Raw genomic sequence first — 115,343 nt, forward strand, 5'->3', positions numbered from 1 at the left:
AGTGCCGTTTCGATGATAGAGATTGTAAAAGCTTTGCAGCCATAGCCCAAATCTGCCATATTAGCCGATTCGGTCACAAACAATTCATGGGCAGGATCGTCACAGTAGGGCGCAATCAACTTGTAGAGGTGCTTCTCTACTGCTTCGAAATGACTTTGGCAATCCCACAAGGTATCATCGGCATCGAAGACGATAGCTCGGAGGTTCTGATAATCTATTTTCATTTTTTGCAATGTGGACAGGTCCCCTTAATCATATAATTACTCGAGTGGCCCTCAAAGCCTTCAGGGAGTTCAATAGCAGGCATTCTCACGCCATCCAAACAGTAAGTTTGCTGGCATTGTTCACAGTAGAAGTGCGGATGCAAATCGTCATCGTGGTCGTTATGATGACTATGACAAAGCTCGAATCGCAAACCATCAGCAGCACCATCGATAGCATGTACTAAATGGTGCTCGCGGAATAGTTGCAATGTACGAAAGATATTGGATTTATCAATGGAATCTATTCTACGTTCCAGCTCAGCCATAGACTGTGGCAACATCGAGGCATCAAGCGCCTTGACCACCATCATGCGGTTAGCAGTAGGTTTCACACCATGCTCTATAAGCAGTTTCTCATAATCATGACTCTCCATAAGCGCTATCAATTATGGGTGCAAAAATACCAATAAATTATCAATTATCCAAATTTAAAAGCCTCTTTCTGCCCAATCTCCTCTATCAAGATTTCTATATCCGATAGCTTCTGCAATATGATGAGATTGAATATTCTCTGAACCCTCCAAATCGGCAATGGTACGAGCAACCTTCAAGATACGATTATAGGCACGAGCACTCAGATGAAGCCTTTCCATCGCCATACGCAACATACTCAAGCTGGCCTCATCAGGTTCACAGAACTGGTGAATCATGCGCTCTGTCATCTGTGCATTACAATAGACGCCCTTAAAAGAATCGTAACGAACCTCCTGTCGCTTACGAGCAGCTATCACACGCGCACGAATCGTTGCGCTCGACTCGCCAGGAGCCATCTGTGAGAGTTGCTTAAACGGCACAACCGGTACTTCAATATGCAAATCCATTCGATCGAGTAACGGACCAGAGATGCGGTTCATATAGCGCTGTATCTGACCAGGTGTACAGACACAATGATGCGTGGGATCGCCGAAATAACCACAAGGACAGGGATTCATCGAGGCTACGAACATGAAAGAGCAAGGATACTCGATGGTGTATTTGGCACGACTGATGGTAATTTTACGGTCTTCGAGCGGTTGGCGTAGCACTTCGAGGGTAGTACGACTAAATTCTGGCAATTCATCGCAGAAAAGCACGCCATTATGAGCTAATGATACCTCGCCTGGTTGTGCCTTCTGAGTACCACCCGTCATTGCCACCTGTGAAATGGTATGGTGCGGGCTACGGAAAGGGCGCTGCGATATGAGAGAGGTTCCACTCGGCAAGATACCAGCCACAGAGTGGATCTGTGTTGTCTCCAAACTCTCAGCCAACGACAGGGGTGGCAGGATGCTTGGTAATCGCTTAGCCATCATTGACTTGCCACTACCTGGTGGACCTATCAGTATGACATTATGCCCACCAGCAGCAGCCACCTCAAGAGCGCGTTTTACACCTTCTTGTCCGCGTACATCTGCAAAGTCGAGATCGAAGGCATACTGATGTTGATAGAACTCTTTACGTGTGTCTACGATAGTTGGCTCGCATCCTACAGAACCATTCAGGAATCCGATGACATCTGCCAAATTGTCCATGGCCAATACGTCAAGTTGATTAACAACAGCAGCCTCGCGAGCATTCTCTTTAGGAACTATCAGGCCTTTGAACTTTTCCTTACGCGCCCTAATTGCCACAGAAAGCACACCACTAACGGGTTTTAACTTGCCATCAAGTCCCAGTTCACCTACCATCATATATTGCGACAGCAAATCCTCTGCCACTTTTCCATAAGACGATAAGATACCAATAGCCAACGGCAAGTCGTAGCCACTACCCTCTTTACGGATGTCGGCGGGACTCATATTAATTGTCAAATCGGCTGTTGGCGTTTTAAAACCTATATTTTCGACAGCAGCACGTATGCGATCGTAACTCTCCTTAACAGCTGTATCAGCTAATCCAGACAAGTGGAACATGGTACCTCTTGCCAAATTCACCTCGATGGTTATGGTGGTTGCTTCAAGTGCTGTAACGGCTGCGGAATAGGTTTTAACAAGCATCGGTTTATTTGATTAATTCTTCTATTTTATTATTCAAATCTTGATAGTTTAGCGTACGTGCAAGAATCTTACCTTGACTGTCGACGATGATATTATCAGGCAGATAGGTCATGCCCACCTTTTGGAGGACGGGCGTTTCCCACATGCTGCCATCACAAATAGTACTCCATCTGACGGAGTCGCGCTCCACAACCCTCTGGCAGTCTTTCACACTACCATCAATACTGATACTCAGCACTTTCAGATCGCCAGAATGTTGCTTCTGTAATCTCATAAGGAGATTCTGAATGTTAATACTCTCATAATTCCACGAAGCCCATAACGTGATGACATTCACCTTAGCATTCAAATCAGACGATGAGACACTCTCGCCTTTCATCCCCTTAGCACTGAACACTGGTAATCGTTGCCCCACCTTCAACATCTGAAAGCTCTCCAGTTGTTTACACAATACAGCTACCTGCTTCTGGTTGGGCATAGCTTTCAGAATGCCCTTTGCCAATTCCTGCGCCTTGACAAAATCAGGCTCAGCAGTCTGAATAAAATGACGGCTGAGCAGATAAAGACTAATTGGTGACTCAGGGTGCTCATGAATAAATTTCTCAGCCTCACTGAGCACTTGTGGAGGGGTCATGTTACAGGTTCTTAGACGGAAGTCTGTCATACTCTTATTGATTTCCGAACCTTTCACTTCGGTCTCCCTCAGATGCGAGGCATCGCCCTTCATCCTGATGCTTATACCTGGTTCAGCAAAGACAGGAAGTTCAGAGTAGTTAGGAAAAACCACAATCAGTGTGGTTGGCTCAGTGATAGCAGCCTGATAAGTGAATTCTCCCCTGCTAACACCAACAGTGTCAAGCTTGTGAGAGCCATTCACACCATAAATATACAGTTCTCCTTGGTTGAATCCCTTGAAACTGCCCTCTATTTTGAAACTCTTTTGGCCATCGCCACAAGAGGACAGTAAAAGTAAAAGGATACAACCAAGGAGACCCGACTTTTTCATTTGATTACTTCTGTACCTTTTCGAGTTCGATATCGTTGTTAGCGTACTTAGCAAAGGCAGGATCCTTCTTAATGGCCTCCTTCAATGCCTCTGAAGCATCGCTATTGTTACCCATACGAGCACTCATCAAAGCACGCAGATACTCTGTCATAGCATCAGGATTCTTGATGTACTTCAGTGTAACAGCAGCCGATACATAGTCGCGGTTCAGGATCTGAGCCAGTGCAGCGCTATTTGAGTAAACCTCAGAGAAGTTTTCCTCAGCCTCAGCATAGTTACCCTTGGCCAGATTCAGGTTACCCATAATCTCTGACAGACCATTAGCACCAGTAGCACCAGCGATATACTGTTCAGCACCAGCTACATCACCATCCTTCAGAGCCAGCAGACCGAGGTTGGCATTTGCCTCAGGCAGGTTCTTTACCTGCTGCAGGCACTGCTTGGCAGCTTCGTAGTTACCCTGCTCATACTCGATAGTTGCAATATTGTTATATGCACGATAGTCGTTAGGATATACCTTTGTAGCAGTCTGGTAAACAGCCTTCTGCTCTGCAGGAGTAGACTTCAGAGTAGCAGCATACAGAATCTCCTCGATGCTCAGCTTGGTAGCATCATCGTTGAGCTGCTCCAGAATCTGCTCGTCGCTGCGACCAATAGTCTCGTAGTTGATGGTAAGACGTGCACGACGCAACTCTGGCAGAATGCCATCAGCCAACTCACGGAATGCAGAAGAGATGTTTTTAATCTGCTGCTCACGCTCCTGGGGATCCTTATACATAGAGAGAACGCGCAGGATGAGCTCCTTATCTTGAATGTTGCTTGCGCTTACCAATTCCTGGAAGCCTTCCCAGTCCTGAGCAGTATACTTAGCATCTACAGGTGCATTGAACTTTATCTTCTTCAACTCCTGATTAACATACTTCTCAGAAACCTTCTGACGCTCGCCAGCCAGTTTATCATTGATTCTGAAACCACCATCAGGAGAAGCATATGCAGAAACCTCGATATTCTCCAAATTCAGCTTCTCGCGATCGTTATTGATCTGCTTCAGCATCTTAACGAATTCCTGAACAGAGTTATTCTTCAACTCGCTCTTGCGGAGATTAGCCTGCTGGATCAGGAACTTAATGTTTGCATCCAGCTTCTTTTTGTTGATACGCTGGTAAGCATCTGGAGCTACAGCAGCCTGAGTAGAAAGAACAGTCTGTTTGTAGAGTTCAGATGTAGCAACAACACCATCGGCAACTTTAACGGCAGGAACATCGAACTGCTTATTACCAATACGGGCATCGAAGGTCAAGAACATCTCAGCCTTGTTGTCACCAGCATAAGCAAAACTTGTCTTCATTGTATAGTTACCACCCATCTTGTAGTTGACGGTCTGGTCATTACCACGCACTTTCTCGCCCTGGAAAGTAGCAGGAGTACCCTTCTCTACTACACCATTAGAATAGCGCAACTCAGGCATAACGGTTACGACAGCCTTCTTCTTCATATACTTCTCGGGGAAATGCCCGTTGATAGTAGCTGGAACCACACCTTTCTGCGTTTCAAGAGGATTTGGAGTTACTGTGAAATTATCCGCAGATAATTCTCCTAGTTTAGAACACGATGTAAAAATCATCAGCGTAGCTGCTGACATAGTTAAAATTGATACTTTCTTCATAACAAAACTTTTATGATTATTTGTGCCGCGAGCGGGACTCGAACCCGCACGACCGTTTTATGGTCAAGGGATTTTAAGTCCCTCGTGTCTACCATTCCACCATCGCGGCTCCGTTTTTGCGGTGCAAAGGTAATTTTATTTATTGGAATAGCCAAACTTTTTATGGAATCGCCAAACTTTTTATCTTTTTTTAATTCCAAACCCTTAGAATTGTACCATCAAAAGCAACTTTATAGCGATAAAGTTCTATTCCAGAGGCGCCATCGGTTACAACACCATTATTGACATTATAGGTCCGTTTGCACTTGTCGCAGTGAAGAAAAGTACCATTGTTTTGCCAAGTCAAAGGATATTTTCTGCCTCCTAACTCCTTTAAGCAGTTGGAGCATTGGCCCTCATAAGCCACTAACACATTGTCATAACTGCTTATGCCTACGATGATACAATTATTGGCACCAAATGCATAATTCCGGTTTTTCTCCGAAGCGGTCGTCAAAGAGATGTCCTCAGTAGCATTATCGGAATTGCGAATGGTTTTCAGATGGCGCACGCCCTGCTCCATTTGAGTCTCTACCTTCACAAATTGTCCGTTGGTACTTAACGTTGCCGTCAACTGACAAGGCAACGGATGTAACGACGTTTCAAACACAAAGTAACACTCATACTCGCGATAGATATTCTCTTCGCCCACACACGCCATCAGCAAGGTGCAAAGTAAGAGTGTTAATCTGTGTTTCATGCCAGCAGTTTCTTTTCAGCCTCAGTCATACGCTCAAAATTGAAACCCTTGAGTGTCTGCTCCATCAAAGCCTGAATCTGGTCGTTGCACAGATTGCCGATGCTACCCTCGTGGGTATGATGGATATCATGACTGGCCTTAAACTGACCTGCCTCAATATCAAGCCCCACCTTTTTATAGGCATCACGGAATGGCATGCCATTGGCTGCCAAGCGGTTCACCTCCTCAACCGAGAACATCGGATCATACATGGGATTATCGAGGATATGCTCGTTAACCTCTATCTTATTAATAATGTATGCGCACATCTGCAGACAGTCCTTCAGTTCGCCAAAGGCTGGCAGGAACACCTCTTTGATAATCTGCAAGTCACGGAAATAGCCCACAGGTAGGTTGTTCATCATGAGCATAATCTGCTGGGGCAGCGACTGCAGCTTGTTGGATTTGGCACGAATGAGCTCAAACACATCAGGATTCTTTTTGTGAGGCATGATACTTGAACCAGTAGTACACTCCTTAGGCAACTTCACGAACGAGAAGTTCTGCGAGTTGAACAAGCAGGCATCGAATGCCATCTTGGCGATGGTGCCAGCGATGGTTGCGATGGCAAAGCCCACATTACGCTCCATCTTTCCGCGTCCCATCTGGGCATAAACCACATTATAATCCATCGAATCGAAACCCAACAGATTGGTAGTCATCGTACGGTTCAATGGGAACGAACTGCCATAGCCAGCGGCACTACCCAAGGGGTTGCGGTTAGTCATCTTATAGGCAGCCTGCAGGAACAGCATATCATCAGCCAAACTCTCGGCATACGCACCAAACCACAAGCCAAAGCTTGATGGCATGGCAATCTGCAGATGGGTATAACCTGGCATCAGCACATCCTTGTACTGATAGCTCTTCTGGATGAGCTCATCGAAAAGACTTTTTACCTCATCGGCAATCTCCATCAACTCATGACGCGTAAACAACTTCAAGTCTACCAGCACCTGATCGTTACGCGAGCGACCTGAGTGAATCTTCTTACCCATATCACCCAACTTACGTGTCAGCAGCATTTCAACCTGCGAGTGTACATCCTCTACATCGTCTTCAATCACAAACTCACCCCGCTCGGCCAGGTGGTAGATATTCTTTAACTCAGCCAGCAACTGGGTCAGTTCATCCTTCTCCAATAGTCCGATGCTTTCCAACATAGTGATGTGAGCCATAGAGCCCAACACGTCGTACTTTGCCAGATAGAGGTCCATCTCGCGGTCACGACCAACGGTAAAACGCTCTATCTCCTTGTTGACTTCAAAATTCTTTTCCCAGAGTTTCATCTTTCACTCTTTACTAATCACTAAACACTATTCACTCAGAACTTACACATAGTGCACTTGTGCTAGGGCATCGGCAATCTTCTCAACGCCTTCCTGCAAAGGTTTCTCTACCATGCTTTTGATAAATGGATTCAATTCGGCCTTAACCGTCACCTTCATTTTCGATGAGTTCTCATCTACAGGCAGTACCTGTACCCATACGTTGAAGGGAACGGGACTCTGAACCGTTTCGAACTTTACGCACTTAGGCTCTTCGCGATCGCAGATACGCAGTTTCAGTTCGCCCACAGGAGCCACATTAATACTCACGGTGTCGGCATCAAAACTAAATCCCTGCACCTTATCCTCTGGCACACGGTCGCGTACCTTTTCCAGATTGGTCAGATCACTGATATTGTTGTAAACAGCCTGCTGCGAGTAAGGAACCAGCTTAACACTGCTCTCAAACTTACTTTCTCCTCCAAATAATCCCATATTACTTTGAACTTTGAGGTTTGAACTTTGAACTTTAATCCTGTTTCCAGGTATCAGGACTCTTACGCCACTCGGCCAGAACGGCTTTGTCCTCTTCCTTAATATAACCAGTCTTGGCAGCCTCTTCAATTACTGCCTCATAGTTACTCAAAGTAATCAACTTTACACCAGCCTCATCAAAAGCCTTCTCTGCTACAGGGAATCCATATGTGAACGAAGCTACCATACCAATAACTTCCACACCATAGTCGCGCAATGCTTGAACAGCCTTCAGACTACTACCTCCTGTAGAGATCAGATCTTCAACCACAATTACCTTGGCGCCTTTCTTAATCTCGCCTTCTACCTGGTTTCCCATACCATGATCTTTTGGCTTTGGACGAACATAGCTATAAGGGAGTCCCAGTTCCTCGGCAACTAAGGCTCCTTGAGCAATAGCCCCTGTAGCGACACCTGCAACAGCCTCAGCTTCTGGAAAGTATTCCTGAATTGCATGACAAAGTTCCAGTTTCACAAACGAACGAAGACGAGGAAAAGACAATGTCTTGCGGTTATCGGTATAAATAGGTGATTTCCAACCAGAAGCCCATGTAAACGGGGCGTTTGGCTGTAACTTGATGGCCTCAATCTCCATCAGTTTCTGGGCAAATTGATTCTTGATATCCATAACACTATTTGATAATTTGGGTGCAAAGATACGAATAAGTGAGTGAAATGCAAAACAAATCACCATTTATTTTCCTAACTTTTTGTAAAGCAGAGCGACAGAATACTGATCTTAATGGCTTTGTTTTCAACCAATTGGTGTGAACACGCTATCATAGTTGCGCCTGTAGTCAGCACATCGTCAATAATCAGAAGATGGCGAACATGAGGAGGCAACTGCTGATGGAGTTTAAACACTTGCTCAACATTCTCCTTACGATCCCAACGGCTTTTTCTTGTCTGGCTAGCATTAAAAACAGTCCTCACAACCAGATGTTCATAGACAGGCAGACCTGTTATCTCACTGACACCTTTAGCAATCTCCATACTCTGGTTATAGCCACGCGACCTAAATCGGTTTTTGGTTAGTGGCACAGGCACAATTCCATCTATACCATCAAAGAAACCAGCAAACTGAAATTCCTTTGCCATCATACGTCCCATTACCAGACCTATCTCCGGATGCCCCTTGTATTTAAGCTGATAGATGATGTTAGCCATCTCTGCATGACTTTCATAATAAAAGAATGCTGCTGCCCGTTCAATAGGCAACTGTCCCCAGAACAATTTAGCCATCTCATTCTCATAGGCATTCCGTGCGAACCCTGTCCTTGGCAAATGAAAATTACATTTATTGCAAATCACGTTCTCTGTGACAGAAAGTCTTCTGCCGCACACCACACACAAGCGTGGCGAAATCAAATCTAATAATCTATGCCAAAAACTAATCGGTTTCATCGAGTTCTTCCATATCGTCATCAACCTCTAAGCATTGACGAATGATATTAAAGTCAAATCCTCTACCCAATGCAAAGCGCACCAGTTTCTGGTTAAGCTCGTAGTCACTTTTGGCTTTGATGGTCTTGCGTTTCTGCTTTAACAATGGCACTAATACATCGAGATAGTCGCTATCATCGATTTCGTCAAGTATCCGCTGCTGAATATCACCAGCTATATGCTTCATCCAAAGTGCTTGCATTACTTTGCGTCTCCCCCATTTGTTGTACCGTATCTTGTCTTTCACAAAAGCACGGGCAAAGCGCTCATTATCAATGTAGCGTTCATTGACCAGTCTTTCAATAACACGATTTTGAGCATCCGGCTCCACGCCCCAACGTTTCATTTTATCACGCATTTCCTGCTCGCAGTGTTCTGCTTGGGCACATATAGTGGCCAACTGCAGATACGCCTCTTGTTCTGTCCTTTCCTTGTTCATTTCTTGCTGGCTTTAACAAATCTGGCATTACCGTATTGATCGTTGACACTCGTCACATCCACAAATCCAAGTTGCTGCAAGTTATTTACAATGGAATCAGCATAAAGCGGATTGATTTCAAAATACAACCTGCCATCAGGCCTAAGAGCAGATACGGCATAGTTCATGATATGACGATAAAACAACAACGGATCATCATCAGGTACGAAAAGAGCCATATCAGGTTCGTATCTTAAGACATTAGCTTCCATTTCGTTTGCCTCTTTCTGACATATATAAGGCGGATTACTCACAATAACATCCCATCGGCTGGCCTCTGAATTCAACGCCAACGCATTACAATGTTCAAACCTCACATCAGCTCCTAAGGACACAGCATTACCTTTGGCAATAGCAAGTGCATCGTCAGAAATATCCCAGGCCGTCACCCAAGCTTTTGGTATATCGAGCGATAAAGTTACAGCTATACAACCACTTCCCGTACCAACATCCAATATGGTATAATGCCTGTTTTCTTCTCTTTGACAATTCTCTGATATGCCACGTACTTCTTCGCCTATTATTTGGCACAATTCCGCAGTTTCCGGCCTTGGAATCAGTACTCCTGGTGCCACATGAAACTGACGACCGCAGAAGTCGGCTACACCCAGAACATATTGCACTGGTTCAGATTTTTCAAGCTTCTGCATAATTTGTTCAAGTTCTGCTTGGTCGTTTGGGGATAATTGCGTAACTTTGCCACAATAAATATCGGTCATCGATAATCCAAAACGGACATCGAGCACCCAACGGACGATGGCTTTTGCTTCGCCAGTATCATAAATACTGCTAAGTCTTTGGCAAAGTTGTTCGTAATTCATGGTGCAAAAATACAAAAAAGAAGCGAATTGTGAATAGTGAATAATAAAAATAATATGTTAGACGACGAAAAATTCATACGGCGCTGTATTCAGCTGGCCAAAAACGGGCAACAAGATGCGAAACCCAATCCTATGGTTGGAGCTGTCATTGTACACAACAACCGAATCATTGGCGAGGGCTACCACATACGCTGTGGTCAGGCTCATGCCGAAGTGAACGCCTTTGCCTCAGTAAAAGAGGAAGATGAGGTTCTACTACCCGAATCAACTATCTACGTCTCGTTGGAGCCTTGTTCGCACTATGGCAAAACGCCACCTTGCGCTGATTTGATTATTAAAAAGAGGGTTCGGCGCGTGGTAGTTGGTTGCATCGATGAATTCGCTGAAGTTCAGGGACGTGGCATCAAAAAGCTGCGCGATGCAGGCATTGAGGTAAAAGTAGGTGTTCTCGAAACAGAATGTAAGCAACTGAACCGTCGATTTTTCACTTTCCATCGTGAACAAAGACCTTATATTATCCTAAAATGGGCACAGACAGCCAACGGTTTCATAGACAACCATTTCCAACCTATGCAGATTTCATCTGATTTCACCAAGATGCTTTCTCACAAACTCCGTGCTGAGGAGGATGCGATACTTATAGGGCGCGTGACCGATGAACGTGATCAACCACAATTGAACGTACGCGAATGGTATGGTCCATATCCCAAGCGATTAGTAATCGATCACACACACCCTTTGAACCTTCAGAGTCTGCATGCCCAAAACATCCAGTCCCTGATTGTGGAAGGTGGAGCCATCACACTTAAATCATTTCTGGAACAGGATTTATGGGATGAGATCCGGGTAGAGACTTCCGAGCAGACTGTCAGCGATGGTACGCGCGCTCCTCAGATTCCTCCGCATGCGGTAATTTGGAAATCAGAGACATACGACAGAAACAGGATTATCATATTCCGCCGATAAGGTATATAAAAAAAACATCCCCCCGTTAATGAACGAGGGGATGTATTATACATAAGAGTACTATTATTTACTTAACAAGAGCCTGACGGGCTGCTTCAATCTTATCCTTAGCCTCTACCAGCTGCTTCTTCAGCTCATCAACGGTTGTAGCGTTAAGAACATCCAGAGGTGCGAGAGCGTCGGCTACTGGCTTAATATCTGGGTCATACTGTGCCAGACGATTCAGAGCGTCAAGAATCAGAATAACACGGAATGTACTGTTAGCTGCTGCATCATCATCAAAAGCTACCAGGAACTTATCTGCATTCTGATTGATGAGATAGAGCTGCTCAACGAGAGAAGCGGCAGCTGACTGCCAGAAGTAGTTGATACGACCATTCTCGTTCATAGCATTGTATAAAGCTTCTGTTGCCTCAGCCACGGGAGCACCTTCCTCGAAAGCCTTGAAAGAAGGATCATCAATATCAGCAGCTAACTTTGTGATAGCCTTCTCATAATCTTCAACAGGCATCTCATAAAGCTTAGCTGTAGACTTGTCTACCTGAAGGGCAGCCAACAAACGATACTTTTCTGCCAAAGTGGTAGCGTTCTCTGCTACAGATGGAGTCAGAAGATAGTCTGGCTTAACCTTCAGTTCATCAGCAGTCAGCTTAATGGTACCATCGGCCTGCAGAATTGGCAACTGCTTCAGCTTGCCAATCTCACTGGCAAGGCTGTCTACATGCATCTTGATACTTGCCTCAATCTGCTCCTGCTCAAAACTCTTAGTAGAGTCAGCTGACTCTACATTCTGTGCACTTTTGTTTCCTCCACATGCTGCGAAGGCAATTGCTGCAAATGCTACAGCGAAAATTGATAATTTCTTCATTGTTTTAATAATTTAATAATAATACTATTGTTATTGTTCACTTTTTCTAATATATCTTCCAGGCCAATCTGTAAATAGGAACAGGGCCACCACGAAACACATGAGTAACATTACACTCAAATTGAACCAAAGGGTTTTGATATGCCACGAGCCAACAATCTTCTCGCTGCTGTAGAAGGGCGCACAACCAAAATGGCTCCTTGGTGTAAGGAAAATGATACTGGTACGAGGCACAATGACATGATTGACCACATCTAACATGCGCGCATTGTCGGCACCTACAACAAACTCTTCCAAACGGATATTATAGTTATCTCGCTTGATATTAAGCACGTTTTCCCTTCCATGCTCGCGGATCAGCTCTGACATCTTACTATCGGCAGCTAATGTAGCCTTGTTGCTCCGTTTAGAGAGTTCCGTCTCTATGCTTGCCAAATACTCTTTCAACGAGGCGTACGAATAGTCCCCACTATACGATTCCTTACCGCTGACAGATGTCAGCAGAGGTAGATTGGTCTTGATGATCTCCAGATGGGTTGGGTTCACTTCCTTGCCACGTATAACTTCGTCATTCATGGTCTCCAACTGTGACTGCAACTCGTAGAGGTAGCCCATATTATAGAACTGTGTTTCGTACTTCACCTTATGCAAATCAAAAAAAGGTTTCTCGTATGCGTTATCTGTATAAGAGGTAACGGCGAGTGCCTCGTAGGCCCAGCGCGAAGGGATGATATTGCCAATAGCTGGCACGTTGCCTGTAGTGCTCTTAGGTGTCAGGTCCGAAAAACTGACCACCAGTCCACAAAGCAGTATCTGTGGAATGAGCAATAATGGAATGCTGATATAGATAGCTACCACCGAACTAAGACACTGCGAGAGCAGCAATCCTGTTAAATTCGAAAGCAAAGATGTTACAAAAAGGATAAGCCACCATATATCAAACAATCCATGCAGTCCCATGATAGAGTTACCAATCGCAATGAACAAGAACGTCTGCAATAGCGACACGACAGCCATATAAACAATCTTCGACCAGATGTAGCTACTATGCGAAAGACTAAGGAATCTCTCGCGTTTCAACAACGCACGATCCTTAATTATCTCCTCGGCGCTACCACTCATACCAATGAAAGTGGCCACGATAACAGACATGAAGAAATAGCTCACAAGATTCTTGTTGTCCATCACACTATATCCCTCAGAAGGTGCAAAACGAGTAAGCAAAGCGCAGACTACAGCAAGTAAAGGTGCCTCCAATAATGTAATACAGAGGTACTGTAAGTTGGTGATTTTTGTTCTGATATTGCGTCGGAGAAAAATCAAGAACTGTTTGAAAGCACTAGGTTTCTTCTGATCCGATGGTGGTATATTGCCATGCTTAAGAGCCTTCTGCTTTGGTCGATTTTTCAAATATAGCTCATGCCACTCCTGAGGCGACATCTTTCGTTCATCAGATACTTCACCACTACTATTAAGGGCTTTCTCATCAATGATATTCAAGACTATCTCTGGATTGACGTTACCGCAAGTAGGACATGCACTTGTAGTAGCATCAGCATAGTTAGCCGCATTCTTGAAATAGGTAATAGCGTCAATGGGATTTCCATCAAATACCGGATATCCCCCCTTATCCAAAAGCCACAAACGGTCGAAGAGTTTATAGACATCGCTGGATGGCTGGTGAATGTTTACTACAATAAGCTTACCTTTATAGGTCTGCTCTTTCAGAAGGTTAATCACCTTCTCTGTATCGGCAGAGGAGAGTCCGGACGTAGGTTCATCAAGAAATAGGACAGCCGGCTCACGGATGAGCTCCAAAGCGATATTTAGTCGTTTGCGTTGTCCGCCAGAGATATACTTGTTGATTGCAGAACCAACTTTAAGATCCTTGGCTGCATCAAGCCCAAGATCCTTCAGCGTTTTCATCACACGATTCTCAATCTCCTCCTCGCTCATCCCCTCAAAACAGAGTTTAGCAGTAAACCAAAGGTTCTGGTAAACTGTCAGCTCTTCAATCAGCAGGTCATCCTGTGGAACAAATCCTATCAGGTTTTTAACCCTGGGCTCTGTGATGCTATGCCCATTGATCGTGATAGTTCCCTCCTGAGGAACCAGTGAACCATTGAGAATAGAAAGTAATGTTGACTTACCTGTACCTGACCCTCCCATGATAGCCAAAAGCTCACCATGATGCAGAGTAAAGCTCAGGTTGTGCATACCATTATCGCTATTGGGGAAACGGAAGTTGATGTCACGTCCACAGAACTCAATTTTCGATATGACATCCTGAGTCTCATTGTTACGAGCTGTGTATTTATCTACGATAGTAGAGAAATAGATTGGTTTACCACTCTTTCCTTTGATAACACTACTTTGCAACCAAACCTGAAAGGCACCTGACAATACTGGCACATCGTTACAAAGTACTGTATCTTTACCCGTATAAGTAAAGAGTAACAAACCTAACGACGGACAGGCAAGGGTTTTAAGCTCTCCATCTGTATCATCCAGATGATGCACCATCACCTGACTATTCTCCCTATTTTCAACAAAATCCGAGAAATCCTGATATAGTTTATCCGAGATTTTAAAGATCTTCGCCATAGTCTTAAACATACCTATGGCCTGAAGCAAAACGCCGTCATCAGCACAAAACTCCATCAGTCGCAGCAGCAATAGCGACTCTTCTTTGATAGTTATTTTTCCATGGAGATTAGAACAGATGCTCTTTACCGTCTCTGTTGTATCCAAGTTATCAGATATTTCGTAAGCTCCTCGTATATCTGTATACAAATCAAGATAAGCTGTGGTATTTCTGATTCCCAAATGACGCCGCAAATAGTTTGTGAGCATGGTTTTTGCCCATACTTCATCAACCTGTTCTTCCTTGCCAAACAAAGCAAACAAGCTAAGAAAACTCGATAAGATGATGTCGGTCATCTCTCTTGGCGTTTATAATATTATAGTCTTAACTAATTAACTTAAATTGGTTGCAAATATATGAAAAAAAAAAGAGTAGCTATCAGTTCTATTAGTTAAAAAGTATTAAAGCCCCTTATTTGCGTCCGAAATCAGCAGGAACTTCACCCCATTTTTTTGTTTCCCATTTAATTATAGGGTTTCGGTAGTTGTGTGTATTAAGCCAGTTTTCAGCTCTGGCAATAATCTGAAATAGCTGTTCTGTCTGGGGAGTTCGTTCCAAAGCCGTCTTACATTTACGTTTGGAAACCCAGAGAATAGCATTATATGAATCGGAATAAATCGTCTTATTATGTAGTCCTTTCTGCCAACAAAGCGCCAAGGCATGCACAATCGCTAAGAATTCACCTATATTATTTGTCCCATGTACAGGACCATAGTGGAACACCTGATATCCCGTCTGCAAATCGATAGCCTGATATTCCATAGGACCAGGATTACCAGAGCATGCAGCATCAACCGCCCACGCATCTGCCCTCACCTCTAAAGGCAAGGGCAGAACTGTATCTTGACGGTTTGTAGGCGGATTGATGAGTTTGACCATGATTACATACGCTCAGGCACCTCAATACCCAGCAGACTCATACCATTCTTGATAATCTTGGCCACATTCTTAGCCAGCATCAGACGTACAGCCTTCTTCTGCTCATCGGGTTCGTTCAGAATGCTGTAATCGTGATAGAACTGATTGAACACCTTGGTAAGCTCATAGCAGTAGTTAGCGATACCGCTTGGCGAATAATCCTTACCAGCCTGCTCTACAGCGGCACCAAACTCGTTCATCTTCTGAACCAACTCTACTTCCTTCTCAGCCAGATCTACCTGAGCATTAGCAGGCTTCAAACCCTCAGCCTCGGCCTTACGCAGGATAGAACGGATACGAGCATAGGTGTACTGGATGAAAGGACCGGTATTACCGTTGAAATCGATACTTTCCTCAGGGTTGAACAGCATGTTCTTACGTGCATCAACCTTCAGGATAAAGTACTTCAGGGCACCCATACCTACCACGCGGGCAATCTCACGGCGCTCCTCTTCGGTCATATCATCGAATTTACCCAGTTCCATCGAGGTCTTGTAGGCATCCTCAACCATCAATGCCATCAGATCGTCGGCATCAACAACCGTTCCCTCACGACTCTTCATCTTACCGTTTGGCAACTCTACCATACCGTAAGAGAAGTGTGTAAGTTCCTTACCCCACTTGAATCCAAGACGGTCAAGCAGGATAGAGAGTACCTGGAAGTGATAGTTCTGCTCGTTACCTACCACGTATATCATCTTATCAATAGGATAATCCTTGAAACGCATCTCGGCAGTACCGATGTCCTGAGTCATATAAACGCTGGTTCCATCGCTACGCAGCAACAGCTTCTGGTCGAGACCTTCATTAGTCAGGTCGGCCCATACTGAGTTGTCCTCATGGCGCTCGAAGAGTCCTTTTGCAAGTCCCTCTTCTACCTTAGCCTTACCTTTCAGATAGGTCTGGCTCTCGTAGTATATCTTATCGAACGATACACCCATCTTCTTATAGGTCTCGTCGAAACCGGCATATACCCAGTTATTCATCTTCTCCCACAAGGCGCGTACCTCAGGATCGTTGTTCTCCCATTTAACCAGCATCTCGTGAGCCTCTTTAATCAGTGGAGCCTCCTGCTTAGCCTTCTCCTCGTCCATGCCCTGGGCTACGAGTTCCTTCACCTCCTCGCGATAGTGCTTATCGAAAGCTACGTAGTAGTCGCCAATCAGGTGGTCGCCCTTCTTGCCCGATGTCTCAGGAGTCTCGCCGTTGCCGTACTTCAACCAAGCCAGCATCGACTTACAGATATGAATACCACGGTCGTTCACGATATTGGTCTTCACCACCTTGTTGCCGTTAGCCTCCATAATCTGTGCCAAGCTCCAACCCAGCAGGTTGTTACGTACATGACCAAGATGCAATGGCTTATTTGTGTTAGGTGAAGAATATTCAATCATGACAAGTGGTGACTCTTCTGTAACCTGTTTCATGCCAAAGCGCTCATCCTTATCGATAGACTCGAGCAACTGTAACCAAGCCCCATCACCTACACTCAGGTTCAGAAAGCCCTTTACTACATTAAATTTCTCTACAGCAGCACAGTTGGCAACCAGATATTCGCCAATCTCCTGTGCAGTCTGCTCAGGACTCTTCTTAGCGGCCTTTACAAAGGGGAAAACCACCAGAGTCAGGTTACCTTCAAACTCACTTCTTGTCTTCTGCAACTGCAGCATTTTCTCTGTGGCATCCATGCCATAGAGGGCCTTAACAGCCTCTCCTGCAGCTTTGCTGATTAATGCTTCAATATTCATATCTTTCGAATTTTGGGTGCAAAGATACGAATAAGCGAGCGAAAAACCAAATTTATTTGCAAAAAATGTTTTTATTCCCAACACTCTAATTCGTGTTCCAACTCAGGTATCTGACTGCGATGGAAGGTTGGCTCCTTTATACCTTGCCGTTTCTGCTTTCGATAGTCTTCGAGCAGACGGAAAGCATAACGTCCCAGTAGCACAATGGCTATCAAGTTGCAAGCCGTAAGAAAGGCCATGAAGAAATCGACAATATTCCAAACTAATTCGAAACTTGCCATTGCTCCGAAAATAACCATTACACCTGCCGAGCAGACACGATAAGTAGTCATCACCAACGAATTAGACGTTATAAAGCGGATATTAGCCTCACCATAGTAATAGTTTCCTATAATGCTTGAAAAGGCAAAGAGGAAGATGGCAATGGCAACAAACACTGGACCAGAGGCTCCTACCTCGCTTTGCAAAGCAGATTGAGTCAAGGCAATACCATTCAACTCAGGCATCTGATACAGTCCACTAATCAAGATAATAAAAGCTGTGCATGAACATACTAACAAGGTATCCGTAAACACCCCTAAAGCCTGAATCAGTCCCTGTTTCACAGGATGCGATACCGCAGCTGTTGCCGCCACGTTAGGCGCACTACCCTCGCCCGCCTCGTTCGAGAACAGACCACGTTTCACACCATTCATAATCGTAGCACCAATACCACCTCCAGCAATCTGATGGATACCAAACGCATCAGTCACAATCACCTTGAACACATGAGGAATATGCTCTATGTTCATCGCGATAATCACGATAGCCAAGACAACATAGCCAATAGCCATTACAGGAACCAATACCGCGCTGACATGAGCAATACGCTGGATACCGCCAAACACGATAAAGAGTCCCAAAGCAGCTAACACAGCACCTACCCACATAGGATTCCACCCAAAGGCCTCCTGCATGGCGCCACAGATGGTGTTAGCCTGGATGGAGTTGTTAGAGAGTCCGAACTGCAGGGTAATGAGTACCGCAAATGTAATAGCCATCCACCGCTGATGCAGACCGCGCTGGATATAATAAGCTGGACCACCGATAAACGAGTCCTTGTGTTTTTGTTTGAACAACTGTGCCAATGTAGACTCCACAAATGCCGTTGCCGAACCTATTAATGCGATAATCCACATCCAGAACACAGCACCGGGACCTCCGATAGCAATGGCCGAGGCCACACCCGCTAAGTTACCTGTTCCCACACGCGTGGCCACACTCACGGCAAAAGCCTGAAAAGAAGAAATATGCTTACGTTTGCTTTCCGGACCTTGATTTTTTACTTGTTCACCTACGGTATCCACCGCCGAATCAGTAAGCAACCTGAGCATCTCGCCCACCATACGGAACTGCACAAAGCGTGTTCTAATAGTAAACCACACGCCACAGCCTACCAGCGCGGCAATCAGCACATAGCCCCATACGGCATCATTAATCTGAGTTATAAGTTCGTTCATATGATTTAGTTTTTGCGCCAAGCATTAGTCCTCACGCTGATATTCTTTGCTAAACATTCACTATAAAGCCATGGTTCACAACTATGGATATCGCCTACATTGATAAGATCCTTGTAGGCAGGATATTCTGAGCCGCTATAGCCCTTAACCACCAGCACGTGGTGCTGAGGTGAGAGAGTAACGGTAATGGAATCGTGAAGAACGGCAGGCGTATCATCAGTACGCCAGTTTACAGGATTGATTCCCATACACGTGGCAGCAATTACAGGTTTTATATATTTCACATCCTTCACAGTATTGTAGCAGATGGTAACACCTGTATCTGCCTCACCTTGCGCAGCTTTGATATGCTTGGTCTGCAACGTATCTTCTGGTGTTACTTTATAGCCTAACACGTAGGCAGCAGCCAACTGGCTATAGGTATCATCATCGATGTGCTTCAATAGTTCAACCACAGCCATACCGCCCTGACTGAAGCCTACAATAATAAGTGGACGCGACTTGTCACGCTGAGCCTGAAAATGATCGAAAGCCCTGCAGACATCATCCATAGCCAGACGGGTACGATTTCGGATAGTATCATCATTCAGAGTCAGGAAGGCATCAATGGTTGTGTGCCGATAAAAGGGAGCATAGAAGCGATTACCAGGCGACATATATGCAGCAGCCCTTTTGATTTCCAATTCACCCATATGTTCACGATGCGTAGGGTTATACACATCGGCATAATGACAAAGGCGCCCATCTTCTGTTGTCCAGTCCTCCTCCCAAGTGGATACGACATAAAAGATATCGGCACCTGCGCCGATGCTGTCACTATTAACAGTCACCCACATCGTAGCATCGTTATAATCAGGAGCCTTAGGGATAAAAACCTCCTTCCCGCTCTTACAAGATACGCCACAAATGATCAGACCAGTAATCAGTAACCAGATTTTTGTTAGTTTCATTATTGTAGTGGTGTTAATGGATAGACAATGTTCACAATGAAGATATTGGCTGCAAGGATAATCAAGTTCATCAACAAACCAATACGCATGAAATCGCTGAATCGGTAGCCACCCGGACCATACACCAGCATGTGTGTAGGCGATCCGATAGGTGTGGCAAAGCTACTGCTCACGCTTACCATCAGGGCTATCAGGAATGGGTATGGCTCGTAGCCCAACTTCTCGGCTGCCTCGTACATAATGGGGAAGAACATGGCACCTGCGGCTGTGTTAGAGATGAACTCCGTGATAAAAGTGCCCACAAAGCAGATGGCTGTCATCACCACTATCGGGTTGGTACCACACACATCCAGAATACCCATGGCCAGGCGCTCGGCAATACCCGTTTTCTGGATAGCCAGTCCCAGCACCACGCTACCGGCAAACACCATCAAAATATCCCAGTTAATGGCGCGCATGGCCTGATCGGGGGTACAGCAATGCAGTATCATCATGGCAGCGGCGGCAATAAAGGCACAATGCAGCAGCGGCATAACGCCTAAGGCCGATACGGTAACCATCGCTATCATGACAAGCGCCGATATCAGCGTTTTGCTACCCACGTTAATCACCTCGTCGCCAACCTGCAAGCCGCGTTCCTGAGCCAACTGCAGTATATCTTTAATCTGTCCGGCGTATGTCAGATGGTCGCCTCCCATTACAAACTCGTCCTTGCTCAGCGCCACAGGCACATTATCAAAGTGGCGGATCCTGATCAGTCGGCCACCCTTCACGCCGTACAAACCAGCATAGTCTAATGTCTCGCCAATAAACTTGTTGTTTGATGGCACCAGCAGCTCTACGGTATATTCGGCAGTATCCTCAAAGTCCGATTCGGGTGCTTTCCTATCGGGTAGCAGCTTGCGCATGGCAATAATGCTCAGCACACCTACAAGCAAACAGAACAAGCCTGGTATCGTGGTAGCCAACACGTTCATAGCGCTGCCAGTCTTATCGGCATAAAGTCCGCTGATAATCAGGTTTGGTGGTGTACCAATCAGCGTACACACACCACCCATGCCTGAGGCGTAGCTCAGGGGAATGAGCAGCTTTGAGGGCGCGATGCCCAACTTTTTCGACCATATCTTCACGATGCCTACAAACATGGCCACCACCGTGGTATTGCTTAGAAACGAACTCAGTCCGGCCACTGGCAGCATCAGTCGTACCACGGCCTTGCCGTAGCTGTTAGGCTGTCCTAATAGGTTCTTAACTATCCATTGTAGCACGCCGGTATAGGTAAGCCCGGCTACTACTACGAACAACACACCGATAACCACTACCGACGAAGAACTAAAGCCCGAAAACGCCTCTTTAGCGTCGAGCACGCCTGTTACAAGAAGTATGGCTATAGCAGCCAAGAATACCACATCAGAACGCAGTTTGGTTAGTAGCAGAGTAGTAAACATACCCAGCACTGTAATAATAGTAATCCAAGCTTGGAGGTTAAAACCCCACAACAGTTCTGTTTCCATGATTAGTCAGATATGTTTAACAATATGCGGACAAAGGTACGTTTTTTCACCGAAAAGTGCAAGCATATATTGCTTTTTTTTGCTAATTATGAGAAAATAGTTGTATCTTTGCACCCACAAAAATACTTGATATGAAGCGATTCCTACCTCATCTTATAGCATTTGTAGTGGTGGCCATCTGGGGCGTCACGTTTGTGTGCACAAAGCTATTGTTGCTGGGCGGACTAACTGCTGCCCAGATATTCATTCTGCGATTTATCATCGCCTACTTACTATTATTAGGCTACAGCCTGTCAAAGGGTATCCATTGGCTCAGCAACAGTTGGCGCGACGAACTCAACATGATGGCATTAGGTGTATTTGGCGGATCGCTCTACTTCCTGACCGAGAATAGCGCCATGAACTACACCACAACCACCAATACCAGCATCATCGTGAGTCTGTGCCCGCTGTTTGCATCTGCCATTATCGGCGGTTTCTATAAAACCGAGCGCCTTAATCGCTGGCAATCTTTTGGCACCGTTATGGCAGCATTGGGTGTTATCATGGTGGTGATGAACGGTCATTTTGTGCTCCACCTCTCGCCTTTGGGCGATATGCTGGCCCTTGGTGCCTGCATGAGCTGGGCGTTCTACAGCTTGCTGATTATCCCCGTCAGCAAACGTTACACCACGGTGTTCATTACCCGCAAGGTGTTCTTTTACGGTCTGCTGTCCATGATACCATATATCATCCTGCATCCCGACCTCAACATCCAGGTGATCATCAACAAGCCCCTGTTGTTAGGCAATCTGCTGTTCTTAGGTTGTGTAGCCTCCATGCTCTGTTACGTGGCATGGAACTGGGCACTTAAGCGTTTAGGCGCTGTGGTGGCCACCAACTACGTGTATCTTAATCCCGTTACCACCATCGTGTTTGCCTGGATGGTTCTTAACGAGCAAATCACCACCTGGTTCATCATCGGCACCGCACTTATTCTGTACGGCATGTATCTGGTAAACACCAAGCGCCCCAAGCTATCGGCTTAGTATCTGCTCAGCGTGCTCCTTGGTTTTCACCTGCTTGCCGGCAAATATCTGCTCTATCACGCCCTCCTCGTTGATAATAAAGGTGGTGCGTATGGTACCCTCGGTTTTCTTGCCGTACATCACCTTCTCGCCCCAGGCACCCATCGCCTGTAGCAGTTCCTTATTCACATCCGCTATCAGCGGGAAAGGCAGTTCGTGCTTCTCCTTGAATTTTACGTGCGATGCAGCCGAGTCCTTACTCACGCCCACCACCTCGTAGCCAGCCCCTTGCAGCTCGTTGTAATGGTCGCGCAGACTGCAAGCCTCAGCCGTACAGCCGCTGGTATTATCCTTCGGATAGAAATACAGCACCAACTTTCGTCCACGATAATCACTCAAACGGATATCCCGTCCCTGTTCATCCTTGCCCAGAATCTCGGGCGCCTTGTCACCAATGTTCATAATTATAATGTTTTAGATCGTTGCTGCAAAGATACACAATTTTGTTTGATTGTTGAATAAATTTTTGGTTCTTTAAAATAAAAAGATTATCTTTGCAGAAAATTTCAATTGCAAAGTTTGGGATGTACATTGCAAAGTCTGGAATGCAAGTTGCAAAGTTTGGAATATAGATTTCAAAGTGTGAAACGAAAAAAGTAAAGAATAGTATGGCAAATTACGTAATCAAGGAAATGCCCGAGGGTATGGGCAACGGCAAAAAAGGAAGAATCTTCCCCAAGATGCAGGTCTATACGGAGTTCGACTACGAAAAGGTGGTAGAACTTATTCACACCAACTCGCCAGCTTTCAGCCAGGCGACGATTCGTGGCGTACTCGACACATTAGGAGTTGTCATGAAGAACTATCTTCCAATGGGGCACACGATGAAAATCGACAATCTGGGCGTCTTCTCGCTCGCCCTCGAATTTGCCGATGAAAAGGCAGAAACAGGCACCCAGCAGAATGCATCGGAGCCAAAGACTAAGTATCGCCACGTGAAAGTGAAGGGTGTGAATTTCAAGGTAGACAAGAAGCTGATTAAGGCCATCAACAAGGAGAACTCCTTCGAACGCATCGCCAGCAATCCATCGCCCCGTTCTCCCTATTCCCTCGAAGAGCGCCAGCAACGCGCCCTGCAGCATATCGACAAGCACGGTTTCATCACCCTCCAGGAATACGCCAACCTCAGCCGCCTCAGCTACAGCACAGCCTCCAGAGAACTCTCCAGACTTGTTGCCGATCCCAATTCTGGCATCAAAGCCAAAGGCGCCGGCTCGCACAAAGTCTGGGTGAGAAATATATAGAGCTAAAGAAAAGAATAGCGCCGCAGAGAAGAAATCTGCGGCGCTATTACTATATAAGGTGTAATCCTTGAGCAGTTAGCTCGACCTTATCTCATTAGAGGCACGTCAGCCTATATACGTTAATATAACATTGGCAGCCTCCTCCTCGGTTTTGCCATCCATTCTGATAACCAGATCGTAGTTACGGGTGTCGTAGCGCGAGGTGTGGGCGTTGTTTCGCATATACTCCTCTCGCGTCTCGTCAACCATCTCGATAGCCTTCTTGGCCTCCTTCTCGCTAAGTCCCTGCTTAGCCATGACACGCTGCACGCGATGCTCCATAGAGGCCTGGATGAGAATGCTGAGATGATTGGGATTCTCGTTCATAGCGAAGAAAGCCGAACGACCAGCGATGACACACGACTCCTCGCTTGCAATGTTTTGCAAGATCTCTCTTTCGGCCTTTAACACGGCCTCGGAGGTTATATAGCGATTATTTTCCTCGTCGTAATACTCAGCGGAGTTGGCAGCTCCTTCGCCAAGAGCCAGCACACGCTTAATCTCTTCCCACCAGCTTCGGTTGTTACCTTTCAGCTTTTCTATCTCAGTATGCGTGATGGCGAATTTCTCTTCCAAAGCCTTGGTAAGCACCTTGTCGTAGTATGGCACGCCCAGCTTTTCAGCTAATATGCGCCCAACGGTACGACCGCCGCTACCCAACTCGCGATTGATAGTGATTACAAATTTCTCGTTTTTTTTCATAATATCTATAGTTTTATTCCATAATATAAAAGAGGTAGTGGGGATTTCACAATCGCCCACTACCTAATAATAGAGTATTTTAGTCGGCAAGCTTTGCCTTGATCATCTCGCGGTTCAGGCGAGCGATGTTAGCAATGGTCTCGTTCTTAGGACAAACAGCCTCGCAGGCGCGGGTGTTAGTACAGTTACCGAAACCAAGCTCGTCCATCTTAGCAATCATGTTCTTCACACGACGGGCAGCCTCTACACGGCCCTGTGGGAGCAGTGCCAGCTGGCTAACTTTAGATGATACGAACAGCATAGCAGAACCATTCTTACAAGCTGCTACACAAGCGCCACAGCCAATGCAAGATGCGCAGTCCATAGCCTCGTCGGCATCCTCCTTAGGAATCAGGATAGCGTTGGCATCCTGAGCCTGACCAGTACGGATAGTGGTGTAACCGCCAGCCTGGATAATCTTATCGAAGGCGTTACGATCAACCATACAGTCCTTAATTACGGGGAAGGCAGCCGAGCGCCAAGGCTCTACAGTAATTACGTCGCCATCGTTGAAACGGCGCATGTAGAGCTGACAGGTGGTAGCACCACGCTCGGTGAGTCCGTGAGGAGTTCCGTTGATATAGAGCGAGCACATACCGCAGATACCCTCGCGGCAGTCGTGATCGAATACGAAGGGCTCCTTGCCTTCGTTGATGAGCTCCTCGTTCAGGATATCGAGCATCTCGAGGAACGAGGTATCATCGGGAATATCGTGCATCTCGTGGGTGTCGAAATGTCCCTGGTCCTTGGGGCCGTTCTGGCGCCAGAACTTGATTGTGAATGAAATATTTCTTGCCATAATTACAATTCCTTACTTAGTTCTTATAGTTACGTGTCTGTACCTTGATTGCCTCGTACTCCAGTGGCTCCTTAATGAGCTCAGGCTCGTTGCCCTTGCCTTTGTACTCCCAGCAGCCTACATAGAAGTAGTTCTCGTCGTCGCGCTTAGCCTCGCCTTCCTCGGTCTGATACTCCTCGCGGAAGTGACCACCGCAAGACTCGTTACGAGAGAGAGCGTCGAAAGCTACAAGCTGACCCATGGTGAAGAAGTCGCGCAGGTGGATAGCCTTGTCGAGCTCGATGTTCAAGCCCTCCTTGGTGCCAGGAACGAACAGGTTAGAGTCGAACTCCTTCTCAAGCTCGTGCATCTTCTTCAGACCTTCCTTCAGGCCCTCAGCGGTGCGACCCATACCTACATACTCCCACATGATGTGACCCAGCTCCTTGTGGATAGAGTCAACAGAGCGCTTACCCTTGATGTTCAACAGGCGATCCTGCTCGGCATCAACCTTCTTCTCAGCCTCCTCGAACTCAGGCAGATCGGTAGAAACCTTTGGCCATACAGCCTGATCAGCCAGATAGTTCTGGATAGTGTAAGGCAGAACGAAGTAACCATCGGCCAGACCCTGCATCAGAGCCGAAGCACCCAGACGGTTAGCACCGTGGTCAGAGAAGTTACACTCACCAATAGCGAACAGACCAGGAATAGAAGTCTGCAGCTCGTAGTCAACCCAGATACCACCCATGGTGTAGTGGATAGCAGGATAAATCATCATTGGCTTGTAGTACTTAACGCCGTTGATCTCGTTAGCTACATCGCCAGGGAATACGTCGGTAATCTCCTCGTACATCTCGAACAGGTTACCATAACGCTGCATAATGATATCGATACCCAAACGGTTGATTGACTCAGAGAAATCGAGGAACACAGCCAGACCAGTGTTGTTAACACCAAAGCCCTTATCGCAACGCTCCTTAGCTGCACGGCTGGCAACGTCGCGTGGTACGAGGTTTCCGAATGCAGGATAACGGCGCTCCAGATAGTAGTCGCGATCCTCCTCAGGAATCTCCCAACCCTGCTTGGTTCCTGCCTGAAGAGCCTTAGCATCCTCGAGCTTCTTTGGAACCCAGATACGACCATCGTTACGCAGCGACTCTGACATCAGAGTAAGCTTTGACTGCTTGTCGCCGTGAACGGGGATACATGTTGGGTGAATCTGAACGTATGATGGATTTGCAAAGTAAGCACCCTTGCGATAGCACTGAACAGCAGCGGTACAGTTACAACCCATAGCGTTGGTAGAGAGGAAGTAAGTGTTACCGTAACCACCAGTAGCGATAACTACAGCATTAGCTGAGAAACGCTCCAGCTTACCAGTAACCAGGTTCTTAGCGATGATACCACGAGCGCGGCCATCAACGATTACTACATCCTCCATCTCGTAACGAGTATAGAGCTTAACCTTACCAGCGTTAACCTGGCAGCTCAGTGAGCTGTAAGCACCAAGCAGCAGCTGCTGACCGGTCTGACCCTTAGCGTAGAATGTACGGCTTACCTGAGCACCACCGAACGAACGGTTAGCCAGCATACCACCGTACTCACGAGCGAAAGGAACGCCCTGAGCAACGCACTGGTCGATAATATTATTTGAAACCTCAGCCAAACGATAAACGTTAGCTTCGCGGGCACGATAGTCGCCACCCTTTACTGTATCATAGAACAAACGGTAGATAGAGTCACCATCGTTCTGGTAGCACTTAGCGGCGTTGATACCACCCTGAGCTGCGATAGAGTGAGCACGACGTGGAGAATCCTGAATACACAGGTTGATAACATTGAAGCCCATCTCGCCAAGCGAAGCAGCTGCAGAAGCACCAGCCAAACCGGTACCTACTACGATAACATCGAGCTTCAGCTTATTCTTTGGGTTAACCAAACGCTGGTGAGCCTTATATTCCTTCCATTTCTCAGGCACTGGTCCTGCGGGAATCTTAGAATCAATTACTTTTGCCATAATCTTTCGTAAAGTTTAAAAATTAAAAGATTAAAAAATTAAATTAGCAGCAGCCAAGGCTAGGAGCGCAACCAAATGCGAAAGCCAGAACTACTACCAGGAACATAAGCATGAGCACAGTAACGTAAATGTTACCAATGCACATCCAGCGCTTGAGCCAGATCTTACCGCTGACACCCAGAGTCTGCATAGCACTCCAGAAACCGTGTGAGAGGTGGAACCAGATAGCTACAAGCCATACGATGTAGATAACTACGAATACAGGATTTGAGAATGTTTCCTTAATCCAGCCGAAACCATCTGTAGGACTGATGGCAGGCATAGCGCCTACGAGCTCGGCAAACATCATGTTGTACCAGAAGTTCCACAGGTGGATGAGCAAGCCAACGCAGATGATGAGACCCAGAACGAGCATGTTCTTTGAAGCCCACTCTACCTTGCCGGCCTTAACCTCTGTAGCTACCTCGTAGCGGCTCTCGCCGCGAGCGGTACGGTTCTGCGCAGTCAGGATGAATGCGTACACAATGTGAAGAACTGCCAAGGCAGCCAGACCCATGGTTGCTACAACAGCATACCAGTTGGCACCCAGGAATTCGCAAATCATGTTGTAACCCTCTTCCGAGAATAGCGCTACCATGTTCATGCAACCATGAAAGGTCAGGAACAGAATAAGCGCAATACCCGTAACGGACATTACAACTTTTCTACCAATTGATGAATTGAATAACCACATAAGTTGTTGAGTTTTAATGAATTATTGAATGTTATATACTTACTTGTTAGTACGTGCTCACACGATTAGGGGACAAAGATAGCTAAAAATTGTGAGATGAGCAAGTGTTTTCTTGAAAAAATACGTATTTTTAGTAATTTGTGCTCTTTTCGTGTAGTTTTTCGTATCTTTGCTGCGTCAAATGGGTGTAAATTCAAGACAGAACGACAATGAATGCATTAGAAAAGCAATTTTCAAAAACCGTAGCTGAACACAAGAGCACCATCTACACTGTGTGTTACATGTTCTCGCAAGATGCAGACGAGGTAAACGACCTCTTCCAGGAAGTACTAGTGAATCTGTGGAAGGGCTTCGAAAGTTTCGAGCATCGCAGCGACATTAAGACGTGGATTTATCGCGTCGCCTTAAATACCTGCATATCCATAGACAGGAAAAAGCGACGTACGGCCACAGCCCGACTAAGCATGGACATAAACTTGTTTGAAGATCGCGACGAGGACACACGTCAGGTAGACATGCTCCACAAACGTATTTCTAAGTTGCAACCCTTCGATCGTGCCATTGTCCTACTATGGCTTGAAAACCTCAGCTATGAGGAAATCGGACAGATAGTAGGTATCAGCACTAAGAATGTCAGCGTCCGCCTGTTTAGAATCAGAGAGCAGTTAAAAAACATGTCAAACAATTAAAAGCACCCCATTATGAACAACGAGAACTTTGAATTAGAAAATATGCGTAAACAAATGAACACGCTAAAGAACAAGTTGGAAAAGCAGGCTATTGTTAACGACCGTTTCATCCGTCAGTCTATGAACAGGACTGCAGATAAGATCAGCCGCCGTTACCGCCTCGTCATGGCTCTGTGTATAGTGATGATTCCGTATACATACCTGGTGTTTATCTCAAATATGGCTCTTCCACTCACCTTCTGGATTGGCACCAGCATCCTGATGCTCACATGCTTTGGCGCAACAATGTACAACTGGCTGAATGTCAGAAATCCTCATATGATGAGTAGCAATCTGGTTGAAGTAAGTCAAAAGATGGCCAATGCCAAGAAGTTCGATGTCAATTGGCTCTACTTTGGCATACCCGCCGCTATCATCTGGTTGGCTTGGTTTACCTGGGAGTTATACCAACAGGACTCAGAGGCTGCACACTATATGATGATTGGCACCATCTGTGGAGCGGCGCTTGGCACTTTCCTCGGATTCAGCATGCATTCCAAAACCCAGCAACAATACCAGAAGATTATCGACACAATAGAGGAGATCACAGCCGATCAACAGTAATGATTACCCGACGATAGGCAACAAGATGGAAGGGACCATCGTCGTGCACTTCACAAATAACATGAATAGTATCGCCTAACGCATCTTCAGGAATGCATACCGTGGCTATCGACTGCTTAGCGTGGTCGATAGTCACTTTTGTTTTGCCTATCTCAGACTGCTGCCACCACAAGAAAGAAAGGCTATCCCCATCAGGGTCACTCGACTTTGAGGCATCAAACCGTACTTTTTCTCCAGCTTTCGCATGAATCACAATTGGCGTTGAGCCTTTGCTATGATTCACTACAACTTGTGGATTATGATTGCCTTGACCTCTATCTGCCCACTGCATACGAGCCATAAAATCGTTGATTTCATCGGGATAGAAACGTTTTTTATAATCAACGGATATACTACGGACAGGCTCTTGCCAACTGGTCCAGGCTATCGTAAGCGAATCAGCACAAAGACCTCGCACATGATAGCCAGCCCAACCAGCCTGATGCGGGTCTTCCGGATCAGATAGTCCATGAGGCATAACATAAAGGAAACTTGGGGTATCGCCTTCTACACCCCATTTGTACGTAGGATATTCGCTACCAAGTGCGCCTTTCTGCTGAATATGCTCTTTGTGCAACTGCCAGTTGCGCTTGCCAAGTTCGCATTGTTCCTGCCAAGTGCCTTCGTCCCAAACAAACTGCAGATCATCCTTGAATTCCTGTCTGAGCCACATATGGGAGCTATAAGCACGATTCATCCTCATGCTATACTGCATATCCTGGTCGGTAATGGTATAGATGCGGAACTTACGTACGAACCGCTTCAGGTCTTCCCGACTTCGAGTTTGTTTCACTCGCCAGATGGCTTGAGCCAGCGTGTTAGCGCCACCCCAGGCAGCTACATAGATGGGGCGTGGGTCATCTTCATCTGCCAAGCGGATCAGGAGCTCGCTTCCTGGTGAGTCATTCCCCTCGCCAATCACCCCGATACCCCCTCGTTCGCTACCCATTACAGCACGGTTTCTCAGATAGTCGGCACTGGGCCAATAGCCGATGGATTGACGCTTTTCTTCCTTTTCAATAGACAAGAACGCCTTCTGATTAGAACGTTTCATCAACTTTGGCACATCCTTACTATAGGCATCGATGACGCGTTGCAGGTATTGAGCCCACTCCTTGGGATAAGGATCACAGTTCCATCCCACCGAGGTTATCAACGCCTCGATTTCAAAAAGATCGGCATAGGACATCAACCTAACCATCGATTCCATATCGTCAGGTTCCACATCTGCCGGAGCAATGTCTGTACATACCACCAATCGTGGCTTCAGGTTCTTTTCTGCTGCCCATCCAGCCACCCAGCAAAAAAGCAGCAATACCAACAGGCTCTTCCTCATGTGTATCTAAAATCCGAAATCCTCACCAACCAGCACCACCACATGCCTGCCACGTGGTGAATTCCTCAGGAAATGCACATAATTGCAAATGCTCTCAGGCGAGTTACAATTATGACAAACGCCATCTACCTGACAAGGTGTCTTAACATCAAATCGGGCTGCATTAATGGGCGCCGCAGTTGAACGAGCACGTGCCAAAGCAGCCTCGACCGTTTGCGTCACTTTATTCAGACCTATAATAAAAATCACCTTCTTTGGGCCCCATGTGATAGCTGCCACACGGTTTCCATTGCCATCGATATTCACAATAACACCATCCTCACTGATAGCATTGGCACTTGAGAGATAGAAATCAGCCGTGAAGGCACGCTCGTAAATCCTCGCAGCCGCCTCAAAGTCGGCCGCCTCATCGCGATCCAACACATCGAGGGTTCCACGACTCTTCAATGCCTGAGGGATGCCCATGTCACGAATAGTCATCGAACCACCCCAGGTAACACTGCTTCCATCGGCAATCAGCTCAGATACTTTGCCTACTGCTTCAATGGCTGTAGGACAATAGAAAGCCTCCATATGGCGACGATTCAGATTCTTTATCAGACGCTCTGCCAGCCGTTCGTTTCTAAGTTCTTTGGGAGTCATATCACTTTTTTATTAATAATCGGTGCAAAAATACAAAAAAATTCGTATCTTTGCAACCGTAATAATAAAAAAAGGAAAAATATGAAGAAACTGTTTTTAATGATGCTGCTCGCAGCCGCAGTTACGGTAAGCAGAGCACAGAGTGGCAGTAACGATCAGTTTATGACAATCGAAGTAGATGGATTTCATCACACTCTCGAAAACAGCGGTGACGATTGTGTGCTGGTTGACGTCCGCACACCAGCAGAATACAAGGAGAGTCACCTGAAAGGAGCCATCAATATTGATGTAAAAGACAGCCTTACTTTCATGAAGAAAGCAAAGGAACTGCTACCAAAGGAGAAGACAGTTATGGTATATTGCCGCACAGGCCATCGCAGCGCTATGGCTGCAGGAAAACTGGCTGCCGAAGGGTATATGGTATTCAACCTTGAGGGCGGTATTACAGCATGGAAGGAAGCAGGAAAGGAGACAGTAAAGTGATATTAAAGTATGATGTCATCGTCATTGGTGGCGGTCATGCTGGTTGCGAGGCAGCTTGCGCCTCGGCCAACATGGGCGCAAAGACTTGCTTGGTGACGATGGATATGAACAAGATTGCACAAATGTCGTGCAATCCAGCTATAGGCGGAATCGCTAAAGGCCAGATAGTCAGAGAGATAGACGCATTAGGAGGTCAGATGGGATTGGTAACAGATGCCACTTCTATCCAGTTCCGCATGTTAAACGTAGGTAAAGGCCCTGCCGTTTGGAGTCCTCGCGCGCAATGCGATAGAGGCAAGTTTATCTGGGAATGGCGAAAACGTATCGATGAAACGGAAAATCTGGACGTATGGCAGGACCAAGCCGACGAGTTGATAACAGAGCCCATTCCAGGCTCCCACAGCGCCTCAGTACGTGCCATAGGCGTTAGAACCATCTGGGGTACTGAGATTTATGCCCAATCGATTGTTGTTACCGCTGGTACATTCTTGAATGGCTTGATGCACATCGGCCGGAAAATGGTGGCAGGAGGTCGTATTGCAGAACCTGCTGTACCCCATTTCACAGAAAGCATTACTCAGCACGGTGTTGTTGCTGCACGCATGAAAACTGGTACGCCCGTTCGTATCGACAAACGCTCTGTACACTTCGGAGAGCTTGAGGAACAGCCAGGCGAAGCACGCCCCTATCAGTTCAGCTATATGAATAAAGGTGGAGCGCTGAAGCAATTACCATGCTGGACAGTTAATACCAACGCCGAAGTACATGAGATTCTGAAGAGCGGATTAGCGGATTCACCGCTATACAACGGTCAGATTCAATCGATAGGACCGCGTTATTGTCCTTCGATCGAGACAAAGCTTGTTACCTTCCCCGACCGCGATAAGCACCCATTATTCCTGGAGCCAGAAGGCGAGGATACCAACGAGATGTATCTGAATGGTTTTTCGTCGTCGCTGCCGATGGATGTACAGATAGAGGCACTGAAGAAGATACCCGCCTTCAGAGACGTCAAAGTATATCGTCCAGGCTACGCCATCGAATATGACTTCTTCGATCCTACCCAACTAAACCATTCGTTAGAATCGAAGATTGTCGATGGTCTGTTTATGGCAGGACAAGTGAACGGAACTACCGGCTACGAAGAAGCTGGCGGCCAGGGAACCCTTGCAGGCATCAATGCTGCTCTCAAAGCCGGCTGTGCTGGTAGCGATACTGACTCTGCCAACAGACAATTCATTCTACACCGCGACGAAGCCTATATTGGTGTATTAATCGACGATTTGGTAACGAAAGGCGTCGACGAGCCTTACCGCATGTTCACCTCAAGAGCAGAGTATCGTATTCTGCTACGACAGGATGATGCTGATGCCCGACTCACCGAGAAGGCTTATCAACTTGGAATTGCCAAGAAGGAGCGCTACGACTGGTGGATGGAAAAGAAACAGGCCATCGAAGAAATCGAAAGTTTCTGCAAGAATTTCGCTATCAAACCTCGCCTGATTAATTCTGCACTTGAAGCACTTGGCACTACCCCACTCCAGTTTGGCTGCAAACTAATTGATTTGGTAAACCGGCCACAACTAAATCTAAAAAATCTCTCGGAAGTTATTCCATCGCTTAAAGAGGTATTAAACCACCCATCTAATCGTCAGGAGGAGATTACAGAAGCCGCAGAAATCAGAATGAAATATAAAGGCTATATCGATCGCGAGCGATTGGTTGCCGATAAGATGCATCGATTAGAGAATATCCGAATTAAAGGCAAGTTTAATTACGAAGAATTACAAGGTTTATCGACAGAATGCCGTCAAAAGCTACAGAAGATTCAGCCAGACACATTGGCGCAGGCCAGTCGCATACCAGGCGTTAGCCCCAGCGACATCAACGTCCTTCTGGTCCTGATGGGAAGATAATGTTCCACGTGAAACAATTAATTTGAACAAATAAGCACAACTTACTGATTATGAACAACAAAACATTGATTGACAATCTGCGTTGCATACCAGATTTCCCCAAGAAGGGCATTAACTTCAGGGATGTGACTACGCTCTACAAAAATGCAGAGTGCATGAAAATCATGATGGACGAATTGGTAGAACTCTACAAAGACAAAGGTATCACCAAGATTGTTGGTATCGAAAGTCGCGGTTTCATCCTTGGTGCAGCACTGGCAGCCCGATTAGGTTGCGGCTTTGTGATGGCAAGAAAACCAGGAAAGCTGCCTGCTACAGTTATTAAAGAATCGTTCACGAAAGAGTATGGTGTTGACACCATCGAGATGCATATCGATTCTATCGAACCCGATGACGTCGTTCTCATCCACGACGATTTGTTGGCAACAGGCGGAACTGCCAAGGCTGCTTATAAACTTGTCCAGCACTTCCACCCCAAGAAGGTATTCATCAATTTTATTATAGAGATTACAGACGAGGGACTACATGGTAGAGACGAGTTTGAAGGCATAGACCTGACAACGTTACTCACCATCTAACAATTGTTCCACGTGAAACACAGTCCCGCGAAACACCTTTAAACACTAAGGGTTCGCGGGACTGATAAATTAAAAATGTACACAAAACAAAACGCGTATAACAGATGACGAAGGAAGAAAACGAAAAACGACTTGAATATCTAAAGGGTATCGTACGTAGGTTGCCAGACAAACCTGGCAGCTATCAGTTCTATGACGAGGAGCATACTATCATCTACGTAGGAAAAGCAAAAAGTTTAAAAAACAGAGTTTCGAGTTATTTCCATACTGAAGTAGATCGCTTTAAGACAAAAGTGCTTGTCAGCAAAATCTTCGATATCAGCTATACCGTTGTTAATACCGAAGAAGACGCCCTACTCTTAGAGAATTCGCTCATCAAAAAATACAATCCCCGATACAACGTGCTGCTGAAGGACGGAAAAACCTACCCTTCTATCTGTATCACCAACGAATTCTTCCCTCGTATCTTCAAGACACGCACTATCAACAAGAAATGGGGATCGTATTATGGGCCTTATGCCAAAGTAAGTGCCATGTACGACGTTCTGAATCTGATCAAAGAGTTATATCAGCCCCGAACCTGCCGCCAACCTATTACAAAAGAGGGCGTTGAGAGCGGCAAATACCGTGTCTGCTTAGACTACCATATCAAAAAATGCCAGGGTCCGTGCGTAGGCAAACAGAGCTACGAGGACTACCAGAAGAATATAGCACAAGCCCGCGAAATATTAAAGGGAAATACGCGCGAAGTTCTGAGAGATCTCAAGGACGAGATGCTGAAACTATCCGAAGAACTCAGATTCGAAGAAGCTGAAGAGGTTAAACGCAAATACTTAGCCCTCGACGGTTTTGTAAGTAAGAGTCAGGTAGTAAGCCAAACCATCGATAAGGTGGACGTTTTCTCTATCACATCCGACGAAAAAATGGCTTTTATCAACTACATTCATGTATCAAACGGCAGCATTAACCAGAGTTTTACTATCGAATACAAAAAGAAGCTGAACGAAACTGACGAAGAACTACTGCAGTTAGGTATCGTAGAAATCAGAGAAAGATTCAAGAGCGATTCGAAGGAGATCATCGTGCAAAAAGAGGTGGATGTAGAACTCGAAGGCGTTAAGTTTACTGTACCAAAATTAGGCGATAAAAAGACGCTACTCGACCTGTCGATTATGAACTGCAAGGAATACAAATTCGACCGCCTTAAGCAGGCCGAGAAACTGAATCCTGAACAGAAACAAACACGACTGATGAAAGAGCTTCAGGACAAGCTTCACCTACCTTCACTACCCTACCAGATTGAATGCTTCGACAACTCAAACATATCAGGCACTGATGCCGTAGCAGCCTGTATCGTTTTTAAGAAAATGAAACCCTCAAAAAGCGATTATAAGCGATATAACATCAAGACCGTAGTAGGGCCTGACGACTATGCATCGATGAAGGAGGTAGTGCATCGCCGTTATTCGCGATTGATAGAAGAAGAACAGCCCCTACCCGACCTGATTATTGCCGATGGTGGCAAGGGACAAATGGAGGTTATTCGCGAGGTGATACAAGACGAACTGAACCTGGACATTCCCATCGCCGGACTGGCTAAAGATGATCGTCACCGCACCAACGAACTGCTATATGGATTCCCACCCATGAAGATTGCACTGAAAGTAGAATCAGAACTATTCCATGTGCTCACGCAGATACAGGACGAGGTGCATCGCTTTGCTATCACTTTCCATCGAGACAAGCGTTCTAAGCGCGCTTTACACTCCGAGCTGGATGATATCAAGGGCATAGGTCCAAAAACGCGTGACGAGCTTCTAAATGCCCTCAAAACGGTTAAAAAGATACGCGAGGCAGAACTATCTACCCTATCAGATATAATAGGTCATGCGAAAGCCAAAATAGTATTTGAGCACTTCCAACAAAAAGCCGGCAAGTGACCGAAATATATTTTCCCAGTGAGGGAACAAAATTTTCCCTACGTGGGAATATTTGTTAGCACTAAATACGGCATTTGCCACAGCTAAACATAACACTTGCAAAACGTTGCAGCGTTGCCGTTGCAACGTTGCAATAAGGACTATCCTACCCAACAAAGAAAGGATATCCGATATATATTACCGGATTATGATAAATAGAAATACTATAAAATAACTAATATACTCCCTCATGCAACGTTGCAACGGCAACATTGCAACGCTAGCATCGAAAACAAATCATAATTAATTTGCATAATTCAGCTAAATGTCGTATCTTTGCGGCAAAATAACAAATTAAATAATGAGAGCAGTTATACAACGCGTTACCCACGCCAGCGTTACCATCGAGGGAAGTATTCATGGCAAGATAGACCAGGGATACCTGATTCTGTTGGGAATTTGCGATGAAGACTCAATGGAAGATGTGGATTGGTTAGTAAAGAAAATAGCCAATCTGCGCGTGTTTGGCGATGAGAACGATGTGATGAACCGCTCAATACTCGATATTGACGGCAACTGCCTGGTAGTCAGCCAGTTCACACTGTACGCAAGCTACAAAAAGGGCAATCGTCCCTCATGGTTCCGTGCAGGCTCTCACGAGCACTCTATCCCACTCTACCAGGCCTTCTGCGCACAGCTGTCAGAGGCCATCGGCAAGCAGGTAGCCACAGGCGAATTCGGCGCCGATATGAAAGTAGAACTGCTGAACGATGGTCCCGTAACCATATGTATGGACACAAAAAACAAAGAATAAAATGGATAAGAATACAATAGTAGAAAAACTCAATAACATCGGACTAATTCTCTATGCAATCTACTTCATAACATGCTTTGTGAGGTATGGCACAATCCATAGTTCAAACCAGAGCACTACCCTATCGTATATCCTGCTTACAGGATTCATACTAACTATACCCAAGATTATCTACCAATTCGCGCATTTCAAGAAAAACTTAGGCGAAAACATTGGGCTCATCATATTTATAGCAGTCATTGTCTTCATATCAATAATGTATCTCTAATGAAAAAATATCTCAGAGAAATTCAACTCTCAAGCGCCATTCTCTGCATTATCGGTGTAGTGCTGGCTTGGATAAAAGGCAATCAGGTGGGTATGTGGCCATGCGCTGTTGGCGTGTTATTATTCATATTTGTAGTAATATACAAAGCCTTCAATTGGAAGGAATACGAGCGCGATAACAAGCAGTATATCGTGATACTACTGATTTGCATTTTCATACTAATCACCCAAATGATATTTCACAAATGAGAGCATTGAAGTGGCTTACAAAAGAAATAAAGGAAGAATGGTCGGATATTGCCAGCGAACGAATGAAAAGATTTATTCTATTCATCTCGGGATGCCTACTAGTGACCTATATTTTAACCTTATTTCATCTAACGATCATTGCTATACCATTCATAACAGCTTTAATAGTTTATGGAGGATATGAAACTAGAAAACTTCAAGGACTAGAGGGATGGATTGCTATAATAATCTATCTCGCTTGTTTACCGATGTTGTTACTATTAGAAAAGATTCAATACATCATAAAATGACAATAAAAGAAGCACAAGAGGCGGTTGACCGCTGGATAAAGGAGTATGGCGTACGCTACTTTTCGGAACTAACGAATATGGCAGTTCTAACTGAAGAAGTAGGCGAACTGGCCCGTGTGATGGCCCGCAAGTACGGCGATCAGAGCTTTAAGCCTGGCGAGAAAGACAACCTTGGCGAAGAGATGGCCGATATCCTCTGGGTACTACTCTGCCTGGCTAATCAGACAGGCGTAAATCTGACAGAAGAACTGCAGAAATCCATCGAGAAAAAGACCCAGCGCGACTCGCTTCGCCACATCCAAAACGAGAAATTAAAAGCATAACAGTTTTAACAATATAACAACAAGCAATTATGGCAGAACACAAGCACGAGCATGAGCATCACCACCACTTTGAGATGCCTCAGAAGAGCCGCATGGAAGAGGCTCTGAGTAAGTACAACCTCGACATTACCGACGAGGAAGTGAAGGAAGCAGTGAAGACAATCATTGCCGAGAAAGTAGCCGAGAACGATACCCTGGAGGTAAAGAAATTCCTGATGGGTAGCGTGGAACTCACCACCCTGAAAACCACCGATAGCGACGAAAGCGTACTGGCCTTTACAGAGCGCGTAAACCAGTTCGAGGAGCAATACCCTCACCTACCCCACGTAGCCACCATCTGCGTCTATCCACGCTTTGCAAAGGTCGTCTCTGAGACACTTGAAATCGAGGGCGTAGAAGTAGCTTGCGTATCAGGCTCATTTCCCTCTTCACAGGCGCTTATCGAGGTGAAGACCATCGAGACAGGCCTGGCCGTAAAAGATGGTGCTACAGAGATAGATATGGTACTCTCAGTAGGTGCCTTCCTCTCAGGCGATTATGAGACCTGTATCGATGAGATTCAGCAGATCAAAGAGGCTTGCGGCGATGCCAAACTGAAGGTGATTCTGGAGACTGGTTGCCTGAAGACTGCACAGAACATCAAGACCGCTTCGATCCTCGCCATGTACGCTGGCGCCGATTATATAAAGACCTCAACAGGCAAGCTGGAACCCGCTGCTACTCCCGAGGCTGCCTACGTTATGTGTCAGGCTATCAAGGAGTACTACGACGAAACAGGCATTATGATTGGTTTTAAGCCCGCTGGAGGCCTTAACAGCGTGATGGACGCACTGATATACTACACCATTGTAAAAGAGGTTCTGGGCGAAAAATGGCTCACCAACCAGATGTTCCGCATGGGCACATCGCGCCTGGCAAACCTGCTGCTGAGCGAGGTTATCGGCGAAGAAGTGAAATTCTTCTAACTGAGATAGGCTCAGTCCTCCCGTAAGAGGACTGTAGTCCTTTAACTACTGTACTCCAGTACTTTAACGAGAGGACTCCGGTACTTCAATGCAAGTACTGGAGTCCTTTTATATATGTACTGATGCAAAATCAGACTAACTATTTCGCTGTGCCACGTATTCCAGATAAGCCGTAAAGGCCTCTTTCAGCTCAGCAATCACACACTCATCGATAAACAACTGTGCCTCCTTCGCAAAGTCAGCCATCTTCTTTTCTGCATAAGCAATACCCCCGTTCTGCTTGGCAAACTCAATCAAAACGGCTATTTCATCAGCATTGATGGTACCAGCTTTTACCTTCTTGGCGAGGGTCATCATGGCAGGCGAATCATAATGCATAAGCGAATAAATGATAGGCAGCGTCAGCTTACCTTCTAGCATATCGTTACCAGTAGGCTTACCTATTTCCTTCGAATCGAAATAATCGAAAATATCATCACGAATCTGGAAAATCATGCCTATGTTATGTCCGAATTTTGCAGCCTTTTCTATCTGCTCGCGCGAGGCACCAACAGAAATAGCACCCAACTTACAGCACGCCTCGAAAAGCACGGCAGTCTTCTTGTCAATCACCTGATAATAAACATCTTCCGAAATTTCCTGATTAGAAATATTCGAGAGCTGTAGGATTTCACCAGCAGCTAAGGTGCGACCAAGTTCCGCCAACTCTTGTACGATTTCATGATTATTCGACAGAGCTACACGAAGAAGAGCGGTAGAAAGAATATAATCGCCCACCAGAACAGCCACCTTATTATTATAAGAGGCATTCACCGATGGCTGGCCACGACGTTCAGAACTCTCATCTACCACATCGTCATGCACCAAACTGGCGGTATGTAGCAACTCAAGTCCGAGAGCTGCATTCTGTGTAACCTCCTCTACCCCACCATAGTTCTTGGCAGTCAGCAGAATCAGCATGGGGCGCATACGCTTTCCTCCTCGCTGACGAATATGCGAAAGTACTGATTCCAACATCCCATCGCCCTGCGACAGACACTGTTTGAACAGCTCCACAAAGTTGTTCATTTCAGCATCAATGGGTTTCCTTATAGTCGACAAATAATCCATAATAAGCTAAAATTTTGGCACAAAAATAAGAAATAATGTTGAAATTCGAAAATATTTTGGTACTTTTGAGGCGAAAATTAAGAAAGTTATGCAGAAATTGTTCCTTTTAGACGCTTATGCGCTCATTTATCGCAGCTATTATGCGTTCATCAAAAATCCCAGAATCAACTCGAAAGGCCTGAACACAAGCGCCATAATGGGCTTTCTGAACACTCTCAACGAGGTGCTCACCAAAGAGAAACCCACCCACATCGGCGTGGCCTTCGACCCTCATGGGCCAACGTTCCGCAGCGAGGCATTTCCTGCTTATAAAGCCCAGCGTGAAGAGACACCCGAGGATATCCGCAAAGCCGTTCCTATTATCAAAGATTTGCTGAAAGCATATCGCATTCCCATCCTGCAAGTGGATGGCTTCGAGGCTGATGACGTCATCGGAACCATAGCAGGAAAAGCAGGTTCCATCGGTGTAGAAACCTATATGCTCACACCCGATAAGGACTACGGACAGTTGGTTCGCGACAATGTTTTCATCTATCGTCCCCGACACGGAGGTGGCTATGAAACATTGGGCCCCAAGGAGGTATGCGAGAAATACAATATCCCCTCCCCCATGGCCGTCATTGACTTGCTGGCCTTGATGGGCGACTCGGCCGACAACTTCCCAGGCTGCCCTGGCGTGGGAGAAAAGACAGCCGCCAAACTGATCGATGAATTCGGAAGTATTGAACAGCTATTGGCGCGCTCCTCAGAAATCAAAGGTAAACTTCGCGAAAAAGTTGAGCAGCATGTTGAGGACATCAAGATGAGTTACTTCCTGGCAACCATCAAGACTGATGTGCCCATCGAGCTCGATATGGAAAATCTGAAACTCGTGGAACCAAACGAGGACGAATTAGGTAAACTGCTCACAGAACTGGAGATGAAGAGCTTTGCCGACAGAGTTCTTAAAAAAAGCCAAAAACCGCAAAAAGTCGTAAATCAGCAACTCGATCTCTTTGCAGAATTTGCGGCCGACGGGCAAGCTGTGCACGAAAACACAAGTTTTGAGACGGTAAAAACCACGCCTCACAATTACAAACTCGTTGAAAATCAGGGAGATTTGAAGAAACTTTGTGACTATTTCTTGACAAACAAAATTCTCAGTCTAGACACGGAGACCACTTCAACCAACGCCATCGATGCAGAATTGGTTGGTTTGAGCTTCGCCGTGAAGGAATTCGAGGCCTTTTACGTACCCGTTCCAGCTAATCGTGAAGAAGCGTTGCAAATTGTTAATATCTTTAAACCAGTCTATGAGAACCCCGAAATTCTAAAAGTCGGTCAGAATTTGAAGTACGACCTCGAGGTGCTTCGCAACTACGACATCCATCTCGCAGGTCAGATGTGGGACACCATGATTGCCCACTACCTCATCCAACCCGAGCTGCACCATAACATGGACTACATGGCTGAGATTTATCTCAACTATCAAACCATCCACATCGATGAGCTCATCGGCCCCAAAGGTAAGAATCAGAAATCTATGCGCGCGCTCCCACCCTCACAGGTCTATGAGTATGCTGCCGAAGATGCAGACATCACGCTCCGCCTGAAGAACAAACTCGAACCAGAGTTGAAAAAAGCAGAGTGCGAAGACCTGTTCTATCAAATAGAAATGCCACTGATGCCCGTACTGGCTGAGATGGAGATGAACGGTGTTTGCCTGGATACGGCATCCCTTGCAGAAACGTCAAAACAATTCACCAACCGCATGAACGAAATAGAGGCACGCATCTACGAGTTGGCAGGCGAGCAGTTCAATATTGCCTCACCCAAGCAGGTTGGCGAGATACTCTTCGATAAGCTCAAGATAGTAGAGAAAGCGAAGAAGACCAAGACAGGCCAATATGTCACCTCTGAAGAGGTGCTACAACAGCTTAAGAATAAGCACGAGATAGTAGCTGACATACTGGAACACAGAGGTTTAAAGAAGCTTATCGGCACCTATATCGATGCGCTTCCCAAGCTGATCAACCCCAAGACAGGCCATATCCACACCTCGTTCAACCAAACCATCACAGCCACAGGTCGCCTGTCAAGCAGCGACCCAAACCTGCAAAATATCCCTATCCGAGGCGAGGATGGCAAGGAGATCCGCAAGGCGTTTATACCCGAGCCTGGATGTCTGTTCTTTTCAGCAGACTACAGTCAGATTGAGCTACGAGTGATGGCGCATCTTTCGCAGGATGCAGAGATGATAAAAGTGTTCAGCGAAGGTAAGGATTTGCACGCTGCAACAGCTGCCAACATCTACAAGAAGCCCATCGAAGAGGTGACGCGCGACGAGCGCACCAAATCGAAACGCGCCAACTTCGGCATCATCTACGGCATCACCGTATTTGGTCTGGCAGAGCGTTTGGATATCCCTCGCGACGAGGCCAAAATGCTGATTGACGGCTACTTCGCAACCTTCCCGCAGGTGCACGATTATATGGAAAAATCCAAAGAAGTGGCTCGCGAGAAGGGTTACGTCACTACCCTATTCGGTCGTCGCCGCTATCTGCCAGATATCAACTCGCATAACGCAACCGTTCGCGGATTTGCTGAGCGAAATGCCATCAACGCTCCTATCCAGGGCACAGCCGCTGATATTATTAAGGTGGCCATGATTCGCATTTTCAATCGATTTAAGGCCGAAGGCATACGCTCAAAGATGATTCTGCAGGTACACGACGAATTAAACTTCTCTGTCTACCCAGAGGAGAAAGAAAAAGTAGAGGGCATCGTGCTCGAAGAGATGCAGAATGCCCTGAACTTAAGTGTGCCTTTAGTGGCTGATTCCGGCTTTGGCCAGAACTGGCTCGAAGCCCACTAATCAGTAATTGAACGACGATCCGCCAAGGAACTCGCGCAGCAGCGATGTGGGTGGAATCTGAGTCTCAGGAATGGGACGGATATATCGAAGGAATTTCAGCAGGCGATAAGCCTCTGCATATTCCTTCGAATTTTCTGGAACCTGCTCTAACAGCGGCTCCGCCTGACTCTTAATAACAGCCAACTCGAACAGCATAGCGGTATTAAACATGGCATCGGCATTCTCCTGGAATGGAAATATCCACTTGTTCTCCCCTGCCCTTACGCTTGGCCAACGACGAATAGTCTCCTGAGCATTCACGCCACGATACTTGAAGTCACGAATAATTCTACGCAACAAGCGGTTATCTGTCGTTGGAATATAGTTATGGTTATCGAGCAGGATCGTAGTCAGCGCCGAAGCATAAACACGGAAAATCTGTTCGTTTGGAATCTCCGAAGTCAACTCCGGATTCAAAGCGTGAATTCCCTCTACTACCAGCACCTCATTACCCTTCAGCTGTAGTTTCTTTCCACTCCACTCGCTGCAGCCTTTCTGGAAATTATAGCGAGGCAGTTCTACCTCCTCACCCCTGAACAGAGCTGCAAGTTGCTCATTCAGCAAAGGCAGATTCAAGGCATGCAGATGTTCAAAATCGTAATCACCCTTCTCATCTCTTGGTGTTTTCTCGCGATCCAAGAAATAATCATCCAGCGAGATGCCTACAGGATGGATACCATTCACAGCCAGCTGAACGCTGAGACGCTTGCAGGTAGTAGTCTTACCTGACGATGAAGGGCCGGCAATCAACACCAGTTTGATACCCTTACGCTGAGCTATTTCATCAGCAATCTTAGCAATCTTCTTCTCCTGCAATGCTTCGCTAATCTGGATTAGCTCCGACGAATGGCCGTTCATAATGGTCTCGTTCAGATCGCCAATCGTGCGCAGACCCAGAATATCCTGCCACTGATGATGCTCCTTGAAGATACCAAACATCTTGTCCTGATGCGTCATCTCACCCAACTCGTTAGGATGCTCGCGTGAAGGCAGTCTTAAAAGCAACCCATCGAAGTATTTCTCCACGCCAAACAGGTAAATTTGTTTGGTATTCGTAAGCAGAGAGCCATAGTAGTAATCCACGTAACCATCTATGTCATAATAGGTTGTAAACAATCTTCCAGTACTCTTCAGCAACTTCACCTTCGAGCGGTTATGCAGACTATCGAAAAGCTCTATGGCCTCCTGGGTGGTTGTTTCGTAACGATGGATAGGCATTGCCGCATCGATAATCTCCTGCATACGACGACGGATGGCACCAGCATCATCGAGCGTAACAGGGCGACCTATGTTCAGATTCACGTAATAGCCGTTGCTGACAGGGATATCGATAGAAACCTTACAAGGCTTAAAAAGCTCGTGAGCAGCCTTGCAGAGCACAAAGAACAAACTACGGGTATAAGCGCGTGAGCCACTCGAAGAAGTAATATCCAGAAACTCTACCTGCTTCTGCTTATATATGCGGTAGTGCATACCCTCCACCTTATTGTTCACATGAACAGAAATGGGTCCGTGCTCTATCTGCAAACCAGACAATTCGTAAACCTCTTCAACAGTAGAGCCTACTGGAACTTCTACCGTTTTGTTGTTATTTAGTACGTAGACTTTTACCTCTTTTTCCATAAGCAATATTTATTGTTCAAGTAAAAATACCCTGCAAAGATAACATTTTTCTGAATTTTTAACCGACATTTCAGAGTTTTTTTTTAACTTTGTCCCCGGTTTACTAAATATAGATACGTTTTTTATGTCAATCTGGATTATTTTTAAACTTCTGGGTTCGCTTGCGCTGTTGATGTTCGGTATGAAGTCGATGAGTGAAGCATTGCAGAAGATGGCGGGACCACAGTTACGCCATGTGTTAGGAGCGATGACAACCAATCGCTTTACTGGCATGCTTACTGGTATGCTTGTTACAGCCTCAGTACAGTCATCAACAGCCACCACTGTGATGACTGTTTCGTTTGTTAACGCAGGCTTGCTCACCTTAGCCCAAGCCATCTCAGTCATCATGGGCGCTAACATCGGAACCACCCTCACCGCTTGGATTATGTCGGCAGGTATGTCGTTCGATATTACCAGCGCCGTTTATCCGGCATTCTTCCTGGGTATCATTCTGATATACCTGAAGAAGTACCGATATATTGGCGATTTCCTGTTTGGACTCTCGTTCCTGCTGATGGGACTGGGTACTCTGAGAATGACAGGCACAGAGATGCACCTGGGTGAGAACCAGGCCCTACTCGACTTCTTTGCGTCGTTCGATCCCGATTCGTTCTTCACCACCCTCATATTCCTGTTCTTAGGCGGTGTGCTCACTTTCTGCGTGCAGTCATCAGCAGCCGTCATGGCTATCACCATGATACTCTGTTCGAGCGGCGCTCTACCTATCTATCAGGGTATTGCATTGGTTATGGGTGAGAATATCGGAACCACCATTACTTCAAACCTCGCTGCCCTATCGGCCAACACTCAAGCCCGTAGAGCCGCCCTCGCCCATATGTTCTTCAACGTATTCGGTGTGGTTTGGATTCTGTTTGTGTTCCGTCCGTTCATCGATGCCGTTTGCGGCATGGTGGGCTACGATGTAAACATGACTAAAGATGCCGTTGCCACAAGCGTATTCCTGGCCAATGCCGCTAAACTGAGCTTTGTGCTGGCAGCTTTCCACACCTGCTTTAATGTGGCCAACACCTTTATTCTTATTTGGTTTATCCCACAGATTGAGCGCTTTGTATGCTGGGTTATCAAGCCAAAGAAGGTTGACGAGGAAGAAGACTTCCGCTTGCACTTTATTACAGCCGGCTTCATGAAGACCCCTGAGCTTTCGGTACTCGAGGCACAGAAAGAAATCCAGTCGTTCTCCGATCGTATGCAGCGTATGTTCAATATGGTTCGCGAACTGCTCACGCTCTCGTCAAGCTCAAGCAATAAGAAGGATAATCGCGACTCTGAGTTTAACAAGCTCTACACCCGCATTGAGAAATACGAAGGCATCAGCGATAACATGGAGATTGAGATTGCCAACTATCTGAACTCCGTGAGTGATGCTCACCTGTCAGACGACTCAAAGGCTAAAATACGTGCTATGTTACGAGAAATCAGCGAGTTAGAGAGTATCGGCGACGCCTGCTTCAATATGGCTCGCACCATTTCCAGAAAGTACAATGGCAAGCAGGATCACTTCAACGAGAAGCAGTACGACCACATCCATCAGATGATGGAACTCACCGATCAGTCGCTCTCGCAGATGAACCGATTGATGATGGGCCGTAAGGAGTCATTCGATGTGAACCGTACTTTCAATATCGAGCACGAAATCAATAACTTCCGCGACCAGCTGAAGTCACAGAACATCAACGATGTTAACAACCGTGAGTACACTTACGCCGTAGGTACCATTTATATGGACCTGATTAACGAGTGTGAGAAGCTGGGCGACTATGTAGTTAATGTCGTAGAGGCAAGAATGGGACTTCGTTAGGTTCCCAGCAGGGGAACTATTGGTTCCAAAGGCAGAAACTGCCAGTTTCCAGGTAGGGAACTGGCAGTTTTCTTTCCTCAAACTATTCGTCGCAGACAGCCCAAAAACAAATTTCCACCATAAAAGTATGGCTATTCTAGAAAAAATCATTACCTTTGCAGCCAATTATCAAGGGGTGCCCACGCGTGTGGGCTGAGATGACACCCTCTAACCTGATCTGGATTATGCCAGCGTAGGGATGGATAGTAGGCCATATCAACAAACATTTTCCCCTTAACATTATTAATTTAGTGATACTTTTACAGTATGAAAAGATTATTTTTAGGAATTGCTGCATTAGTGTGTGCAGTTAGCGTAAATGCTCAGCGCAAAGCAGCCCTCTACGATTCTACACAGGTAGAAGCGCTGAACGAAATTGTAGTAAAAGGTGTCAGGACACAGAAAAATGCACCATTTGCAGTAGCAAACATCAAGAAACAGGAACTCAATGCATTCTCAAAGACTGGTAAGGAGCTGCCTTTCCTCTTTTCGCAGACCCCAGGTGTACTGGCCTGGAGCGAGAACGGACTGGGCACAGGTACAACTTATATGCGCATTCGCGGTGCAGGCGATTCGCGTATCAACGTAACACTGGACGGCGTTCCCTTGAATTCACCTGAGGATCAGTGTGTTTTCTGGGCCAACATGAACTCATACGGCTCGCTATTGGGCTCTGTTCAGATTCAGCGAGGCATTGGAACATCAACCAATGGCGATGGCGCTTTTGGTGGAACAATCGCTCTGGCATCAGCCACTCCAAGCCAGAAGGCTGGGGGAGAGGTTTCTGCTTCGTATGGTTCATTCAACACCTTTAATGTAGGTGGAAAGTTCTCAACAGGTCTGCTTTGGAATCATCTGATTTTCGATGGTGCTTACCACGAGACAAACACTGATGGATTTATCCACGGAACCAGCGGCCGCAGCGGTTCTTACTATGGCGGACTGACTTGGATAGGAAGCAACTTCCAGATTCGTTACAAGAACATTGGAAACTTTGAAAAAACCGGTCAGGCTTGGAACGGCGTAACAGCAGGCGACAACGATATGAGCCTAATGGATGGCACCTATGGTATCAACTCTGGTATCAAGACTTATAAGGACATGTGGAACGCAGGACTTGGCAAGTATAACTCACTCTATGAATACCTGACCAGCTACGATAAAGATGCCAATGGCAATTATCCCACAGCCCGCTATCAGATGAACAATGGCAGTTTTTGGGACAAAACCACAGATAACTTCTGGCAGAATCACAACATCCTTTCAGCCGCCTACGATATCAACGACAACTGGAGCATCACAGGTTCGCTGCACTACACCCACGGCTACGGCTATTACAACGAATTCCGCTATAACTATAAGCTGAAAAAGTTTGGCATGACCTACGATGGTGTTAAGAAGAGCGACTTTGTACGCAAAAAAGGTCTGTCACAGAACACCTACGGCTTTATCTGGAATGCCAACTACAAGAACGATGCATGGGATGTTATCGGCGGCATGTCGCTTCAGGAGTTCGACGGCAATCACTTTGGTTATGTTACCTATATTGCCAACGATGATGTACGAAAGAAGTACATGTCTAATGGCGACTACAAATACTACGATTCAGATGCCACAAAGTTTGATGGTAGCACCTTTGTAAAGGCAGCTTACCACATCAACGAACAGTGGGATATCTTCGGCGACCTGCAGTATCGCTATGTTCAGTATGAAACTAATGGTAAGAACGATAAGTTCTACGCAGAAAACAGCGGATACTACAATCAGATGCTGAACATCGACGAGAGCTACCATTTCCTGAACCCAAAGGCTGGTTTCTCATGGAATCTTAACAATCATCGCGTATATGGTTCTGTTGCCTTGAGTCATCGCGAGCCTGAGCGTAATAACTTTACAGACAACTTCAATTACCCTTACCCCAAGGCTGAGAGACTTTTAGACTACGAGTTGGGCTACACCTTCAATAGCGACATTTTCCGCTTTGGTATCAACGGATACTATATGGATTACAACAACCAGTTTGTCCAGACAGGTCAGGAGACAGAAATAGGCGAAAAGGTGACCACAAACATTAAGGATTCATACCGCATGGGTATCGAAATCCAGGCCGCTGTTGATCCTTTCTCATGGCTCACTATTGAGGGTAATGCCGCACTCAGCAAGAATAAGATTAAAGATTTCGATGAGGTGGCCAGCGTAAACTGGGAAGACGACTTCCGCACTATCCACTACGACAACTCTACACTCGCCTTCTCACCCTCAACCATCCTGAATGGTTTTGTAAACCTGCATTGGAATGGTTTCCAGGCTGTATGGCACACCAACTTCGTCAGTCGTCAGTATCTGGATAACACAGAGAATGCCGATCGTTCGCTGCCTTGCTATTCTGCCTCTGACGCTAACATCAGCTACACCTGGAAGCCCAACAAGGCCATCAAGGAGTGCATCTTCGGCCTGAACTTCAACAATATCTTCAATCGCCGTTATGCAGCTAACGGTTGGGTATATTCAAGCATCGTTGAAGAATACGGTCACCCCAACGAGAACCGCTACTATCAGATTGGATTCATTCCTATGGCAGGCTTTACAATGATGGGTAACGTAACACTCCGATTCTAATGGCAGAATTTATATCAGCACACTGGCTCGACATCACTACCACGATACTCGGACTACTCTATATCCTGTTCGAGTATCGTGCCAGTGTCTGGCTTTGGTTAGTAGGATTTCTGATGCAGGCCTTAGGCATTGTGCTATACTACCAGAAAGGACTCTATGCCGATTGCGGCATGGAGTTCTATTATCTTTCAATGACCGTGTATGGGTACTTGAAATGGGTACACGGTTCGGCTGAGAAGAAAGCGCTCCCTATCACCCATTTTCCTCGCAAGCTTATCATCCCCTGGCTGGCCCTTATTCTTGCCATCTGGGGCACCATTTACTGGCTACTGGTATCATACACCAATAGCAACGTTCCACTGGCCGACAGTTTCACTACCGCCCTCAGCATCGTAGGTATCTGGGCCTTAGCACATAAATACTTGGAACAGTGGTTCATTTGGATTATAGTCGACATTGTAACATGCTTTCTATATTTCTACAAAGACATTCCTTTCAAGGCCGGACTATACGCTTTATACGTTATAATTGCCATTTTTGGCTACAAAAAATGGAAAAATATGATAGATAATCGCTCTATTTGAGCGGTTTTTTGCCATATAATTTGGCTATCTGCCACGTTTTTCGTACTTTTGCAGCGAATTACAAATTCAAATGCTTATGCAGACGAACAGTCATTTATCGCGATTAATTCATGACCAGGCCAAGAAGTATGGCGACCGTGAGGTTTTAATCTACAAGGATTTCGGCGGGTCAGTATGGAAATCATATTCGTGGAATCAGTTCTCGGATATGGTCAAAAAAGTGTCTAATGCCTTACTCAACCTGGGTGTAAAGGTACAGGAAAATCTGGGAGTTTTCTCTCAAAACTCTGTACAGTATCTGTTCTGCGACTTTGGTGCATGGGGAGTTCGTGCAGTAACCATACCCTTCTACGCTACCAGCTCAGAGCAGCAGATCCAGTTTATGATTAGCGATGCCAAAATACGCTACCTCTTTGTAGGCGAACAAGAGCAGTACGACAAAGCACGTCGGATTTTCTCTACTTGTCCTACACTCGAGCGTATCATCGTATTCGATAAGAACGTACATATCTCCTCACTCGACCTCAGTTCAATGTATTTCGACGATTTCCTGAAGTTGGGTGAGAACTATCCTCGTCAGACCGAAGTCGAGTCGCTTCAGGCTCAGGCTTCGATGGACGATATTGCCAACATCCTCTATACCAGCGGAACAACTGGCGATTCGAAGGGTGTTATCCTGACCTGCGGACAATACAATGCCGCAATGATTGCCAACGATAAGTGTGTACCCGTTGGCGAGAACGACAGAGTGCTTAACTTCCTGCCATTCACACATATTTTCGAGAAGGGATGGAAGATTCTGTGTTTGACAGAAGGCGCAACACTCATTGTAAACACCTATCCTCAGGAGGTTCAGCAGTCGATGAAGGATACACACCCCACATGTATGTCCTCTGTTCCCCGTTTCTGGGAGAAGGTATATATGGGTGTACAGGAGCAGATTGAGAAAGCCAGCGCCCCCAAGCGCAAACTGTTCCGCCACGCTGAAGCTGTAGGCAAAAAACATAACATCGACTACGTTTCTAAGGGCAAGCGCCCACCATTGCTCCTGCATATGGAGTACGAGTTCCTGAATAAAACCGTATTCTCGCTGGTTCGTAAGGAACTTGGATTAGAGAACGCTCACTTCTTCCCAACAGCAGGCGCTACCGTTAATCCTAAGGTCGAGGAGTTTGTTCACTCTATCGGCATTAACATGATTGTTGGTTACGGATTGACAGAGAGTCTGGCCACCGTTAGCTGTAATCACCTTGGCAAACCATACACCGTTGGTGGTGTTGGTATTCCCATCGAGGGTATCGACATTAAGATCAGCGAAGAGGGTGAGGTACTGCTTAAAGGCCCAACTATCACCCCTGGCTACTACAATCGCGAGGATCTTACCAAGGCTGCCTTTACCGAAGATGGTTACTTTAAGACAGGCGACTCAGGCTATCTGAAGAATGGCGAGCTGTTTCTGAAAGAGCGTATTAAGGACCTCTTCAAGACTTCAAACGGAAAGTATATTGCCCCACAGATGATTGAATCTAAGTTGCTGGTTGATAAGTATATCGATCAGATTGCCATCATTGCCGACCAGCGCAAGTTTGTTTCGGCTCTGATTATCCCCGTATATGCCCTGTTGGAGGAATATGCCCGCGAGAACAAAATACCTTTCGAGAACAGAGAGCAGCTTTGCAAAGATCCAAAGATCAATGAGATGATGAAGGAGCGTATCGACACGCTGCAGCAGTCGCTTGCTCACTACGAGCAGATTAAGCGCTTCACCCTGCTGCCTCATCACTTCACAATAGAGAAAGGCGAACTTACAAATACTTTAAAAATCAAGCGTCGTGTACTGAACGAAAACTACAAGAAGGAAATTGACGCGATGTACGCAGAATAAAATATGATTACTCAGGATCAGCTGAAAAATGTTTTGGAGAGAGCGGATGCCCTGCACCGCTACTTGGAAATAGACAAGAAAAAGATTGAATACGAGGAGGAAGATCTTCGTACGCAGGCCCCTGACTTTTGGGAAGATCGCAAGCGTGCTGAAGAACAGATGAAGAAAGTAAAGGGCATCAAGAAATGGCTTGACGGCTACAAGGAGGTTCGCACCCTTGCCGATGAGTTACAATTAGCTTTCGACTTCTTCAAAGACGAGATGGTTACAGAGGAGGAGGTTGAAGACACCTATGCCAAAGCCATCAAGGCTATCGAGGACCTGGAGCTCAAGAATATGCTCCGACAAAAGGAAGACCCCATGGAGGCCGTCCTGAAGATTAACAGCGGTGCTGGTGGTACCGAGGCACAGGACTGGGCTTCAATGCTGATGCGAATGTATATGCGCTGGGCTGAAGCACACGGTTATAAGGTAACCATCTCGAACCTGCTTGACGGTGACGAAGCCGGCATTAAGAGTGTAACCATGCAGTTGGAAGGCGGCGATTATGCTTACGGCTATCTGAAGAGCGAGAACGGCGTTCACCGCTTGGTACGTGTTTCACCATTCAACGCTCAGGGTAAGCGTATGACGTCATTTGCTTCTGTTTTCGTTTCACCTCTGGTTGATGATACCATCGAGGTATATGTTGACCCTGCCAAACTCTCATGGGATACTTTCCGAAGCAGTGGTGCTGGTGGTCAGAATGTAAACAAGGTAGAATCAGGTGTTCGCCTGCGCTATTGGTACACCGATCCTGATACTGGTGAGGAAGAAGAAATCCTCATTGAGAATACGGAAACCCGCGACCAGCCAAAGAACAAGGAGCGCGCTATGACACTGCTTAAATCGCAGCTCTACGATCGTGCGATGAAGAAGCGTTTGGAAGCCCAGGCAAAAATCGAGGCTGGCAAGAAGAAAATCGAGTGGGGTAGCCAGATACGTAGCTACGTGTTTGATGACCGCCGCGTAAAAGACCATCGTACCAACTATCAGACTACAGACGTGGATGGTGTGATGGACGGAAAGATTGACGAATTTATCAAGGCTTATCTCATGGAATTCCCCGTCAATGACGAAGAACAATAACGAATAACAAATAAAATCATTAAAACTATGGCTCAAATCGCAAAAACATCAAAGTCTACTCAGAAGAAGGAGGCTTTTCAGAAGAAACAAGAAGAAGGTGGCAAGAAAGTGCTGGAGTATATCTTCGGCGCATTAATTATTCTTGCTGTACTGTTTGTGGTTTACTCTATTTTCATCTCGTAAATGAGCGGACTGGAAATAGAACGCAAATTTCTTGTAAAGAACAACGACTATAAGCGACAGGCTACCAGTAGCAGTCGCATTTGTCAAGGTTATATCTGCAGCCATCGCGGACGTACCGTCAGGGTACGTATCCGTGATAGCCGCGGATATTTAACGATTAAAGGCCCTTCTGGTGCTGATGGGCTTACGCGATATGAATTCGAAAAGGAGATTTCTTTGGACGAAGCACAACATCTGATGGACATCTGCGAACCTGGTAAGATAGACAAGACCCGCTATCTGGTACCTTGCGGCAAGCACACCTTCGAAGTTGACGAGTTCTACGGCGAGAACGAAGGCTTAGTGATGGCAGAGATTGAGTTAAGCTCAGAGGATGAAGCCTTTGAAAAACCAAACTTCATCGGTGAGGAAGTAACAGGCGATCGCAGGTATTACAACTCATGCCTACTAAGCAATCCCTTTACCGCCTGGCCCGAAAACACCAAATCAGCACACCCAGAACAGCTGCAAAAGTAACACCTGTTGCATTAGCAGCCAAGTCAAGCCAATCGCCACTGCGATGCCCAAAGGTACAGTATTCCTGTAACAGTTCCAATATACCACTCATCATGATTGGAGCCAGCCATCCCCAAAAGAACATCTTCTCATAATCAGCCTGTTTATGCTTAAAGGTATACTCTATCCATACCACCATAAACGTACTGCCATACATCACCACATGCACCCATTTATCAATAAACTCCACATTGTCAAGTGGTGTTTCAGGAAAGAAGGGAACAAGAGACAGAATCCATATCAAAGCGATGCAGACCATCGACAATGGATATTTCCTTAAGAAATGAAACAAAAAACTCATATTTACTTGCAATTTCGGTGCAAAATTAAGAAATTATTTATACTTTTGCAACCAAATTAAAAGAAAAGTGTATATGTCACAACTTGAAAGGGCAAGTTTCGGTAGCAAAATAGGCGTTATTCTCGCCACGGCAGGATCAGCTGTTGGCTTGGGAAATATCTGGCGTTTCCCATACATGACAGGACAGAATGGTGGTGCCATTTTTATCATCATTTATGTGTTCTGTGTCTTACTACTGGGTATTCCCTGTATGATTAGCGAGTTTATCATTGGACGTCATGGCCAGGCCAATACCGCACGCGCTTTCCGCATCATGTCAGGTGATACTATCTGGTCGATCATCGGCTATATGGGTGTACTGACAGGATTTCTCATTTCAGGCTACTATGCAGTCGTTTCAGGCTGGTGCTTAGAGTATGTCTGGGCATCTGTTTCTGGCAGGCTATTAGGAAACCCTGAATATATTAAAGATTATTTTACTACCTTCGAACAGGATCCTGTCAAGCCAGTATTCTGGACTTTCATTATTCTGCTGGCCACTTATCTGATTATTGAAAATGGCGTACGTAACGGTATTGAGAAAGCATCTAAGCTCATGATGCCCATCTTGTTCATTCTCCTGCTGATTATTGTAGTGGCATCGTGCCTGCTGCCAAATGCAGATAAGGGTATCGAATTCCTGTTCAAACCAGATATTTCGAAACTGAATAGCGATGTTTTTTTAGCTGCCTTAGGACAGTCATTCTATTCTCTGAGTATAGCCATGGGATGTATCTGTACCTATGCCAGCTACTTCTCCAAACAAACCAATCTCACAACATCAGCTATTAACATCAGCGTTATCGATTTTATGGTTGCTCTACTGGCCGGTCTCATTATCTTCCCTGCAGCTTTCTCTGTAGGCGTCAATCCTGACAGCGGTCCCTCACTGATATTCATTACCATTCCTAATGTATTCCATCAGGCTTTTGGTAGTATCGCCAGTTTAGGATACATCATCTCCATACTCTTCTATGCCTTACTCTCGATGGCAGCCTTGACATCGCTGATGTCGCTCCACGAGGTCAGCACGGCATTCCTGGAAGAAGAGTTAGGCACCACTCGCAAACGCGCAGCGGCCTTTGTAACAATCGGATGTATACTGGTTGGAACCATCTGTTCACTCTCACTGGGCCCCTGGGAGAGCTACAAAGTGTTTGGCATGACCATCTTCGATCTGTTCGATTTTGTGACGGGTCAGTTATTCTTGCCCATTGTCGGCTTCCTCACATGTATCTTCATTGGATGGTCTGTTCCCCATAAGATTGTACGCGACGAGTTCACCAATATGGGTACACTGCGCAATGAATCCATGTTCCATCTATACATATTTCTTGTGAAATACGTATGTCCTATATGTATCTTGTTTATCTTCCTTCATCAATTTGGATTGCTTAAGTAATGGAGAATAGAGGAACATTTGGCAGCAAACTGGCTATTATTCTGACGACAGCAGGTTCAGCCGTAGGATTAGGAAACATCTGGCGTTTCCCATTTATGACGGGACAGAATGGTGGCGCCGCCTTCATTCTGATCTATTTAGGATGCGTCCTGATATTAGGTATACCTGGCATGATCAGCGAGTTTATCGTTGGACGTTATTCCCAGTCAAATGCAGCACGAGCGTATGGCAATGTTGGATTCAAGCGCGCCAAATACATTGGCTACTTAGGTATCCTGACATCAACCATTATCCTTGGCTTCTATGCTGTAGTGGCAGGTTGGTGCCTGCAATATCTCTTTGCCTCGATAACAGGCAAGTTGAATGGCGACACCAACTACATCATCGAGTATTTCAAAACCTTCTCAAGCGACCCTATACAGCCCTGCTTATGGGGCGTTGGTTTTGTACTGATAACGCATTATGTAGTAGCCAAAGGTGTGAATGATGGTATCGAACGCGCCTCTAAGTTACTTATGCCTTTATTGTTGTTGCTATTGGTCATCTTGGTTATTGCATCATGTTTACTTCCTGACGCATCGAAAGGTATCGAATTCCTGCTGAAACCCGATTTCACAAAAGTAAGCAGTAATGTATTCCTTGAGGCCTTAGGGCAAGCTTTCTTTTCACTGAGTTTAGGCACAGCTTGCTTATGCACTTACGCATCATATTTCAAGAAAGACAGTAATCTGCTGAGATCTGCCACACAGATAGCTCTGCTCGATTCAACAATAGCCATCTTAGCAGGCTTGATGATCTTCCCCGCAGCATTCTCTGTAGGCGTACAACCAGATAGAGGTCCATCGCTCATCTTCATCACATTACCCAACGTGTTCCGTCAGGCCTTTGAGAGCATGCCTGTGGTAGGGTTCATTATTTCCATCTTATTCTACGCCTTACTGGTATTTGCGGCATTGACATCAACCATTTCCATGCATGAAATTGGCACAGCCTTCTTCCATGAGGAGTTACATCTGCCAAGAAACAAAGCAACCTGGATTCTTACTACAGTCTGTGGTTTCATTACCATCTTCTGTTCACTATCTGTAGGAGCTTACAGCGAACTGCAGCTCTTTGGCATGCCACTAATGGATTTCTGCGACTTCATTACTGCACAGATCATGCTACCTGCTGGTGCATTCTTTACCAGCATCCTCGTTGGCTGGTTCGTAGAACGTCAATTAATCGCTAATGAGTTTACCAATAATGGCACACTCAGAGCCACGTTCCTCAGCGCCTATCTGTTCTCTGTCAGATATATCGTTCCACTCTGCATTCTGCTCATTTTCCTGCATCAGTTCCATATTATATGATCCGCGAATTCTTCTATCTACAGAAGTCCGACCGCAAAGTCATACTCACATTGCTGGTTGCGATAGTAGCGATATTCGCCATGATATATATTGCTGGAGATTATGAGACAGAGGAAACAGCACAACAAAAGGAAACTATCACATCGCATACCAACAAGAGCTACAGCTATGCCAGCTATAAGCCCAAGAAGGTAGAACGATTTGCCTTCGATCCCAATACAGCAGACAGTAGCCAACTGCTACGTTTAGGTTTACAGCCTTGGCAGGTTAGGAATATCTACAAATACAGAGCGGCAGGAGGCATTTACCGTAAACCGCTTGATTTCGCCAAGCTCTATGGACTAACAGTAAAACAATATCGTGAATTGGAACCATATATTCATATCTCCAGCGACTACCTGCCTGCATCCATATTATTGGAGAAAGAAAAAGACCAAGTAAAATCACATCATCAGAACATACCTAAGGACACAGCTGCTACTCAGTATCCCAAGAAGATTAAGGCTACTGAACACATCGTGCTGAATACAGCAGATACCACTACTTTGGTAACCATCCCAGGCATTGGTCCTTACTTTGCACGTAAAATTGTGCAGTATGGCAATCGGTTAGGAGGATATATCAGTGTTGATCAACTCGATGAGATAGAAGACTTCCCCATAGAAGCCAAGAAATACTTAGTTATCAATAATCCCACACTCAAGAAACTAAACGTAAACCAATTGTCGCTCAATGAGCTGAAGCGACATCCCTATATCAATTTCTACATGGCAAAAGCTATTGTAGATTATCGCCGCCTACATGGGACCATTCATTCTTTGAACGAATTACACCTTATCAAAGACTTTACGCCTGAGGTCATTCAGCGTCTTACGCCGTATGTTGCGTACTGATTTGTTAATAAATCATAGCGAATGATAGTTGATTCAGGGAAATATCGTATATTTGCAAAATAAACTAAAAAACGAAAGAAAGATGTTTGGATTAGGATTCCAGGAGATACTGGTTATTGCATTGATTATTTTGCTGCTCTTTGGCGGCAAGAAGATTCCCGAACTGATGCGTGGCCTTGGCAAAGGCGTAAAAAGCTTCAAGGAGGGAATGAACGAGGTTACAGACGTGAAGAAAGAGGTAGAACAGGACGAGAAGAAGGATGCGTGATACACCCACAATGACGTTCTGGGATCATCTTGACGAACTGCGTGGGGTGATTATCAGAGTGTTGGTGGTAACGGCTTTAGGCGCTGCTGTTGCTTTCTGCCTGAAGGATGAACTCTTTGCCATCGTACTGGCACCACGCTCCAGCGATTTCATCACCTACCGACTATTAGGCGTAGAACCATTCTATGTTCATCTGATGAACATCGGACTCACAGAGCAGTTCATGGTTCACCTGAAAACGGCCTTCTATGCAGGCGTTCTGGTGGCTTCGCCCTATATCATCTACCAACTCTTCCGATTTGTATCACCAGCGCTCTATGACAACGAAAGGAAATACGCCACAGCATTGGTGTCGAGTGGTTATCTGATGTTTATGTTGGGCACACTGCTCAATTACTTCTTGATATTCCCACTTACAGTAAAGTTCCTTGGAACCTATCAGGTAAGCGAAGATGTGGCGAATATGCTTACACTACAATCGTATATGGACACACTCATTATGATGAGTCTGGTGATGGGCATAGTGTTCGAACTGCCAGTAGTTAGTTGGCTGCTTGGAAAGATGGGACTTATCAATGCTGGCATGATGCAAACTTGGCGCAAGCACGCAGTAGTAGCGATACTAGTTGTTTCGGCCATCATCACTCCAACTACTGACGCCTTTACACTCTTTGTGGTGGCTCTACCCATTTGGCTGCTTTATGAATTCAGCATTCTTATTGTAAGATTAACGAAATAAAACAAATACTTATCTTATGCTTCGCAAAATCAGAACTATCCTTGCAGCGGTGTTCTTTGTACTTATCACCCTGCTGTTCCTGGACTTTACTGGGACGCTTCACCATTGGCTATCATGGATGGCGAAGATTCAGTTCCTACCTGCTGTAATGGCTCTCAACGTTGTAGTCGTTGTAGCACTCGTGTTACTAACACTCGTCTTCGGACGAATCTATTGCTCTGTAATCTGTCCTCTTGGAGTATTCCAGGATATTCTGGCCAGATTGCGCAGAAAGAAGAACAAGTACAGCTATTCTAAAGAAGTACGATGGTTGCGATACCCCATGCTGGTTGTATTCATCATAGCTGGTGTTGCAGGCATTGGTTCGCTGTTTCAATTGCTGGCTCCTTACAGCAGCTACGGACGCATTGCTACTATGCTCTTCCAGCCCCTTTGGAAGATGGGTAACAACCTGCTGGCTGTATTGGCCGAGCGTGCTGACAGCTATGCATTCTATACCGTTGATACATGGATGCGTTCATTGCCAGTATTCATCATCGCAGCAGTTACCTTGGTGATTCTTGTTGTATTGGCTTGGCGAGGTGGCAGAACATATTGCAATACCATCTGTCCTGTAGGAACCATACTGAGTTTCTTCGCTCGATTCTCATTCCTGAAAATCCACTTCAACGAGGATAAGTGCAAAAACTGCTCACTCTGCTCTAAGAACTGCAAGGCTGCCTGCATCGATTTCAAGACACATACTGTAGATTACAGTCGCTGTGTGGTTTGTGGCAACTGTATTGATAGCTGTAAGTTTGGTGCACTGAAGTACACAGCTACCAAACCATCAAAGAAAGCAAAACAAACTGAAGATGCCAGCACTATCGATACATCAAAGCGCTCGTTCCTACTGGCAACAGCTTTGGTTTCAACAGCTGCTCTGGCACAGAAGAAGAAGGAAAAGCTGATGGATGGTGGATTGGCAGAAATCGAAGATAAGGTAATGCCAGAGCGCCAGACACCGCTCACACCTCCAGGCTCGCTCTCATTCCAGAATCTGGCCACCCGTTGCACAGGTTGTCAACTCTGTGTCTCAGAGTGTCCAAATCAGGTGTTGCGCCCTTCTTCCGACTTGATGCACCTGATGCAGCCCACCATGTCGTACGAACATGGCTATTGCCGCCCAGAGTGTACACGCTGCTCTCAGGTTTGTCCTGCAGGGGCTATCAAGCCTATCGACAAGGACGAGAAGACCTCTGTTCAGATTGGTCACGCCGTATGGATTAAGAAAAACTGCGTGGTACTGACTGATGAGGTGGAGTGCGGTAACTGTGCCCGCCATTGTCCTTCTGGTGCTATCGAGATGGTTCCACTCGATGAGAACAATGAGGAATCACCCATGGTTCCAGCTATCAACGAGGCAGCTTGTATTGGCTGCGGCGCCTGTGAGTATGTTTGCCCGTCTCGTCCGTTCTCAGCTATTTATGTTGAGGGACACGAAGTACACAAGCACATTTGATGATTTAATCATTTTCATTTTGACGTTTTATGGAAAAAAAGAATATATCACGCCGTTCTTTCCTGAAGCTCTTCGGAGCTGGATCAGTAGCTACTGCAGCTACCCTTGCTGGATGCAAAAGTGGCAATAAAGCAGGTAGTCAGGCAAAAGAAGAATACAGAAATCAGGTTGAACCACCTGTTGGTCAGATGACCTATCGCATTAATCCCAAGACTAAGGATAAAGTATCAATCCTGGGCTATGGCATGATGCGCTTACCCTCCAAAGTTGACAATAGTGATGAGTTCGATCAGGATATGATCAACAAGCAGATCGACTATGCCCTGGCGCATGGCTTGAACTACATCGATACATCACCCGTATATTGTCAGGGAAAGTCTGAGCGTTGTACAGGTATCGCCCTGAGCCGCCATAAGCGTAGCGAGTACTTCGTGGCTACCAAACTTTCTAATTTCAACCACGACTACTGGTCGTTCGAGAAATCGAAGGAGATGTACCACAACTCTATGAAAGAGCTGCAGGTTGACTATCTCGACTACTACCTGCTGCATGCCGTAGGTGGCAGTATGGAGGAGTTTAACGGGCGCTATGTGGATAACGGCATCATGGACTATCTGCTGAAGGAGCGCGAGGCAGGTCGCATTCGCAACCTTGGATTCTCGTTCCATGGCAAACAGGAGGTGTTCGACGAGGTATTGGCCCTCGACGAAAAGTACCATTGGGACTTTGTACAGATAGAGCTGAACTATCTGGATTGGGACTATGCCAACGAGATCAGTAAGAGTAACGTAGATGCCAGCTACCTCTATGCCGAACTGCAGAAGAAAGGCATTCCCGCAGTTATTATGGAGCCGCTGTTAGGAGGCCGATTGGCCAACCTGCCCCAGTATCTGATGACAGAACTGAAGAGTCGTGACCCAGAGCGTAGTGTAGCTTCATGGGCCTTCCGCTATGCAGGCACCAACGAGGGTGTACTTACCGTATTGAGCGGTATGACCTATATGGAGCACCTGAAGGACAATCTGTTGAGCTACTGTCCGCTGAAACCGCTTACCGAAGAGGAGATGCGATTCCTCGACAAGGATATCGCCCAGAAGATTGTGGGCCTTGAGAATATTCCATGCAACGATTGTAAATATTGTATGCCTTGTCCTTATGGCGTAGATATCCCAGCCATCTTTGTACATTACAACAAGTGCAAGAACGAAGGTTCACTACCAATGGGAGTAGGGGATAGTGAGTATCGCAAACATCGTCGCCAGTATCTCATTTCGCTGGATAGGGTAGTACCTCGCGATCGCCAGCCCGATCATTGTATCCAGTGCGGTCAGTGCGAGCCACATTGTCCGCAGAGCATTCGCATTCCACGCGAACTGGCAAAGATTGATGAGATGATTGAGAGCTTGAAGCGCAACCCAGAGAGCCCAGAAGTATAAAAAGAATAAATAAATTTGGTTTTTTGCTCACTTAATCGTACCTTTGCACCCGAAATAAACGTTTATAGAAGAAAATGGCATTAAAATGTGGTATTGTGGGACTGCCAAATGTGGGCAAGTCTACCTTGTTTAATTGTCTGTCGAGTGCGAAGGCTCAGGCAGCAAACTTTCCTTTTTGTACAATCGAACCCAATGTGGGTGTCATCACTGTACCTGATGAAAGACTGACCAAACTCGCTGAGCTGGTTCACCCAGGACGTATCGTTCCTGCTACCTGCGAGATTGTAGATATTGCTGGTCTCGTAAAAGGCGCTTCTAAGGGCGAGGGACTGGGTAATAAATTCCTTGGAAACATCCGCGAAACCGATGCTATCATCCACGTGCTGCGTTGTTTCGAGGACGAGAATATCACGCACGTTGATGGCACTATCGACCCCATCCGCGATAAGGAGATTATCGATACAGAACTTCAGCTGAAGGACCTTGAGACTATCGAGAGCCGCTTGGCTAAGACCGAGAAGGCTGCAGCTGCTGGTAATAAGGACGCAAAGATCGAGGCTACCGTACTGCACGCTTATAAAGAGGTGCTCGAGCAGGGTAAGAATGCCCGTATCGTAGAGTTCGAAAGCAAGGACGAGCAGGATTGCGCTCGCAATCTGTTCCTGCTTACTTCAAAGCCTGTGCTTTACGTTTGCAACGTAGGCGAGACTGATGCCAAGAGCGGTAATGCCTTTACCAAGAAGGTAGAGGAGCTGGCTAAGGAGGAAGGCGCTGAGACTATGGTCATCGCTGCTAAGACAGAGGAGGATATCGCTGAGCTCGAGAGCTACGAAGACAAGCAGATGTTCCTTGAGGAACTCGGTCTCGAAGAGAGTGGTGTAAACCGTCTGATTAAGAAGGCCTACGCTCTGCTTAACCTCGAGACCTTTATCACCGCTGGTGAGATGGAGGTCAAGGCCTGGACCTATAAGAAGGGCTGGAAGGCACCACAGTGTGCTGGTGTTATCCATACCGACTTCGAAAAGGGCTTTATCCGTGCCGAGGTTATCAAGTACGACGACTATATCCAGTATGGCTCCGAAGCAGCTGTACGCGAGGCTGGTAAGCTGGCCGTTGAGGGTAAGGAGTACGTAGTACAGGATGGCGACATTATGCATTTCCGCTTTAACGTATGATGAATCTACTCAACTATATCCTTTGGGATCCAGACCTGATAGCTTTTAAGTTGGGACCTATTCCACTTCTAGGCACTATTGCAGTTCGCTGGTACGGACTGATGTGGATTATCGGCTTGGCTCTGGCCTACTTCGTGGTTCAGCGCCTCTACAAGGAGCAGAAGATTAAGGACGAATATTTCGACCCACTCTTCATCTATTGTTTCTTTGGCATCCTGATTGGTGCCCGTTTGGGGCATTGCCTATTCTACGAGCCCGATTATTTCCTGACTTCTGCCAAAGGATTTGCAGAAATGATACTGCCTATCCGATTTCTGCCCGAAGGAGGATGGAAGCTGATAGGCTATGCAGGATTAGCCTCGCATGGCGGAACTTTAGGACTGATGATTGCCCTCTGGATGTACGTGCGCAAAACCAAGCTGGGCATCTGGACGGTACTCGATAATATCGCCATTGCCACAGGTACCACAGCCTGCTTTATCCGCTTGGGTAACCTGATGAACTCAGAGATTATCGGCAAGATAACAGACGTGCCCTGGGCATTCATCTTCGAGAAGGTTGATGCCGTTCCACGCCATCCAGGACAGCTGTACGAGGCCATCGCCTACGCCATCCTGTTTGGCATCATGTGGTTCCTCCACAAGAAGATGCCACAGAAGATTGGTACCGGCTGGTACTTCGGCTTCTGCCTGACGTATATCTTCACCTTCCGTTTCTTCATCGAGTACACCAAGGAGATACAGGAAGCCTTCGAGGCATCGCTCCCCATCGATATGGGACAGATACTCTCTATCCCCTTTATCATATTGGGAACATATTGTATGATAAGGGCTAATAAAAAGGCTTAATAAGACATTTCACTGGTTTCAAACATAGAAACTGCCAGTTCCTTGCGGGGGAACTGGCAGTTTCTTTATTGGGAACTAACTGTTTCCAGCAAGGAAATTACTTGCCCGAAACTATCTTTTTAATGTCATTCAGCTTATTGAGAGCCTCTAATGGAGTGAGGTTATTCACATCGAGACCTAAGATTTCGTCGCGAACCTGACAGAGCACTGGGTCATCGAGTTGGAAGAAGCTTAACTGCATACCCTCACGCGAACCAGCAATCTCCTTAGTAGGCTTACCAGCAGTGCCTACTTGGGCATTGTCGCTCTCCAGCTGCTTCAGAATCACGTTGGCACGCTTCACGATACTGCGAGGCATACCAGCAATCTCTGCCACATGGATACCAAATGAGTGCTCACTGCCACCACGCTCCAGTTTACGCAGGAAAATCACCTTACCATCCACCTCTTTCACTGATACGTTGTAGTTCTTGATACGACTGAAGTTCTTCTCCATCTCGTTCAGCTCGTGGTAGTGGGTAGCAAACAGCGTACGAGGCTTTCCTTTGGCACTCTCGTGCAGATATTCCACTATCGCCCATGCTATCGAGATACCATCGTAGGTACTGGTTCCACGACCTAACTCGTCGAAGAGCACCAGTGAGCGCGAAGAAACGTTGTTCAGGATGTTCGAAGCCTCAGTCATCTCTACCATAAAGGTTGATTCACCAAGCGAGATGTTATCACTGGCACCAACACGGGTGAAGATTTTATCCACCAGACCGATTCTGGCGGCTTCTGCGGGCACGAAGCAACCTATCTGGGCCAACAGTACTATCAAAGCCGTTTGACGCAACAGCGCCGATTTACCAGCCATATTCGGACCTGTAATGATGATAATCTGCTGGCGCTCGTTGTCGAGCAGGATATCATTGGGCACATAATATTCGCCAAGCGGCAGTTCCTGTTCGATAACAGGGTGGCGGCCTTGCTTGATATCGATAACCTCCGACGAGTCGATCACTGGGCGGATATACTTATTCTCCTCAGCCGCCTTGGCAAAGCTGAGCAAGCAATCCAAGCGTGCGATGATATTAGCATTGATCTGTATCTGAGGGATAAACTCCTGCATACTCAGAATGAGGTCGTTGAAGAGCTTAGCCTCCAGACTCAGAATCTTATCCTCAGCACCCAGAATCTTCTCTTCATACTCTTTCAGTTCCTGAGTGATATAACGCTCAGCCTGAGCCAGTGTCTGCTTGCGAACCCACTCAGGGGGCACCTGCTCCTTATAGGTATTGCGAACCTCAAGATAGTAGCCAAACACGTTGTTATAACCTATCTTCAGGCTCTGAATACCTGTCTCCTGAGCCTCGCGCTCTTGTATCTTCAGCAGATAGTCCTTACCTGAATAGGCAATCTGGCGCAGTTCGTCGAGTTCCTGACTGACACCGTCGCGAATCACACCTCCCTTGGCCACCAGCTGTGGGGGATCGTTCTGAATCTCCTTTTCGATACGGTCGCGCAGCGATTCACACAGATTCAGCTGCTCGCCAATACGGTTCAATGTTTCGTTCTTGGCATACAAACAGGCTGTCTTGATGGGCTGGATGGCCTGCAAAGCAGTCTTAAGCTGAACCACCTCACGAGGCGTTACACGCCCCACAGCAGCCTTACTGATGATACGTTCCAAGTCGCCGATACGATGTATCTGGTCATCGATGCACTCGCGGAACTCTGGCTCGCGATAGTAATACTCTACCACATCCAGTCGCTCGTTGATAGGTTTTTCGTCCTTCAGGGGGAACACCAGCCAGCGGCGCAGCAATCGACCACCCATGGGACTCACCGTCTTATCGATCACATCGAGCAGCGACTTACCATCCTCCTGCATGGGGTAAACCAGCTCCAGACTGCGGATAGTGAACTTATCCAGTCGCACGTACTTATCCTCTTCGATACGAGAGATAGATGTGATATGTCCTATCTGGGTGTGCTGCGTCTGTTCGAGATACTGCAGAATGGCTCCTGCTGCGATGACTCCCGATTGCAGATGGTCCACACCAAAGCCTTTCAGATTCTTCACATTGAAGTGATGAAGCAGTTTCTGCTTGGCAGTCTGGTCGGTAAACACCCAATCGTCCAACTGGAAGGTGAAGTATTTGGCACCGAAATTGCGCTCAAACTCCTGCTTCTTATTGCGATCGAAGAGCACCTCCTTTGGCGAGAAGTTGCCTAACAGCTTCTCTACATAGTCAGCCGTTCCCTCACCTGTCAGAAACTCACCCGTCGAGATATCAAGAAAGGCCACGCCCAGACTCGACTTACCGAAATGGATAGCAGCCAGGAAGTTGTTCTCCTTGTAGTTCAGCACATTGTCGCTCATGGCCACACCAGGTGTCACCAACTCGGTAATGCCTCGTTTAACCAGTTTCTTGGTCAGTTTGGGGTCTTCCAGCTGGTCGCAGATTGCCACGCGCTTGCCGGCACGAATCAGTTTGGGCAGGTAGGTATCGAGGGCATGATGCGGAAAGCCAGCCATTTCATCGCCTTTCCCGCCAGCACCGTTACTACGATGCGTTAAGGTGATACCTAATATCTTCGAGGCAGTAATGGCATCTTCGCAATAAGTCTCATAGAAGTCGCCACACCTGAACAGCATAACTGCATCTGGGTGTTTCGCCTTCAAATCGAAGAACTGTTTCATCATCGGGGTTAGCTCTTTCCCTTCACTTTTTGCCATAACTTCCTAAATTTTAATCTGAGCGGCAAAGTTACTCCTTTTTTCGCAAACAGCAAAATTTTCTACTTAAATAATTGTTATGTTCGCGTTTATTTGTATCTTTGCCAGCAAGATGAAGAAACTCGTTATGATATCGCTCATGCTTGGCTGGACGCTTATGCTTTCAGCCCAGTATCTGCATCCAGGCGATACCATCGCGATTATCTCGCCTTCGAGTGCTACTGATACCGCTACCATCAATGGTGGCATCCGCACCTTGGAGAAGTGGGGCTATCCATGCGTGGTAGCGCCCAATGCGCTCAACAATTATCATGGTTTTGCAGGCACTATCGATGAGCGACTATCCGACTTGCTATGGGCTTTACGCTCACCATCCATCAAGGCCATCATGTGTTCACGAGGCGGCGATGGCGCAGCCCATCTGCTTTCTCGCATCTCATTAGATACCCTCCGAAAGTATCCTAAGATGATCATCGGCTTCAGCGATGTAACGGCATTGCTATGTGCTGAAGCCAGAGCCGGCGTGAAAGGTATTCACGGTTCGATGTGTTATGCTTTGAAAACCTACGAGGGTAACGATACCGTGAGTCAGGCCTTGCGACGTATGCTGGCTGGCAATCTGCCAACCTATCGCGTGGCTCCTCATCCCTTAAATGTCATTGGTAAGGCCGAAGGCACGCTTGTGGGTGGCAATATGAGCGTATTCAACGATCTGGCTGGCTCTGATTTCGACCCGCTTTTTCTCGATGGAATCGTGCTATTTATTGAAGATACAGGCGAGGGGATGAGTAAAGTAGACCGCATGCTGCATAACATCGAGATACGAGGTTTACAGAAACACATCCGAGCCGTTATCGTAGGTCAGTTTAATAAGTACAAGCATCCTGAGAATGGCTTCGACGATATGTACGCCTTGCTCCACGAGTACCTACAGCATTGGCACATCCCCGTATGCTACGATTTCCCTGTAGGTCATGCACACCTCAAAAACTTCCCACTCCTAACAGGCGCCAAGGCCACATTAGAAGTGAGAAGCAATGAAGTTGTGCTATATTATTAAAGTCTGGTTTGGCGAACCACGATAGCTATGGCCACCAGGAGCAGCACTATGCCTACAATGACAGCACTATCATATTTCTGGTTATCGTAATATGTTCCACTCGTCTCATACAGTCGCATCGCTTCATCGGCATGCGCTGTAAGCGCCCAAAAACATCAGGATAAGGCTTAATATTTTTTTCATTCTCTTTCTTCAGATATAGTTTTCAAGTTGCAAATATACTGCAAACAGACGAATCTACCAAAACTTTTTTCCATAAAACCGCCTATAAATATAAATCAGAAGTAAACCATTACGAAAAAAGTCGTAACGAAGTTTTTCGTAACATGCAAACTCTTATAAATCAGCGCTTTAGATAGTATAAGAATAAATAAAAATCTATTTTCTTTCTTGTCATATTTCAGAACAATAAATCATGGAATCGGAGAAACTTATTATTTACTCCGATTTCCGTTTTTTCTCTATTTTTCTTGCCGGTATCGGCAAAAAATTGCATATTATGAAGCATTACTTGCGTAAAATCTTGCCGATAGATAATAAAATAATAGGGATTTCCCCCATTGATTATAGGGATATTATTTGTTGTGTTTTGACGGAAATGAATACCTTTGCACCAAAAAACAATCATAAAGGTATGAAAACAACTCATTTCAGGAGAATAATCTGTATTGTGCTTACTACCTTCTCTCTCGTCTCTTGCAGCAGTAATAATGAAGATATCGTAGATAATAACGACCCTACTAACAAGGGCGAAGTCCCTGTACCCGAAGAGGAAACCATCACCAACCTATCGGCTGATCTGCCTCTTGCGGCAAAAGAATACCTGGGCTCAGGCTACGACATAACAGGAGCGTATCTTAGTAACGAATGCCTGCGTGAGAATGTAATCGACCTGAACAAACTGGAACCTGACCAGATAACATCGATTGTAGCTAATAGTGGAACAGGAAGTCTGGTAAGTGGCATTGGATATTCATGGACTTTCTTGGATGGCTTGCGTAGAGCACAAGGATTTACACTCGAGGGCGAACCAGGCGACGTTTATTTCGCTGGTACTTTAACAAACAATCCTTTGTTTAAGGATAGCAAGGAGCGAAGCGACAACTACTCGTTTATGATGTATATGGATAGATATACTGTATATGAACAGAAACTGCTGATACCGACAGAACGATATATTGACCGCATACTGACTGACAAATTCAAGCAGGCACTTGAAAACGAAAGTGCTGAACGTATTGTGGAACGATTTGGCACTCATGTGCTCAAACGTGCACTTATGGGTATGAACATCCTATCTCTATACCGTTCTGGTCTGAAAGAAAATACAAGCGATGAGGATCGCTTCTTATGTAGCATGTTCCGTCGTATGAACGAGGTATATAGCCCTGTCTATTGGAAAATTGTCGATTCGAAAGCTACAAAGGGCGGCGCACTATCAGTACAATGTCATGGTGGCAACGCGCAAAGGCTTTCGGCAGACTTCGCTAAACTCATGCTCACCCCAGAAGAGTCATCGAAAGCCATCGCAGAATGGTGGAACCACGCAAACGACGACCATCTGTCGCTTGCATTGCTGAGTGGCGACGATGTAGTACCTATCTATAAGCTGATTACTGATGAAACGAAAAGAGCTGAGGTACAACGCGCTGTCAAGGCTTATATTCATAGTCATCAGCTGTAAGGAATATCTTCCCTAAGGAGGACTCGAGTCCTTTAGTAGGAGGACTGCAGTACTTCCTAAGGCGTACTGGAGTCCTATCTAATAAGTACTCATGCCACCATTAATGGTGGCTATTTCGCTTTTTTGCAAAAACATCTCAACATCTCACTCAAATCTTCTGAACTCCTTATAAACACAGGACTTCCGGATAAGTGAGGTGTTTGACCAACACCTCACTCAACTACTCACCCAATACCTCAATTTTTGAATAAATTTTTCATCAGAGCGAGGTGTTAGATAAGATGTTTTTTGAAGAAGAGTCGGAGAAAGTGATATTTTTCTCCGACCCCTTGGTTCTTTGAGACAAATATTGCATGTAAGTAGATAAATTCTTGCGAGGTAAGGGCAAAGCTGTTATTTAGTAGGATTAAGGTAGGGTTTTAGTAGGATTAAAAGTGGATTATTGGTAGGATTAGAAATCCGTGTAACAATTTAATAATAAGCGTATTAAATTAAATTTGGTAGGATTAAAATGGAAAATAGAAAAAAAATAATCTAACTGATTAATACTCTATAACAGCTCAAGACAGAAAGGAACGGTTATTGAAGATGTGACATACTTTCAAAAAAAAGGCAATGACACTCTCGGAACATATAAAGTGACTCACAGAACATTGGTTTTTCGTTATTTATATCTACTTTTGCAGCCGAAAAGGTGAAGAATAGAACATTTATGGATATTAAAGACTTAAAACCAAGAAAGGGCGCAGGATGCCTGCGCATAGGCGACAGCGACGATCTGGTGCTGATGGATCACTTTAACGGACTGCCCGCAGGTAAGCTGAAACCGCTTGACCACGGGATTGTTGTGATATGTACCGCAGGAGTCGCACAGTTCGTATATGGTGGACAGACTTTTCAACTTACCAAGAACGAACTGTTTCTCTTTATGGCCTATTCGGTATTAGAGGACTTTATGTCATCAGCCGACTTTGACTGTAGAGCGGTCTGGTTCTCACGTGGCGAAACATGGAACATGAACATGTTTGCCAAAAGCAGTCTTTCCGACCTTCAACTGTTGCAGCAACATCCAAAGGCTTCGCTCTCTGATGTGGATGCTAAACTATTCGATAACTACTATCAGCAATTATCCCACCACATGCGCCATCACACGCAGCCCCTTTATCCCGACATTGTGCATTCCATCTTAGGCACCTTGCTATTAGAGGTACTCTCTGTACTGCGTCGTGCTGCAGAAAACACGCAAACAGCAGCTAAACATCAGGAAAGCAGCGGACTACACGGCAAGCAACTGGCTGATCGCTTCGTAGAACTGGTGGAAAAGAGCGATGGACGCATTCGCAGGGTTGACGAGTTTGCACAGATGCTGAATGTAACACCCAAATATCTGTCGAAGCTTATCATGACTACTCTCAACCGCAAACCAAGTACACTCATAAACTTCTTTACACTTAAAGCCATTGAGAACAGGCTACGGTTTACAGATATGACGATGCAGCAGATTGCTGACGATCTGAATTTCCCCAACGCCTCGTTCTTCGGTAAGTATTTCAAGGAGCATGCAGGGTCAACACCCATGGAGTTCCGACAGAAATATCACCAGAAAAAAAAATAAACACTAACAACGATTATAATAATACACGAAATTAAAGTATGACGCTTATTAAAACTATCTCAGGTATCCGTGGCACTATTGGCGGATATATCAGCGATTCACTTAACCCCATGGATATCGTCAGATATACAACGGCGTATGCCCAGTTTATCGACGGTAAGAAAATTGTTGTAGGGCGCGACTGTCGCAGGTCAGGACTCATGGTGCACAATATCGTAGTAGGCACCCTGATGGGCATGGGTTACGACGTGGTGGACATTGGTTGCGTATCTACTCCTACCACCTCACTCGCCGTACTCAGCACAGGTGCTGATGGCGGCATCATCATCACAGCATCGCACAACCCAGTAGACTGGAACGCCCTGAAGCTGCTTAACAGGCATGGAGAATATCTCAACGTAGTCGACTACCAGAAAATCCTATCTTATGCCGAAAACGGAAGGTTTAACTATGCCGATGTCTATCGACTGGGAAAACTGACTAGCGACAACAGCTTTCACCATCAACACATCAATGCCGTTCTCAATCTGAATCTGGTGGATGTTGCCGCCATCCGCAATCGTAAGTTCCGCGTATGCGTTGATACCATCAACTCCGTAGGAAGCATCATTCTGCCAGAGCTTTTCCAGGCTCTTAACGTTGATTTCGTCATCATTAATGGTAACCATACTGGCGATTTCAACCATAATCCCGATCTTCACGAAAAGAATCTGCATGGCATCATAGACAAGATGAAGAAAGACTGCTTCGATCTTGGTATTGTGGTCGATTCGGATGTGGACAGCGTGGCATTTATCTGTGAGGATGGCACCCTGTTTGGCGAGGAATATACACTGGTAGCAGCGGCCGATTATGTGTTAAGTCAGACCCCAGGTCATGTTGTCAGTGATATTAGTTGTACGCGTGCGCTACGCGATGTAACCCAGAAGTACGGTGGACGTTTCTACACTTCGACCGTAGGCGAGTCGAACGTTACAGAGAAGATGAAAGAGGTTGGGGCTGTGATAGGTGGAGATGGTAATGGTGGTATTATCTATCCAGAGCTACACTATGGTCGCGATGCGTTAGTCGGTATAGCCTTGATATTAACCAGACTGGCCCAGACGAAGTGCACGCTAAAAGAACTCCGCAATACACTACCCGACTACAAGATCATCAGGAATCATATCGACCTGACCTCAGATACAGATGTAGACTCTATCTTCATGGAGGTGAAAGAAAGGTTTGTAAAGGACACCAGCGCCTCAATCAATGATATAGATGGCCTGAAAATCGACTATCCGGATCGTTGGGTGCATCTACGTAAATCGAATACCGAACCTGTTGTCCGAGTATATAGCGAGGCCGAAACCATTGAACATGCCGACGACCTTGGAAACCAGCTCATGCGGTTCTTCTATAATCTACAGAAAGACCAGTTGCTCAGATCGAAGATACTAAGACATTAAGAAAAGCCGCAGCTCTTACGAGTTGCGGCTTGGTATTTAGATAAATCTATCGACTTATGCGAATGGATTCTCTGTTGGGTAGTAATCGCCCTTGGGGAAGTTGTAGTCGATCTCCTCAACGGGGATACCCATGTACTTGAGAACCTCCCACAGGTACTTACCAGCGTGCTCGAACATAACGGCAGCGTGGTGTGGGTAGTGCTTCTCAATGAGGACGTGACGATAGAAGCGGCTCATGTTCTTGATACCGAAGGTACCGATAGAACCGAATGAGCGTGTAGCTACTGGCAGGATCTCGCCCTGAGCGATATAAGCGCGGAGCTTAGTATCAGCCGTAGACTGCAGACGATATACAGTAGCCTTACCAGGCTTCAGGTCACCCTCGAGAGTACCGTTAGTAACCTCTACTGGCAGAGCGCGGGCCATAATGCGCTGGAAGCACATCTGGCAGTTGCAAACCTTAGAAGAAGCGGTGTTACCACAGTGGAAGCCCATGAAGATTTCCTTCTCTGTGTAGGTGTCGCACTCGAACTTCTTGCCCTTGATGCTCTCCTCGTACATATCCTGAGGTACAGAGTTGTTGATGTCGAGCAGTGTAACGGCATCCTCGGTGATACATGTTCCGATGTACTCTGACAGAGCACCATAGATATCTACCTCGCAAGCTACGGGGATACCACGGCTTGTAAGACGGCTGTTAACGTAGCAAGGAACGAAACCGAACATGGTCTGGAAAGCAGGCCAGCACTTGTTGGCCATAGCTACGAACTGGCGAGAACCCTTGTGACCCTCGATCCAGTCAGTCAGAGTGAGCTCATACTGAGCAAGCTTAGGCAGAACTGAAGGAATCTTGTTACCAGCACCGAGCTCCTTAGCCATATCAGCTACAACAGCGTCGATACGTGGGTCGCCCTGATGCTTCTGGAAAGCCTCGAGCAGGTCGAGCTCTGAGTTCTCCTCGATCTCAACATCGAGATCATACAGAGCGCGGATAGGAGCGTTACAAGCCAGGAAATTGTTTGGACGAGGACCGAAGCTGATGATCTTCAGGTTCTGCAGACCAACGATAGCACGAGCGATAGGCAGGAACTCGTGAATCATCTCAGCACACTGAGCAGCGTCGCCAACGGGCTCCTCAGGGATATAAGCGCGAGTCTTACGCAGGCTCAGAGCCTGGCTGGCGTTCAGCATACCGCAGTAAGCATCACCACGACCGTCGATCAGGTCGTTCTGAGTCTCCTCAGCAGCAGCGCAGAACATGGTTGGACCCTGGAACCAGTCAGCAATCATAGTCTCAGAAATCTCAGGACCAAAGTTACCAAGGTATACGCAGAGGGCGTTACATCCAGCCTTCTTTACGTCCTCAAGGGCCTGCTGAGCGTGGATTTCACTCTCAACGATACAGATAGGACACTCGTAGATGCCGTCCTTACCAAACTTCTCTTCATACTTAGCGATAACAGCCTTACGACGGTTAACAGCCAATGACTCGGGGAAACAGTCGCGAGATACAGCGACGATTCCTACTTTAATCTTAGGTACGTTGTTCATTTTTTGTAATTAAGTTATTAATGTAATAAATTTCGTTTCAAGCCACAAAGTTATAACAATATCTGTAAAATACAAAATAATTTAGGAAAAATAACAGGCAATGATACATTTATAATATATTTTTGTTACCTTTGCAATTGTTATGGAGCAGCTCAGAGAGAAATATAACAGGTTTAAGGCGTGGCAGGTAAGACCTCACGAGGTTAAAAAAATGACTGCCGAGAAGCATGTGTGCGCCACTTGCCAAACAGAATTTCATGGCAACTTCTGCCCACGATGCGGACAGAAAGCTGTCATCGGTCGTTACTCGTTCAAGACGGCTTTTCTGTTGTTTCTGGATGTCTGGGGACTGGGTAATCGAGGCATGTTCCGCACCATTCGCGATTTGCTGCTGCGTCCTGGCTATATGATTCGCGACTATCTGAACGGTATGCAGATGGCGTATTTCCCTCCTTTCAAGATGTTCTTCCTTGCTATAGCTTTATCTGTACTGGTTAGTTCTGGTTTAAACATCAGAATGGAGAATACCATAAAGAAGAAAGTGGAACATTTTAATAAAAGCTATAACGATTCAGTAAAGGAAGACCAAGAAGACAAGATAGACAAAAAGTCTTTTAGTGAAGTGGCCATCAATGACACCATAAACATAAACGGTAAAAAAATACCTTTTAAAAAATACGAAAATAGCGACAATTTTGAACTAAAAGGAAGAGAATACAGCTTAAAATTCTTTAAAACTTTAAAGAATTTTACAAACTGGGTTATGGATAACAAAACATTAGTAAATTTCCTTTTGCTGTTAGTACTTTCGGGCCCTATGTATTTCTTCTTTAGAAAAAATAAAAGATTTCCTGATGTACGCTATTCAGAGTTCTTTGTATCGATGGTTTACATTACAAATTTGATGACAATTATCGATATTATAGGAGGATTTTTCCTACCAGGTAATAGTTCTGTAGGTATATTCGCCTCTGCATTGAGCATCATACCACTTAAGCAGTTATACGGATATAGTTATTCTAAAACACTATTCAAGGTGTGTGCATCTTTTGCAATTCTTATCATAGCGGCTATTATACTGATATCTATAATTGTCGGTTTAGGTTGGCTATACCTTGAATATATACTTTAGTATATAATTTTTAGGATTTTCTCTTGGTGTTCTGCTTACTAATTTGTAACTTTGCACCCGCAATAATAATGTACGGAAACAAAATAATATACAAGATACAATGGAATACAATTTCAGAGACATCGAACAGAAATGGCAGAAGCGATGGGTAGACAATGGAACCTACCGCGTGGTTGAAGACAAGAACAAGAAAAAATTCTATGTACTGAACATGTTCCCCTACCCATCAGGAGCAGGTTTGCACGTAGGTCACCCACTTGGCTATATTGCCAGTGATATCTACGCTCGTTACAAGCGTCTGCAGGGTTTCAACGTACTGAACCCCATGGGATACGATGCTTACGGACTGCCTGCAGAACAGTATGCCATCCAGACTGGTCAGCATCCTGAAAAGACCACATTCGCTAATATCGACCGCTATCGCGAGCAGTTGGATAAGATTGGTTTCTCTTTCGACTGGGAGCGTGAGGTCCGCACCTGTGATCCCATCTATTACAAGTGGACACAGTGGGCTTTCCAGCGCATGTTCAAGAGCTATTACTCTACCTCATCTCATAAGGCTCAGCCAACCATCAAGCTGATTGAGCACTTCGAACTGATGGGTACCGAGAACTGTAACGCCCTTGGTACAGAAGAACTGCACTTCACTGCTGCCGAATGGAACGCTTTCTCAGAGAAGAAAAAACAGGAAGTGCTGATGAACTATCGTATAGCCTACCTGGCTGAAACAATGGTTAACTGGTGTCCTGCCCTTGGTACTGTACTGGCTAACGATGAGGTAATCAACGGTGTATCAGAGCGTGGTGGCTATCCTGTAGAACAGAAGAAGATGCGCCAGTGGTGTCTGCGTGTATCAGCTTATGCCCAGCGTCTGCTCGACGGTCTGGAGGATATCGACTGGACTGACTCGCTGAAGGAAACCCAGCGCAACTGGATTGGACGCTCTGAGGGTACTGAAGTTGAATTCAACGTAGCCGACTCTGACAAGCACTTCACCATCTTTACTACTCGTGCTGATACTATGTTTGGTGTAACCTTCATGGTACTGGCTCCAGAATCAGATCTCGTAGCTGAACTGACAACTGCCGATCAGAAGGCTGCTGTTGATGAGTACCTGACTTATGTAAAGAAGCGCACAGAGCGTGAGCGCCAGATGGACCACAAGGTAACAGGTGTGTTCTCGGGTAGCTACGCCATCAATCCATTTACTGACGAAAAAATCCCCATCTGGATTTCAGAATATGTACTGGCTGGTTATGGTACTGGTGCTATCATGGCCGTACCTGCTCACGATAGTCGTGACTATGCCTTTGCCAAGCACTTCAACCTGCCCATCATCCCATTGATTGAGGGTGCTGATGTAAGCGAGGAGAGTTATGATGCCAAGGAGGGTATTGTTTGCAACTCATCATCAGCTAAGTTCAGCTTGAATGGCCTGACTGTTAAGGAGGCCATCGCTGCCACCAAGAAATACGTTACTGAGCAGGGCTTGGGACGTGTCAAGGTGAACTACCGCTTGCGCGACGCCATCTTCTCTCGTCAGCGCTACTGGGGTGAGCCATTCCCTGTTTACTATAAGGACGACATGCCTTATATGATTCCAAAGGAGTGCCTGCCCTTGCAGCTGCCCGAAATCAGCGAGTATAAGCCTACAGAGACGGGTGAGCCACCATTGGGACGCGCTAAGATGTGGGCATGGGATACCAAGACCAACAAGGTGGTATCGAAGGACGAAATCGACAATAAGACCGTGTTCCCACTCGAGCTGAACACCATGCCTGGTTTCGCTGGTTCTTCAGCCTACTACCTGCGCTATATGGACCCCAAGAATGAGAATGCTCTCGTAGGTCGCGAGGCTGATGAATACTGGCGCAACGTCGACCTCTACGTAGGTGGTACAGAGCACGCTACAGGTCACCTGATCTACTCTCGTTTCTGGAATAAGTTCCTCTTCGATTCTGGTTACAGCTGCGAGGACGAACCATTCAAGAAACTGGTTAACCAGGGTATGATTCAGGGCCGCTCTAACTTCGTTTACCGTGTTGAGGACGAGGGTGCCGATAAGGGTAAGTTCGTGAGCCTGAACCTGAGAGGTAACTATAAGGATACCACACCTATTCACGTAGATGTGAACATCGTTTCAGCTGATGTCCTCGATGTTGAGGCCTTCAAGGCTTGGCGTCCGGAATACAACAATGCTGAGTTCATCCTCGAAGATGGAAAATACATCTGTGGCTGGGCTGTAGAGAAGATGTCGAAGTCGATGTTCAATGTGGTTAACCCCGACATGATTGTCGAGAAGTATGGTGCTGATACCCTGCGCCTCTACGAAATGTTCCTGGGTCCTGTTGAGCAGAGTAAGCCTTGGGATACCAATGGTATCGATGGCTGTCACCGCTTCCTGAAGAAGTTCTGGAACCTCTATCAGAACGGCTTCGAAGGCGAACCCACACCAGAGAGCCTCAAGAGTGTTCACAAACTCATCAAGAAGGTGTCTGGCGATATCGAGACCTTCAGCTACAACACCTCTATCTCTGCCTTCATGATCTGCGTGAACGAGCTTTCACAGCAGAAGTGTAAGAACAAGGAGCTGCTGAAGAACCTCGTTATTCTCATTGCACCATTCGCTCCTCATATCGCAGAGGAACTCTGGGAGACACTGGGCGAGCAGGGTAGTGTATGCGATGCTCAGTGGCCTAAATGGGATGAGCAGTATCTCGTTGAAAGTCAGGTGAAACTGGGCGTAGCTTTTAATGGTAAGACACGTTTCGATATGCAGTTTGCAGCTGATGCCGATAATAAGACCATCGAGGAAACTGTACTCGCCGATGAGCGTGCTCAGAAATACCTCGAAGGCTTCCAGATCGTTAAGGTTATCATCGTCCCTAAGCGTATGGTGAACATTGTTCTGAAGAAATAATGACTATCGATCATAAGATTATATGGGATGAGGTCAAGGACTATATGTTTATAGCCCTTGGCCTACTTCTTTATACCATCGCCTTCACTGTATTCCTGATGCCCTATCAGATTGTGGCTGGAGGCGTAACTGGTTTATCAGCTATTATTTACTACGCCACAGGTTTCCATCTGGAGAACACCTATATCATCATCAACGGCATTCTGCTGTTGGTTGCCTTGAAGATATTAGGCTTAAAATTCCTGATGAAGACCATTTTTGCCATTTTTACGCTTTACTTCATGCTGAAGTTTGCGCAGGATATTATTCCAAAGCAGGAAAACGGCTTACCGTTTAAGCTCATGGGCGAGGGGCAGGACTTTATGTCGATGATTATCGGATGTGTGATTACAGGTATCGCACTGGCTACCGTATTCTTGCATAATGGTTCCACTGGTGGTACCGATATCATAGCTGCATCAGTCAATAAGTACCATCCTGCCGTATCGTTGGGTAACGTACTGATTGCTGCCGACTTCTGTATCATCGGCTCGTGTATGTTCTTCCCGCAGTTCGGCACTTATCTCGAACGTGCCCATAAGGTGATGTTCGGTTTCTGCGTGATGGCTATGGAGAATTATACACTCGACTATGTGATGAATGCCCGTCGCCAGTCGGTACAGTTCATGATTTTCACTCGTAAATGGCAGGAGATAGCCAACGCTATCGGTACCGAAACCAAGCATGGTGTAACCATTCTGGACGGTCACGGCTGGTACACAGGAAAACAAGTAAAAGTACTTTGTATCCTGGCCAGAAAGAACGAGAGTGTATATATCTTCCGTCTCATCAAGATGATCGACCCCAACGCCTTTGTATCGCAGTCGAGCGTTATCGGTGTATATGGCGAAGGCTTCGATGAGATGAAGGTTAAAATCAAGAATATCGAAGAAAAGAAAAAGATGAAAATAGTATTTGCCACCAATAATCTGAATAAACTCAGCGAGGTTAGAAAGATACTTGGTAATAAGTTCGAAATACTCTCACTCAAGGATATCGGCTGTTTTGACGACATCCCAGAAAAAGGACAGACACTGAAAGATAATGCACTTATCAAGGCTCAGTGGGTGTACGAAAAGTATCACGTGAACTGCTTTGCCGATGATACAGGTCTGGAGGTAGATGCGCTTGGAGGAGCACCTGGTGTATATAGCGCCAGATATGCAGGAGGAGAAGGGCACGACTCAGAGGCAAACATGAAAAAACTGCTTTCTGAACTTGATAACATCGATAATCGTAAAGCACGCTTCCGTACCGTCATTGCGTTGATCATTGATGGAAAAGTCAGGACCTTTGATGGTATTGTAAACGGTGCTATCACACAAGCAAAACGAGGTGGCGAAGGCTTTGGATATGATCCCATATTCCAACCCGATGGTTACGATAAGACTTTTGCAGAGTTGGGATTGGATATCAAGAATAATATCAGTCACAGAGCAAGAGCCGTTGCGAAACTCGCAGATTATCTATTAAAGAAATAGTATGAAAAGGTTGTTCGCCATCGTATTTTCTGTATGCTATTGCTTTCTGGCTATAGCGCAGATTGGTACATGGCGCAACTACCTGGCATACTACGATGTCCAGCAGATCTGTAAGGCCGATAACCAGCTCTTTGTATTAGCCTCAAACGGGTTGTATCAGTATAATCTGGACGACCAAAGTATCACCACCTATGATAAGGCTAACGGACTGAATGATACATTTATCACCCACATTGCCTGGAATCAGAAAGCCAAGCGCCTGATAGCAGTTTACAAGGACTCCAACATCGATCTGATAGATATCAATGGAGATGTCATCAATATCTCAGCGCTCTACACCAAGTCGATGACTGAGGATAAAACGGTAACAGCTATCAGTATTGATGGTGTCTATGCCTATCTCACCACCAGCTTTGCTATTATAAAGGTAAATATGCAGAAGGCTGAGATATCTGACACCTACACCAAGAACCATCCAGAATATCCAAGCACTCTGCAACCTTACAAGGATGATTACGATAGCTATTATTCTATTGTATCAACCTTGAAACCTGGCGGCCCCAAGTATAACTATTTCTATGAAATGAAGTTCTATAACAATAAACTTTATACTTGTGGTGGATTATATCAGCCTTTGGAAGATTTACAACGCCCTGGAACCATTCAGGTAATGGATCTGAACCACGATTGGCAGATATTCGATGACAATTTAAAAGCATCTACGCAACATGCATATGTAGATATTGACTGTATCGATATTGATCCTACAGACAACAACCACGTGTTTGCCGCTGGACGAACAGGACTCTATGAGTTTCAGAATGGACAGTTCATTAAAGCATACAATATAGATAACAGTGAACTAAAATCCACTTTTCAGGATGATCTCAATAAAGACTATGTGATAGTCAATGCACTACAGTTTGATAAAGATGGAAAACTATGGATGATTCAAAGTCTGAATACCTATAATAAACTCCTGGCATTAAATCAGGATGGCTCATGGGAAAAGAAGGATTTCAGTCTTTTCAATACTTATGGTAGCGCCTTGTCACCTAATAATATATTAGGAAACGCCCGCAATCTATTCTTCGATTCAAAAGGTTATCTATGGTTTGCTCATGACCATTATGATACACCAGCTATCTATCGATATGATATCAATCATAATCAATCGAAGGAATATACTAAATTCGTAAACCAAGACGGCAGTACATTCCAAATCAATTATGGTGTAAGATGCCTGACTGAAGATAAAGATGGCAATATGTGGTTAGGCACGAGTAATGGACCACTCATGCTTGAATCATCGCAAATAGAACAAAATAATCCTGTCTATACACAAGTGAAAGTACCTCGTAACGATGGTACAAATTATGCTGATTATCTGTTGGCAGGCCTTGATATAACCTCTATCGCTATCGATGGTGCCAATCGTAAATGGTTTGCCACCAATGGTGATGGCGTTTATCTGATCAGTGCTGATAATCTGCAGCAGATACAACACTTCACCACAAACAACAGTCCGCTCATTTCAAACGTTGTTTATGCTATCACCATTAATCAGAAGTCTGGCGAGGTATTCTTTGCCACTGATCAAGGATTATGTTCCTATATAAGCGATGCTACAGAAACTAATCAGGAAGAAATGACATCCAGTAATGTTATAGCCTATCCTAATCCTGTAGAACCCGATTATACAGGATTGATAACCATTACTGGACTATCATTTAACGCTGATGTGAAGATTCTGTCGTCGAACGGAGCGTTAGTGAACGAAGGACATAGTAACGGTGGTAGCTATACCTGGGATGGACGCGACCAAAAAGGAAGAAAGGTAGCTTCAGGCATTTATATGGTTACTACCGCTACCAGCGATGGTAAACGAGGAACGGTTTGCAAGATAGCCATCATTCATTAATAATATCAAGAAAGGCAACGACATATCCAGATAGGTAATATCGTAAGCCGAATCGAATAATTCGTTCCAGTTGTCATTCAAATACATGTTATGTACAAAGGTGACAACAACCAGTACTATCAGAATAATAGCCACATTAAACATATATCTCATCATATTTTTATTCCACGTTAGGGAATAATAGATGCCTAACGGGATAAAAATAATAAAGTCGGATAAATGACCTTGACGCGACTGTAAAACGAATGGATTGTATTCGAAGAATAACAGCATATCACTATTCCATAATAAAAACGGTAGAAAAGTAAGGGCAAATACCGTTAATACAATACACGGGAATAGTAATCTGACAAGCCATTTAGAGCGAATATAATCATTAAAAAAGTAAACTATCAATGGGATAATGGCACTGAAACGAGTACTCATTATGAATCCACACATGACAGCCAATGATAACCAATGCTCAGATAGTAGAATATGATGTTTATGTAATAGTATGACCACAGTACACACTAAAAGAAAATTGGTCAGCATATCACTTCTTGTCAACACCTCATAAACGTATGCTGGCGAGAGTAATAAGAATAACAGCGCTAAACATGCTGTTTTAATATCAAAAGCAGTATAGACAGCATACGTAAACAATACACTTACAAAGGCAATAGAAAGTCCTACGTTACCTAATATATAAAAAGGTATATGGAACAGTTGCCACACAGGAAAAGGTGATCCATAACCGCCTAAATGCGTCTGAGCAGCATACGGATAAAGACCATCAAACAAATACTTAATAAAATTATGTATGGCCGACCATCTGTCTACTTGTATCTGGTAGGGATCTATATAGCATTGTATGACTATTAACGAAACAAACAGAACTGAAAGAATAGACCATACAATACTATACCCCTTTTCAATTTTCTGAACAAAGTGCTTTATGGAGACAATACAAACGAAATAAAAAATAATTAAAAGAATACATTGAGACAATGGAAGAAAACGTAATCCATATTTCAGAATAAACAACATATTTATAACTGAATACATGAATAGCGCTATATCACCAATATGCTGTCTCAATATATTCTTTATCATATCATAAGCTTTAGCTCAACTCAAGCATTCTTTCTATAGGCTTAACGGCCTTTTGAGCTATCTCAGGATCTACTTCGATTTGAGGATTTTCGTTCTTCAAACAGTTATAAACCTTTTCAAGTGTATTCAACTTCATATAATTACACTCGTTACAGCTGCATTCTAAGCCGCTCTCGCTTATTTCTGGTGGAACAGGGATAAATTCCTTATCAGGACAGGTACGTTGCATCTCGTGCAGAATGCCAGCCTCTGTGGCCACAATAAACTGCTTCTTATCGCTCTGCTGAGCATAGTTCAACATCGTAGCAGTTGATCCCTTTACTTCAGCTACAGCCAAAACTGGAGCCTTACATTCCAAGTGAGCCATCACAACTGCATCAGGATACTGTTTCTTCAGTTCCAGGATCTTTGATACAGAGAAACGTTCGTGTACATGACAACCACCATTCCAAAGCAACATCTGTCGGCCTGTTACCTCATTAATGTAATTACCAAGATTATAATCTGGACCAAATATCAGTTTGGCATCCTTTGGCAACTGATCAACAACCTTCTTGGCATTACCACTGGTCACTACCACATCAGTCAATGCTTTCACAGCTGCAGTAGTGTTCACATAACTGATAACCTGATAACCAGGATGCTCATCCTTGAACTTCTTCAAGTCTTCAGCCTTACAGCTATCAGCCAATGAACAACCTGCATTCAGATCAGGACAAAGAACCATCTTATCCGGTGATAGCAGTTTACATGTCTCTGCCATAAAATGAACACCACACATCACCATTACTTTAGCATCAGTCTCAGCAGCCTTACGTGCCAATGCCAATGAATCACCTACAAAGTCGGCGATATCCTGAATATCACCTATTGTATAATAGTGAGCAAGAATGATAGCATCCTTCTCCTTACATAACTTACGAATTTCAGCTTTCAGCTCCTCTGTTTTCAACACCATATAATATTTATTTTTCTTTTTATCTTTTATTTAAAAAATAGAATAAGTAGTATGATATGCCGTGAATATCTTGATAACTTTTTGATGATTTTCTTGCAAGTTTACTTATCCAATCAGTATTTTGGCTTTTCAACATACATGACTAATTCTTTCTCTCTGATAATGAACCACTAAGCATACTTATCCACAATTTTCAATTTTGGTGCAAAATTAATAAGTTTATTATTTATTTCAGCAAAAAACTGTGGAAATCTTACGAAAAAGGGTATAATAAACCTGTGGATATCCTCAAATAGGAGTGAGGATAGGGTAATTAACAATTTATTAGTAACGTTATCCACACACTTATCAACAGGTTTTTCCACAATTATTTGGTAGATTGTTTTCTAAATATTAACTTTGCAGGCAGAATGAAGAAGTTACGTACAATAGAAATGGAACGTCTGTCTGTTGACGAATTTAAACAGGCAGATAAGTTACCACTGATTGTGGTGCTGGATGATGTGCGCTCGATGCATAATGTGGGTAGTGTTTTCCGTACGGGTGATGCTTTCCGTATCGAGGCGGTTTATCTTTGTGGTATTACCAGTACACCTCCAATGGCAGAGATTCATAAGACTGCTCTTGGTGCTGAGGATAGTGTAGCTTGGAAATATTTCGATACGGCACTTGAGGCAGTTGAGACATTAAAGGCTGAAGGTTATGAAGTTTATTCTGTTGAACAGGCTCATGGTTCAACCATGCTTCAGAACTTCACACCTATTAATAATAAGAAGTATGCCGTAGTGTTAGGCAACGAGGTAAAAGGTGTGCATCAGGAAGTCATCGATGCTTCGGATGGTTGTTTAGAGATACCTCAGTTTGGTACCAAACACTCCATGAATGTATCAGTGACAGGTGGTATCATTATCTGGCATTTTGCTAAAAACATCATTCTTTGAAAAAAAGTTGTTGCTTTGATGTCACAATTCTAAACATTCTGCGTATATAAGGTAAAAAGCAACAAATAAAAAAAGAATGACAGCAGAGGAGTTCCAACAACAGGCAGAAGGGCTGAGGCTTCAACTGATCAGTATAGCTCAGAGATATCTGGGCAACACTGATGAAGCTGAGGACATCGTACAGGATACGATGATAAAACTCTGGCTGATGCGTGAACAGTTGGTATCGCCTATAACTGGTTTTGCTAACATGGTTACTCGTAACCTCTGTGTCGATTATCTGCGTAAAAAGCAACCTGTAGTCAATATTTCACAAATAACCTGTGAAGAAGATTTCAGTGATGATGGTGAGCAGATAGATCAGTTGTTGAAGGTTATTGATACATTGCCTTCAACACAGAGAACAATTCTTCGTATGCATCATCTTCAGGGTATGAAAACCAAGGAGATTGCCATCGTGCTTGGTTCTTCTGAAGTAGCTGTCCGAAAAACACTAAGTCGTGCCAGATCAGTAGTTCGTCAACGTTTGATAGCTATATTCGCTGCTGCATCGTTGCTGATAGGCATATCGATGATGACTGTTCATCTGCTGAAAGTTGAAAGCAGCGATGAGTGTGTGGCTTATGTATATGGTAAGAAATATACCGATCAGCAGACAGTGATGGCTGAGATGAAGCGAACGATGGGGGAGATGACTGAGGATAATACTCAGAATGAGATAGAACAACAGTTGAACGATTTATTTAGCAATTAGTAGAGATATGAAACGAGTACTGATGATTTTCATGGCGTGTTTTTGGATGCTGCTTACAGCCAAGGCACAGAGTGGGCTGAATATAGAACCTCTCTTTGCTGGGAAGATTATCCCTCAGCAGCGAATGGTTGAAACACGAGTAAAAGGTAGGATGCTCTCCAAGTATCAGCTTACCTTATTCCGCAGTGTGCGCTTTCAGGCCAACAACAAACAGGAGATAACTCGTGTGCACGATCTGATAGAACTCGATAAGAAAAAGCATCCTAACAATATTTATTCAGAGAACTACTCCAGTACCAAGAGCCGTTCAAAAGAAACCCTGATGCTACAGCTATCCAAAGAGGGTAACCACAACCGTTTTCTGTGCTACAAGCGTAGTAACGATGAAGTTACGGTTATCTATATGGAAGGTGCGCTCAATTCGCTGGATACATTACGAGAATTAATTAAATAAAGGTATAACGATATGAAAAAGCTATTTATTCTATTACTTATGGCTATATCAGCCACAGTTAATGCAACCACAGTTACCGATAACGACACGCTGACTATCCTGAAACCTCAGAAGGTGCGCATCATTACTGGCGATTCCATCCAGAAAGTGAAGGTTTATGGACGTGAGAATGATGATAAGTACACTTACGAAAGTAAAATTCTGTTGGTTGACTCTAACTATGTGAGTGAGACAAGTATCAATAAAGATACCTGGAACTTTGATTTTGTAAAGAAACATAGCAGAGGTACAGGTTATCCGTTGAAATCAAATAATGCCAGTATGCGTCTGGCTGTTGGTCTTACCTATGGTGCTAATGCAAAATACAATAGCTCGCAGTCGATAGGTAGTTCATGGGAGATTATGTGGACCATCATGGAATGGGAGAAATATAAGTACGGACAGCATAACGGTTTTTCAATAGGCTTTGGTGTTGATTGGCGTAATTTCCGTATCGATGGTCGTCAGTATTTTTATAAAGCCAATGATGGCATGCTGTCAGAGCAGAATTATCCTGTAGGATATGAGCCCGATTTCTCACGTATAAAGGTGTTCAGTCTGCAGATTCCTGTAATGTGGAAGTATCGTACCAAGAAAATGACTTTCGGCTTAGGTCCTGTCATCAATTTCAATACCTATGCCAGCATTAAGAACAAATATCGCGATGCTGATGGTAATAAGCATAAGGATGTGTATAAGCAGATTCATCAGCGCCCTATCACAGTTGATATCATGGGCGAGGTAAGTATCCATAACTGGGTGAGCATCTATGCCAAATACTCGCCAATGAGCATCCTGAATTCAACTTATGGTGATGGTATCAATTTCCACCCTGTATCGTTTGGCGTATATTTCTGATACTCTTTAGGTAATAATAACAAAGAAATCCCACAGAAGTTTTGTTTTCTGTGGGATTTTTCGTAATTTTGCAGCCAAAATAATAAATACGTATTTAAGGAAATGGAAAACAAGACTTACAAGCGTACGACCGTAACGTCGGCGCTACCATACGCTAATGGCGGCGTACATATCGGACACCTGGCTGGTGTGTATGTACCTGCTGATATCTATGTGCGTTATCTTCGCTTGAAGAAGCGCGAGGTATTGTTCATCGGCGGAAGTGATGAGCATGGTGTGCCCATTACCGTTCGTGCCCGTAAAGAGGGTATCACTCCTCAGGATGTAGTTGACCGCTATCATAAGATGATTAAGGATTCGTTCGAGGAGTTTGGTATCTCATTCGATATCTATAGCCGTACTACCAGCGAGACTCACCATAAGTTTGCTGCAGAGTGGTTTAAGAAACTCTACGACGAGGGTAAGCTGACTGAGGAGACAACTGAGCAGCTGTACGACGAGGAGGCTAAGCAGTTCCTGGCCGACCGCTATGTAACTGGTGAGTGCCCACACTGCCACAACGAAGGTGCCTATGGCGACCAGTGTGAGAAGTGCGGACGCGACCTTTCGCCAACAGAGCTGATTAATCCAAAGTCAACTATCTCAGGCTCTACTCCTGTACTGAAGAAGACCAAGAACTGGTATCTGCCTTTGAACGAGTATCAGGATTGGTTGAAGCAGTGGATCCTGGAGGAGCACAAAGAGTGGCGCCCCAACGTATATGGACAGTGTAAGAGCTGGTTGGATATGGATCTGCAGCCACGTGCTATGACTCGCGACTTGGATTGGGGTATCCCCGTACCTGTAAAGGATGCTGAGGGTAAAGTACTCTATGTATGGTTCGATGCGCCTATCGGCTATGTATCAAACACCAAGGAGCTTTGTGAGAAGGAGCCCGAGAAGTGGGGCAACTGGGAGAAGTGGTGGCAGGATGAGGATACTCGTCTGGTTCACTTCATCGGTAAGGATAATATCGTGTTCCACTGCATCATCTTCCCTGTGATGATGAAGGCTCACGGCAAGTATATCATGCCTGATAACGTACCAGCCAACGAGTTCCTGAACCTTGAGAACGATAAGATTTCAACCTCTCGTAACTGGGCTGTATGGCTCCACGAGTATCTGGTTGATATGCCTGGCAAGCAGGATGTATTGCGCTATGTACTGACAGCCAATGCGCCTGAGACAAAGGATAATAACTTTACTTGGAAGGATTTCCAGGATCGCAATAACAATGAGTTGGTTGCTGTTTACGGTAACTTCGTAAATCGTGCCCTCCAGCTCACTAAGAAGTACTGGAACGGTGTAGTTCCTGCTTGTGGCGAGTTGCAGGATGTAGATAAGCAGACCCTTGAGGAGTTCAAGGATGTAAAGGCTAAGGTTGAGGCTCTGCTGGAGCAGTTCAAATTCCGCGATGCCCAGTTTGAGGCTATGAACCTGGCTCGTATCGGTAACCGCTATATCACAGAGTGCGAGCCTTGGAAGGTTTGGAAGACTGACCCCAAGCGTTGTGAGACTATCCTGAATATCTGTTTGCAGCTCACAGCTAACCTCGCTATCGCCTTCGAGCCATTCCTGCCATTCAGCAGTAAGAAGCTCCGCGAGATGCTGAACATTAGCAACTTCGAGTGGGAGCAGCTGGGAAGCACCGACCTCCTGGAGGCTGGTCATCAGCTGGGCGAGCCTGCTCTGCTGTTCGAGAAGATTGAGGATGAGGTCATCCAGAAGCAGCTTGATAAGCTTGAGGCTACCAAGAAAGCCAACGAGGCTGCTAACTATAAGGCTGCTCCTATCAAGGATACTGTTAGCTTCGAGGAGTTCGAGAAGCTTGATATCCGTGTCGGATTAGTAAAAGATTGTCAGAAGGTTAAGAAGAGTAAGAAGCTCCTGCAGTTCACCATCGACGATGGTTCTGGCGTTGATCGTACCATCTGCTCTGGTATTGCTGCTTTCTACGAGAAGCCAGAGGAATTGATAGGTAAGCGTATCCTCTTTGTAGCCAACTTTGCTCCACGTACCATGATGGGTATCGAGAGTCAGGGTATGATTCTCTCTGCCGTTGATGCCGATGAGAGTCTGAGTGTAGTAACCACAACAAAGGACGTAAAGCCTGGTAGTCAGGTAGGATAATATGAATTGTGCCATCATCATCGCAGGCGGTTCTGGTAATCGCATGGGACAGGATATACCTAAGCAGTTTATCAATGTTTATGATAAGCCTGTCCTGATTTATACATTAGAAGGATTCCAACGCCATCCGATGATTGATGCTATCGAGGTGGTATGTATTGAAGGCTGGGAAAGTATTGTACAGGCCTATGCCAATCAGTTTAATATCACTAAACTACGTTGGATAGTCAAAGGTGGAAATTCTGCACAGGAGTCTATCCGAAATGGTGTTTTCAATTTAGAAGGACATTTGTCGCCCGACGATACCGTCATCATTCATGACGGTATTCGTCCGGTGATAGATGATAGTGTATTGACTGATGTCATAGAAGTGGCTCATCAGTATGGCAATGCCGTCACATCGTTACCTTATAATGAACAGATATTTGTGGTCAGTGCCGATGATGCAGAAACTACCACACAGTTTATTCCGCGAGAAACGCTGCGTAGAGTATCTACACCACAAGCCTACACCTTTAGTCTGCTTAACGAGAAATATCATGAAGCATTCGAAAAAGGCATAGGTATCTATGGTTCACATTATGCTAACACCATGATGGTAGAGCTTGGTGTGCGTTTGCATTTTGCCAAAGGTTCTGATAAGAACATCAAACTCACGACAAAGGACGATCTTGAAATATTCAAGGGTTATCTGACCAAGGAAAAAGACAGTTGGTTGAAATGAATAAACAACATCCATTATATCAGGAAGATTTAGCCAGGGTTCTTTCCATAGACGGTATGGAGAGCTTGTCAGGAAAAACCTTTCTCATTACAGGAGCTACAGGTATGGTTGGTACCATGCTGATTGATGTGCTGATGGCTAAGGGCGATGTGAATGTTATTGCTGTGGGACGTAGTCGTGAGAAAGCTTCTGCAAGACTTGGCATGCATTTCGACAACAAGCACTTCAGTTTCCTTGAACAGGATGTTTGTCAGCCTTTCCCCAATGATATCACACCCGATTATATCATTCCGATGGCCAGCAACACCCATCCGTTGGCTTATTCTCAATATCCTATTGAGACGATGATGATTAATCTTAAGGGTGCCGAGCATGCCTTGAATCTGGCAGAAAAGACAGGTGCAACAGTCATTTATACTTCTACAAACGAAGTTTATGGCAATGCCATTGATGATCAGTCTTTTGTAGAAGACAGCAATGGTTCTCTGAATCTCAGCAATGCGCGTGCCTGCTATAATGAGTCAAAACGTTCAAGTGAGGCCTTATGTCAGTCGTATGCTGCAGAGAAGGGCGTTAAAGTGAAGATTGCCCGTTTGTGCAGAATCTTTGGTCCGACTATGCTGATGGATGATAGCAAGGCTTCTTCGCAGTTTATCCGCAAGGCTATTATTGGTGAGGATATCGTATTGAAATCAGAAGGAAATCAGTTCTTCTCCTATACCTATGTGGCTGATGCTGTCATAGGATTGTTGACAGTATTGCTTAAAGGCGAAAATACAGTTGCATACAACGTGAGTAGCGAGAAGACCAATATTCGTCTTAAAGACTTTGCACAGACCTGTGCGGCATGTTGTGGAAAGAAGGTGGTATTCGATTTGCCTTCAGAGACAGAATCCAGAGGCTATTCTGTAGCAACAAGGTCTATCTTAGCTAATGAGCGTATCAAGGGGATAGGTTTTATACCCTACTACGACATTCAGGATGCCATCAGTCGTACCATAACGATTCTTAAATCTTAAACGAACGGGTTGTCAACTCGCTTGTTTAGGTTGTAGAAAGCTTTGAGGTGGTGGGCAACACGTTTCTCCTCAGGAGGCATCTGCATATAGTTGCCGTATATGCCTTTTAAATAGTCGTCATACCCAGGCATCAGGTCGATGGTAATACTATCGAACGGCATATTGATGGGTTTTCCCTCTACAATATGACTGCTGAACAGCTCGCGTGTACCATAAGCCCCGCCATAGTTAATGAGATGCTTGGTAGAGCCATATGGATACTTCAGGCATAGAGCCCTCATTTTTCGTAGCAGATAGCGTTTCATCGGCTTGCGAAAGAAATAGCCCAGTGTCTTATTTAAAAAGCGTCCCCACTCATGTGGTTGTGTTAATAGCATCAGGTGCTGTGAGAAGGTACTACGAGAACTGATAGCCTCGTAACGGTTCTGTAACTTCTTATAGCGGTGTACAAGCGCTTCTACCTCAGCAGGATCGTCGCTGGTGCTATCAAGAGGAAAGACGTCAATGAACAAACCAATAGCGCAAGGGATATCTGCACGCTCAACGAGGGTTGTGTTGCTGTTGCAGAATTTTGGGAAGGGCAGGTAATAATCAGGATGAGTTTCGTTTGAAACCAGTTCGTAATGGCCCAAGTCAGAAGTGCGACAAATCTCTATGAAACGTTCAAAGTCTGGTCGTGGCATACCTACATCGATATCGTCATCCCAAGGTATGATGCCATGATGACGTACAGCTCCAATGGCTGTTCCACCAATAGCATAATAGGTAAGCTGATGTCGAGCACAGATGTCCTGGAACTCTCTGAGTACATCTGTTATAATGCCTTTCCACACTGTTAACTCTGCTGCTGATAATTCTTGCATCACTACTATTTTTTGTTCAGTGTGCAAAATTAATTAATTTGTTTGGAACATCAAACAAAAAGTAGTATTTTTGCACGCAGATATGGACAATTTGAAGGAAAAAACAGCCAAGGGACTTTTTTGGGGAATGCTGAACAATGGCACAACCCAGATACTCAATGCGGTCATAGGTATATTCTTAGGTCGTTTGTTGACACCTGCAGAATATGGTATTGTTGGTGTACTGACAATATTCACAGCAGTTGCAGGAGCTATTCAAGCCAGTGGCTTTACTCAGGGACTAATCAATCTGAAAAAGCCTACTGAGAAGGATTATAATGCTGTTTTCTGGTTTAATATCAGTGTCAGTATGGTGCTGTATGCCATTCTTTTTGTCAGCGCTCCTTTAATTGCTTCACATTTTCATCAGCCTTGTCTGGTTGAGGTATCGAGAGTAGTCTTTCTTTGTCTGCCAATCTCAGCTTTAGGCATCACTTCCAATGCATATATGTTGAAGAATATGATGAATCGCGAGTTGGCAATCATCAATTTCATTGCTTTATGTCTCTCTGGATTTACAGGTATTATGCTGGCTTTGCATGGTTTTTCTTATTGGAGCCTTGTGTGCCAGCAACTGCTCTATATCACATTGACCAATATCGGGCGCTATTATTATGTCAGATGGATGCCCTCTCTGAGGGTTGATTTCACCCCTGTAAAGGAGATGTATGGTTTCTGCGTGAAACTGATGATAACGAACATCATCAATACGCTAAATCAGCATTATCTGACTTTTATTTTTGGAGGACTGTTTCCCATCAAGGCTGTAGGTAATTATTCTCAGGCTAATAAGTGGAATACAATGGCAAGTTCAACCATCTCTGGTACGATAGGTCAAGTGGCTCAACCTGTATTGGTATCGATTAATGATGAGCAGGATAGGGAGGTAAGGGTGTTCAGAAAACTGTTACGTTTTACAGCCTTTTTGTCTTTTCCTGCGATGTTTGGTTTGGCATTAGTATCACGTGAGTTTATTCTGCTGACGATTGGTGCACAATGGCTGGATAGTATTCCTATGTTGCAGATTCTTTGTCTGTCAGGCGCTTTCCTGCCTTTCTATAGTTTGTATCAGAACCTGACGATAACTGCTGGTAAATCCAATATCTATATGTGGTGTAACATCTGCCAGATACTGATTCAGCTGGCTATGATTGCTACGCTTTATCAGCAAGGTATCATGGTACTGATTAGTGTCTATTCTGCTTTTACTGTATTGTGGTTATTAGTATGGCAGATGATAGCCCAAAAGCTGATTGGCATCAAGTTTTTCGATGCTTTGAAGGATACAATACCATTTATGGTTATTTCATTGGCTGTGATGGCGGCTACCTATTATCTGACGTCAAGTATAACCAATCATATCCTACTACTGTTCACAAGGATTCTGTTGGCTGGCTTGCTTTATGTCCTGATTATGCGATTGACTGGGGCTAAAGTGTTCGAGGAGTGTATCAACTTCATCTTCAAGCGTCAGCCTGCAAAATGAAGGTGCTTTTTATAACTCCACTTTATGGTGAGATAAACAAAGCGGAAAAGTTTGATGGTACTTTTGTGAGCCAACAAGAGATGAATCATCTTAAATAGCCCGTGAGGTTTATAATGACAAGTCTGGAGAATATCCTGGCTACTAAAGCCTGATTTCAATACCAGATAATAGGTTTCCAACATACCTAAGGATAAGGCAAATTGATAATCCTGTTGTACATCGTGTTGTTTCAAGAATGAGAATACTAAGTCGTTGGCCCGTAGAAACGATTCGACATGACGGGGTGAAATCTGATCAGAGAAACTACCAGTGATAAACACCTGATAGTGATAGATGGGGGTGTCGACAAACGCCAACTTCTTGGCGCAGAAGAACAGACGGGGGGTTACTGCATAGTCTTCTGCCTGATTCACACCCTCTTCAGGGCTGATACCATTGTCAGTAAACAAGGTCTTTCTGATCAATCGTCCGCAAAGATTATGAGGTATGGTATTGTGAATCAGGAGGAGTTTGAGGATGACTTTCTTGTCTTCATGAGGAACCTGTAAGGTTTCTGACAGCTCTTCACCTCTATAGATACGGATACAGCCAGTAACAATATCAGCTTCTTGTAAGACTTGTTGTGCCACCAACAGTTCCACAGCGTTAATTGACAGGAAGTCATCGCTGTCCACATTCAGAACGAAATCGCCTGTACATGATGCCAAAGCAGTTTTTCTGGCTGCGCCTAAGCCTCTATTGTGGTCATGCCTGATGATCTTGACTTGTGGCGCTCTGTTGGGATATCTGTCGAGTACGGATTGCAGTTTCAGTATGCTGTTATCAGGCGTACAATCATCTACGAAGATATACTCGATATCCTCGTAGGTTTGTTCGAAGAGCGATACAGCACACTGTTCGATATACTTCTCAACGCCGTAGACAGGGACTAGTAATGAAACTTTCACGCTGCAAAGATACAAAAATATCTGATGATACTTGGTATTATTGTGGAAATTTGCTACATTTGCACCACTTTTAGCAAGATATGGATATGGATAAAAAGTATTCTTCGAAAACAGATATTGCCGTTTTGTTACTGTTCTTTACACGTAACGATACTTTTCAGAAGGTGTTTGATGAAGTTCGTCAGGCACGTCCGTCGAGACTGTTTCTTTTTCAGGACGGCCCTCGTGGCGAAAAAGATATGGCAGGTATTGAGGCTTGTCGAAGAATATGTAGCGATGAGAATATAGACTGGGAGTGTGAGGTACATCGCAATTATCAGACCCAGAATCTGGGTTGTATGGTGGCAGGCTATACGTCTCATAAGTGGGCTTTCTCGTTGGCTGATAAGTGTATGGTGCTCGAGGATGATGTGGTGCCTTCGCAGTCGTTTTTCCCATTCTGTAAGGAGATGCTCGACCGTTATGAGAACGATGAGCGTATTACGATGATTGCAGGATTTAATGTTGATGAAGAAACGCCCAATATGCCTTACGACTATTTCTTCACTTCTGCTTTCAGCATCTGGGGGTGGGCTTCGTGGCGCAGAGTGGTCGATAAGTGGGATAATACTTATTCTTTCCTCGACGATGCGTTCAGCATGCATCAGTTGGATGCTTTGATTCGTCAGCGTGGCTATCGTCAGAGTTTCATCAAGATGTGTCAGGATCATCGCGATAGTGGTTTCCCACAGTTCGAGAGTATATTCTGGTCAACTATGTTGTTTAACTCAGGCTTGGCCATCTTGCCTTCTAAAAACATGATTAATAATATTGGTGCTTCTGCTGATTCGGCCCATTATTCTGAGTTCAAGACGTTACCTCGACGCTTGAAACAGCTCTTTACGATGAAGCGCTATGAACTGGCGTTTCCATTGAAACATCCGCGTTATGTTATCGAGGAGGCTGGTTATTGGAAACGTTTCTATAAGGCCAACGGATGGGGATGTCCTTGGGTAAAGATTGGTCGCTCGATGGAAGAACTTGGGCTCAATCTGCGTTATGGCAACTTCAAGTTCATCTTCAAGTCGATAGCTCGTCGTCTACGTATCCTAACTGGTCAGGAGAAGTTCAGCTAACCATCAGAGGATGGCTCTGATGGGCGACAGCAGAAAGTCTGTTAACAAATAGCCATTATATATAAAGAGGTATAGCATCAGTATTGTTACTGCGATGCGGAGCCAGCGTGTTTGCAACTTCCTGAATAGGAAAGCTGTGGCTATGGGTAATACGAACATGTAGTGTGGTGTCATGATAAACACCTCATTGATACCAAAGCCTAAGATGATATGGATAAACATATCGAAAGCGAAGCACGAGAGACAGAGCCATAGGAAACGGCTCTTCCTACCTAACCAAATGCCTACTACGGCTAAAGTGAGTATCAATGCCTCGATAACATAACTGAGCGTCCATCTGTATTGTACAAACACAGGACGATGTACCAGCGTATCTTCCAACAGATAGTCCTGATGAAACTGTAACGACTCGCCAAATAGGTTCTCATAAGTCGATTGCCAACGCGAGGTTGTGATATCTGTCCACTTCAGAAAACCATAGTTCTCCATGGGTTTGCCTGTTTTGGCGGCTTGGTGTTGTAATACCTTTGCGCGACGGGCTTTCCTCGCTTCGTATAGCTCTTTCTCCTGGGATGTCATCTGGGCAACATGGGCTTTTTCGGCTTCAGCCTTTTGCAATTTGCGTTCTGCGCGTGCTTTTTCCTTGGGCAGCACATAGGTGCGATACTCCCAATTGGCTGTTCCCCAAAGCAAAGCTGCTGGCAGGATGACTGCTAAAAGCAGGTATTTAGGACGGAAGAATCGTCGCAGATTTACAAAGAAGCCTGATAGGAACACCTTGACACCATTACTCAGCGTAACACCTGCTGTGATGTAGAACAGTAAGGCTGATTGCCACCACTTGAACTCCCTGCCTTTCTTGATACAGATGCCAGAGATATACAGCGTGATGAGCAGCAAGAACATCGATATCGTGAAGTGATCGGGTACGATGACTGACAGCAGAATGTAGGCAAACGAGAAGTGATAGGCTGTCAGCAGGGTAGCGTCTTTCTGACTCAATTCCAGTACTTCGCGATGAATACGATAGAGGAAGATATACGAGTAGTACGAGCAGCATATCAGCAATGCAGCTACCAGATACTGCACGCAGTTCACGCCTAACAACCATGTCAACCCCTCATTGATTAGCCATAAGGGCCAGATCATAAATGAGAGTAAAGGATGCCGAAACACCTGATAGACCACATCCCAATCGGTAATCCCCAGATAGGTGAGTGGATCGTAGCCGGAAAGATGCAACTCGCGTTCGAATACTTTCCAGTATGGGCCAAAGCCGGGTTGCATGAACAGGTCGTGCATACGATAGATAAACAGTGCATTCAGGGCGATAATCACCATGAGTGCGATGGAGGACTGAAAACGTTCTTCAGGTTTAATCTTGAATATCTTGAGTGGTGTCATAATTAACGGAATGGTTTAAAATACGGTTCATCCGCAAAATCCAATAGTTCTTTGTCGCCTCGGCTGTCGCCATAGGCTGTGAGGTGGTAATTCTGGCGATTAGGATATAGTGACAGTATGCGGTTTACCTTTTCTTGTCCATAACAGTTCTTGGTCAGGAAACGGCCAGTCAGTTTGCCATCCATTACCTCGATTTGCGTGCCCAGCACCTTCACGTCAGAAAAGAAAGGCTGCACCCAGTTATCGATTGAAGCACTTACTATCAGCACCTCCGAGCCTTCGTCCTGAGCTTGTTGTATGGCCTTGATGCCAGCTGGGCGCAATAGATGTTTGGATGAGGCTGAAAAGGCCTGACAGAGGGCATTAAAATCCTCAAGCTTCATACCCTTAAAGAAGTGAGTAAACACCTTTTGCTTGGCTTTCCAGTTAGGATAGAATCCCATTTTCATCAGTACCAACAGATGGGCATATCGTACAAACCCCCATCCAAAGGCTATTGTGCCCTTGGCAAAACGGATAAACTCTATCAACGTATCCTTGGTTGTCAGCGTTCCGTCGAAATCGAAAGCGTAAATCTTCTTCATACTCTAACAATGAGTTTTAGTATCTTTTGCAGTAACCATGCCAAAGGAATGGTAATTACAATGGTGAGCAAGGCTGTTAGCCAATAGCCCAAGTGATAGGGGATGATATACGCCATCACGAAGTGGTTGTGTATCAGATAGGCCTCCAGACTGAGGGCGCCAAAAAAGGCGCAGAAGCTATTGAACCATCGTGGCGTGCGACGGAACACACGGTTCAGCATCATAATCAGCGTGATGGTAAACGGAATGTATATCATGCGCTCTACGAATAAGGGGAATCGTCCGTGCGAAATCTGCTCCAGATATACACACGAACTGAAGGTGGCCAGGAAGATAGTGAGTATCATCCAGATGCCTGTACCATCAATCTTGGTTTGCTGTCGTACCAGTTCGCCGCAGTTGATGCCGATAAAGAAGATGGGCACACGACTCCAGAATATTTCGATATGCCCTACAGCCTGATGCAAAGGCGCTATCCATTGCACCCAGATACACCAGAGAATCATGAGCACAGGCATCCATCGGTAAACGGGATGGCGCTGAATCAATCGCATATAGGGTGGTGCCCAGAGATAGAGCATCATAATGGCTGGGATATACCAGAAGGTGAGCTCGTCGTACAACCAGAAGTCCCAGTTGATGGTGATATCGCCTATCAGGTCGATATAATTGCCGTTTGTCCAGTCGAATCGTGGCAGATAAAAGAGCGATGCCATTACCAGCCAGGCTGGATAAATACGCAGCAATCTACGCTTGTAGAACTGCCAAACAGCAGGATTCTTGACCCACGAGAACCAAAGGCCGATACCACTCAGAAACAGGAACATATCTACTCCCACATTGCCACATCGCCTCAGGCCGAAGAACTCGTTGCTACGAGCCAGCGGCACGTGGAACAGGATGATGAACAGCATGGCTGCGCCCATCAGTTCAGCGCGATAACGGCTAATGTTGGCCAGTTCGATATCCTTGATTTTCACAGTTTGGGACTTGGCAGTTGGTCTATTACCTTCTTCATTAACCATGAGAGGAACAGCGTAGCTACTATGTAAAGCAGCAAGCCTGCATACAGATCGTCATAGAGATAGGGACGTACAAATATCTTTCTAACCAGCGGATGGGTCACAAAGATGGCGGCAGAAATACTGCCCAGCCAGACGCTATACTTCAGCATCCATTCTGGCATCAGTTTTACCAGCGCAATAGTTCCAACAACAATCAGCGCGGGAACCCACAGCCATCCTTGGAAACTGAAACTCAAAACAACGATGAGTACAACAGCGAGTAATAAGGCGAGAATTTGTTCCCAACGTGGGAATGTTTTGTTCCCAACGTGGGCGCTCGGCTTTGCCGCTTCGCTTGTCGAAGAATTTTTTGTTCCCAACGTGGGAATAAATCGTGCCATAAGTATGCCCATCCCGAAAGGCAGCATGCCGCCAATCAGATTATAACGCAATCGCTCCAGCAAAACAGCGTCGTCCTGGCAGGAAAGTTGCCACAGCCAGCATAGGGCTATCATACCTATAACTACCCCCCAATGGCGCCAGCGATAGCATATCAGTCGATAGAAGATATAAAGCTGCAAGGTGATGCTGAAATACCAGAAAGGACCAGGCCAAACTACATGCGAGGGATCTTCGAGCAGATTGGCAAACATGCCCAAAATCGCCACCACCGCAGTCCAAGTATAGCGGTGCATACCAGGGGTGAAGGCATCGAGCATGGTGAAGATGACAAAACCCACGATGAAGATACGGAACAGCTTCAGATAGTTGTAACGCACAAATCGCCATAGTCCCACCTCTGGCAGTTTGCCTTGCTCGTACTTCTTGACCAGTCCAAAACCGCTCAGAAACAGGAAAACGGGTACGCCATAGTGGCCGAAGAACGATACGAGATGCAAGGGCAGTTGCTCGTCAGGATTCAGTATATACTGCCATAGCTGGTCTGCCTTGGATAGTTGCCAGGTATATTCGTTCTCTCTCACAATGCCCCTGAGCCAGTGGCAGTAGTTGTGTAGCATGATAGCCAGAATGGCAATACCACGCATGGCCGAACACTCGTTTCTTGTTAACAGCTCTTTCATTTCTTCTTCAACTGGTTATAGTCTGTCTCACCTTTCAGGATACGTGGCCGCTTGGTATTGTATTCTGGGCTGACCACATTGTACTCAGAACGATAGAGTGGTGAAGAGATGCCACCAAAATATAACAGCAGGTGTGATAGCACATCGGTCATCATGGGACGGTTCTTAGCTGCCTGTATTGCTTGCCAACCGTAGGGGTGATTCTCCTGATACTTGGGCGAACCCCAGATCCAGAACGGAATCTCCATCTCATTGCGTGCCAAACGGTAGTCGATGGTAGCACCATGCATGCGACCATAGACGTAAGGCTGACCATCGAAGATCTCCTCTGCATGATCAGGCATGAAGATAACGACAGCATCCTTATCCATAAAACGCTGGGTAACGGCCCATACGATGGAGTCGTTATAACGTATCGAATTGTCGTAATCGGCCAGAATCATACGCTGTTTCTTGGTCAGTTCTGGACGATTGTACATTGAGTCTTTCAGGAACTTGTGTGTCTTCTGTGGATAGCGTGCCTTGTACATCAGGTGCGATCCCATCAGGTGCAGAATCACCAAGTTGTGCTCCTTATTCTCTTTCTGCAGACGGTCGTACTCCTGCAGTACCCCTTCATCATAGGGATACAGACGGGTGTTGCGAGTGTCAAACAGCTTGTTGCTGAGTTCGGGATTGTTCAGGAAGAACCCGCCGCTGAAGTCATAGACTGCTTCATCGGCCTTCGACTGGAATTGGTTGGTGATAAACGTCACGTGATAGCCCGCTTGGCGGAATACCTCAGGGAAGAGCGGATAGTCGCACCATTCAGCACTATCGCCAACGGCTTGTAGTGAGAGTATGTTTTTAAACACGAAACTCGTCAGGTTCCAAGGTGCCACCACATCCGTAAAAGGTACCAGACTGCCTTCTTGGGCCATTGCCACCTGATGGGGCGTAGTAGGCATGTTGTAGCCATATAGCTGTGAATGGTGTTTATTGTAGCTCTCGCCAATCACCAGCACGATGTTGGGTACACGATAGCTACAGCTATCTATCTGTACCTTCTCGCTGGCTGCTTCAAGCTGTACAAGTTGATGATCGGCCAGATGATTGGCATAAATGCTGAATATCAGTCTGTAGACGGGGATATAGAGCTCAGCTCTGTCTTTGCGTGTCAACTCGTGCTCCACCTGTCCTACGGTGTTGTACGAGAAGAGTCGCTTCATCGCTACCTTGTTATCCCAGCACTGGTTGTAACAATCGATGAGGAGTCCTGCGGTAAAGCACCCCAATATAGCTTTGCAAACCATCGGAACCAGGTCGTTGACCTCAGGCAGAATCATTCTGTTGCTCAGCTTGACCAACTGCTTGCGCAGGAAGATCCACACAATATGAACCAGTATCAGCAGCAGAATCCAGCCCACATACGATGTGATGACCTCTCCATTGAGATATGAGGCAAGAAACTCTTCCGATTCCTGTTTGGTGGTTTCGTTAAAGAGCATCAGCATAGTTGGCGTCAAAGTCGATTCGAACTTCACGTAGCAGAACATATCTACCAGCGCGATGCTGTAGAGTGCTACGTAGAGTAGGGCTCTGACCCAATAGCGCACCTTGTGAGGGATGAGTGTCAGAACCACGGAGACAACGTAGATATCCAGAAACAGTTCTGGTGCCGAGAGCTCATAGGGCTTGGCACCTATCAAGTGTAGGGTTATTTCCAGTTGTGTACAAATCCACCCTAATGCGAACATAAAAACGAAGAATGCGCCATTCTTCTGGATGGGTGCAAACAGATAGCCCAGCCACTCAAGTGGATTTATCTTGAGATGTTTAAACATACAGTCTGTGTTTGGTAATAAAGTCTGCTACAGCCTTTGGCACCAGTGACTCGATGCTTTTCCCGTCTTTGATGCACTGACGGATATCTGTGCTCGAAATATCAATGAGTTCCAGTCCGTCGATACCGCCTTCGCTACCGCGACGGGGATAGACAATAATCTGAAACTCGTTGCGGATATCATCAGCACGATACCATTTATTGAACAGCTGCCAGTTGTCGCCACCAATCATTAGCACAAACTCGCGGTCAGGATAATCCTGCTTCAGGGCTTGTAGCGTGTTCCAGGTGTACGATGGTTTAGGCAGATGCATCTCGTAGTCGCTAGCTACGATGCCCTTTTCGCCAGTAACGGCCAGTTGGGCCATCTTCAGCCTGAGTGCATCGTCGAGCAGATCGGTTGAGGCTTTCAGGGGATTCTGTGGCGAAACCATCAGCCACACTTCGTCGAGCCCGGCTTTCTCACGTAGTTGTCGAGCTAACGAAATGTGTCCATTGTGGATGGGATTGAACGATCCGCCAAAGATCCCAGTTCGTATCATTCTATTTCCAAAAAATCTTTGATGACTTTCAAGGCATCAGCTTCGGCATAGTCCAACATATCGTTGATGACAACCTTGTCGAACTTATCAGCAAACGAGAGTTCGAACTCAGCACGGGCAATACGCTGGTCGATGACTTCTGGTGCATCAGTAGCACGCCCCACAAGTCGCTTGCGCAGTTCGCCAATCGATGGGGGCTGGATAAACAGGCTCAGAGCCTTGTCGCCATAGAATTTCTTGATGTTTACACCACCTTTCACGTCAACGTCGAACACCACGTTCTGTCCAGCTTCCAACTGGTTCTCAACCTGCGATTTCAGCGTGCCGTAAAAGCGGTCGGTATATACTTCTTCGTATTCCAGGAACTCGTCGTTTTCAATACGCTGACGGAACTCTTCTGGTGTCAGGAAGAAATAGTCAACGCCATTCTTCTCAGTGCCGCGAGGAGCTCGCGATGTGCACGAGATAGAGTAGGCCAGATTCAGTTCCTTGTGCTCTCTCATCAGCCACGAGATAATCGTACTCTTGCCAGTGCCTGATGGAGCTGATATAATAATCAATTTACCTTTTGCCATCGTTTAAAGTGCGTTAAGAACCTGTTCCTTAATCTGCTCCAGCTCGTCCTTCATCTTAACCACGATGTTCTGCATCTCGGCCTGATTACTCTTCGAACCGGTTGTATTGATTTCGCGACCCATTTCTTGAGCGATAAAGCCCAACTTCTTACCCTGTCCGGCAGGCTCGTTCATCGTATCGCGGAAGTATTTCAGGTGGTTGGTCAGTCGCTGCTTCTCCTCGCTGATGTCCAGCTTCTCGATATAGTAAATCAGCTCCTGCTCCAGGCGGTTCTTATCATATTCGGCTGTTGGAATCTGCTGCAAGCCATCTACGATACGTGCTCTGATTTTCTCAACGCGACTCTTCTCGTATGGCTCAATCTCGCCCATCAGCTTGGCAATATTATCAATCTTCTCAGTAAACTTCTTCTGTAAGGCTGCACCTTCCTGGGTACGGAAGTCAACCAGGTTCTTCAGGGCTTCGGCTACGCCACCTTTTACTACAGCCCACTCATCTTCGTCCAGCTCTTCTACGTCAGTCTTAGTCATGACGTCTGGCATGCGGAGCAGGGTAACGAACCAATCCTCAGGAGCAGGGATGCCTGTCTTGTCTGATATGACCTTAATCTGCTGATAGTAGTTCTCCACCAACTGGGCGTTGATGGGTGTTGGGTCAACAGCCATATCCTTCTCAACCCATACGCTCATATCCACCTTTCCGCGGATCAGAGCTTCGGCCACCATCTGGCGCATTTCCATCTCTTTCTCACGATAGAGTGGCGCAATACGTGTGTTCAAGTCCAACTGCTTAGAGTTCAGCGACTTGATTTCTACGTGAATCTTCTTTTCCTTAAACGCTACGACTGCCTTGCCGTAACCTGTCATCGATTGTATCATGCTATACCTATTTAATAATATTTGGCTGCAAAGGTACGAATAACTACGTGAAAAACCAAATAAAATTGCAATTTTCCAAATAATTGCTTATCTTTGCACGAGATTATCAAATATTGTAAGAAAATGAAACGAAAACTATTAATTCTTGCTATCGGATTTTCGATGGCGGTACAGGCGCAGCAGGCACCTGTTTTTGAGACTTCGGCTAAAGATGAGATTGCTGCCAACCGCTTTCTGGCAGGTAGTAACTATTTGGACTACGATCGTCAGCTTTCAGACAAACCGCTGACGCCCAGTCCCAAGAACTACGAACCATTCTATATGAGCCACTATGGACGTCATGGTTCACGTTGGCTCATCAGCGATGGCAACTATTCTAAGCCCCTTGCAACGCTGAAGGCCGCTAAGGAGCAAGGTAAACTTACATCGCTGGGCGAGAAAACACTTGCAACTATCGAAGCCATCTATGCTACAGCCGACAAACGACTGGGCGACCTGACTACCGTTGGCGAGCGCCAGCATCATGGTATTGGAAAGCGTATGGTGCAGAACTTTCCAGAGATTTTTAAAACAAAAAATCTGAAGATAGATGCCCGTAGCACCGTTGTGAACCGTTGCATTCTCTCAATGATTGCCGAGTGCGAGGAGTTGGCTGCTGCCAATCCCACAGCCCAGATTCATAACGATGTGAGCGAGAGTCTGCAGTATTACCTGAATCAGCCTTGGGACGGCATTGTTAGAGAACAGAGTAAGACGGGCGGCAAAGAGGAGCGCGACTATACGATGAAATATACCCACCCAGAGCGCCTGATGAAACAGCTCTTTAACGATCAGGCTTACGTATATAACAATGTAAGCGCCTCGTCATTGATGCGCCAGCTGTTCCATGTGGCTTGTAACTTCCAGAGCCATGATACTGATCTGGAGCTCTTCTCGCTGTTTACTGACGAAGAGGTGTACGATCTGTGGCGACTCAACAACATCGGTTGGTATCTCGACTATGGCGCATCGCCAGTTTCTGGTGGTGTCATGCCTTTTAGTCAGCTCAATCTGCTGAAGAATATCATTGCTACAGCCGATACTGTTACCCAGACTCAGGCTACCCTACGCTTTGGTCATGAGGTGTGCGTGATGCCTCTTGCCTGTCTGCTGGAACTCGACAATTGTGGTATGGTAATCAACAATCTCGACGAACTCGATAAGTATTGGCGTAACTATCGCATCTTCCCTATGGGTTGCAATATCCAGCTCATCTTCTATCGCCCTAAGAAGGGTAAGACAGGCGATATCTTAGTGAAGGCTCTGTTGAACGAGCGCGAGGCTTATCTGCCTATCGCTACCAACCAGTGGCCTTACTACAGTTGGAAGGACCTGCGCGCCTATTATTTGAAGAAAATAGCCGATTTCGAGACAAAAAACAAGAAATAATCCGTAAAAATCCATATTTATAGGGATTGCACAGTTTTCTGAATAGTCGTACCTTTGCCCCCGCAAATTTGAAGGTATCGAACACAGAAAACGAAAATATATGCATAGCAATCCATTTTTTGCGGTTATCAATCACCAACCAGCCTGTCGCCCTCCTGTATGGATGATGCGACAGGCTGGTCGCGTATTGCCCCGCTATCGCCATCTCACTCAAACGCATCCTTTCCGTTCTATCATGGCCGATGCCAAGTTGGCTGCCGAGGTTACGCTGATGCCAATCGCCGATATGGGTATGGACGCAGCCATCTTGTTCAGCGATATCTTAGTGATTCCTGAAGCTTTAGGTGTCGAGGTGGAATGGACCAGTGAAGGACCTGCTTTCCCTCGTCCACTCATTGGTGTGGAGCATCCTGCAGCAGTGTTGAGTTTTAATGCGTCGCATCTGAATCACGTGGCCGACACGCTTGATGAGATTCGGCGACAGAAGGTTGGCGATACGCCTGTGATAGGTTTCTGTGGTGGGCCACTCACCTGCCTTTGCTATATGTTGGCTGGGCGCGATCGTAGTCTGCAGTTTACAGAGGTGGTGCGCTATCTCTATACGCATCGTGAGGAGTCGCTCCAACTGTTCGAGGCTCTGACCAGCGCCAGCGAGACCTATGTGCATTTGCAGGCTCAGCATGGTATCGATGCATTCCAGATTTTCGAATCGTTTGCGAGTGTCATCCCTGCCGAACTCTATCAGGAAGTGGTTCTGCCGTTTGTACGTCGTATCACAGCGGCAGCCCGTCAGCACGGCTTACCTGTCATCTTCTTCCCTAAGGGCTTTGGGGCTGGGATCCAGATGCTTAGTCTTGAAGATTGCGACTTTGTAAGCATCGACTGGCAGACACCGCTATCTGCAGCTCGCGGTTTGGTAGATGCAAAGTTAGGTCTTCAGGGCAATATGGACCCTCGTGTACTGTTTGCCCCTCAGGCTGTGATTGAAAAGCAGTTGCGCACTTATGCCCAGTTCTTCAGCCAGCATCCTGATTATATCTTCAATCTGGGGCATGGGCTTCACAAAGATACACCACTCGAGAATGTACAGTTCGTGACGGAGTGGTTCAAACATATGTGATTATATTCAATTATTAATATATTAGAATGATGTTTTTAGGATTACTTTTAACAACCATGCTGGTCGTAGAAGGACCAGAAATCAACACAGTTGACACAACCACAGCCCGCTCTTATGCCTTGGACGAAGTGGTTGTCAGCGCGTTTAAAACAAATAAATACGAGGTAGTGCCCGCATCGCGCTCAGCCTTGTCGGCTCGTCAGATCAGTAATCAGCAGATTACTGGCATCAAGGAGCTGACAGCTGTCATCCCCAATTTCTACATGCCCGACTATGGCTCACGAGCCAGTTGCCCTGTATTCGTGCGTGGCGTGGGTAACAAGTCGGATGGTACAGGTATTGGCTTCTATGTAGATGGTATGCCATACTATGAGCCCCTCTCGTTTGATTGCGATCTGGGCGATATTGCCTCAGTAGAAGTGCTGCGTGGACCACAAGGCACGCTTTATGGACGTAATGCCATTGGTGGTATTGTGAATATCAGCACCCGCAACCCATTGGAGTATCAGAACACCCGTTTGCGCTTGGGCTATGGTCGCTATAACGATCTGCGCACACAAATCTCTAATTATACCAAGGTGTCAGATAAGTTCGGCTTCACCTTTGGTGCCCTCTATCATCACAATGATGGTGCCTTCCGTAACAGCTATCTCAATGAAAAGGTTGACAAGATGAATGAGACCGAGGAGCGTATCGGTCTTTACTATAAGCCTGCCGACAACTGGTTGGTCCGCCTGACCAGCAACTTCGCTTACAGCGATCAGGGTGGCTATCCTTATGTCCCTGTGGATGTGGCAACCAATACATTGCAGGACATCAAGTACAACCGCTATAGCTCATTCCGTCGTCTGGTCAGCACTACTGGTTTGGGTGTCACCTATACAGGTCCTGTAGTCAGCTTCAATAGCCAGACCTCATTCCAGTACATCAACTCAAAGCAGGCTATCGATCAGGACTTTACTGTCAACGACAAATCGTTTGTAGAGAATGCCCGCCATCAGAATATGGTGTCGCAGGAGTTCACCCTTAAATCTAATAACGATAGCCGCTACCAGTGGGTGGTTGGTGCCTTTGGTATGATGGAACATGTGGATCGTGCAGTTGATAACTTCTCACCATCAGCAGGCTCGCTCAGTCACACCAACTATTGTGTTCCCACCAGTTCGCTGGCCCTGTATCACCAGAGCACCTATAACATATGGCGAGGCCTCTCGGCTACTGCTGGTATCCGTTTTGATTATGAACATGCTAAGACCAACTATGAAAATCTAAAAGTAAAAGTTTCGCCACTGCCTGATGGCAGTTTTACCTTAGTTGAGCCCAGCCAGGATCCATCAATAGCAGGTGAATCCTTCGAGAGTACCAAGAACTTTACACAGGTAACGCCTAAGTTCACCTTGCAGTACCAGACCACAGAGGATAACCTCTACTATATATCAGTAACACGTGGTTATAAGCCAGGCGGTTTCAACAAATCGTTCTCTACTGCCGATCAGCGTTCATATGAACCAGAGTATAGTTGGAACTACGAGGTGGGTGCCAGCGTTAACTTGCTGAACAATCTGTTCACAGTGAGTGCCGACCTGTTCTATATCGATTGGCGCCACATGCAGATCACCTCTACTATTGCAGGTGTGGGTAATATCACCACCAACGCGGGTCATACTGATAGTAAGGGTGCCGAACTGAACGTTGTGGCACGTCCTGTAAAGGGCTTGCAGCTCACGGCTAACTATGGTTATACCTACGCCCGCTTCCTCTCTTATGTGAAGAGTGCTACTGTAGATTATACCAACAATCGCCTGCCCATGGTTCCTAACCATACGCTGAGCGCCGATGTCAACTACACCATCAACCCCACAGGATGGCTGGATTGTGTGATGTTCAATGTTGGTTTGCGCGGACTGGGTCGTATCTACTGGGCCGAGGATAACCTCGTGAGTCAGGACTTCTATACCACCCTCAATGCCAAGGTGGCCTTCACCAAGGGAATTGTTACCTGGGAGGTGTGGGGCAAGAACCTGACAGACACCAACTATATGGCTTATGGCTTCAAGTCGTCAAGCGGTAACTATGCTCAGGCAGGCAAGCCTCTCATGTTTGGAACTACCATCGAACTTAATTTCTAACCCCCATACTACATGGCAACAACCACTAACGTCGATCAAGTGCGCCGATTGAATCTCGCCACGTTTTTCTGCCTATACATAGCGCAGTTCATACCATCTACGTTTATCACAACAGCCATGCAGGTCAGTATGCGCCAGGCCAATTACGGCCTGGCCACTATTGGCTTGCTGCATTTGGTACATATCCCCTGGCTCGTCAAGTTTCTCTGGGCGCCTATGGTCGATCGTCAGTGTGCCAATCTCTCCAACTACCGTCGTTTCATCCTGCTCATGGAGTCGGTCTATGCGCTGTCTATCATGTGTATCGGATTTCTCGATATCTCAGCCGATATTTACTTGATATTCGTGCTGGTGTTTATCTCGATGTTTGCATCTGCTACGCAGGATATCGCCACCGATGGCCTGGCTGTACGTGCTTTCGGCAAGGGCGACCATAGTGCTGTGAACAGTATGCAGTCGATGGGACGCTATGCAGGTGCGTTCCTGGGTAGTGGCATCTTCATTGTGATGCTCGACCATTTTGGCTGGAGCGTGGTGTTCCCGCTTTTGGGATTGGTGGCTTGGTTCATGGTGGTGCCTTTGCAGTTTAACAAGAAGATTCATATCGAGCCCCGTTCGCCCAAGCAGCGTGCCAAACTCATGGACTTCATGTGGTTCTTCTCGCGCAAGGATATCATCCCCCATGTGGTGTTCCTGCTGCTCTACTTTATGGGTATTATTGGTATTATTGCCAATGTACGTCCATACATGGTCGATCTGGGGTATAACATGAAGGAGATTGGCGTGTGGTTTGGTATGGTGGGCACAGCCACCTCGTTTGCGATGGCCTGGGTGGCGCATGTGTTCATCCGTCGTATCGGCATGTATCGTGCCCGCTTGGTGGTGGCTGTCATGATTGTTATGGCGCCGCTCTATTTCCTGTTGCTCACTTTCCTGCCGTCGCCCACGCTGCCCATGCTGGTGGGTGGTTTGTTGCTGGTCAAGACGTGCCATGCCTTTGCTTCAATCGTGGTTTATACCACGGCGATGGATTGTGTGCGCGAGGGGCGTGAGGGAACCGATTTCACCATCCAGGTAGTGGTGGTTCATCTCAGTTCGTCGCTCATTTCGATTATATCGGGAGGCGTTGGCGAGTGGCTCGACTATCGTGGTCTCTATCTCATCGAGCTGGCTATCGCCCTTGTCAGCCTCGTTTATGTGATTCGTGTTTTCAAACCTCATCAGATGTTAGCCCGATGGTAAGACGTGTGCTTTTTTCGGCGCCTGACACCTATCATGCCCGATTACATGAGGCCTTTGCCGAGAGGCCTTCGTGCAGTTTCCGACAGATGCTGATGCCTCTTATCAGTTCGGCTTTATTACCGCCAGAGGGCACCTTCCTGTCGTTTTGCAGTCAGTTGGCTGCTTACGATTACGTTATCTGTTCCAGCATCATGGCTGTGCGTGCGCTTGAATCAGCAGGTTTAGATAGGTTGCTTTTAGAGGGCAAGGTTGTTGCTATCGGCAACGATCAGCAAGCTGTTCGTCAGCTTTTGGGTGTTTCTACGGCTCTGTCTGATGCCAAGCCCAGCATGATGGGGATTGTGAAGGCGCTTCAGAGCCAGTCGTCACTGGCTTCAAAGCGTATTGCTGTGCTGTTGCCCAAGTTCTGTGGCATGCCTGTTCCCCCAACCATCACCAATTTCCAGCGTGCGCTTAACCAAACAGGCGCTGCCATGACCTATATCTATTGCTATCGTACCACAGCCTTGAGCGAGGAGTATTATGCCGAAATGGTAGATACTCTGCGTAGTGGTACCATCAGCGCGATAGCTATTACCAGTGGTGGCGAGGCTTATGTGTTGTCTAAGATTCTGGCTTATGCAGCTGCGCAAGGTGAGCCTATCTGTGTGCCCATCTACTCGTTTGGTCCTTACACCACCCATTGTGCCCAGCAGGTCTCCCTGCCCATCGCTGGCACTTCCCCAAAGCACCAGCGATTTACCGACTTTATCGATTATCTCGACAGGCTATTGTAATTACCATCCTCATTGTTCATAAATATGGAATAGACTCAACATGAATAATAGTCCGCCTCCAAGAGCACAGCAAACGGAATTGCTACTATGTAGTCGAAATAGTTCCTAATAAACAGATAAGTAGGAATTGATGCTGTGAAAGCACCAATTCCAAGTTCGAAACCAGCAATGATTTCTATAATCATGCCCCAAGAGAAATCACTTTTGCTTTTGGTCAGCCTTACTTCATTCTCAATTTTTAAATGGGCATAATATATTTTGTTAAAGAAATGTTTTATCATACCCCTTATATTACAGGGCCGGAGATCTCCGGCCCTGTTTATTGCTGTGATAATTTACAAACCAAACTTGTAACCAATCGTCAACTGGAAGACGCTGTTCTTAACACCATCTCCTGATGGGACTGACAAAACCTTCGTTAAACCAGCATAATAACGAAGCTCCAACTGAACGTTGTTCAAATCATACGAGATTCCAACGGGAATCGAGAAATCGAACTTGTGAAGTGTTACATCCATTCCTGCGTTTTTGTACGACTCCTCCAGTCCTACCTCTGCAGAAACACCATTGTTACTGATCTTAACCTTGTCGTTGATCAGGAATCCAGGCTGTAAGCCAACCTTTACCGACAGGTTATCAGTAACACGAGCGGCAGCAATGACAGGCACGTTGATGTAGTCCATCTTGATGGTGCCATCTACACCTTGGACATTGGTTTTGCATCCCTGCTGAGAATACATGGCGCCAAACGACAGCGCTACCTTGGGTGCAGCCTCGTAGCTAAACTCTCCACCAAGGGTAAATGCCGGACGGGTTTTTGCATCGGCATCATTCGTCATTGTAGCAAGGTTAAGACCAACTTTTGGCATGAAGCTCCAACTGCCTACACCATTCTGTGCAAAAGAACACAACGAGGTTGACATCAAGACAACCATCGACAAAATTTGTTTTTTCATAATCATTTTTAGTTTTGTTAAAGTAATATATTATATGCGATTTGCTTATAGCATGTTAATTAAGTTTCGAGGTCATGGGGCTGCGTACGCCTTTGTAGTTCTTCAGATAGGCCTTGGCGCTACCGAAGGAGAGGAACATGTCGAGGCGCACAGGGATGTGGTTCTGGTCGTCGGTGATATAGAAACGGACGAGCTCGTGGCTCTTGCCGTCTTCGCGCTCATAGAACGACATGACCAAGCAGCGGAATTTCTCCTTGGTGCCATTCATCTTGAAGTTCTCTCGCCCACGAAACTCCAGCCATGAGTTGCTCAGGTTGTGTGCATCGCTGATAGGCATGGGGATGACCTGTCCCTTCTTGAATTTCGAAGCATCGAAATTGCGGGCACGCAGGAAGATAGACATCATATCGTAGATACAGTTGCGATAGGTGCTGGTGGTCCACAGGTGATCGCCGTGCGATGTGATGCGGTGCTTTTTCAGCTGGCAGTTGCCACCTGGATAGCTGTACCATATCTCATCTACATAGTAGCTCTTGCCCTCTCTGGCGCCCTTACGGAAGTACAGGGGTGAGAGGTTGGGATTGCAGTACGACAGCAGGGTGTCGCGCATGGTGAAATACTTGTCGAGTTTGGAGTTACCGCGTGTGATGAGGTATGACTTCCAGGCTTCCTTGCCCTCAAACTTGGTGGTCTTGGTGTCCATCTGTGCTGTTCCGACCTTCACCCAGATGAACTGCCAGTTGAAGTAGAGGTCGTACTCCAGACTCTCACCGCTCTTGAAGGCGGTATTGTTGATGCCGCATTGGGCATGGGCTGAAAGTGCCATGCCAAATGCCATACAAAGCGAAAAGATTATCTTTTTCATTTCTTATTATCTAAGTTTATGCCCTTATCCTTCAGGTATTCGATACCTAACTTGCGGGCTCGTTCCACATTACGGTTCTTAAGTTTCTTGGCTGCATCGGGTTTCTGCTTGGTGATCTTGGCAGGCTTTTGCTTGTAGATAGGCGTGCCAGTAACATTCCAGCTCTGCGATACATCCCACTTGGCCTTGCACTCTATCTCGCGAGGATAGTAATAGACGGCTTCGGCCTGGCGACCTTCGGCATAGTTGCCCGTATCCCAGATGCCATTGCCATTCTCGTCGATAAAGGCGCTGACGTAGTACTTATCGGGTTTGAGATAGTAGAACTCTGCCACGTGATTCTTTACGCGGGTCTGTTTCACAATCTTGTCTGAGCCGTTGAGTAGCTGAACCACCATCGCCGAATCCTCTACACCTGTGATGTTGAGCTTCAGCGTGCCGTATTCGTCTTCGCTCTTGACCTTGATGCCCAGCTTGTAGGCGTTCGACACCTTGCCATAGATATCCTCGAAGGCGGCAGAGTCGACCTCAAGGCTGTACTCGATACCTGGGCGCCAGTCGGCCAGAATCTCGTAACGACGAATCTGGTTGGGTATAGGAACCATCTTGCATTCCGACTCGTACCATACCGAGTCGATCATTGAATAGAGATGAACAGCGGCTGTATCGCAGCGTTGCAGAGGTGTGGGCATCTCTACCCTTACTATCTTGTCGGGATCCATCGATGGCGAGGCATCGTATTTGGGTTCCAATGGCTTCTCGTGCCAGATGGAGTCGTACTCCATGCCGCGTTTCTTCTTCTTGTCCTGCTCCTTCTGCCATTGCTCTATCTCCTTGGCTTGGGCTTTCAGACGTTTCTCGTAGGGCGTCTTGGCCAGCGCCTCGATGGTATCCGTCTGGTTGACGAGCAGTCCTGTAGAGTCGGAAATCTGATAGCTGATTTCCATGCTGAGGGTATCCTGATTGATCAGCGTGGTATCGCGCAACCAGTAGTGGATAGTGTCCTGCTTCTCGTTGGTCTCGATAACAAAGGCATCGTTGCTGTCGAAGTTCAAGCCCTTGATGACAGGCAGGTCGGGATGACCATAGCTGAAGTACATCGAGAATTTATTGGCCTCTACACGTTCAGTCTTGATAAGGAACCTGTCAGTCTGCACATGGGTGAAAGCCAGCAGCGTGATGTCGTCGGGCAGGAAGTGGGTGTAGGGCACTTGGATGAGCGCGTCGATATGCAACGAGTCGCGCCAAACTGTATCAGTACGTACATCGGGCTTCGAGCTTGGTTCGAATGTCTGCTTGTTGAAGGCTATCATCTCGCTCTTCTGGGTGAAGCGGAAGTCGCCGTCCATATCCTGTAGGGCATAGGCGCGATAGGTGCCTGGTGCCACACCTTTCACCACAAAGTGGCCGCTACCATCAGTACGCGACACGCGGAGCATAGGCTTGGTCTGGAAGGCAGAATCAGTCAGGTCGGCATAGAGCCCGACCATGATGCCTTTGATAGGTTCGAGATTGCTGGCATCGAGCACGTAGCCCGATACCTCGAAGGTATCGATACGCTCGCCTGTAGAGAAGCTATAGGTATAGCTGCCCATGGGGTTGCCTTCGTTGTTATCACTGATAGCATCGCTGAAGTCGATGGTATAGGTGGTGTTCGCCATGAGCGAATCCTGCAGTTCTACCACAATCTTCTTGCCCGCGGCCTTGATATCAGGCACTTCGAGCTGTGGAGGCGACACGATGACCTTGTTGTTGGCATCGGTCAGCTTGATATACTCATCGAAAAGGATGGTAATCTTCTTGGCTGTGACGTTGGTGGCCTGGTCGGCTGGGGTGCAACCTATCACCTTAGGTGGGTCGTCGTCGTACCATCCGCCATCGGGCTGTCCCATACGGGCGCAACCTATCATAGCCAACGCTACAGTGCAGATATAGAGGAGTTTCTTCATGCGTTCAACTTCAATAATTGTTCAATATGTTCGCGCGAGTTACTGAGACGAGGCACCTTGTGCTGTCCGCCCAGCTTGCCTTTCAGCTTGAGCCAGTCGTTGAAGAGATTCTCACGTGCCTCAACAATCTCGAGGTGCTGCAGGGTGATGTCCTTGTAGCGCTTGGCCTCGTAGTCGCTGTTGATTTCCTGCAGATGCTTGTCGAGCAAATCACTGAACAGCTGCAGGTCGGCAGGACGCTTCTTAAACTCGATGAGCCACTGATGGCGGCACTTGGCGTTCTGGTCCATAAACACAGGAGCTGCTGTGTATTCTGATACCTCGGCGCCAGTCTGTTCGCAAGCGTAAGCCAGTCCCTTCTCTGCATTATCCACAATCAGCTCCTCGCCGAAGGCGTTGATGAAATGCTTGGTGCGACCGGAGATGATGAACTTATAAGGATTGGTAGAGGTGAACTGGATGGTGTCGCCAATCTCGTAGCGCCACAAGCCGCAGGCATTCGAGATGACCATCGCGTAGTTCTTACCCGTCTCTACGCCCCAAAGGGGTACTGGGTCGCCGCCATCCATGGGGATGAACTCATAGAATACATCGTAGTCGAGCATCAGTAGCATCGACTTATCCGTTGGGTCGTTCTGCAGTCCGAAGAAGCCTTCGCTGGCATTATAGGTCTCCATATAGTGCATGTTGGGCGAGGTGATGAGCTGCTCGTACTGTTTGCGATATGGCGTAAAGGCCACACCACCGTGGAAGAATACTTCGATATTAGGCCAGATCTCTTCAAGATGCGTTTTGCCTGTAATCTCCATCATGCGGGTGAGCACAGAGAGCATCCACGAAGGCACGCCAGAAAGATTGGTCACATTCTTGTTCATGGCCTCACGGGCTATGCGATCGCGTTTGATCTCGAAATCAGACAGCAGCGCCGTTTGTTTCTTAGGTACACGAACCAGATTGACCAGTGGGTTGATATTCTCGATGAGGATGGCGCTCAGGTCGCCAACCAGCGAATCTTTCAGATTATAGTTGGGTGCATGGCTACCACCCAGAATCAGGCCCTTTCCATCAAACATTCTCGACTTGGGATTGTTCTGCAGATACATGGCTACCGCATCGAATCCGCCACGATAGTGCATACGCTTCAGTCCCTCTTGACTGACGGGGATGAACTTCGACTTGTCGTTGGTGGTTCCTGATGATTTGGCATACCATTTTACACGTCCTGGCCACAGCACATCAGTCTCGCCGTGTCGCATACGGTCAATGGCACCTTTCAGTTCTTCGTAGGTATTAACAGGGTTATTCTTCACGAAGTCGTCGTAGCCTCTTACAGATGCAAAAGCATGCTGGCGGCCGTATTCTGTATCCTTGGCCTCTGCCATCAGTCGGCGCAGCACAGCCTCCTGCAAGGCCTGACCTCCGTTGAAATGTTGTTCAAGTTCCCGCTGTCTGGGCTCGAACACTTTTCTTACTATCTTAGTGATACTCATTTCTCAAATTGCATATTTTGCGTGCAAAATTACGCAATTCCGTTGTAAAGGGGGAAAAATTTTCGTTTTTTTATCATTTAAGATGTAATCTTAATCCGAATTGGATAGATGGGGCCAGCGGATGCTCTTTGTAGTAGTGCTGCAATGACGAGCCGTCGTTGAAGTAATAGCCCAACGATGGCTCTAAGTAAAGGCCGAATTGGCGCGTGATATTGTACTCTGCACCAGCAGAGGCGTTAACAGACCATTGCCAGGGGCGCTCATTGATGTCGCCGTCTGATACGTTTGCGTCGATACACTTCTCTATCAGCGTACTGCCAGTCAGATAGACATGGAAGTTCTGAGACGACCATACCTTCCACGACAAGCCAACAGGGATACCAAAGTAGCTGAGTGTCTGTTTGATACTCTGGCTACCGAGGAGTTGCGAGCTGATGTCTGATTTCAGATAAGTATAGCTGATACCGCTGAGCAGCGACAGACGATCGCTGAGCTGGTATTGTAGCGAGAGTCCGAAGCGTACTGGGATATGATGCTTATAGACAACGTCCGGAACAGTTTTTATCTCGTTGGTAGCGTAGTACTTGTTGATGGCGTTGAGATAAGTGGCAGGGTCGCTGTAGAAATCATTGTAGAGAGGGACGTTTTCTTGTGTCTGGAGGCTATTATTGGCAGCCAGCAACAGGCCATTGGACCCTGAGAGTCCAATCGTCCAACGGCCAGAATCGTCTGATTTCGAGCTGGTTGTGTAAGGCTTGCTGACATCTGGAAGATAGGTCTGCTTTGGATGGCTCGCTGCCACCATGGGGCTATCGTTTGATGGCTCCTGACTGGTCTCTGCCATTTCCTGAGAGGTCTCTGCTACTTCCTGACTGACCTCTGCTGTTTCCAGCTGTGGCTCTGCTGCTACCGTTTCTGCCTTGTTCATATCCTGCTTAGGGGTGATAGAGGCATGA

General features: G+C 46.0%; 102 protein-coding genes, 1 tRNA gene and 1 riboswitch (2 of these 104 only partly in view). Of the genes, 52 read left to right on the top strand and 51 right to left on the bottom strand.

Features of this window, described 5'->3' with window-relative positions:
- The 13 genes from T495_RS0102180 to prmC all read right to left on the bottom strand — a co-directional run.
- Positions 1 to 224: the beginning of an HAD family hydrolase gene (locus T495_RS0102180; RefSeq protein ID WP_028902783.1), read on the bottom strand. It extends 469 nt beyond the left edge of the window; 224 of the gene's 693 nt are visible here — the first part of the coding sequence; the start codon lies at positions 222 to 224; the stop codon falls past the left edge of the window.
- Positions 221 to 637: a Fur family transcriptional regulator gene (locus T495_RS0102185; protein WP_028902782.1), complete on the bottom strand. Its 417-nt coding sequence runs from the start codon at positions 635 to 637 to the stop codon at positions 221 to 223. The genes T495_RS0102180 and T495_RS0102185 overlap by 4 nt, the downstream gene beginning before the upstream one ends.
- Before the next feature lie 54 nt (positions 638 to 691).
- Positions 692 to 2,239: a YifB family Mg chelatase-like AAA ATPase gene (locus T495_RS0102190; RefSeq protein WP_033147422.1), complete on the bottom strand. Its 1,548-nt coding sequence runs from the start codon at positions 2,237 to 2,239 to the stop codon at positions 692 to 694.
- Positions 2,240 to 2,243: 4 nt separating this feature from the next.
- Entirely contained in the window at positions 2,244 to 3,245 is a 1,002-nt protein-coding gene (locus tag T495_RS0102195; protein WP_033147423.1) for a DUF4369 domain-containing protein, read from the bottom strand.
- 4 nt (positions 3,246 to 3,249) lie between these two features.
- Positions 3,250 to 4,911: a tetratricopeptide repeat protein gene (locus T495_RS0102200; RefSeq protein ID WP_033147424.1), complete on the bottom strand. Its 1,662-nt coding sequence runs from the start codon at positions 4,909 to 4,911 to the stop codon at positions 3,250 to 3,252.
- Positions 4,912 to 4,934: 23 nt separating this feature from the next.
- Positions 4,935 to 5,020, bottom strand: a tRNA-Leu gene (locus tag T495_RS0102205).
- An 81-nt stretch (positions 5,021 to 5,101) separates the two neighbouring features.
- Positions 5,102 to 5,650 (bottom strand): hypothetical protein, encoded by a 549-nt coding sequence (locus T495_RS15015; RefSeq protein ID WP_155993392.1) that lies wholly within the window; start codon positions 5,648 to 5,650, stop codon positions 5,102 to 5,104.
- Positions 5,647 to 6,978, bottom strand: coding sequence for an argininosuccinate lyase (argH, locus tag T495_RS0102215; RefSeq protein WP_028902729.1), 1,332 nt, complete (start codon positions 6,976 to 6,978; stop codon positions 5,647 to 5,649). Before argH ends, T495_RS15015 begins: the two co-directional genes overlap by 4 nt.
- Before the next feature lie 42 nt (positions 6,979 to 7,020).
- On the bottom strand, positions 7,021 to 7,452 hold the full coding sequence (locus T495_RS0102220; RefSeq protein WP_033147425.1) for a polyketide cyclase: 432 nt from the start codon (positions 7,450 to 7,452) through the stop codon (positions 7,021 to 7,023).
- Between the two features lie 34 nt (positions 7,453 to 7,486).
- Positions 7,487 to 8,119 carry an orotate phosphoribosyltransferase gene (gene pyrE / locus T495_RS0102225; RefSeq protein WP_028902727.1) on the bottom strand — a complete coding sequence of 211 codons (633 nt, stop codon included), beginning with the start codon at positions 8,117 to 8,119 and terminating at the stop codon, positions 7,487 to 7,489.
- 74 nt (positions 8,120 to 8,193) lie between these two features.
- A complete protein-coding gene (locus tag T495_RS0102230) occupies positions 8,194 to 8,733 on the bottom strand; it encodes a ComF family protein (protein WP_369793219.1) in 540 nt (179 codons plus the stop codon).
- Positions 8,734 to 8,881: 148 nt separating this feature from the next.
- A complete protein-coding gene (locus tag T495_RS0102235) occupies positions 8,882 to 9,373 on the bottom strand; it encodes a regulatory protein RecX (protein ID WP_033147427.1) in 492 nt (163 codons plus the stop codon).
- A complete protein-coding gene (gene prmC, locus T495_RS0102240) occupies positions 9,370 to 10,233 on the bottom strand; it encodes a peptide chain release factor N(5)-glutamine methyltransferase (RefSeq protein ID WP_033147428.1) in 864 nt (287 codons plus the stop codon). The genes T495_RS0102235 and prmC overlap by 4 nt, the downstream gene beginning before the upstream one ends.
- Before the next feature lie 54 nt (positions 10,234 to 10,287).
- Here prmC and ribD point away from each other — a divergent pair, with 54 nt between their 5' ends.
- Positions 10,288 to 11,199, top strand: a complete 912-nt coding sequence (gene ribD, locus T495_RS0102245) for a bifunctional diaminohydroxyphosphoribosylaminopyrimidine deaminase/5-amino-6-(5-phosphoribosylamino)uracil reductase RibD (protein ID WP_033147429.1) — start codon at positions 10,288 to 10,290, stop codon at positions 11,197 to 11,199.
- A 67-nt stretch (positions 11,200 to 11,266) separates the two neighbouring features.
- On the opposite strand, the gene T495_RS0102250 is transcribed toward ribD, so the two are convergent.
- The 7 genes from T495_RS0102250 to T495_RS0102280 form a co-directional block, all read right to left on the bottom strand.
- Positions 11,267 to 12,067, bottom strand: coding sequence for a hypothetical protein (locus T495_RS0102250; RefSeq protein WP_028902722.1), 801 nt, complete (start codon positions 12,065 to 12,067; stop codon positions 11,267 to 11,269).
- Between the two features lie 30 nt (positions 12,068 to 12,097).
- Positions 12,098 to 14,818, bottom strand: a complete 2,721-nt coding sequence (locus tag T495_RS0102255; protein WP_197020321.1) for an ATP-binding cassette domain-containing protein — start codon at positions 14,816 to 14,818, stop codon at positions 12,098 to 12,100.
- A 304-nt stretch (positions 14,819 to 15,122) separates the two neighbouring features.
- Positions 15,123 to 15,590, bottom strand: a complete 468-nt coding sequence (locus T495_RS0102260; RefSeq protein ID WP_033147430.1) for a reverse transcriptase-like protein — start codon at positions 15,588 to 15,590, stop codon at positions 15,123 to 15,125.
- 2 nt (positions 15,591 to 15,592) lie between these two features.
- Positions 15,593 to 17,377, bottom strand: coding sequence for an arginine--tRNA ligase (gene argS, locus T495_RS0102265; protein WP_028902719.1), 1,785 nt, complete (start codon positions 17,375 to 17,377; stop codon positions 15,593 to 15,595).
- Between the two features lie 71 nt (positions 17,378 to 17,448).
- Complete coding sequence (locus tag T495_RS0102270; RefSeq protein ID WP_033147431.1) at positions 17,449 to 18,876, bottom strand: sodium:alanine symporter family protein; 1,428 nt, start codon at positions 18,874 to 18,876, stop codon at positions 17,449 to 17,451.
- A gap of 5 nt (positions 18,877 to 18,881) precedes the next feature.
- Positions 18,882 to 19,826 carry a DUF3089 domain-containing protein gene (locus tag T495_RS0102275; RefSeq protein WP_033147432.1) on the bottom strand — a complete coding sequence of 315 codons (945 nt, stop codon included), beginning with the start codon at positions 19,824 to 19,826 and terminating at the stop codon, positions 18,882 to 18,884.
- Positions 19,826 to 21,340 carry an SLC13 family permease gene (locus tag T495_RS0102280; RefSeq protein WP_028902716.1) on the bottom strand — a complete coding sequence of 505 codons (1,515 nt, stop codon included), beginning with the start codon at positions 21,338 to 21,340 and terminating at the stop codon, positions 19,826 to 19,828. The genes T495_RS0102275 and T495_RS0102280 overlap by 1 nt, the downstream gene beginning before the upstream one ends.
- A gap of 131 nt (positions 21,341 to 21,471) precedes the next feature.
- On the opposite strand from T495_RS0102280, the gene T495_RS0102285 reads away from it, so the two are divergent.
- Positions 21,472 to 22,368: a DMT family transporter gene (locus tag T495_RS0102285; protein ID WP_028902715.1), complete on the top strand. Its 897-nt coding sequence runs from the start codon at positions 21,472 to 21,474 to the stop codon at positions 22,366 to 22,368.
- On the opposite strand, the gene bcp is transcribed toward T495_RS0102285, so the two are convergent.
- Positions 22,357 to 22,809: a thioredoxin-dependent thiol peroxidase gene (bcp, locus tag T495_RS0102290; RefSeq protein WP_033147433.1), complete on the bottom strand. Its 453-nt coding sequence runs from the start codon at positions 22,807 to 22,809 to the stop codon at positions 22,357 to 22,359. The two genes, T495_RS0102285 and bcp, sit on opposite strands and share 12 nt — an antisense overlap.
- Before the next feature lie 206 nt (positions 22,810 to 23,015).
- On the opposite strand from bcp, the gene T495_RS16010 reads away from it, so the two are divergent.
- The gene (locus tag T495_RS16010) at positions 23,016 to 23,651 is read left to right on the top strand and encodes a hypothetical protein (protein WP_033147434.1); all 636 of its coding nucleotides are present in this window, start codon (positions 23,016 to 23,018) and stop codon (positions 23,649 to 23,651) included.
- Between the two features lie 105 nt (positions 23,652 to 23,756).
- Here T495_RS16010 and T495_RS0102300 read toward each other — a convergent pair whose 3' ends face one another.
- The 4 genes from T495_RS0102300 to T495_RS0102315 form a co-directional block, all read right to left on the bottom strand.
- A complete protein-coding gene (locus T495_RS0102300) occupies positions 23,757 to 24,392 on the bottom strand; it encodes an AAA family ATPase (RefSeq protein WP_028902712.1) in 636 nt (211 codons plus the stop codon).
- A 79-nt stretch (positions 24,393 to 24,471) separates the two neighbouring features.
- The gene (locus tag T495_RS0102305) at positions 24,472 to 25,230 is read right to left on the bottom strand and encodes a succinate dehydrogenase/fumarate reductase iron-sulfur subunit (RefSeq protein WP_028902711.1); all 759 of its coding nucleotides are present in this window, start codon (positions 25,228 to 25,230) and stop codon (positions 24,472 to 24,474) included.
- A 16-nt stretch (positions 25,231 to 25,246) separates the two neighbouring features.
- On the bottom strand, positions 25,247 to 27,226 hold the full coding sequence (locus tag T495_RS0102310; RefSeq protein WP_028902710.1) for a fumarate reductase/succinate dehydrogenase flavoprotein subunit: 1,980 nt from the start codon (positions 27,224 to 27,226) through the stop codon (positions 25,247 to 25,249).
- Positions 27,227 to 27,269: 43 nt separating this feature from the next.
- Positions 27,270 to 27,959 carry a fumarate reductase gene (locus tag T495_RS0102315; protein ID WP_033147435.1) on the bottom strand — a complete coding sequence of 230 codons (690 nt, stop codon included), beginning with the start codon at positions 27,957 to 27,959 and terminating at the stop codon, positions 27,270 to 27,272.
- Between the two features lie 209 nt (positions 27,960 to 28,168).
- Between T495_RS0102315 and T495_RS0102320 the strand changes: the two genes are divergently transcribed.
- Together T495_RS0102320 and T495_RS0102325 are read left to right on the top strand one after the other, a co-directional pair.
- Positions 28,169 to 28,648: an RNA polymerase sigma factor gene (locus T495_RS0102320; protein ID WP_028902708.1), complete on the top strand. Its 480-nt coding sequence runs from the start codon at positions 28,169 to 28,171 to the stop codon at positions 28,646 to 28,648.
- Between the two features lie 42 nt (positions 28,649 to 28,690).
- On the top strand, positions 28,691 to 29,251 hold the full coding sequence (locus T495_RS0102325; RefSeq protein ID WP_155993396.1) for a hypothetical protein: 561 nt from the start codon (positions 28,691 to 28,693) through the stop codon (positions 29,249 to 29,251).
- Here T495_RS0102325 and T495_RS0102330 read toward each other — a convergent pair.
- Together T495_RS0102330 and T495_RS0102335 are read right to left on the bottom strand one after the other, a co-directional pair.
- Positions 29,232 to 30,626, bottom strand: coding sequence for a nucleoside hydrolase-like domain-containing protein (locus T495_RS0102330; RefSeq protein ID WP_033147437.1), 1,395 nt, complete (start codon positions 30,624 to 30,626; stop codon positions 29,232 to 29,234). The two genes, T495_RS0102325 and T495_RS0102330, sit on opposite strands and share 20 nt — an antisense overlap.
- A gap of 6 nt (positions 30,627 to 30,632) precedes the next feature.
- Positions 30,633 to 31,268, bottom strand: coding sequence for a lactate utilization protein (locus T495_RS0102335; protein WP_033147438.1), 636 nt, complete (start codon positions 31,266 to 31,268; stop codon positions 30,633 to 30,635).
- Positions 31,269 to 31,349: 81 nt separating this feature from the next.
- On the opposite strand from T495_RS0102335, the gene T495_RS0102340 reads away from it, so the two are divergent.
- From T495_RS0102340 to deoC, 8 genes are all read left to right on the top strand, one after another.
- The gene (locus T495_RS0102340; RefSeq protein ID WP_028902704.1) at positions 31,350 to 31,751 is read left to right on the top strand and encodes a rhodanese-like domain-containing protein; all 402 of its coding nucleotides are present in this window, start codon (positions 31,350 to 31,352) and stop codon (positions 31,749 to 31,751) included.
- Entirely contained in the window at positions 31,748 to 33,667 is a 1,920-nt protein-coding gene (gene mnmG / locus T495_RS0102345) for a tRNA uridine-5-carboxymethylaminomethyl(34) synthesis enzyme MnmG (RefSeq protein ID WP_033147439.1), read from the top strand. The genes T495_RS0102340 and mnmG overlap by 4 nt, the downstream gene beginning before the upstream one ends.
- Before the next feature lie 50 nt (positions 33,668 to 33,717).
- Positions 33,718 to 34,245, top strand: coding sequence for an adenine phosphoribosyltransferase (locus tag T495_RS0102350; RefSeq protein ID WP_028902702.1), 528 nt, complete (start codon positions 33,718 to 33,720; stop codon positions 34,243 to 34,245).
- 104 nt (positions 34,246 to 34,349) lie between these two features.
- Positions 34,350 to 36,185 (top strand): excinuclease ABC subunit UvrC, encoded by a 1,836-nt coding sequence (uvrC, locus tag T495_RS0102355; RefSeq protein ID WP_033147440.1) that lies wholly within the window; start codon positions 34,350 to 34,352, stop codon positions 36,183 to 36,185.
- A gap of 340 nt (positions 36,186 to 36,525) precedes the next feature.
- Positions 36,526 to 36,978 carry a D-aminoacyl-tRNA deacylase gene (gene dtd, locus T495_RS0102360; protein ID WP_028902700.1) on the top strand — a complete coding sequence of 151 codons (453 nt, stop codon included), beginning with the start codon at positions 36,526 to 36,528 and terminating at the stop codon, positions 36,976 to 36,978.
- A 512-nt stretch (positions 36,979 to 37,490) separates the two neighbouring features.
- A complete protein-coding gene (locus T495_RS0102375) occupies positions 37,491 to 37,784 on the top strand; it encodes a hypothetical protein (protein WP_028902697.1) in 294 nt (97 codons plus the stop codon).
- The gene (locus T495_RS0102380) at positions 37,781 to 38,107 is read left to right on the top strand and encodes a nucleotide pyrophosphohydrolase (protein WP_033147441.1); all 327 of its coding nucleotides are present in this window, start codon (positions 37,781 to 37,783) and stop codon (positions 38,105 to 38,107) included. The genes T495_RS0102375 and T495_RS0102380 overlap by 4 nt, the downstream gene beginning before the upstream one ends.
- Positions 38,108 to 38,136: 29 nt before the next feature.
- Positions 38,137 to 39,072, top strand: a complete 936-nt coding sequence (gene deoC / locus T495_RS0102385; RefSeq protein WP_028902695.1) for a deoxyribose-phosphate aldolase — start codon at positions 38,137 to 38,139, stop codon at positions 39,070 to 39,072.
- A 135-nt stretch (positions 39,073 to 39,207) separates the two neighbouring features.
- Here deoC and T495_RS0102390 read toward each other — a convergent pair whose 3' ends face one another.
- Positions 39,208 to 40,182 carry a polyprenyl synthetase family protein gene (locus T495_RS0102390; RefSeq protein ID WP_033147442.1) on the bottom strand — a complete coding sequence of 325 codons (975 nt, stop codon included), beginning with the start codon at positions 40,180 to 40,182 and terminating at the stop codon, positions 39,208 to 39,210.
- Positions 40,183 to 40,270: 88 nt separating this feature from the next.
- On the opposite strand from T495_RS0102390, the gene polA reads away from it, so the two are divergent.
- A complete protein-coding gene (gene polA, locus T495_RS0102395; protein WP_033147443.1) occupies positions 40,271 to 43,036 on the top strand; it encodes a DNA polymerase I in 2,766 nt (921 codons plus the stop codon).
- Here polA and T495_RS0102400 read toward each other — a convergent pair whose 3' ends face one another.
- Entirely contained in the window at positions 43,037 to 44,698 is a 1,662-nt protein-coding gene (locus T495_RS0102400) for a nucleoside kinase (protein ID WP_028902692.1), read from the bottom strand.
- A gap of 124 nt (positions 44,699 to 44,822) precedes the next feature.
- Here T495_RS0102400 and T495_RS0102405 point away from each other — a divergent pair, with 124 nt between their 5' ends.
- The 7 genes from T495_RS0102405 to T495_RS0102435 all read left to right on the top strand — a co-directional run bounded on the left by T495_RS0102405 (position 44,823) and on the right by T495_RS0102435 (position 53,513).
- On the top strand, positions 44,823 to 46,559 hold the full coding sequence (locus tag T495_RS0102405) for a Na/Pi cotransporter family protein (protein WP_033147444.1): 1,737 nt from the start codon (positions 44,823 to 44,825) through the stop codon (positions 46,557 to 46,559).
- Positions 46,560 to 46,720: 161 nt separating this feature from the next.
- Positions 46,721 to 46,816, top strand: a riboswitch (TPP riboswitch).
- Between the two features lie 49 nt (positions 46,817 to 46,865).
- Positions 46,866 to 49,217, top strand: a complete 2,352-nt coding sequence (locus tag T495_RS0102410) for a TonB-dependent receptor (protein WP_033147445.1) — start codon at positions 46,866 to 46,868, stop codon at positions 49,215 to 49,217.
- Positions 49,217 to 49,801: a nicotinamide riboside transporter PnuC gene (gene pnuC, locus T495_RS0102415; protein ID WP_028902688.1), complete on the top strand. Its 585-nt coding sequence runs from the start codon at positions 49,217 to 49,219 to the stop codon at positions 49,799 to 49,801. The genes T495_RS0102410 and pnuC overlap by 1 nt, the downstream gene beginning before the upstream one ends.
- 76 nt (positions 49,802 to 49,877) lie before the next feature.
- Complete coding sequence (locus T495_RS0102420) at positions 49,878 to 51,686, top strand: long-chain fatty acid--CoA ligase (protein ID WP_033147673.1); 1,809 nt, start codon at positions 49,878 to 49,880, stop codon at positions 51,684 to 51,686.
- 3 nt (positions 51,687 to 51,689) lie between these two features.
- A complete protein-coding gene (prfB, locus tag T495_RS0102425; RefSeq protein ID WP_028902686.1) occupies positions 51,690 to 52,814 on the top strand; it encodes a peptide chain release factor 2 in 1,125 nt (374 codons plus the stop codon).
- 27 nt (positions 52,815 to 52,841) lie between these two features.
- Positions 52,842 to 52,997: a hypothetical protein gene (locus T495_RS16015; protein ID WP_033147446.1), complete on the top strand. Its 156-nt coding sequence runs from the start codon at positions 52,842 to 52,844 to the stop codon at positions 52,995 to 52,997.
- Positions 52,998 to 53,513 carry a CYTH domain-containing protein gene (locus tag T495_RS0102435; RefSeq protein ID WP_033147447.1) on the top strand — a complete coding sequence of 172 codons (516 nt, stop codon included), beginning with the start codon at positions 52,998 to 53,000 and terminating at the stop codon, positions 53,511 to 53,513.
- Here T495_RS0102435 and T495_RS15470 read toward each other — a convergent pair.
- Complete coding sequence (locus T495_RS15470) at positions 53,458 to 53,853, bottom strand: hypothetical protein (RefSeq protein WP_028902683.1); 396 nt, start codon at positions 53,851 to 53,853, stop codon at positions 53,458 to 53,460. The two genes, T495_RS0102435 and T495_RS15470, sit on opposite strands and share 56 nt — an antisense overlap.
- Positions 53,854 to 53,926: 73 nt before the next feature.
- Between T495_RS15470 and T495_RS0102440 the strand changes: the two genes are divergently transcribed.
- From T495_RS0102440 to lgt, 9 genes are all read left to right on the top strand, one after another.
- Positions 53,927 to 55,294 (top strand): sodium-dependent transporter, encoded by a 1,368-nt coding sequence (locus tag T495_RS0102440; protein ID WP_028902682.1) that lies wholly within the window; start codon positions 53,927 to 53,929, stop codon positions 55,292 to 55,294.
- A complete protein-coding gene (locus tag T495_RS0102445) occupies positions 55,294 to 56,646 on the top strand; it encodes a sodium-dependent transporter (protein WP_033147448.1) in 1,353 nt (450 codons plus the stop codon). The genes T495_RS0102440 and T495_RS0102445 overlap by 1 nt, the downstream gene beginning before the upstream one ends.
- Positions 56,643 to 57,539, top strand: a complete 897-nt coding sequence (locus T495_RS0102450; protein ID WP_028902680.1) for a helix-hairpin-helix domain-containing protein — start codon at positions 56,643 to 56,645, stop codon at positions 57,537 to 57,539. The genes T495_RS0102445 and T495_RS0102450 overlap by 4 nt, the downstream gene beginning before the upstream one ends.
- 82 nt (positions 57,540 to 57,621) lie before the next feature.
- Positions 57,622 to 57,807 (top strand): twin-arginine translocase TatA/TatE family subunit, encoded by a 186-nt coding sequence (locus tag T495_RS0102455; RefSeq protein WP_028902679.1) that lies wholly within the window; start codon positions 57,622 to 57,624, stop codon positions 57,805 to 57,807.
- 10 nt (positions 57,808 to 57,817) lie between these two features.
- A complete protein-coding gene (gene tatC, locus T495_RS0102460) occupies positions 57,818 to 58,546 on the top strand; it encodes a twin-arginine translocase subunit TatC (protein WP_155993428.1) in 729 nt (242 codons plus the stop codon).
- 16 nt (positions 58,547 to 58,562) lie between these two features.
- On the top strand, positions 58,563 to 60,047 hold the full coding sequence (locus T495_RS0102465) for a 4Fe-4S binding protein (RefSeq protein ID WP_033147450.1): 1,485 nt from the start codon (positions 58,563 to 58,565) through the stop codon (positions 60,045 to 60,047).
- 29 nt (positions 60,048 to 60,076) lie between these two features.
- Positions 60,077 to 61,483, top strand: coding sequence for an aldo/keto reductase (locus T495_RS0102470; RefSeq protein WP_028902676.1), 1,407 nt, complete (start codon positions 60,077 to 60,079; stop codon positions 61,481 to 61,483).
- Positions 61,484 to 61,557: 74 nt separating this feature from the next.
- Positions 61,558 to 62,658 (top strand): redox-regulated ATPase YchF, encoded by a 1,101-nt coding sequence (ychF, locus tag T495_RS0102475; RefSeq protein WP_013064510.1) that lies wholly within the window; start codon positions 61,558 to 61,560, stop codon positions 62,656 to 62,658.
- Positions 62,655 to 63,506, top strand: coding sequence for a prolipoprotein diacylglyceryl transferase (gene lgt, locus T495_RS0102480; protein ID WP_033147451.1), 852 nt, complete (start codon positions 62,655 to 62,657; stop codon positions 63,504 to 63,506). The genes ychF and lgt overlap by 4 nt, the downstream gene beginning before the upstream one ends.
- A gap of 97 nt (positions 63,507 to 63,603) precedes the next feature.
- Here lgt and mutS read toward each other — a convergent pair whose 3' ends face one another.
- Entirely contained in the window at positions 63,604 to 66,228 is a 2,625-nt protein-coding gene (gene mutS / locus T495_RS0102485) for a DNA mismatch repair protein MutS (RefSeq protein ID WP_033147452.1), read from the bottom strand.
- 112 nt (positions 66,229 to 66,340) lie between these two features.
- Between mutS and T495_RS0102490 the strand changes: the two genes are divergently transcribed.
- Positions 66,341 to 67,288 (top strand): LD-carboxypeptidase, encoded by a 948-nt coding sequence (locus tag T495_RS0102490; protein ID WP_051651803.1) that lies wholly within the window; start codon positions 66,341 to 66,343, stop codon positions 67,286 to 67,288.
- Here T495_RS0102490 and T495_RS16255 read toward each other — a convergent pair.
- Positions 67,285 to 67,407 carry a hypothetical protein gene (locus T495_RS16255; protein WP_255347575.1) on the bottom strand — a complete coding sequence of 41 codons (123 nt, stop codon included), beginning with the start codon at positions 67,405 to 67,407 and terminating at the stop codon, positions 67,285 to 67,287. The genes T495_RS0102490 and T495_RS16255 overlap by 4 nt on opposite strands.
- Before the next feature lie 515 nt (positions 67,408 to 67,922).
- Here T495_RS16255 and T495_RS0102500 point away from each other — a divergent pair.
- The 3 genes from T495_RS0102500 to glmM all read left to right on the top strand — a co-directional run bounded on the left by T495_RS0102500 (position 67,923) and on the right by glmM (position 72,035).
- Positions 67,923 to 68,972, top strand: a complete 1,050-nt coding sequence (locus T495_RS0102500) for a hypothetical protein (RefSeq protein ID WP_033147454.1) — start codon at positions 67,923 to 67,925, stop codon at positions 68,970 to 68,972.
- A gap of 712 nt (positions 68,973 to 69,684) precedes the next feature.
- Positions 69,685 to 70,587, top strand: a complete 903-nt coding sequence (locus tag T495_RS15020; protein WP_051651804.1) for an AraC family transcriptional regulator — start codon at positions 69,685 to 69,687, stop codon at positions 70,585 to 70,587.
- A 38-nt stretch (positions 70,588 to 70,625) separates the two neighbouring features.
- Complete coding sequence (gene glmM, locus T495_RS0102510; protein WP_051651805.1) at positions 70,626 to 72,035, top strand: phosphoglucosamine mutase; 1,410 nt, start codon at positions 70,626 to 70,628, stop codon at positions 72,033 to 72,035.
- Positions 72,036 to 72,089: 54 nt separating this feature from the next.
- Here glmM and T495_RS0102515 read toward each other — a convergent pair whose 3' ends face one another.
- Positions 72,090 to 73,586: an L-fucose/L-arabinose isomerase family protein gene (locus T495_RS0102515; protein ID WP_028902669.1), complete on the bottom strand. Its 1,497-nt coding sequence runs from the start codon at positions 73,584 to 73,586 to the stop codon at positions 72,090 to 72,092.
- A 142-nt stretch (positions 73,587 to 73,728) separates the two neighbouring features.
- Here T495_RS0102515 and T495_RS0102520 point away from each other — a divergent pair, with 142 nt between their 5' ends.
- From T495_RS0102520 to T495_RS0102535, 4 genes are all read left to right on the top strand, one after another.
- Positions 73,729 to 74,718, top strand: a complete 990-nt coding sequence (locus T495_RS0102520; protein WP_033147455.1) for a DUF3667 domain-containing protein — start codon at positions 73,729 to 73,731, stop codon at positions 74,716 to 74,718.
- A 100-nt stretch (positions 74,719 to 74,818) separates the two neighbouring features.
- Positions 74,819 to 77,638 (top strand): leucine--tRNA ligase, encoded by a 2,820-nt coding sequence (gene leuS, locus T495_RS0102525; RefSeq protein ID WP_033147456.1) that lies wholly within the window; start codon positions 74,819 to 74,821, stop codon positions 77,636 to 77,638.
- Positions 77,638 to 79,158, top strand: coding sequence for a non-canonical purine NTP diphosphatase (locus T495_RS16260; RefSeq protein WP_081831973.1), 1,521 nt, complete (start codon positions 77,638 to 77,640; stop codon positions 79,156 to 79,158). The genes leuS and T495_RS16260 overlap by 1 nt, the downstream gene beginning before the upstream one ends.
- A gap of 1 nt (position 79,159) precedes the next feature.
- Positions 79,160 to 81,079 (top strand): two-component regulator propeller domain-containing protein, encoded by a 1,920-nt coding sequence (locus tag T495_RS0102535; protein ID WP_033147457.1) that lies wholly within the window; start codon positions 79,160 to 79,162, stop codon positions 81,077 to 81,079.
- Here the strand turns inward: T495_RS0102535 and T495_RS15750 are convergent.
- Together T495_RS15750 and nadA are read right to left on the bottom strand one after the other, a co-directional pair.
- Complete coding sequence (locus T495_RS15750) at positions 81,002 to 81,235, bottom strand: hypothetical protein (protein ID WP_155993398.1); 234 nt, start codon at positions 81,233 to 81,235, stop codon at positions 81,002 to 81,004. The genes T495_RS0102535 and T495_RS15750 overlap by 78 nt on opposite strands.
- 949 nt (positions 81,236 to 82,184) lie before the next feature.
- Positions 82,185 to 83,132 (bottom strand): quinolinate synthase NadA, encoded by a 948-nt coding sequence (nadA, locus tag T495_RS0102540; RefSeq protein ID WP_033147458.1) that lies wholly within the window; start codon positions 83,130 to 83,132, stop codon positions 82,185 to 82,187.
- 410 nt (positions 83,133 to 83,542) lie between these two features.
- Here nadA and T495_RS0102545 point away from each other — a divergent pair, with 410 nt between their 5' ends.
- The 7 genes from T495_RS0102545 (at position 83,543) to T495_RS0102575 (ending at position 90,090) form a co-directional block, all read left to right on the top strand.
- Positions 83,543 to 84,073 carry an RNA methyltransferase gene (locus T495_RS0102545; protein WP_028902664.1) on the top strand — a complete coding sequence of 177 codons (531 nt, stop codon included), beginning with the start codon at positions 83,543 to 83,545 and terminating at the stop codon, positions 84,071 to 84,073.
- Between the two features lie 76 nt (positions 84,074 to 84,149).
- Positions 84,150 to 84,827 (top strand): RNA polymerase sigma factor, encoded by a 678-nt coding sequence (locus tag T495_RS0102550; RefSeq protein ID WP_051651806.1) that lies wholly within the window; start codon positions 84,150 to 84,152, stop codon positions 84,825 to 84,827.
- 7 nt (positions 84,828 to 84,834) lie between these two features.
- Positions 84,835 to 85,281 (top strand): DUF6108 family protein, encoded by a 447-nt coding sequence (locus T495_RS0102555; RefSeq protein WP_033147459.1) that lies wholly within the window; start codon positions 84,835 to 84,837, stop codon positions 85,279 to 85,281.
- A 12-nt stretch (positions 85,282 to 85,293) separates the two neighbouring features.
- Entirely contained in the window at positions 85,294 to 86,178 is an 885-nt protein-coding gene (locus tag T495_RS0102560) for a hypothetical protein (protein ID WP_033147460.1), read from the top strand.
- Between the two features lie 102 nt (positions 86,179 to 86,280).
- Positions 86,281 to 88,347, top strand: a complete 2,067-nt coding sequence (gene metG / locus T495_RS0102565; protein ID WP_033147461.1) for a methionine--tRNA ligase — start codon at positions 86,281 to 86,283, stop codon at positions 88,345 to 88,347.
- A gap of 1 nt (position 88,348) precedes the next feature.
- Positions 88,349 to 89,071, top strand: coding sequence for a 2-C-methyl-D-erythritol 4-phosphate cytidylyltransferase (locus tag T495_RS0102570; protein ID WP_028902660.1), 723 nt, complete (start codon positions 88,349 to 88,351; stop codon positions 89,069 to 89,071).
- The gene (locus T495_RS0102575) at positions 89,068 to 90,090 is read left to right on the top strand and encodes an NAD-dependent epimerase/dehydratase family protein (protein ID WP_033147462.1); all 1,023 of its coding nucleotides are present in this window, start codon (positions 89,068 to 89,070) and stop codon (positions 90,088 to 90,090) included. Before T495_RS0102570 ends, T495_RS0102575 begins: the two co-directional genes overlap by 4 nt.
- Here T495_RS0102575 and T495_RS0102580 read toward each other — a convergent pair.
- Complete coding sequence (locus T495_RS0102580; protein WP_033147463.1) at positions 90,087 to 90,953, bottom strand: phosphorylcholine transferase LicD; 867 nt, start codon at positions 90,951 to 90,953, stop codon at positions 90,087 to 90,089. The genes T495_RS0102575 and T495_RS0102580 overlap by 4 nt on opposite strands.
- An 82-nt stretch (positions 90,954 to 91,035) precedes the next feature.
- Between T495_RS0102580 and T495_RS0102585 the strand changes: the two genes are divergently transcribed.
- A complete protein-coding gene (locus T495_RS0102585) occupies positions 91,036 to 92,478 on the top strand; it encodes a lipopolysaccharide biosynthesis protein (protein ID WP_033147464.1) in 1,443 nt (480 codons plus the stop codon).
- On the opposite strand, the gene T495_RS0102590 is transcribed toward T495_RS0102585, so the two are convergent.
- Entirely contained in the window at positions 92,463 to 93,425 is a 963-nt protein-coding gene (locus T495_RS0102590) for a glycosyltransferase family 2 protein (protein ID WP_051651809.1), read from the bottom strand. The two genes, T495_RS0102585 and T495_RS0102590, sit on opposite strands and share 16 nt — an antisense overlap.
- Before the next feature lie 86 nt (positions 93,426 to 93,511).
- On the opposite strand from T495_RS0102590, the gene T495_RS0102595 reads away from it, so the two are divergent.
- Complete coding sequence (locus T495_RS0102595) at positions 93,512 to 94,540, top strand: hemolysin activation protein (protein ID WP_081832007.1); 1,029 nt, start codon at positions 93,512 to 93,514, stop codon at positions 94,538 to 94,540.
- 3 nt (positions 94,541 to 94,543) lie between these two features.
- Here the strand turns inward: T495_RS0102595 and T495_RS0102600 are convergent, their stop codons facing one another.
- Genes T495_RS0102600 through T495_RS15760 form a run of 8 tightly spaced genes read right to left on the bottom strand, consistent with a single transcriptional unit; the run spans position 94,544 to position 102,432 of the window.
- Positions 94,544 to 95,944 (bottom strand): DUF6080 domain-containing protein, encoded by a 1,401-nt coding sequence (locus tag T495_RS0102600; protein WP_033147466.1) that lies wholly within the window; start codon positions 95,942 to 95,944, stop codon positions 94,544 to 94,546.
- A 2-nt stretch (positions 95,945 to 95,946) separates the two neighbouring features.
- A complete protein-coding gene (locus tag T495_RS0102605; RefSeq protein WP_033147467.1) occupies positions 95,947 to 96,528 on the bottom strand; it encodes an HAD-IB family hydrolase in 582 nt (193 codons plus the stop codon).
- A complete protein-coding gene (locus T495_RS0102610) occupies positions 96,525 to 97,508 on the bottom strand; it encodes an acyltransferase (RefSeq protein ID WP_033147680.1) in 984 nt (327 codons plus the stop codon). The genes T495_RS0102605 and T495_RS0102610 overlap by 4 nt, the downstream gene beginning before the upstream one ends.
- Positions 97,505 to 98,614 (bottom strand): acyltransferase, encoded by a 1,110-nt coding sequence (locus T495_RS0102615; RefSeq protein WP_033147468.1) that lies wholly within the window; start codon positions 98,612 to 98,614, stop codon positions 97,505 to 97,507. The genes T495_RS0102610 and T495_RS0102615 overlap by 4 nt, the downstream gene beginning before the upstream one ends.
- Positions 98,611 to 100,437 carry a phosphoethanolamine transferase gene (locus T495_RS0102620; protein ID WP_033147469.1) on the bottom strand — a complete coding sequence of 609 codons (1,827 nt, stop codon included), beginning with the start codon at positions 100,435 to 100,437 and terminating at the stop codon, positions 98,611 to 98,613. The genes T495_RS0102615 and T495_RS0102620 overlap by 4 nt, the downstream gene beginning before the upstream one ends.
- Complete coding sequence (gene nadD, locus T495_RS0102625; RefSeq protein WP_033147470.1) at positions 100,430 to 100,978, bottom strand: nicotinate (nicotinamide) nucleotide adenylyltransferase; 549 nt, start codon at positions 100,976 to 100,978, stop codon at positions 100,430 to 100,432. Before nadD ends, T495_RS0102620 begins: the two co-directional genes overlap by 8 nt.
- Positions 100,975 to 101,553: a guanylate kinase gene (gene gmk / locus T495_RS15755; RefSeq protein ID WP_028902649.1), complete on the bottom strand. Its 579-nt coding sequence runs from the start codon at positions 101,551 to 101,553 to the stop codon at positions 100,975 to 100,977. Before gmk ends, nadD begins: the two co-directional genes overlap by 4 nt.
- A gap of 3 nt (positions 101,554 to 101,556) precedes the next feature.
- Positions 101,557 to 102,432 carry a YicC/YloC family endoribonuclease gene (locus T495_RS15760; protein WP_033147471.1) on the bottom strand — a complete coding sequence of 292 codons (876 nt, stop codon included), beginning with the start codon at positions 102,430 to 102,432 and terminating at the stop codon, positions 101,557 to 101,559.
- Positions 102,433 to 102,555: 123 nt separating this feature from the next.
- Between T495_RS15760 and T495_RS0102640 the strand changes: the two genes are divergently transcribed.
- The 5 genes from T495_RS0102640 (at position 102,556) to T495_RS0102660 (ending at position 109,127) form a co-directional block, all read left to right on the top strand.
- Entirely contained in the window at positions 102,556 to 103,860 is a 1,305-nt protein-coding gene (locus tag T495_RS0102640) for a histidine-type phosphatase (protein WP_033147472.1), read from the top strand.
- Between the two features lie 100 nt (positions 103,861 to 103,960).
- A complete protein-coding gene (gene hemE, locus T495_RS0102645) occupies positions 103,961 to 104,980 on the top strand; it encodes a uroporphyrinogen decarboxylase (protein WP_033147473.1) in 1,020 nt (339 codons plus the stop codon).
- A gap of 29 nt (positions 104,981 to 105,009) precedes the next feature.
- Positions 105,010 to 107,109: a TonB-dependent receptor gene (locus tag T495_RS0102650; protein WP_033147681.1), complete on the top strand. Its 2,100-nt coding sequence runs from the start codon at positions 105,010 to 105,012 to the stop codon at positions 107,107 to 107,109.
- A gap of 12 nt (positions 107,110 to 107,121) precedes the next feature.
- Positions 107,122 to 108,351, top strand: a complete 1,230-nt coding sequence (locus T495_RS0102655; protein WP_033147474.1) for an MFS transporter — start codon at positions 107,122 to 107,124, stop codon at positions 108,349 to 108,351.
- Entirely contained in the window at positions 108,345 to 109,127 is a 783-nt protein-coding gene (locus T495_RS0102660) for a uroporphyrinogen-III synthase (protein WP_081831976.1), read from the top strand. Before T495_RS0102655 ends, T495_RS0102660 begins: the two co-directional genes overlap by 7 nt.
- A gap of 35 nt (positions 109,128 to 109,162) precedes the next feature.
- Here the strand turns inward: T495_RS0102660 and T495_RS0102665 are convergent, their stop codons facing one another.
- From T495_RS0102665 to T495_RS15025, 6 genes are all read right to left on the bottom strand, one after another.
- Positions 109,163 to 109,408: a hypothetical protein gene (locus T495_RS0102665; protein WP_033147476.1), complete on the bottom strand. Its 246-nt coding sequence runs from the start codon at positions 109,406 to 109,408 to the stop codon at positions 109,163 to 109,165.
- 54 nt (positions 109,409 to 109,462) lie between these two features.
- Positions 109,463 to 110,083, bottom strand: a complete 621-nt coding sequence (locus T495_RS0102670) for a porin family protein (RefSeq protein ID WP_028902642.1) — start codon at positions 110,081 to 110,083, stop codon at positions 109,463 to 109,465.
- Positions 110,084 to 110,138: 55 nt separating this feature from the next.
- Entirely contained in the window at positions 110,139 to 110,948 is an 810-nt protein-coding gene (locus T495_RS0102675) for a DUF3108 domain-containing protein (RefSeq protein WP_028902641.1), read from the bottom strand.
- Positions 110,945 to 112,897 (bottom strand): Ig-like domain-containing protein, encoded by a 1,953-nt coding sequence (locus T495_RS0102680; RefSeq protein WP_033147477.1) that lies wholly within the window; start codon positions 112,895 to 112,897, stop codon positions 110,945 to 110,947. The genes T495_RS0102675 and T495_RS0102680 overlap by 4 nt, the downstream gene beginning before the upstream one ends.
- Complete coding sequence (locus T495_RS0102685; RefSeq protein WP_033147478.1) at positions 112,894 to 114,387, bottom strand: GH3 auxin-responsive promoter family protein; 1,494 nt, start codon at positions 114,385 to 114,387, stop codon at positions 112,894 to 112,896. Before T495_RS0102685 ends, T495_RS0102680 begins: the two co-directional genes overlap by 4 nt.
- A gap of 73 nt (positions 114,388 to 114,460) precedes the next feature.
- On the bottom strand, positions 114,461 to 115,343 hold the 3' portion of the coding sequence (locus tag T495_RS15025; RefSeq protein ID WP_197020322.1) for an outer membrane beta-barrel protein. The gene runs 329 nt beyond the window's last position; only the last 883 of its 1,212 coding nucleotides appear in the window; its start codon lies off the right edge, out of view; the stop codon is at positions 114,461 to 114,463.

The sequence above is a fragment of the Prevotella sp. P6B1 genome, assembly GCF_000702825.1.
In the GTDB taxonomy this organism is placed as follows: domain Bacteria; phylum Bacteroidota; class Bacteroidia; order Bacteroidales; family Bacteroidaceae; genus Prevotella.

Bases quoted from the DNA above. Each gene is read 5' to 3' on its own strand.
- T495_RS15760 (WP_033147471.1), bottom strand. From the start codon at position 102,432: ATGATACAATCGATGACAGGTTACGGCAAGGCAGTCGTAGCGTTTAAG.
- T495_RS0102250 (WP_028902722.1), bottom strand. From the start codon at position 12,067: ATGAAGAAATTATCAATTTTCGCTGTAGCATTTGCAGCAATTGCCTTC.
- T495_RS0102185 (WP_028902782.1), bottom strand. From the start codon at position 637: ATGGAGAGTCATGATTATGAGAAACTGCTTATAGAGCATGGTGTGAAA.
- T495_RS0102330 (WP_033147437.1), bottom strand. From the start codon at position 30,626: ATGAGGAAGAGCCTGTTGGTATTGCTGCTTTTTTGCTGGGTGGCTGGA.
- T495_RS0102340 (WP_028902704.1), top strand. From the start codon at position 31,350: ATGAAGAAACTGTTTTTAATGATGCTGCTCGCAGCCGCAGTTACGGTA.
- glmM (WP_051651805.1), top strand. From the start codon at position 70,626: ATGACGCTTATTAAAACTATCTCAGGTATCCGTGGCACTATTGGCGGA.
- dtd (WP_028902700.1), top strand. From the start codon at position 36,526: ATGAGAGCAGTTATACAACGCGTTACCCACGCCAGCGTTACCATCGAG.
- T495_RS0102585 (WP_033147464.1), top strand. From the start codon at position 91,036: ATGGACAATTTGAAGGAAAAAACAGCCAAGGGACTTTTTTGGGGAATG.
- T495_RS0102655 (WP_033147474.1), top strand. From the start codon at position 107,122: ATGGCAACAACCACTAACGTCGATCAAGTGCGCCGATTGAATCTCGCC.
- T495_RS0102275 (WP_033147432.1), bottom strand. From the start codon at position 19,826: ATGAAACTAACAAAAATCTGGTTACTGATTACTGGTCTGATCATTTGT.
- polA (WP_033147443.1), top strand. From the start codon at position 40,271: ATGCAGAAATTGTTCCTTTTAGACGCTTATGCGCTCATTTATCGCAGC.
- bcp (WP_033147433.1), bottom strand. From the start codon at position 22,809: ATGAACATTGGTGACAAGGCGCCCGAGATTCTGGGCAAGGATGAACAG.
- T495_RS0102220 (WP_033147425.1), bottom strand. From the start codon at position 7,452: ATGGGATTATTTGGAGGAGAAAGTAAGTTTGAGAGCAGTGTTAAGCTG.
- T495_RS0102575 (WP_033147462.1), top strand. From the start codon at position 89,068: ATGAATAAACAACATCCATTATATCAGGAAGATTTAGCCAGGGTTCTT.
- nadD (WP_033147470.1), bottom strand. From the start codon at position 100,978: ATGATACGAACTGGGATCTTTGGCGGATCGTTCAATCCCATCCACAAT.
- T495_RS0102315 (WP_033147435.1), bottom strand. From the start codon at position 27,959: ATGTGGTTATTCAATTCATCAATTGGTAGAAAAGTTGTAATGTCCGTT.
- T495_RS16010 (WP_033147434.1), top strand. From the start codon at position 23,016: ATGGCAAATTACGTAATCAAGGAAATGCCCGAGGGTATGGGCAACGGC.
- T495_RS0102650 (WP_033147681.1), top strand. From the start codon at position 105,010: ATGTTTTTAGGATTACTTTTAACAACCATGCTGGTCGTAGAAGGACCA.
- T495_RS16015 (WP_033147446.1), top strand. From the start codon at position 52,842: ATGGCTCAAATCGCAAAAACATCAAAGTCTACTCAGAAGAAGGAGGCT.
- T495_RS0102190 (WP_033147422.1), bottom strand. From the start codon at position 2,239: ATGCTTGTTAAAACCTATTCCGCAGCCGTTACAGCACTTGAAGCAACC.
- gmk (WP_028902649.1), bottom strand. From the start codon at position 101,553: ATGGCAAAAGGTAAATTGATTATTATATCAGCTCCATCAGGCACTGGC.
- T495_RS0102490 (WP_051651803.1), top strand. From the start codon at position 66,341: ATGAAGAAACTCGTTATGATATCGCTCATGCTTGGCTGGACGCTTATG.
- nadA (WP_033147458.1), bottom strand. From the start codon at position 83,132: ATGGTGTTGAAAACAGAGGAGCTGAAAGCTGAAATTCGTAAGTTATGT.
- T495_RS0102685 (WP_033147478.1), bottom strand. From the start codon at position 114,387: ATGAGTATCACTAAGATAGTAAGAAAAGTGTTCGAGCCCAGACAGCGG.
- T495_RS16260 (WP_081831973.1), top strand. From the start codon at position 77,638: ATGACTATCGATCATAAGATTATATGGGATGAGGTCAAGGACTATATG.
- T495_RS0102285 (WP_028902715.1), top strand. From the start codon at position 21,472: ATGAAGCGATTCCTACCTCATCTTATAGCATTTGTAGTGGTGGCCATC.
- T495_RS0102545 (WP_028902664.1), top strand. From the start codon at position 83,543: ATGAAGAAGTTACGTACAATAGAAATGGAACGTCTGTCTGTTGACGAA.
- T495_RS0102420 (WP_033147673.1), top strand. From the start codon at position 49,878: ATGCAGACGAACAGTCATTTATCGCGATTAATTCATGACCAGGCCAAG.
- T495_RS0102580 (WP_033147463.1), bottom strand. From the start codon at position 90,953: ATGCAAGAATTATCAGCAGCAGAGTTAACAGTGTGGAAAGGCATTATA.
- T495_RS0102280 (WP_028902716.1), bottom strand. From the start codon at position 21,340: ATGGAAACAGAACTGTTGTGGGGTTTTAACCTCCAAGCTTGGATTACT.
- T495_RS15015 (WP_155993392.1), bottom strand. From the start codon at position 5,650: ATGAAACACAGATTAACACTCTTACTTTGCACCTTGCTGATGGCGTGT.
- prmC (WP_033147428.1), bottom strand. From the start codon at position 10,233: ATGAATTACGAACAACTTTGCCAAAGACTTAGCAGTATTTATGATACT.
- T495_RS0102660 (WP_081831976.1), top strand. From the start codon at position 108,345: ATGGTAAGACGTGTGCTTTTTTCGGCGCCTGACACCTATCATGCCCGA.
- T495_RS0102440 (WP_028902682.1), top strand. From the start codon at position 53,927: ATGTCACAACTTGAAAGGGCAAGTTTCGGTAGCAAAATAGGCGTTATT.
- T495_RS0102605 (WP_033147467.1), bottom strand. From the start codon at position 96,528: ATGAAGAAGATTTACGCTTTCGATTTCGACGGAACGCTGACAACCAAG.
- T495_RS0102450 (WP_028902680.1), top strand. From the start codon at position 56,643: ATGATCCGCGAATTCTTCTATCTACAGAAGTCCGACCGCAAAGTCATA.
- T495_RS0102670 (WP_028902642.1), bottom strand. From the start codon at position 110,083: ATGAAAAAACAAATTTTGTCGATGGTTGTCTTGATGTCAACCTCGTTG.
- T495_RS0102375 (WP_028902697.1), top strand. From the start codon at position 37,491: ATGAGAGCATTGAAGTGGCTTACAAAAGAAATAAAGGAAGAATGGTCG.
- T495_RS16255 (WP_255347575.1), bottom strand. From the start codon at position 67,407: ATGCGACTGTATGAGACGAGTGGAACATATTACGATAACCAGAAATAT.
- T495_RS0102230 (WP_369793219.1), bottom strand. From the start codon at position 8,733: ATGGCTAAATTGTTCTGGGGACAGTTGCCTATTGAACGGGCAGCAGCA.
- T495_RS0102615 (WP_033147468.1), bottom strand. From the start codon at position 98,614: ATGAAAGAGCTGTTAACAAGAAACGAGTGTTCGGCCATGCGTGGTATT.
- T495_RS0102235 (WP_033147427.1), bottom strand. From the start codon at position 9,373: ATGAACAAGGAAAGGACAGAACAAGAGGCGTATCTGCAGTTGGCCACT.
- T495_RS0102665 (WP_033147476.1), bottom strand. From the start codon at position 109,408: ATGATAAAACATTTCTTTAACAAAATATATTATGCCCATTTAAAAATT.
- metG (WP_033147461.1), top strand. From the start codon at position 86,281: ATGGAAAACAAGACTTACAAGCGTACGACCGTAACGTCGGCGCTACCA.
- T495_RS0102260 (WP_033147430.1), bottom strand. From the start codon at position 15,590: ATGGTCAAACTCATCAATCCGCCTACAAACCGTCAAGATACAGTTCTG.
- T495_RS15750 (WP_155993398.1), bottom strand. From the start codon at position 81,235: ATGATGAGATATATGTTTAATGTGGCTATTATTCTGATAGTACTGGTT.
- T495_RS15470 (WP_028902683.1), bottom strand. From the start codon at position 53,853: ATGAGTTTTTTGTTTCATTTCTTAAGGAAATATCCATTGTCGATGGTC.
- T495_RS0102600 (WP_033147466.1), bottom strand. From the start codon at position 95,944: ATGACACCACTCAAGATATTCAAGATTAAACCTGAAGAACGTTTTCAG.
- T495_RS0102270 (WP_033147431.1), bottom strand. From the start codon at position 18,876: ATGAACGAACTTATAACTCAGATTAATGATGCCGTATGGGGCTATGTG.
- T495_RS0102595 (WP_081832007.1), top strand. From the start codon at position 93,512: ATGGATAAAAAGTATTCTTCGAAAACAGATATTGCCGTTTTGTTACTG.
- T495_RS0102555 (WP_033147459.1), top strand. From the start codon at position 84,835: ATGAAACGAGTACTGATGATTTTCATGGCGTGTTTTTGGATGCTGCTT.
- argH (WP_028902729.1), bottom strand. From the start codon at position 6,978: ATGAAACTCTGGGAAAAGAATTTTGAAGTCAACAAGGAGATAGAGCGT.
- T495_RS0102400 (WP_028902692.1), bottom strand. From the start codon at position 44,698: ATGGAAAAAGAGGTAAAAGTCTACGTACTAAATAACAACAAAACGGTA.
- prfB (WP_028902686.1), top strand. From the start codon at position 51,690: ATGATTACTCAGGATCAGCTGAAAAATGTTTTGGAGAGAGCGGATGCC.
- T495_RS0102200 (WP_033147424.1), bottom strand. From the start codon at position 4,911: ATGAAGAAAGTATCAATTTTAACTATGTCAGCAGCTACGCTGATGATT.
- T495_RS0102470 (WP_028902676.1), top strand. From the start codon at position 60,077: ATGGAAAAAAAGAATATATCACGCCGTTCTTTCCTGAAGCTCTTCGGA.
- T495_RS0102445 (WP_033147448.1), top strand. From the start codon at position 55,294: ATGGAGAATAGAGGAACATTTGGCAGCAAACTGGCTATTATTCTGACG.
- T495_RS0102515 (WP_028902669.1), bottom strand. From the start codon at position 73,586: ATGAACAACGTACCTAAGATTAAAGTAGGAATCGTCGCTGTATCTCGC.
- T495_RS0102620 (WP_033147469.1), bottom strand. From the start codon at position 100,437: ATGTTTAAACATCTCAAGATAAATCCACTTGAGTGGCTGGGCTATCTG.
- argS (WP_028902719.1), bottom strand. From the start codon at position 17,377: ATGAATATTGAAGCATTAATCAGCAAAGCTGCAGGAGAGGCTGTTAAG.
- T495_RS0102435 (WP_033147447.1), top strand. From the start codon at position 52,998: ATGAGCGGACTGGAAATAGAACGCAAATTTCTTGTAAAGAACAACGAC.
- T495_RS0102335 (WP_033147438.1), bottom strand. From the start codon at position 31,268: ATGACTCCCAAAGAACTTAGAAACGAACGGCTGGCAGAGCGTCTGATA.
- T495_RS0102500 (WP_033147454.1), top strand. From the start codon at position 67,923: ATGAAAACAACTCATTTCAGGAGAATAATCTGTATTGTGCTTACTACC.
- uvrC (WP_033147440.1), top strand. From the start codon at position 34,350: ATGACGAAGGAAGAAAACGAAAAACGACTTGAATATCTAAAGGGTATC.
- lgt (WP_033147451.1), top strand. From the start codon at position 62,655: ATGATGAATCTACTCAACTATATCCTTTGGGATCCAGACCTGATAGCT.
- T495_RS0102455 (WP_028902679.1), top strand. From the start codon at position 57,622: ATGTTTGGATTAGGATTCCAGGAGATACTGGTTATTGCATTGATTATT.
- T495_RS0102380 (WP_033147441.1), top strand. From the start codon at position 37,781: ATGACAATAAAAGAAGCACAAGAGGCGGTTGACCGCTGGATAAAGGAG.
- pnuC (WP_028902688.1), top strand. From the start codon at position 49,217: ATGGCAGAATTTATATCAGCACACTGGCTCGACATCACTACCACGATA.
- T495_RS0102680 (WP_033147477.1), bottom strand. From the start codon at position 112,897: ATGAAGAAACTCCTCTATATCTGCACTGTAGCGTTGGCTATGATAGGT.
- T495_RS0102320 (WP_028902708.1), top strand. From the start codon at position 28,169: ATGAATGCATTAGAAAAGCAATTTTCAAAAACCGTAGCTGAACACAAG.
- T495_RS0102310 (WP_028902710.1), bottom strand. From the start codon at position 27,226: ATGGCAAAAGTAATTGATTCTAAGATTCCCGCAGGACCAGTGCCTGAG.
- leuS (WP_033147456.1), top strand. From the start codon at position 74,819: ATGGAATACAATTTCAGAGACATCGAACAGAAATGGCAGAAGCGATGG.
- T495_RS0102570 (WP_028902660.1), top strand. From the start codon at position 88,349: ATGAATTGTGCCATCATCATCGCAGGCGGTTCTGGTAATCGCATGGGA.
- mutS (WP_033147452.1), bottom strand. From the start codon at position 66,228: ATGGCAAAAAGTGAAGGGAAAGAGCTAACCCCGATGATGAAACAGTTC.
- hemE (WP_033147473.1), top strand. From the start codon at position 103,961: ATGCATAGCAATCCATTTTTTGCGGTTATCAATCACCAACCAGCCTGT.
- deoC (WP_028902695.1), top strand. From the start codon at position 38,137: ATGGCAGAACACAAGCACGAGCATGAGCATCACCACCACTTTGAGATG.
- pyrE (WP_028902727.1), bottom strand. From the start codon at position 8,119: ATGGATATCAAGAATCAATTTGCCCAGAAACTGATGGAGATTGAGGCC.
- T495_RS0102640 (WP_033147472.1), top strand. From the start codon at position 102,556: ATGAAACGAAAACTATTAATTCTTGCTATCGGATTTTCGATGGCGGTA.
- T495_RS0102550 (WP_051651806.1), top strand. From the start codon at position 84,150: ATGACAGCAGAGGAGTTCCAACAACAGGCAGAAGGGCTGAGGCTTCAA.
- T495_RS0102410 (WP_033147445.1), top strand. From the start codon at position 46,866: ATGAAAAGATTATTTTTAGGAATTGCTGCATTAGTGTGTGCAGTTAGC.
- T495_RS0102675 (WP_028902641.1), bottom strand. From the start codon at position 110,948: ATGAAAAAGATAATCTTTTCGCTTTGTATGGCATTTGGCATGGCACTT.
- T495_RS0102300 (WP_028902712.1), bottom strand. From the start codon at position 24,392: ATGAAAAAAAACGAGAAATTTGTAATCACTATCAATCGCGAGTTGGGT.
- tatC (WP_155993428.1), top strand. From the start codon at position 57,818: ATGACGTTCTGGGATCATCTTGACGAACTGCGTGGGGTGATTATCAGA.
- T495_RS0102350 (WP_028902702.1), top strand. From the start codon at position 33,718: ATGAACAACAAAACATTGATTGACAATCTGCGTTGCATACCAGATTTC.
- ribD (WP_033147429.1), top strand. From the start codon at position 10,288: ATGTTAGACGACGAAAAATTCATACGGCGCTGTATTCAGCTGGCCAAA.
- ychF (WP_013064510.1), top strand. From the start codon at position 61,558: ATGGCATTAAAATGTGGTATTGTGGGACTGCCAAATGTGGGCAAGTCT.
- T495_RS0102520 (WP_033147455.1), top strand. From the start codon at position 73,729: ATGGAGCAGCTCAGAGAGAAATATAACAGGTTTAAGGCGTGGCAGGTA.
- T495_RS0102305 (WP_028902711.1), bottom strand. From the start codon at position 25,230: ATGGCAAGAAATATTTCATTCACAATCAAGTTCTGGCGCCAGAACGGC.
- T495_RS0102325 (WP_155993396.1), top strand. From the start codon at position 28,691: ATGCGTAAACAAATGAACACGCTAAAGAACAAGTTGGAAAAGCAGGCT.
- T495_RS15020 (WP_051651804.1), top strand. From the start codon at position 69,685: ATGGATATTAAAGACTTAAAACCAAGAAAGGGCGCAGGATGCCTGCGC.
- T495_RS0102465 (WP_033147450.1), top strand. From the start codon at position 58,563: ATGCTTCGCAAAATCAGAACTATCCTTGCAGCGGTGTTCTTTGTACTT.
- T495_RS0102390 (WP_033147442.1), bottom strand. From the start codon at position 40,182: ATGGATTATTTGTCGACTATAAGGAAACCCATTGATGCTGAAATGAAC.
- T495_RS0102560 (WP_033147460.1), top strand. From the start codon at position 85,294: ATGAAAAAGCTATTTATTCTATTACTTATGGCTATATCAGCCACAGTT.
- T495_RS0102535 (WP_033147457.1), top strand. From the start codon at position 79,160: ATGAAAAGGTTGTTCGCCATCGTATTTTCTGTATGCTATTGCTTTCTG.
- T495_RS0102195 (WP_033147423.1), bottom strand. From the start codon at position 3,245: ATGAAAAAGTCGGGTCTCCTTGGTTGTATCCTTTTACTTTTACTGTCC.
- T495_RS0102405 (WP_033147444.1), top strand. From the start codon at position 44,823: ATGTCAATCTGGATTATTTTTAAACTTCTGGGTTCGCTTGCGCTGTTG.